Genomic DNA, 115,343 nt, shown 5'->3' with positions numbered 1-115,343 from the left:
TGGTCACCGACATCCACGACGCACAGAACGCCGCCACCCGCTTCGTCCTGGTCGGCCGCCCGGCCCGGCCCGCGGCGCCCACCGGCGCGGACAAGACCTCGGTGGTGCTGTGGCTGGCCGCCGACCACCCCGGCGCGCTGCTGGAGCTGCTCCAGGAGTATGCGGTCCGCGGGGTCAACATGATGCGGATCGAGTCCCGGCCGACGGGCGAGGGCATCGGCCGCTACTGCTTCTCGGTGGACTGCGAGGGCCATGTCACCGATCGCCGGGTGGGCGAGGTCCTGATGGGCCTGAAGCGGGTCTGCCGCGAGGTGCGGTTCCTCGGCTCGTATCCGCGGGCGGACGAGGTGACCGCGAACGTGCGGCCGCAGGTGACCGACACGGCGTTCACCGAGGCGTCGGACTGGCTGGCGCGCTGCCTGGACGGCCGGGGCTGAGCCCCGCCGCCGGCCGACCCCTTCTTCTGTGGACTACAGGCGGTGACCTGCGCCTTCGGCCGGGTCCGCGGTGCCGGTCCGGAGTGCCGTCCGGCCGCCTCTCCGGTTGTCCACAAAGTTATCCACAGGCTCACTTCTCGACCTGTGGGTAAGTCGACATGAGAGTCGGACAGAGTCGACATATCCCTCTAGTGACCCCACATCCGTCCACAGTCCCGCACAGTGGATCACCTCGGATGTCGTCAGCACAATTCCCGTGATCAATCCTTTAGGGCGAGGTAATCCCACACGAAAGAGTGCGTGAACATGGTTTGGACCGAGAATCCATAGGTGAGCATTTCGGACGCAGAATGATCAATTCCGGCTTCCACAGATCTCACACACAGCCTGTGGATAAGAATCCGCCACCCTCACCCGCCTGTGGACAACCCGGGGGACAACTCCCAGGGCAGACCGTCGATCACGCAGAATCCTCCGCCGCGAATGCCCCTTTCGCACCCCCGTCCGAGGAATTCCGCAGGGCCTTACGATGCGTCACGGCGACCATCTCGCGGGGGCCACGGAACCCGTTTCCCCGCAACGGAATAAATAACCGCAAATCGGGCATGTGGCCGTAGCCGCGAATATCACGTCGAGTGCCGCCCGCCGCCCCCGGTAGCCTGGTGGGGTGATTGACCTTCGACTGCTCCGTGAGGACCCCGACCGTGTGCGCGCCTCCCAGCGCGCCCGTGGAGAGGACGTCGCGCTCGTCGACGCACTGCTCTCCGCCGACGAGCGGCGCAGGTCGTCCGGCGTCCGCTTCGACGAGCTGCGCGCCGAACAGAAGGCGCTCGGCAAGCTCATCCCCAAGGCCGCCGGCGACGAGAAGGCCGAGCTGCTGAAGAAGGCCGGCGAGCTGGCCGCCGCCGTCAAGGCCGCCGACGCCGAGCAGGACGAGGCCAAGGAAGAGACCCAGGCGCTGCTGAGCAGGCTCGGCAACATCGTCCACCCCGACGTCCCGGTGGGCGGCGAGGAGGACTTCACCGTCCTGGAGACGCACGGCACCGTCCGCGACTTCGCCGCCGAGGGCTTCACGCCCAAGGACCACCTGGAGATCGGCGAACTGCTCGGCGCCATCGACGTCGAGCGCGGCGCCAAGGTCTCCGGCTCGCGCTTCTACTACCTCACCGGCGTCGGCGCCCTGCTGGAGCTCGCGCTGGTCAACGCCGCCATCGCGCAAGCCACCGAGGCCGGCTTCACGCCGATGCTGACCCCGACCCTGGTCCGCCCGCGCGCCATGGAGGGCACCGGCTTCCTCGGCCAGGCCGCCGAGAACGTCTACTACCTCGAACGCGACGACTACTACCTCGTCGGCACCTCCGAGGTCCCGCTCGCCGCGTACCACATGGACGAGATCGTCGACGCCGAGCAGCTGCCGCTGCGCTACGCCGGCTTCTCGCCGTGCTACCGCCGCGAGGCCGGCACCTACGGCAAGGACACCCGGGGCATCTTCCGGGTCCACCAGTTCGACAAGGTGGAGATGTTCTCCTACGTCGCGCCGGAGGACGCCGAGGCCGAGCACCGGCGGCTGCTGGAGTGGGAGAAGCAGTGGCTGACGGGCCTGGAGCTGCCGTTCCAGGTGATCGACGTCGCCACCGGCGACCTGGGCGCCTCCGCCTCCCGCAAGTTCGACTGCGAGGCGTGGATCCCGACCCAGGGCAAGTACCGCGAGCTGACCTCGGCGTCCAACTGCAACGAGTTCCAGGCCCGCCGGCTCTCCGTGCGGATGCGGGAGACCGCCGAGGGCAAGCCGAAGGTCCGCCCGCTGGCGACGCTCAACGGCACGCTCTGCGCCGTCCCGCGGACCATCGTGGCGATCCTGGAGAACCACCAGCTGCCGGACGGCTCGGTCCGCGTCCCCGAGGTGCTCCGCCCGTACCTCGGCGGCCGCGAGGTGCTGGAGCCCGTCGCCAAGTGAGTTCCCCAGCCCCGGCGGGTTCGCCGCTGCCGTACAGACTCATCGCGACGGACCTCGACGGGACGCTGCTGCGCCACGACGACTCCGTCTCCGAGCGCACCCGCCGGGCGCTCGCCGCGGCCACCGCGGCGGGCGCGGCGCACATCGTCGTCACCGGCCGCGCGGTGCCCTGGACCCGGCACATCCTCGAAGCCCTGGACTACCAGGGCCTGGCGGTGTGCGGGCAGGGCGCGCAGGTCTACCACGCCGGCGAGCGGCGGCTGCTGACGTCGGTGACGCTCGACCGGCAGCTGGCCGGCCTCGCGCTGTCCAAGATCGAGGCCGAGGTCGGTCCGCTCCACCTGGCGGCGAGCCGGGACGGCCTGGCCGGCGAGGTGCTGGTCGGCCCGGGCTACCAGGTCCAGGACGGCCCGCTGCCCAGCCTGCCGATCGACGAACCCGAAGAGCTGTGGTCCGCCCCGCTCAACAAGGTCTACATCCAGCACCCGACACTGGACGACGACGAGCTGGCCCGGGCCGCCCGCCAGGTCGCCGGCGACCTCGTCGGCGTGATGGTCGCCGGGCCGCAGATCGTCGAGCTGCTGCCGCTCGGCCTGACCAAGGCCACCGGGCTGTCGCTGGCCGCCCGCCGGCTGGGCATCACCGCCAAGGAGACCGTGGCGTTCGGCGACATGCCCAACGACGTGCCGATGTTCGGCTGGGCCGCGCACGGTGTGGCGATGGCCAACGCGCACGACGAACTCACGGCCGTCGCCGACGAGGTCACCGCCTCCAACGAGGACGACGGCGTCGCGGTGGTGCTGGAGCGGCTCTACTCCTGACGCCTCCCGGGCGGCGGCCCCGGCCGGTCCGTGCCGCCGCCCGCGCCCGCCGCGTCGTCGCCCGCCATGTCCTCGTCCGGCGCGTTGTCGTCCGGCGCGTCTTCGTCCCGCTTGTCCGCGTCGTCCGGGCCCGGGCGCCCCGCCGGGGTCAGCGGCCAGGCCGCGAAACCCAGCGCCAGCGCTATGGCGTGGCCGAAGTCCGTGAAGGTCGCCCCGGTCGCCAGCGGCACCCCGAAGAACGCCAGCAGGCCGACGAGATAGCCGTAGCGCCAGGGCGGGCGCAGCCGGTAGGTCAGCACCCCGGCCGCGGCGGCCAGGCCGTAGGAGACGCCGATGTCCACGACATGGGTCATCGAGCGCGGCAGCCGGTGGCCCTCGATGGCCAGCAGCACCAGCTCCTGGCTGGCCAGGGTGGCCGCGACATGCGCCGCGCCGACCGTCAGCAGCCAGCGCCAACTGCCCATCCAGCGCTCGACGTTGGCGTGCACCAGCTCGAACATCGCCACGTAGAGCAGGAACGACCCCGGCTGCTCGATCCAGAACCCGCTGATCAGGAGCGAGGGCACCGGATGCTCGTTCAGCTCGTGGATGTTGCTGCTGGTGCGGTGCAGCAGGAACTGCTCCAGCCCCTCGGAGGCCGAGGCGATCACCAGGCTGGTGATGCCGATGATCAGCAGCCAGATGTGCGTCCCGGGCGCGGAACGCACCCAGTCCCAGACCCAGTTCCTCGCCCGGTCCGCCAGGGCCCGGGGCGGCGGTGGCTTCATCGGCGGCTCCTCGTGGCGGTGGGGCCGAGCGTGAGATACGGGCCCGGCCCCTTGATGTGCCGGATACGGGGCGAGCTCTCCATGGTCCGTACCCCCGGCAGCGCCGCGACCCGGGTCGTCAGATAGGTGTAGAGCCCGCCGGTGTCCCGGCACAGGACCGACGCGAAGAGGTTGTGCGGCCCGGTGGTGGCACCGGCGAAGGCGACCTCCGGGTGTGCCGCCAACGCCTCGCCGGTGGCGGCGAGTTCGGCGGGCGCAACCGACAGCCACAGCGCCACCATCACCCCGAAGCCGAACAGCCGCAGGTCGTAGTCGACGTCGTAGTACAGGACACCGTCCGCCCGCAGCGTCTCCAGCCGGCGGCGGACGGTGGTGGGCGACCAGCCGGTGACCGCGGCGAGTTCGGCGAGCGGGGCCCGGCCGTCCCGGCCGAGCGCCTCGAACAGCCGCCGGTCGGCGTCGGAGAGCTCCACCGGCTCGGACGGCCGCCGGGGCGCCGGCGGGCTCAGCCGGGCAGCCTCCTCGGCAGTCAGCGCACCGGACTTGCTGATCATGCTCTGCGGTCCGCCGTAGAACTCGTGCAGCAGGCAGTGCGCGGCCACCCCGACCACCCTCGGGGTGCGCGGCAGCTTCTGGAGCAGCAGCGCGTCACTGTGCTCACTGCTCGCCGACCGGCAGATCGCGGTGATCTCGGTGCCGCCGGACATCATGCTGACCCAGGAGGTGTCCGGGCGGCGGGCCAGCGCCTCGGCGACGGTCAGCGCGGCGTCCGGCGCGCACTGCACCCGCACCAGCCACTCCACCTCGCCCAGCGCCCGTGGCTCGGCCAGGCCCCGCACCCGGAGCCCGCCGGAGCCGCGGTGCCGGGTGTAGCGCCGGGCGACGGTCTGGTCGGAGACGCCGAGGACGGCGGCGATCCGGCTGAAGGGGGCCCGGCCGTCGGTCTGGAGGGCGTGCACCAGTCGCCGGTCGAGTTCGTCGAAGGCCGCGGGCCGGACCGCGGTTCCGTCGCTTTTCACCGTTGGAGGCTAACCCGTGTCGGATTGCACCGCCGGGATCGCCATGGCTGGGGGATCGGGCGGCGTCCCGCCGAGAGTGGGTCCCCGGCCGGGCGACCTTCTTACACAGCCTGGCTCGCAACCGCTTCGCCGCGCGGTAGCACTTCGAGCCGGCCTGTCCCTTCTTCGGCTTGCGGCGGGCCGTCATCCGGTCGTACTTGGCCAGCTTCCCGTTGGCCTTCTTGCCGTGCCCGGCGTACCGGAGGTCGTGGGTATCGCCAGTGGTGGTCGCCGTTTCGCGGACGCCCCGGTCGATGCCGATCGCACGCCCTGTCGTGGGCAGCGGCTCGACCTGAGCAGGGACGACAGAGCTCGCATACCAGTGCCCGAGGCCGTCCCGGTAGACGCGTACGGAAGACGGATCGGCGGGCAAATCCCGCGACCACACCACCGTCACGTCGGCGACCGGTGCGGGCGGCAACCACAAGGCGGCGGGTCGGCACCCGGAACCGTACGGCCGTCCACGGTTCCGGGTTGCCGCCCTGGGCCCTGTGACGATCGTCCCGGGGCGGCACCCCTAAGTCAATCCTCGGGTTTCCTTCCAAACTCCTTAGCCCTTGCTTGGGTTACCGGCCGGACCCGGACTACCGTGACCGGGTGACCCTCGACGACCTGCGCGCCTTCGTGGCCGTCTGCGAGGCGGGCAGCCTCAGTGCCGTCGCCCGCGACCTCGGCTGCACCCAGTCCGCCGTCAGCCAGCGTGTCCGGCGTCTCGAACGGGAGGCCGGCATCGGCCTGTTGGAGCGCCGGCCGCGCGGCGTGGCCCCGACCGCCGCCGGCCGGCTCCTGCACCGCGCCGCCGCCGACGGCCTGGGCGGACTGGATCTGGCACTGCGCCGGCTGGCCGACATGCGGCGCGGCGACGGCGGGACGGTCCGGGTCACCACCGGCGCCACCACCGTCCGGCACTTCATGTCCGACGCGGTGGTCTCCTTCCGGGACCGCCACCCGCACGTCAACCTGGAGTTCCACACGGAGAGTTCCAGCCGCCGCTGCTTCGAGGCGGTCGCGGACGGCGACTCCGAACTCGCCTGGATCACCATCGGCCCGCCCGTACGGGGCATCGAGCAGCACCCGGTGATCGGTCTGCCGTGGGTGCTCGCGGTCCGCGCCGGCGACCCGCTCGCCGCCCGCGACCGGGTCGAGCCGGACGAGTTGGCCGGCCTGCGCCTCGTCCGGCTGCCGGAGAACTCCACGTCCCGCATGCGGCTCGACGGACACCTCGCCCACCGGGACGGCGCCCCGGCAGCCGATCCCGCGGTGCCCGGCCCCAGCGCCACCAGCGTCGCGGACTGGGACACCGCACTGCTCCTCGCCGAACTCGGCGTCGGCCCCGCCGTCGTCCCCCGCCTCCCCGGACACCGGGCCACCGCTGGCCACCCCGGCCTGCGGCTGGTGCCGATCCCGGCGCTGCCGCCGCTGACGACCGGCTGGGCGGTGCGCCAATGGGCGGCGCTCGGCCCGGCGGCGGTGGAGTTCGCCGAGACGGTGAACCGGTGCCTGGTGGGCGGGGGTTCGCCCGCCACGGCCGGGCGGCGGACAGCGGATACCGGCTCCGTCCCCGGGCCGCGGCCTCAGGCCCGGACGACCGGTTCCTGAATCTCGGTGACCCACTTCTCCTGGTCGTCCGGGCACTCCAGATACAGCTCGCGGGCGTACCCGGCCGAGCGGTAGCCGTTGGTGTCCATCCACTGCGCGAGGTGCTGTGCGGTCGGCAGGATCCGGCTCATCGGGCCGCGGTGGACGACGGTCGCGGCGAGTTCGAGACCCGGCAGGGCGACGACGTCGAAGCCCTGCCCGGCCGACGCCCCCGAGGGCGCGGAACCGCCCCCGTCGCCCGTGTTCCGCCCCGCCTTCGACAACTCCTCCCGGGTGACCGCCATCCCGGCGTGCACCACCACCGCGTCCCCCGTGCCCTCCCCTTCGAGGCCCGCGCCCTCCGGCGCCGCCTCGTAGTACGCCAGCCCCGGCCCCGTGGGCGTCACCCCCGCCGCCCGCAGCCGGCGCACCAGCTCCTCGTAGAGCGGCGTGATGACCGGGCCGATGTCCTCGGGGCCGTAACCGGCGGCGATTCCGCGCAGTTCGGCGAGCAGGACCGGCTCCGTGCTCTTGAGCACCACATCGTCGGCGGACATCCGTCCCTCACTCTCGATCGTCCGGAGCCTCGCCTCGACCTGCGCCAACCGCGCCTCGGCGGCGGCCCGTTCGGCGGCCAGCTGCGCCTGCCGCAGTCGCAGCATGCCGCGCAGCTCCGCCGCGTCCACCTGCTCGTCCAGGATGGCCGCCACCTGACGGAGGCCGAATCCGAGGTCCTTGAGCGCGATGATGCGGTTGAGCCGGGCGAGCTGGGCCGCCGCGTAGAAGCGGTAGCCGGTGACGGGGTCGGTACGGGCGGGCCGAAGCAGTCCGATGGCGTCGTAGTGACGCAGCATGCGGGCCGAGACACGGCCGTGCCTGGCGAAGTCTCCGATGGTGAACATGACGCCTTCCAGTGGAGTCGTTTCCACAGTGTCAAGGTCAAGCACGACCGCAACTCCACGGGGGCGGGGCCGTCGGAGGTCACGGTCGGTTGACCGTCCGGGACCGCAGAGCGACCGGAATCGGCCGCTCAGCGGCGTACTCCGGCCACCTGCGGCAGCATCGCGTCAAGTCGGGTCCGGAAACCGTCAACGACGCGTAATGGAGCAGAGGGACGCCCCCCGCACCGGGCATAGCGTCTGTGCCGAGCCCCGGCGCACACGCAGTCCACCGGTCCGGGGCAGCCATCCCGTCGAGGAGCAACGCCGTGTCCCACCATCTCCACGCGGAAGACCCCGAGCCTGCTGATCGTGTCCCGGCCGGGCCGCTCTTCGTTCCCGTCCGGCCGGGCCCCGCGGGCTGCACCGCCCGCCTGTTCCGCACCCCGCTCGGCGGCCGCACCGCCGTCGGCTTCACCTCACCGCAGCGGCTGGCCGAGGTGCTCGGCGGCGGCCAGCCCTGGGTGCGGCTCTCCGCGCCCGCGCTGCGCGCCCTGGCCGAACCCCTCGGCGCGGCCACCGTGACCGTCGATCCGCGCTTCACCCCCGATGCCACCCGTGACGTCCGTGACGTCCGTGACCAGCGGAGCGCCCTGGATGTGGCGCGTGACGTGGCCCGGGAGACGACGCGTGAGGTGGCCCGGGAGCCACGTCTCACCCCCGACGTTCCCCGTGAACCGCGGATCACCCGCGATGTCCTCCGGGAACCACGCCTCGCCCCGGGAATGCCCCGCATGTCCCGCGGCAGCCACCTTCGCCGGGCCGTCTGAAGAGGAAGGGGCGCCCCCACCATGAGCCACACCACCTTGCCCCGGACCGACCTCGCCGGCCAGGCCGAGCGGACCGCTCGGACCTCGACAGCGCCCGCGGCCCGGATGACGGACTCCCGCCCGGCCGCCGCGCCGGTCCTGGACCCGGAACCGGCCCTGGAGCCGGACCCGGAACCGGTCCCGACCCCGGACCCCGCCCTGGCGACGGCCACCGATCCCGGCCAGCTCGCCATCTGGCCCGCGTCCACCGTGCCGCTCCCCGAGGACGACCTCGCCCTCGGCGGCGTCCCGTTGACCGAGCTCGCCGACCGCTTCGGCACCCCCGCGTACATCCTGGACGAGGACGAGGTGCGCAGCCGCTGCCGCACCTACCTCCGGGCCTTCCCCGACGCCGACGTCTACTACGCGGCCAAGGCGTTCCTGTGCCGCGCCATGGCGCACTGGGTCGCGGAGGAGGGCCTGGGCCTGGACGTCTGCTCCGCCGGCGAACTGGAACTCGCGGTCACCACCGGCTTCCCGCCCGAGCGGATCGTGCTGCACGGGAACGCCAAGAGCCCCGCCGACCTGCGGGCCGCGCTCCGGCTCGGCGTCGGCCGGATCGTCATCGACAGCACCTCCGAGATCGCCCGGCTGGCCGCCGCGGTGCCGGTCGGCAGCCGGCAGAAGGTGCTGATCCGGGTCGTCCCGGGGATCGCCGCCGGCGGCCACGCCAAGATCCGCACCGGCACCGACGACCAGAAGTTCGGGCTGTCCCTCGCCGACGGCTCCGCCCAGCACGCCATCACCCGCGTCCTCGGCCAGCCGCGCCTGGAACTCGTCGGCCTGCACTGCCACTTGGGCTCCCAGATCACCGCCGTCAAGCCCTATCTGTCGGCCGTGCGACGGCTGGTCGGCCTGCTGGCCCGCGTCCACGAGCAGCACGGCATCACCCTCCCCGAACTGGACCTCGGCGGCGGTCACGGCGTCGCCTACCGGCCGGGTGAGCCCGCCCTCGACATCGCCGGACTCGCCACCAAGATCCGCGCCGAACTGGCCGGCGGCTGCGCGGCGGCCGGCCTGCCGGTACCGCGACTGGCCGTCGAGCCGGGCCGCGCCATCGCCGGCCCGTCGGGCGTCGTCCTCTACCGGGTGCTCGCCGTCAAACGCACCGGCGCGCACACCTTCGTGGCCGTCGACGGCGGGATGAGCGACAACCCGCGGCCCGCGCTCTACGGGGTCCGTTACGCGCCCCGGCTGGTCGGACGCCGCTCGGCCGCCGCCACCGAGCCGGTCACCGTCGTGGGCCGGCACTGCGAGGCGGGCGACATACTCGCCTCCGACGTCCACCTGCCCGGCGACATCCGCCCCGGCGACCTGCTCGCCGTCCCGGTGGCCGGTGCGTACCACCTGTCCATGGCCTCCGGCTACAACCTCGTCGGCCGCCCCCCGGTCGTCGCGGTCACCTCGGGCCACGCCCGCCTCCTGGTCCGCCGGGAGTCCCTGGCGGACATCCAGGAGCGGGACATCGGACTCTGAGGGGCTGAGGGCTGACGGGTTCTGGGGGTTGGGTTCTGGGGGCTGGGGCTGATCGTCGGGCCGCGGGCTGCGGACCATGGCCGTGGGCTGCGGACCATGGCCGTGGGCTGCGGACCGTGGGTGGCGTCACCGGCCGGTCGACGGCTACGGCCGGTGACGGCTACGGGCGGCCTCGGGCGCCCTCGGTCCTACCCTCCGTTCCGCAGCCGGTTCCGTCATCGCCCCCTGGCACCCGATACCGCCGCCCCCCTTTACCGCCCCCGGTGGAAGCGTTCCCGTTCGCTCACGGCGCTTCCACCGGGGGCATCGGCTCCCCGCCCGGATGCCAGGCCGCCAGGAAGTCCGGCTGACGCGCCAGGTCCACCAGCTCGACCCGGGCACCGATGCTGCCCACCCGGTGGTACGCGAACGACCGCCCGTACGGGCACCCGCTGAACTCCTCCGGGAACCCCTCCGCCGCCAGCCGCCGGGACCCGTCCTCCAGGGACCGCGTCCAGAACCCCAGGTGGTCGAAGCGCGCCCCCTCGGACGCGTCCCACGGCCCGCCCGGACCCGCGGGCTCGATCAGCTCTATGTACGGCGGCTCGCCCCGCGTGAAGGCGATCCGGAAGTCCCACTCCCCGATCCGGTCCCGCCGCGGTGCACTGAACTCGACCCCGGCCGCGGCGCCCAAGTCCCGTATCGCCGCCGCCATGTCCGGCACGACGAAACACACGTGATAGAAGCCGGCCATCGCATCCCTCCCCAGCTCGTCGGGCGAACCCGACTCCTGCAACCTCCGACCTGCATCTTGCACCCACCGCATCTCCGCCCGGACTTTGTCCACAGGTCGACGTGCCGATCTACGCTGATCCGCGCCGAACAGTGCTGATCTGCTCTGATCCGCGCCAAACAGTGCTGACAAGCGCTGATTGGTGCCGATCTGCGCTGATCCGCGTTGTGCCGCCACGAGCCGCACGGCCCGACTTCCGCACCGCATGGGCATCACGGACACCGCGGGCACCGCGTACCCCACGCCCCGCGGAACCCATTTACCTGCCATATGCAACAATCAGTTGTAGGATGACTGGGCAACCGGGCAAGCAATCGCGCGGAAACGACAGAAACGGGCACGGAAGCACGGCTATGGCACTCAAGGCAGCAGGACGGCAATCCCTCGTCGACACCGTCGTCGAGGCCCTCCGCGCCCAACTGGCCGCCGGCGAATGGCAGGTGGGCACCCGCATCCCCACCGAGCACGCCCTCGCCGAACAGCTCCAGGTCGGCCGCAACACCGTCCGCGAGGCGGTGCGCGTCCTCGTGCACGCCGGGATGCTGCGCTCACGCCAGGGCGAGGGCACCTTCGTCGTCTCCACCGCGGACCCGGCCGAGGTCATGCGCGGCATCCAGCGCGCCGGCATCCGTGACGTCCTGGAGCTGCGGATCGCCCTGGAGGCCGAGGCCGCCCGGCTGGCCGCACTCCGCCACGACCCCGCCGACCTGGAACGCATGCGGGCCGCCCTGGACGCCCAGGCCGAACTGGAGGACTCGGAGGGCCGCCCGCACTCCGGCAGCCTGGAGCTCTACGCCGATCACGACATCGCCTTCCACCGGGCCGTCGTCGAGGCCGCGCACAACACCGCGCTGACGGCGACCTACGGCTGGTTCAGCAGCTCCGTACGGGAGGCGCTGGTCACCGCCCTCGACGACCAGGCGATGCCGAAGATCGTGCACGGCGACCACCGTGCCGTCCTGGACGCGATCGCCCACGGCGACCCGGATGCCGCCGAACGCGCCACCCGCGCCCTCCTGGAGAGGCCCAAGCGAGCCGTAGAGGCCCTCCTCGCCGGCGACTGAAGCCCACCCGGCCGCCGGCTCTCCCCTTCCTCCTCGCCTCTCACTTCACACCAGGTCCCACCACTTGACGCCACCTCACGTCACGTCACTCACATCATTCACGTCACGCCGCTTCAACTTCACGTCACTTCGTTTCACTTCGCCTCAACTCCCTTCCCCCGTCACCTTCTTCTTCCGCAGGAAGTCCACGATTGGCCAGGTACGCACGCATGTCAGGGACCGACGCGACCACCCAGCTCGACCTCATCGACGCCGAGGAAGACCTGATCCCGGCGCCCCAGGTGGCGGCCGCCCGGCGGCGGTTGCGGACCCATCCCGCGCTCCTCCTCGCCGGCATCGTCCTCGCCGCGGTGAACATGCGCGCGGCGCTCGCCGGGGTCTCCCCGCTGCTCAACGAGATGGCGCAGCACTTCCACCTGGCCGCCACCGCCAGCAGCCTGGTGACCACCATCCCGCTCGTCTTCATGGGCCTGGGATCGCTGATCGCCCCGCGGGTGGCCCGCCGTTGGGGCACCGAGGCGGCGCTGTGCGGTGCGCTGGTCGCGCTGTGCGGCGGCATCGTGCTGCGGGTCGCGCCGCCGGTCGCCGCGCTGTTCGCCGGCTGCGCGGTGGTGGGCGCGTCGATAGCCCTGCTCAACGTGCTGATGCCGGGCCTGATCAAGCGGGACTTCCCCGAGCGGGCAGCAGGCATGACGGCGCTCTACTCGACCGCGATGATCCTGGGCGCGACCCTCTCGGCCGCCTCCGCCGTCCCCCTGGAGAACGCGCTCGGCAGCTGGCAGGGCTCCCTCGTCTCCTGGTCGCTGCTCGCCGCCGTCGCCGCCCTGGTCTGGCTCCCGCAGGCCGTGATCGCCCGCCGTGGCACCCACCACGGCGAGGCCGCGGCGACGCCAGCCCAGGGCACCGGGCACGGCCCGAAGCTCACCCGCTCCCCGCTCGCCTGGCAGGTCACGCTCTTCATGGGATCGCAGTCGCTGATCGCGTACGTGATCATCGCCTGGATGCCGACGATCTTCACCGACCACGGCATGGGCAAGAGCGAGGCAGGGCTGGTCTTCGCCTTCAGCACGCTGGTGCAGATGGTCGGTTCGTTCGTGGTGCCGACGCTGGCGGGCCGGATGCGCCGCCAGCGGCTGCTGGGGGTGGCGGTCTCCGCCCTGATGGCCTGCGGTGTCACCGGGCTGCTGGTCGCGCCGGTGGCGGGTGCCTGGCTGTGGGCGGCGGTCCTCGGCGTCGGCCAGGGCGGCGCCCTCGGGCTGGCCCTGACGATGATGGTGCTGCGGTCCGGCGACGCGCACACCGCCGCCCGACTCTCCGGTATGTCCCAGACCGGTGGCTACCTGCTCGCCGCCGTCGGCCCGCTGGCCCTGGGCGCCGTCCACCAGGCCACCGCCGGCTGGACCGTGCCTCTCGTCCTGCTGCTCGCCGTCTGCTCCGGCCTTGCCCTGCTGGCCCTGGGCGCCGGCCGCGACCGCCGTATCGGGGCGCCGGCCGGGGGCTGACGCCGGCCGGCGAGGGCTGATGCCGGCCGGCGGCGGGGAAAGCGCTTGCGCGCCCCGCCCGCGCTCGCCCCGACCCGCCATCGCACCACCGCACACCGCACCACCGCGCACCGGGCCACCAGGCCACCAGGCCACCAGGCCACCAGGCCACCAGGCCACCAGGCCACCGGGCCACCGGGCCACCAACGGTCTAGCGGAACACGCCGGGCGGTGCGCCGGACAGCGCGCCGGCCCCTGCCTGGCCGAAAGGCTGTGCGGCGGGCGGCCGGAGGTGGTCCCGGCGCCGCCGGCGCACACGATCCGGTGCGGCGGCGCGGTCCCGCATCACAGCCGACTGGCCTACCGTGCCCCCATGAGCGATGTTCAGCACACCCGTCGCCGGCCCGGACCGCGGTTCCCCCGGGCCGGCTGGCTGATCCTCGTCGCCGTACTGTCTCTCGTCGTCGTACTCGCCGTGCTGCTCGTGCCGCGGCTGCTGCGGGAGCGGCAGTACGGGCAGCTCACGGTCCCGGAGGGGCAGCGGGCCTCCCAGATCTACGCGACCGCCGACCAGGCACTGAAGGTGCCCGCGGGCACCACCGCGCAGGCCGCCAGGACCGCGCACCTCGACCTGCCCGCCGAGGCGAACGGCAACCCGGAGGGCTTCCTCTTCCCGGCGACATACCCGCTGCGCAAGGACACCACCCCGGCGTCGCTGCTCGCGTACATGGTCAAAACCGCAGACCAGCGGCTCGCCGCCGACCACATCACCTCCTACCGCACCGTGGTGATCGCCAGCATCGTGCAGGCCGAGGCGGACCGGTCGGCCGACATGGGCAAGGTCGCCCGGGTCATCGACAACCGGCTGGCCAGGAACATGCCGCTCCAGATGGACTCGACGATCAACTACGCGCTCGGCCGCAGCACGCTGCGCACCAGCCACGCCGACACCCGCACCAAGAGCCCTTACAACACCTACGTGTTCGCGGGCCTGCCGCCGACCCCGATCGACAATCCGGGACCCGACGCGCTGAAGGCGGCCGCCGCACCCCCCGCGGGGGACTGGCTCTACTTCGTCACCGTGAAACCGGGCGACACCCGCTTCACCGCCGACTACCGGCAACACCTGCGGAACGTGAAGGAGTTCAACGACGCGCAGAAGAACTCCGCCGCCGGTGGCTCCGCCGACACCGCCGCCACCGGCGGATAGCCCCTCCGCCCCGGCCGTTCGACGCGCCGCCCTCCGACCGGTCGACGTGCCCCACCGACCGGTCGGCGTGCCCCACCCTCCGGTCGGCGTGTCCCTCCGGCCGGTCGCGACGACCCGGTCACGTCGACCCGGTCGCGCCGTCTACTCCTCCCCGGCCAGCGTCAGCGCCTTCAGCCGGCGCCCGGCGTACCAGGTCGCCGCGCCGGTGACGGCCACCAGCAGGCAGACCGCGAGCGGCAGTTGGACCGCTGAGCTCAGTGCCCCCTCGGCGCCGACCTTCTGCCCCACCGCGAGCGCCCACTGCTGGACGCTCAGGGTCCGCGCCCCGGGGACGACGCTCCCCACGAACGCCTCCCAGACCAGCGCGTAGACCAGTCCGAAGACCACGGCGTGTCGGGTGAGGGTGCCGAACAGCAGGAACAGGGCGCTGTAGGCGACGGAGGCAACGACCGCGGCCACCGCGTAGGCGACGGCTATCTGCTGGCTGTTGCCGTTGAGGATGAATCCGGCCACCAGGACCGGTATCGCCGAGAACGCAGCGGTCACACCGATCGCGACCAGCAGTTTGGTGACGATGATCGTCGAGCGGCGGACCGGCTTGGCCAGGAGGTAGATCACCGAGCCGTCGTCGATCTCCGGGCCGATCGCGCCCGTCCCCGCGATCACGCCGATCAGCGGGACCATCGTGCCCAGCGCGAAACCGCCGAGGATTCCGCCGGCGGTGGCGTCGTCGGCACCGGTCAGCGCCCGGACGATCACCGCGATCGCCACCAGGAGGGCGGGCAGTGCGAAGAGGATCAGCGCACGGCGCCGGCCGAGCAACGACCGATAGGTGAGCCGGGCGACCGTCGGGTGGAAGAGTGCGGCCTTGGGCGCGGCGGCGGGCGCCGGCGGGGCCGCGGGAGAGGACGTGGACATACTGCCTCAGGGCTCCTTTCTGGCCTCAGGCCGCTACGAGGTACGAGAAGACGGATTCCAGCGACTCGTCGGAGGGCGAGACCGTCAGCAGGCGGATGCCGTGGTCGCGGGCGACCCGCGGCAGGAGTTCGGTGAACCGGCCGAAGTCGACGGCCTGGATGCGCAGGGCGCCCTCGACGACGTCCACCTCGATCCCGGCCGTCGACGGGTCGGCTATCAGCGCCCCGGCCAGTGCCCGGTCGTTGTCGGACCGGACGAGGTAGCGGTGCGGGCGGTCGGTCATCAGCCGGCGGATCTTGCGGAAGTCGCCGGAGGCGGCATGCCGGCCGGCCACCACCACCTCGATGTGCGAGGCCAGTTGCTCGACCTCTTCGAGGATGTGCGAGGAGAACAGGACCGTGCGGCCCTCGTCGCCCATCCGCCGCAGCAGCTCCATCAACTGCATCCGCTGCCGCGGGTCCATGCCGTTGAACGGCTCGTCGAGCAGCAGCACCGACGGGTCGTGGACCAGTGCGGAGGCCATCTTCACCCGCTGCCGCATGCCCTTGCTGTAGGTGGAGATCTTGCGGTCCTGGGCGTGCTCCATCTCGACCGTGGCCAGCGCCCGGGCCGCCTCGCCCCGGCCGAGGCCGTGCAACTCGGCGTTGGCCAGGACGAATTCCCGGCCGGTGAGGAAGTCGTACATCGCCTCGCGCTCGGGGACGAGACCGATGTGGCGGTAGCTCGCGGCGTTGCGCCAGACCGCCGTGCCGTCGAGGGTGACGGCGCCGTTGGAGGGGACGAGGAAGCCGCCCATCATGTTGATGAGGGTGGACTTGCCGGCGCCGTTGGGTCCGAGCAGGCCGGTGACGCCGGGGGCGATGGTCATGGTGATGTCGTTGACGGCGACGACATTCCCGAACCAGCGCGAGACATGGTCGATGCGAAGAGTGCTCATGGGCGCAGCTCATTCCTTGAGGGGGATGGGGTCTCCCCTGCTCGAACGGAGTTGAGAGCTTGGGGACGGTCGGGCGACGGGTGGGCTGTCACAGTCCGGCCTTCCGGTAGCGGCGCATCAGCAGGCCGTAGGAGCCGGCGATGACGAGCAGGGAGACGAGGAGGTAGACGATTCCGGCGCCGGTGGACGGCGTCAGCCCGTCGGGGAACGAACTGGTGCCGCCCAGGAACGTGGACTGCACCCCGTCGATGAGGGTGATGGGCGAGAACAGACCCAGCCAGCCGACGACGGCTTCGTTGCCCTGGAGGGTGGCGATGCCCTGGATCGCGCTGACCGCGCCGTACGGAACGGTCAGCACGGCGATCACGGCGGCGACCCCGAAGCCGCGGCGCGGGGTGAGCGCCGAGACGAGCAGCCCTATCCCGGCGAACAGCAGGGAGAGCAGCGCGGCGCAGACCAGCCCCTGCCCGAATCCCTTGGTCTGGTCGAGGAAGTCCAACTTCCCCAGCAGCGCCCCGACATAGAGCACCACCAGGGGCGCGGCGGTCAGGACGAAGAGCGCGCTCGCCATCGCGGCGAACTTCGCCACGACGTAGTCGGCCCGCTCGATCGGCCGGGAGAAATACAGCGGGGTGGTCTTGAACCGCAGGTCGCGGGAGACGGACTGCGGCGCCTGGGCCGCCAGATACAGGCCGATGACGGCCTGGAGGTAGATCGGGTACCGGCTGTAACCGACCGGGAGGGCACCGGCCTTGGTGAACATCGTGACCGCGACCATGATCCCCGCAGGCAGGCACATCACCCCGAAGAGCAGCATCGGCAGCACCTTGCTCTTCGCCGACCGCCCCAGACCGTACGCGCCGCGCAGGCTCTGTGAGAACAGCGACCGCCGGGCATAGGCACGGCCCAGCCGGGGGCCGTCGTAGTGGCGGTAGCCGATGTTGTGGATGTAGGCGCCACCCGGCGTCGTTTCCGTACTCATTCCGCGTTCCCTCCGCCCACGGTGGTGGGGCGACCGGTGTCCTGTCCCGTCGTCGCGTCCCGCTCCGCCGGCGCGCTGCCGGGCGGTGCCGGTGTCCCGGCCGCCGCCTGCGCGTCCGCGTCGCGGAAGACCTCGGCTATCTGGTGCCGCCGCTGCTCCATCCGCACCAGGCCGAGCCCCAGCCCGGCGACGGTGTCGCGGACCAGGTCGTATGTCGCGTCCCCGGACGCCTCGACGAAGAGGACGTGGCCGGAGGAGGCGGGCCCCTCGGCGCCGGGCGCGCCGGTGGTCACCGCGGCTCCGGCCGCGACCAGGGCGGCACGCAGCGCCCCGGTGCCGTCCGGGTGGGCGTCGGTGTCGGTGACCTCCACCGCCAGCGAGGTGGTGACCTTGGTGAACTCCGTGGTGGAGGAGGAGCGCAGCAACCTACCGCCGTCGATCACGACGACGTGGTCGCAGGTGCGCTCCAACTCTCCCAGGAGGTGCGAGGTGACCAGGACCGAGATCCCGAAGTCGGTGTGCACGCGCCGGATCAGGCCGAGCATCTCGTCCCGGCCGACCGGGTCGAGGCCGTTGGTGGGCTCGTCCAGGAACACCAGCTGCGGGTCGTGGACCAGCGCCTGGGCCAGCTTCACCCGCTGCTTCATGCCCGTGGAGTAGCCGCCGATGGGGCGGTACCGCTCCTCGTAGAGCCCGACGTGGCGCAGGGTGTCGGCGGTGCGCTCCCGGGCGGCGGTCGGCGGCAGCCCGGACATCCGGGCCATGTGCACCACGAACTCGGTGGCGGAGACGTCCGGCGGCAGGCAGTCGTGCTCGGGCATGTAGCCCACCCGCTCGCGGATGGCGCTGCCGTCCTTGGTCACGTCCAGTCCGAGGACGCGGGCGGTCCCCTCGGTGGCCGGGGCCAGGCCGAGAAGGATCTTGATCAGGGTCGACTTTCCGGCGCCGTTGGCACCCACCAGGCCCGTCACGCCGGGGGCGATGTCAACGGAGAGCCGGTCCAGGGCGGTCACCCTCGGGTACCGCTTGGTCAGACTTTCGGTCACGATCACAGTCACGTATTCGACGGTAGTGGCGACCGCCACATCCGGCGTCAACCCCAGCGGTGGTCTTCGCGTAGACCTCCGGTACGACATGCCCTTAGGGGTTCTCCTGCTTCAGCGGCAGGAAAGGCACGGCCGCCTCATGGTGGGCCCTGTCCCCTGCGCACCTCTTGACGCAGCCGCCGACCATTGTCACATTCATCAGTGGCAAGTTACGGGCACGTACCGCGATGGACCGCTCACGGACGGACGGTTGGCGATGGGCTCAGTCACCTCAGCGACCTTGGCAGCACCGGGAGAACTCACCGCCGGCCTCAAGGGATTCCGGGAGGTCCAACGCCTCGCGTACGCCTGCGCGGAAGCGGTGGCCGCCCAGCTCAGGCCCGGGATCACCGAGCGAACGGCGGCACGGATGCAGCGGGAGTGGCTGCGCGAGCGCGGCGTACGGGACTGGTTCCACCTGCCGTTCGCGTGGTTCGGCGACCGCACCGCGTTCGTCGGCTTCCGCGTGCCGCTGCAGTTCTTTCCCACCAACCGCGCGCTGGAACCAGGCATGCCGTTCATCCTCGACATGGCCCCGGTCCACAACGGCTACACCGCCGACATCGGCTACTCCGGCTGCCTGGGCCTCAACCCCGTGCACGACCGACTCCTCGCCGACCTCGAAGCCCACCGCGAGCTGATCCTGCGCGAGGTGCGCGAACGCCGCCCGCTGCGCGAGATCTACGAGGACGTCGAGCGGCTGATGGTGCGGCAGGGGTACGCCAACCGCCACCGCGCCTATCCCTTCGGCGTCATCGCGCACAAGGTCGACCGGGTGCGGCAGCGTCGCTGGTCTCCCACCCTCTTCGGTTTCGGCACCCAGTCCCTCAAGGGCCTCGCCTCGGACGCGCTGCACGGCCACCGGGAGGGCTGGTCCCCGCTGTGGAGCCCGTACCACTTCTCCGATCACCCGCCGCAACCCGGGCTGTGGGCGGTCGAACCCCACCTCGGGTTCCGGGGCACGGGGGCGAAGTTCGAGGAGATCCTGGTCGTCACGGACTCCAGGGACCCGCAGGAAAGCGCCTTTTGGCTCGACGACGATCTGCCGCATGTGCGGCGCTGGCAGGAGGAGAAGGCCGCGTGAGGACCGGACGTGGACGGAACGGGGAGCAGGGACCGGACGCCGGACGGCCGGCGGCGACCTCGCTCCCGGAAGCCCGGGAGCGCTGGGTGCGCACCGGCGGGATCGAACTGTGCGTCGCCGAACTCGGCGATCCGGAGCGCCCCACGGTGGTGCTGGTGCACGGCTACCCGGACAGCAAGGAGGTCTGGTCCGAGGTCGCCCGCGGCCTGGCCGAACGCTTCCACGTCGTGCTCTACGACGTCCGGGGCTGCGGCCGCTCCACCGCGCCGCGACCGCTGCGCGGCGGCTTCACCCTGGAGAAGCTGACCGACGACTTCCTGGCCGTCGCGGACGCGGTCAGCCCCGACCGGCCGGTCCACCTCGTGGGCCACGACTGGGGCTCCGTCCAGGCATGGGAGTTCGCCACCGTGCGGCGCACGGAAGGCCGGATCGCCTCCTTCACCTCCCTCTCCGGCCCGTCCCTCGACCACTTCGGCCACTGGATCAAGGACCGGCTGGCGCGCCCCACCCCCGGCCGGGCCGCCCAGCTGCTCAACCAGGGCGCCAAGTCCTGGTACGTCTACCTGCTGCACACCCCCGCCCTGCCGGAACTTGCCTGGAAGGGCCCGCTCGGCAAGCGGTGGCCGGGAATCCTCCAGCGCGTGGAGAAGGTGCCCGGCGGCGACTACCCCACCGCTTCTCTGCCCACAGATGCGGCCCACGGCGCCTGGCTCTACCGCGACAACGTCCGCGCCCGACTGCGCCGCCCCCGCGACGACGCCTATGCGCACTGCCCTGTCCAGCTCATCACCCCCACCGGTGACGCGTTCCTCTCCCAGCGGCTCTACGACGACCTCGACCGCTGGGCGCCCCAACTCGTACGCCGCACGCTCCCGGCCAAGCACTGGGTGCCGCGTACCCGCCCCGAACAACTCGTCTCCTGGATCGGCGAGTTCGTCACCGCCAAGGAGGAGGGCGACCCGGCGAAGGACATGGTGGCCTCCGGCCCGTATGCCGACCGCTTCGGTGGCCAGCTGGTACTCGTGACAGGTGCGGCCAGCGGGATCGGCCGGGCGACCGCGTTCGCGTTCGCGGAGGCCGGCGCGCGGATCATCGCCGTCGACCGGGACGCGGAGGGCGCTGCCCGCACGGCCGACATGGCCCGGCTGATCGGCGCGCCGGCGGCCTGGGGCGAGGCCGTCGACGTCTCGGACGAGGCGGCCATGGAGAAACTCGCCGACAAGGTCGATGCCGAGTACGGCACCGTGGACGTGCTGGTCAACAACGCCGGCATCGGCCTGTCCGGCGCCTTCATGGACACCACCTCCGAGGACTGGAAGAAGGTCCTGGACGTCAACCTGTGGGGTGTCATCCACGGCTGCCGCATCTTCGGCGGCCGGATGGCCGACCGGGGCCAGGGCGGCCACATCGTCAACACCGCCTCGGCCGCCGCCTACCAGCCGTCCCGGATCCTGCCCGCCTACAGCACCTCCAAGGCGGCCGTCCTCATGCTCAGCGAGTGCCTGCGCGCGGAGCTGGCCGGACAGGGCATCGGCGTCACCGCCATCTGCCCTGGCCTCGTCAACACCGGTATCACCGGCACCGCCCGCTTCACCGGCGTCTCCGCCGAGGAGGAGAAGCGCCGGCAGGCCAAGGCCGCGCGGATGTACGGGATGCGCAACTACCCGCCGGAGAAGGTCGCCGACGCCATCCTGCGCGCGGTGGTCCGCAACCAGGCAGTCGTCCCCGTCACCCCCGAGGCACGCGGCGCGCATCTGCTCTCGCGCCTCGCCCCACGGACGCTGCGGGCCCTCGCCCGCCTCAAGCCGCCCGTGTGACCGGGTCGCGCCCCCGACCCGCAACCCGCACCCGGTGGGCGGCCGGGCCCGACGCCCGGCCCGGCCACCCGCCCACCCGGATCAGGAGAACCACGCACGTCAGGAGCCGCCGATGAGCACCGCACGCCCCCAGGAGCACCACCCCATCGCGCCCCGCCGGGTCGCCTTCGACTGGCGCGAGACCCCGCTGCACTGGATACCGGACGAGCCCACCGCCACCCATGTGATCAATGTGCTGCACCTGCTGCTCCCCGCCGGCGAGCGGTGGTTCGTCAAGGTCTTCAAGGAGGCCCTCCCGCTGGTGCGGGACGAGCAACTCCTCAAGGACGTCAAGGGTTTCATGGGTCAGGAGGCCACCCACAGCGTCCAGCACTCCTACGTTCTGGACCACCTGGCCCACCAGGGCCTCGACACCACTCCCTACACCCGGCACGTCGACTTTCTCTTCGAATACCTCCTGGGGGAGCAGCCGCCGTTCCGCTTCCCGGTCCCCGAGCGGGAGTGGCTGCGCTTCCGGCTCGCCCTGATCGCCGCCATCGAGCAGTTCACCGCGGTCCTCGGCAACTGGGTCCTGAGCGCCGAGGGCCTGGACCGCGCCGATCCCGACCCGGTGATGCTCGACCTGCTCCGCTGGCACGGTGCGGAGGAGGTCGAACACCGCTCGGTCGCCTTCGACATGTACCAGCACACGGGCGGCGAGGAGCCCGCCCGCCACGCCCGCCGGGTCCTGGCCATGGCCGTGACCGCCCCCGTGCTGCTCTATCTCTGGGCCTGGGGCGCCGGCTACCTCCTGCGCCACGACCCCCAACTGGCCGCCCCCTCCCGCTACTCGCTCCGCGAACACAACCGTGCGGCGCGCAGGGGCCTGCTGCCCACCTGGCGGGAACTGGGCTCGGCCATCCCCCGCTACGTCCGGCGCTCTTACCACCCCTCCCAGGAAGGCTCGCTCCGCGCCGCCCTCACCTATCTCGCGTCCTCCCCGGCCGCCCGAGCCGCGGCCGGCGCCGTGGGACGCGCCGCCCTGCAGTGACGGTCGGGCGAAAGAAACGGCCGGGCGTGGGGAGAGTGCACGAGTCGGCCCGGCTCCGACACCATGGGCCGACCGCCGTCCGGCCCCGTTGGCCGACCACCGTCGACCGCCATGGGCCGGCCCCCACCCGACGCCGTGAGAAGGCACCTGTCCGACGCCAGGAGCCGGCCCGCCGATGCCATGAACGGGGCGGTGGCTGCCCAAAGCCGCGCGCCAGGTGGCCGGGTGGCCGCCCGAAGCCTGAACCGGGTCACCGGCCCGAGGCCCCGAGTCGGATCGCCGGCCCGAAGCTGTGAGCCGGTGACCGCCCGAAGCCGGGCCACACGAGACCTGCCCCGCCCCACCACCCGGTGAGACGGCCACCCGCCCCGGTGCCGCATGAGGCGGCCGTATCGTGGCACCGCCGCACCCGGCCCGTACCGGGGGCGAACGGCGTCAGGCCGCGGCCCATGGCTCGCCCGGCCCCGCCACGGCCCCGTGGGCAACCACCTTGTCGGCGGCCACCCCGCGTCGGCCGACCGGCACCACGGCTTCCTCGACGAGGCGGCCGTCCCGTAAGGAGCACCGCAGTGACGACCGAGCAGCCGCCGACGGCCGAGTACCGCATCGAGGACCTGGCCCACCTCAGTGGCGCCACGGTCCGCACCATCCGCGCCTACCAGGACCGCGGACTGCTGCCCCGCCCCGAGCGCCGCGGCCGTGCCAATGTGTACGGCGAGGCCCACCTGGCCCGGCTGCGCCAGATCGCCGACCTGCTCGACCGCGGGTACACCCTCGCCAGCATCAAGGAACTCCTCGAAGCCTGGGACGCCGGACGCGACCTGGGCGGCGTCCTGGGGCTGGTCGCCGAGATCGACGGACCGTGGACAGACGAGAAGCCGACCCGCATCACCCGCGCCGACCTGGACGCCGCCTTCGGCGGCAGCTCCGACGAGCAGGCGGTGGCCGAAGCCGTCGAACTCGGCGTCCTGGAACGCGTTCCCGGCCGGGACGACGCGTTCCTGGTGCCCAGTCCGCAGGAACTCGCGGTCGCCGCCGAACTGCACGCGGCGGGTGTCCCGTTGCCGGCGATCTCCGGGCATCTGCGAGAGGTGCGCGGCCAGGTCGAGCACATCGCCTCCCGTTTTCTGGACTTCACCACCGAGCACGTCTTCCAGTCGTTCCTGGACCATCCGCCCACCGAGGCCGGAACGGCCGAGGCCACGGCACTGGTCCGCCGTCTCCGTCCACTGGCCCAGCAGACCATCGACGCCGAACTCGCCCGCGCCATGCGGACCCTGGCCACCCGGTACATCCGACACCACCTCACCGAGGCACTGGCCCCCGGGTGCCCGGAGCCGGACAGCGGTGCGGATGCCGAGCCGGAGGACGGGCCACCGGCCGGCCGCGTGTCGGCGGCAACCCCGGCGCCGGAGGTCGCCACCGGACACCTGGCCGGCCCGGAACCGGAGCGCCGCCCCGAGGGGGCAGTGGCCCCCGGGCCCGTCGCGGACCCCCGTCCCGCGACCGGCTCGGAGGCCGTGCTGCTGCCCGTCGAGACCGTCCGGGCCGTCCGCGACCTGGTGGGCTCGGAGGGCATGGCGGCTTTCGTCGCCGCCGCCGCACAGCGCGAGGTGCAGGCCCGCGCCATGGACGCCCTGACGGCGGCACACCATGGCCCCGGGCCCCGCGAGGAAGGCACCCCCGGGCACTGACCTGCCCCAGGTCCTGTCGTCTCGCGGCGGCTCCCCACGCCCCGGCCTTCCCTGGCCCTTCCCGGCCTTCCCCAGGCCCGTCCCGCTTGCTTCCCTCTCCAGTTGTCAAGGATCGAGCCGGACGCCCCACCTCGCCCGGCCGCCCCTGTGGGTTGCGTCAAACCACCGGATCCGGGAGCCAGTTGCCGTGGAATCCGTACGGCACCCGTCGCGGCAGGGACACCGTGGCGACCGGGCCGGCGGTGATGTCCTCCGCGTCGAGGATCACGAGATCACTGGTGTCGGTGGCCGCGTCGTGGACATAGGTGATCAGCCAACCCGGGCCGCCCGGACGGTCGTCGGCGGGGGCGAACGCCGCCTCGCCCGGGGTACGCCCAGGACCGAAGTCATAGCGGGCCACCGCGCCGGTCCGCAGGTCGTAGCGGAGCAGGGCGCCGGGTATCGGGCCGGTGCCCGGCGCCTCGGCGGCCGTGACATGGCCGAAGCGGGCGGGCAGTCCCGCGAGGCGGTCGTCTATTCGCGGGAACTCGCCCATCTGGTCGTCGATCTGCTCCTCCCGCACGGTGCCGGAGGCGAGGTCGATCGTCCAGCGCCACAGGCAGGGCGGCTCCTGCCCCGACAGTGCGGCGTAGCGCGACACATGGAGGACGATCCGCTGGTCGCCGTCGTCATGGGCGTTCAGCGAGTGGAAGACGTAGCAGGGGTCGATGGCCAGCCAGCGGACCTCGCCATGGGGATCGTCGCGCCGCAGCACCCCGAGGCGGGCCCCGTACTCCGGATCCCAGCGGTAGGGCATACCGGGGCGGGCGTCGTCGAGGACCATCGGGAGGTCCATGAAGACGATATGGCGGGCCGTCAGATGGAAGTCGTGCATCATCGTCGCGGCGGGGACGTCGATGGGGCGGCTGACCACCAACTCCCCTTCCGCATCGGCCCGGTGGTAGGTCACATAGGGCGGCCCGGAGCGGCCGTAGCCGAAGAAGTGCAGCTCGCCGGTGGTGGGGCAGATCTTGGGGTGGGCCGTCATGGCGGTGGTGAGCCGGCCGCCGAAGTCATGAGGGCCGACGGTCTCCAGCTCACGTCCGGGCCGGCAGTCGATCTCATAGGGGAAGGACGACTCGACCAGCGCCAGGGTGCGTCCGGCATGCCGGACGACATGGGTGTTGGCGACGCCGGCGGTCAGATCGCTGCGGCCCGCCCCATCGCCGATGCGGATGCCGTCGGTGAAGGTCGAGGTGCGGACCCAGCGGTTGCGGTAGGAGACGGCCCGGCCGCCCGCGAGGCGCACGCCGTGGACCATGCCGTCGCCGAAGAACCAGTGCGCGCTGGCGGCGGCGTGGGGATTGGGGCCGTTGCGGAGATACCAGCCGGAGAGCTCCGGCGGGATGGTGCCGGTGACCGGCAGGTCGTGGGCGGTCAGTTCGTCGGTGACCGGGGCGAAGTTGCCGGCCAGGTGGGGCGGCGGAGCCGAGGACGCGGCTGCCGCGCTGGTCGGGGTGGTGGTCATGCGGCCATACCTCCCTGGACGTCGAGCCCTGCGCCGGCCTGCTCCAGGAAGCGGGTGCGGACTCGTTCCGGATATGTGGCGGTGAACCGGATGGGCAGAACGAATCCGGCGACCTGGACGAGGATCGAGTAGGCGAGGCTGAGGTCGTAGGCGGCGATGACGGCCTGCGCCGTCGCGGACAGGGCGAAGGACAGGGCCCAGGCCGCGGTGATCACGACGTTGATCCGCCGGAACAGCCGGGTGTGCCAGACCTCGGGCGGGGCCATCCGCCGGGCGATCGCCATGGTGAACGGCCGCCCCACGGCGATCGAGACCCAGGCGATGAGCGCCAGCCACCCCATCGACAGCGCGCTGCTGTACCCCTCCAGGCCGCTGTCGGGGCGGGCGAAGGCGAGGACGGACAGGCCGATGAAGTAGACGATGGTGCCGTACTCCAGCAGTCGGACGTCCAGCGCCAGCCCTGCCGCGCGGTCCGCTATCAACAGCACCACCGAGGCCACCAGCCCGGCGAGCGCCCCCCACTGCCAGCCGGCCGTGGACACCCCCGCGAAGACCAGCCATGGCACGAAGCCCCGCAGATAGTTCATGACTCCCCCTCTTTCGCTCACGCCCGATCGCGACCGGACGGCTGCTCGACGACGCACCGGGCCGACGACCGCGACCGCGGCATCGCGCCCGGTCTCAGGCGTCCCCGCCTCAGCGACATTCCAACAGTGACATGTCGAAGTTGGAAAGTCCAGCGTTGACATGTCAGTCGTGGAAGGTAATGTGCGGGTCATGAGCCTGAGACATGCCGTACTGGGCCTGCTCTCCGAATCCCCGGCGAGCGGCTACGACCTGATGAAGCTGTTCAACGCCTCGCTCGCGAGCGTCTGGCCGGCGACTCAGAGCCAGGTCTACGGCGAGCTCAACAAGCTCACCCACACCGGCCTGGTCGAGGTCTCCGCACACGGCCCGCGCGGCCGCAAGGAATACGCGATCACCGACGACGGCGTGGCCGAGCTGCGCCACTGGCTCACGGAGGTCGCACCCTCCGGCCAGCAGCGCCACGACGGCCTGCTGCGGGTGTTCTTCCTCGGCATCCTCACGCCCCTGGAAGCACAGTCGTATCTCCTCACCCTCGCCGAGGGCGCCGCCCGTGCACACGGCGAGTTCGAGCAGATCGACAAGCATGCGGAGTGGGACGAGGAGATGATCTCCGTCTACGGGCGGATCGCGCTGGAGTACGGTCTGCGAATGTCCGCGACGATGGAGGACTGGGCCCGCTGGGCCGCGGAAGAGGTCACCAGCGCCAAGGCCCGCCGAGCCAGTGAACTCGCGCGCGCACAGCTCGGCGCGAAGGAGCCCGAGCAGGACGAACTGCCGGCCACGGAACAGCCCGACGACGAGTGACGCCCGCCTCGCCGGGCATCCCCGATCTCAGCTGCCGCGGCCACCCCACCGCGGCATCCTGAAGACATGAACCACCAGCGCTCGGTGCGCATTTCGAAGTACCTGGCAAAACATCTGCGCCACGAACCGGAGCGGATCGGCATCGTCCTGGACGCTCAGGGGTGGGTGCCGGTGACCGAGCTGATCGACGCCGCCGCGCGGCACGGATTTCCCTTCTCCCGGGCGGAGTTGGCGGCCGTGGTCGCCGACAACGACAAGCAGCGCTACACCCTGGAGAACGACCGCATCCGCGCCAATCAGGGCCACTCGGTACGCGTCGACCTCGGGCTGGCGCCGGCCGTGCCTCCCGGTTTCCTCTTTCACGGCACGGTGGCCCGGAGCATTGCCGCCATACGGGAGGAGGGGCTGCGGCCGATGTCCCGGCACGCCGTGCATCTCTCACCGGACCGCGAGACCGCGACCCGGGTCGGCGCCCGCCGCGGCAAACCGGTGGTGCTGACGGTGGACGCGGAGGCGATGCATCGGGCGGGCCATGTCTTCCACCTCAGCGCCAACGGCGTCTGGCTGACCGCGCGGGTACCGCCGGAGTTCCTCCGGTTCCCCGGCTGACCCTTCCCGTCCCGCCGGCAGAGAAAGCCGCAGTTCAGAGTCCGGGTGCTCCCCAGACCGGGAACCACCGGGAAAGATCCTTCTCGATCGTCAGATCGTCCCCGAGCATCGCCCGCACCTGGAGTTCGAGCGGGTTGTCACGCTTCTCGGCATCGCCGGGCCGCGGCGCGAAGGGGTAGAACGTGCCACGCTTGTAGAGGTAGACGAGCGCCAGCGGCCGCTGTCGCTCATCGCGGAACCCGAGCAGCGAGCACAGCAGCTGCGGGCCGAAACCCGCCTCCTCCAGGGAGGTGTTGACCGCGTGCAGGTCGTTGACCAGGCCGGCAACGTCCTCCGGGGTGTGCCGCACCAGCAGCCACGTATAGCCGTACGCGTCCTGCGTGAACTCCACCGAGCCGTCCAGGAGCGCACGCGCCTCCTCCTGGATCCGCGCGAACGCGCCGCCCTCGACGCTCGCGAAGCACACCGACCCCAGCCCGGTGGGAGTGAAGCCGGCCGCGGCCTGCAGGGTGACCGCGGCGGACGGCAGCGCGAAGAGCTGGTCCAGATCGGGCCGCACCGGCTTGCTACGGCCGAGGATGGCGTCCAGAAGTCCCATACGCGGCTTGCTCCTTGATCTCTTGCTCCGATGACACCGTGGAATGTTTCACGGGAAACATCGCCATGCGCCGTCACTGCCGTGCCGCCGGAGACGGCCGCTCAGGGCCGCCCCAGCTGTGCCGCTATCCGCCCCAGCTGATCGAGCCGCTGCTCCAGCGTGGGGTGCGAGGAGAGCAGTTGGTTGAAGCTCTCCTTGTTGAACGCCGGCGCGAAGTAGAACGCGTTGAAGGGCTGGGCCTTGCGAAGGTCCTCGGTCGGGATCCGCGCGATCTGGCCGGTTACCTTCGTCAGCGCGGAGGCCAGCGCCGAGGGGCGCCCGGTCAGCAGGGCGGCGGCCCGGTCCGCGGACAGCTCGCGGTAGCGGGAGAGCAGCCTGGTGAGCAGGAAGCTGATCGCGTAGACGACGACGCTGACTGCGGTGACGATCAGGACGGCGATGGCGGCGTTCTGGTCGCGGTTGTTGCGTCCGACGCCGCTCCACAGGGCGGCGCGGGTGATGATGCCGGCCAGAACCCCGAGGAACGACGCGATGGTCATCACCGCGACATCGCGATGGGCGACATGCGAGAGCTCATGGGCCAGCACACCCTCCAGCTCCTCCGGCTCCAGCCGCCTGAGCAGCCCGGTCGTGGCGCAGACCATGGAGTTCTGCTGGTTGCGGCCGGTGGCGAAGGCGTTCGGCACATCCGACTCGGCGATCGCGACCCTCGGCTTGGGCATGTCGGCCAGGGCACAGAGCCGGTCGACTGCGCCGTGCAGCTCGGGCGCCTGCTCCGGTGTGACCTCGTGCGCGCCCATGCTGAAGGCCGCGATCCGGTCGCTGAACCAGAACTGTGCGACGAACATCGCGCCCGAGATCAGCAGCACCACCACCCAGGCACCCTTGAGCAGCACCACCAGCGCACCGACGACCACGACGTACAAAAGCCCGATGAAGAACATCGTCATGACCATGCGCGAGGTCAGCCCGCGGTCGGGGGCGAATCGGGTCTGTGCCATGGCTCCTCCACAACGCACCGCTTCTCGCGCAGTGCGACGGCCCGGTCGCGCGCCGGTCTCCACCCGCGCGCCGGGCCTGCACCCTGCGCCGCTGTCCCAATTCTCCCCCTTGCCGGCTATATACCGGGTAAAGCCTCGGCCGAGATACCAGGGCAAACCGGGCGTACGGCCTGACGTGGCGGTTGTATCGCTATGCGTCGAGCTGCGCCAGCCCCTCGGTGGCGATCCGCTCGAAGACCGCCGGGTCAGCTGCGAAGACCGAGTCCGCGATCGGCCAGTGAATGACCAGCTCCTCGATGCCCAGCTCGGCGTGCCGACCGGCGAAGTCCACAAAGGCGTCCAGCGAGTCCAGCGGCTGGTCAGGGGTGAATCCGGTCAGCATGGTCTTCTGCAGCTCGTCGAAGTTCCGGCCCTGGTCGGCACATGCCTTCGCCAGTCCCTCGATCTGCCGGCGGACGGCCTCCCACGACTCGGTCGGCGTCCCACCCGCGTTCGACACCTTGGGGTCGCCGGTCGTCACCCATGCCTGGCCATAACGGGCGGCCAGCTTCAGCCCGCGCGGGCCGGTGGCGGCCACGGCGAACGGCAGTCGCGGCCGCTGCACACAGCCGGGGATATTGCGCACCTCGTCCGCGGAGTAGTGGGTGCCTTCGCTGGAGACGACGTCCTCGGTCAGCAACCGGTCCAGCAGCGCGGTGAACTCGGCGAAACGGTCCGCCCGTTCGCGCGGCGACCAGGGCTCCTGGCCCAGCGCGGTGGCGTCGAAACCGTTGCCGCCGGCGCCGATACCCAGCGTGACGCGGCCGTCACTGATGTCGTCGAGCGAGATCAACTCCTTGGCGAGGGTGACCGGATGCCGGAAGTTCGGCGAGGTGACGAGGGTGCCCAGGCGCATCCGGGAGGTCGCGGCGGCGGCCGCGGTCAGCGTCGGGAGAGCGCCGAACCATGCCTGGTCGCGGAAGCTCCGCCACGAGAGGTGGTCATAGGTGTACGCGGCGTGGAAACCCAGCTCCTCGGCGCGTTGCCACACCTCCTTACCGCCTTCGGACCAGCGGCGGACGGGCAGGATCACAGTGCTCAGTCGCATATCCCCGAGCGTACGGGCACCCCGGAGAAAGCCCGCGGGGCCGGCCTCCCCGCCGAGCTCATGTGTGCCACCCACCGCACGCCTGTACGTGCCGATACGCGAAGATGGCCCCGTGACTGATGCCCCCACCACGCCGCGCCGGCCCACCCGGCTGATCGCCACCGACCTCGACGGCACGCTGCTGCACGACGACAAGACGGTCTCCGACCGGACGATCGCCGCGCTGGCCGCCGCGGAGGACGCGGGCATCGAGGTGTTCTTCGTCACCGGCCGCCCGGCCCGCTGGATGGACGTGGTCAGTGACCATGTGCACGGCCACGGTCTGGCGATCTGCGCGAACGGCGCGGCCGTCGTCGATCTTCACCGGGGCAACCGCATCGTCGAGGTCAGCCCCCTCGACCACACGGTGGCGATCGACGTCGTCCATGCCCTGCGCGGCGCGGCCCCCGGCACCAGCTTCGCCGTCGAGCGCACCGGCGGCATCCACTACGAGCCCCAGTACCCGCCCTTCCTCCTCGACCCCGCCGCGGTGATCGCGCCGGCCGAGAAACTCCTCGCCGACGACTTCGCCCCCCAGGTGGCCCCCGAGCCGGCGAACGGCGGCACCGACGGCCCGTACGCGGCCGGCTTCGCCCCGACCGCCCCGGACGCCGCGGGCGCCACCGTCACCGGCAGCGACGCCCCGGCCCCCGACCAGCCCGTGCTCAAGCTGCTCGCGCACCACCCCGAGCTCGACCCCGACGCCTTCCTCACGCTGGCCAGGGCCACCGCCGGCCACCTCGCGTCCTTCACCCGGTCCAGCCCCACCGCCCTCCTGGAGATCAGCGGCCCGGGCGTCAGCAAGGCCGGCACCCTCGCCCGCTGTTGTGCGGAGCGCGGAATCTCCCCGGACGAGGTCGTCGCCTTCGGCGACATGCCGAACGACATCGAAATGCTCACCTGGGCCGGGACCGGGTACGCCATGGCCAACGCCCACCCCGACGTACTAGCGGCCACCACGCACCGCACGGATTCCAACAACGACGACGGTGTCGCGGTCGTGATCGAGCGGATTCTCCAAGAGCGTTGAGGCCGTAACCGGCTCGTATGTTTCACGTGAAACACGTCAACTCCCGCAAGGGAGAAGCTGTTTCACGTGAAACATGCCACCGCGCACTCGTCTAGGGTCGCGGGGGTGAGCGAGCCGTCCTACCTTGCCGCGGTCCGGGAGTCGTACGACACCGTCGCGGCCTCCTACGCGGAACGGGTCAAGAAACCCGCGGAGTTGGACCCCATGTCCCGGGCGATGCTGGCGACCTTCGCCGACGATGTGCAGGCAGCCGACCACGGGCCGGTCGCGGATCTGGGATGCGGGCCCGGCAAGGTCACCGCTCATCTGGCCGACCTGGGAGTGCCCGCCTTCGGCCTCGACCTCTCCCCGAAGATGATCAGGCTGGCCCAACGCGCCTACCCGCGCCTGCACTTCCTCGTGGGCTCCATGACCGCGCTGGGCTTCCGGGCCAACGTCCTCGGCGGCATCCTGGCCTACTACTCCACCCACCACACGCCGCCGGAGGTGCTGCCCCGCGTCTTCGCCGAGTTCCATCGCACCCTCGCACCCGGCGGCCGGCTGATGGTGGCCGGCCACGTGGGCGACAACGTACGACTGCGCCCGGCACGGGCCTACGGCGGCCACCCGGTGTCCTACGAGTCCCACCTGATCCCCGCGGAGCGGATCGCCGCCCTGCTGGGCCGGGCCGGTCTCGTCGTCACCGCACGCCTGGCGCAGGAACCCGCCGAAGACGCACACAGGTCGATTGCGACGGTTCTGGCGCGGAAGCCCGAAAGCGGGGCGGCGTAGAGACGCTCGCCGCCCGGCCCCTCACAGCGGCGCCTCCCACGTCACCATCGTCCCCCCGCCGCCCAGCCCCGGGCCGTAGGTGCTGGAACCGCCCAGCGACTCCGCGCGCTTGGCGAGGTTCTTCAGCCCGCTGCGGCGGCCACCCCCGGCGATGCCCACCCCGTCGTCGGCAACGGTGAGCCGGACACCCGGAGTGCCGTCCGGCAAGGTGACCGTCGCGTCCACCACGATCTCGATCCGGGACGCCTCGGCATGCCGGAAGGCGTTCGACAGCGCCTCGCGCAGCGCGGCGATCAGGTTCTTGCCCGCCAGTTCCCCGACCCGGGAGTCGACCTTGCCGACGAACTGCGCCGACGGCTGGAAGCCCAGCGGCACGGCAGCGGTGCCGATCTCCCGCAGCACCCGGGTCCGCAGCCCCGACGGCGCCTCGGCCGGGCTCTGCTGGAGCGCGAAGATCGCGGTCCGGATCTCCTGGATGGTGACGTCGAGTTCGTCGATGGCCTTGCCGACCCGCCGGGCCACCTCCGGCACCACGGTCTTGCGCTGTGCGCTCTCCAGCACCATCCCGGTCGCGAACAGCCGCTGGATCACCAGGTCGTGCAGATCACGGGCGATCCGGTCGCGGTCCTCGTAGACCGCCAGCTGCTCCCGGTCGCGCTGCGCGTCGGCCAGCACCAGCGCCAGCGCTGCCTGCGCGGCGAACTGGGTGGCCAGGGTCCGCTCGGCGGCGCTGAACGGACGGCCGCCGCGCGCCCGCGGCGTGGCGAGGGTGCCGAGCACCCGGCCACCGCTCTTGAGCGGCAGCATCATGCTCGGCCCGTAGCGCGACGCGAGATGGGTGACCATCCGCGGATCGCTCGCCGAGTCGCGGACGAACACCGGGTCACCGGCGAGGAGTTGCTCGGCCACCGGGCTGTCCGGCGGGATCTGGGTCCCCAGGATCCCGGTCGGGTCGTCGGCCGACACCGCGACGATCTCCAACCCGCCCTCCTCGTCCGGCAGCAGCACGATGCCGGCCGCCGAATCGGCGAGCTTCCTGGCCTGCTCCGCGACCACCGCGAGCGCGTCGTCGACGTCGCTGCCGGCGAGGAGCTCGGTGGTCACCGCCACCGACCCGTCGATCCAGCGCTCGCGCTGCCGGGTAGCCGCGTACAGCCGGGCGTTGCCGATCGCGATCCCGGCCTCGGTGGCCAGCACCCGCACCATGTGCAGGTCCTCCTGGCTGAACTCCCCGCCGCGCTTCTCGGTCAGATAGAGGTTGCCGAAGATCTCTCCCTGGACGCGGATCGGCACGCCCAGGAACGACCGCATCGGCGGGTGCCCCGGCGGGAACCCGGCCGAACGGGGGTCCTTGGTGAGGTCGGCCAGCCGCACCGGCTTCGGATCGTGGATCAGGGCGCCGAGCAGCCCCTTGTGTCCGTCGGGCAGCGCGCCGATGCGCTCGTGCTGCGCCCCGGTCACGCCGTAGGTCACGAAGTCCGACAGCCCTTCCCGGGTGTCGTCGATGATCCCGATCGCGGCGTAGCGCGCGTCGGCGAGTTCGGCGGCGGTCTCCACGATCCGGTCCAGCGTGATGTGCAGATCCAGCCCCGCGCCGACGGTGCGCATCGCCTCCAGCAGTTGCGGCACCCGGGCGGTCAGCTCGGACGACAGTCCCTGGAGGCTGCGGGTGGCCTCGGTGGCGGCGTCCATGGGGTCCGGACGTCCGCCGGCGCTGCCGGTGCCCGCGGGGTCGGGGGACGGTCCTGCCGTGACTGCCATGCCCCGAGCCTAATAAGGGACCATTTCCGGGAAAAGTTCAGTTATCCGGCGCCGAGTCCCGGCGGGCTCCCTACGCCGCGCTCCCGGCCCCGACGGGCGGGGCTGTCCGCAGGTGGGCGGCGTCCACCTCCCGTTCGCGCTCCAGCATCCGCCGGAACGGACCGTCGGCGCCGGCCAGCTCCGCGTAACCACCGCGCTGCACCACCCGGCCGCGGTCCAGGACCAGCACCTCGTCGACCGCGTCCAGACCGGCGAGCCGGTGGGTGATCAGCACCGTCGTCCGGCCTTCGGTGGCGGCCAGCAGATCGGCGGTCAGCGCGTCCGCGGTGGCCAGGTCGAGGTGCTCGGCGGGCTCGTCCAGCACCAGCACGGGGAAGTCCGCGAGCAGCGCACGGGCCAGGGCCAGCCGCTGCCGCTGACCGCCGGAGAGCCGGGCGCCGTGCTCGCCGACCATGGTGTCCAGGCCGTCCGGCAGCCCGCGCACCCAGTCCGCCAGCCGCGCCCGGCCGAGCGCGTCCCAGAGGTCGCGGTCGTCGGCGCACCCCGGGCCGCTGCGGTCCCGCCGGGCCAGCCGGAGGTTCTCCCGCAGCGAGCTGTCGAAGAGGTGCGCGTCCTGCGCGCAGAGCCCGACCAGCCGCCGCACCGCGTCGCCGGCCAGGTCCTGGGCGTCCGTGCCGGCCAGCGTGTACGCCCCCGACTCCCGATCCAGGAACCGCAGCAGCACCTGCGCCAGCGTGGTCTTGCCGGACCCGGACGGTCCGACGACGGCGAGCCGGCGGCCCGGTGCCAGGCTGAAGCCGACGCCGTCCAGCGCCGGCCGGTCCTGCCCCGGGTGACGCGCGGTCAACTCGTCTACGACCAGCGGGAACGGCACATCAGGTGCGTCCGCTGGGGCGTCCGGTTCGCGGACCGGCGCCGGGGCGTCCAGCACCTCGAAGACCCGCTCCGCGGCGTGCCGGGTGCGCCGCCGGTACTGCGCGGCCAGCGGAAGTCCGGCCACCGCCTCGAACGCGGCGAGCGGGATGAGGACGACGACGGCCAGCTCCACGCCCGCCAGCCGGCCGGCGTGCACCGCCTGGATGCCCACCACCGAGGCCGCCGCCACGGTCAGCCCGCACAGCAGCGCCGAGAGACCGGCCCCGGCACCGGCCGCGGCGGCCGAGCGGGAGGCGATCCGGGTCAGCTCCCGGTCCGCGCGGCGCACCGCGGCGGTCCGCGCACCGAGCGCCCCGGCGACCGTCAACTCGGCGGTGCCGGTGAGGAGATCGACGACACGGGTGGCGAGCGCCCCGCGAGCCGGCGCCAGCCGGCGCTCCGCGCGCCGCGCCGCCGCGGCCGACAGCGCCGGCACCCCGGCCCCGGCGAGCAGCAGCCCCACCGCGAGGATCGCCCCGGCCTCCGGCAGCAGCCAGCCGGTGAACGCGACGGTGCCCGCGCCGACCAACAGGGCCGCCCCCACGGGCAGCAGCCAGCGCAGGAAGTAGTCCTGCACCGCGTCGACGTCCGCCACCAGCCGCGACAGCAGGTCGCCGCGGCGGCGCTCCTTGAGCCCGGCCGGGGCCAGCCGCTCCAACCGCCGGAAGACGGCCACCCGGACATCGGCGAGCATCCGGAAGACCGCGTCGTGCGCCACCAGCCGCTCGGCGTAGCGGAACACCGCCCGCCCGATGCCGAACGCCCGGGTCGCGGTCACCGCCACCATCAGGTACAGCACCGGCGGTTCCTGCGAGGCCCGCGAGATCAGCCAGCCGGAGGTCGCCATCAGTCCCACCGCGCTGCCCAGCGCGAGGCTGCCGAGCAGCAGCGCGAGCCCCAGGCGCGCCCGCCGGGCACGGGCCAGCCCGCGCAGCCGCCCCAGCGCGGAGCGCGACCCGGGAGCGGGAACGTCCTCGCCCCCCGGCACCGGCCCGGCGTCCGCCGACCGGCCCGGCTCGGCGGGAGAGACCCGCCCGGCGACCGCACGCGTCGGCACCGCGGCCGCCTCGTCCACCGGTTCACCGGCCGCGGCACCGACCTCCGGCCCCGCCAGCCGCACCGTCCGGTCGGCCACCGCCAGCAGCGCCGGCCGGTGGACGACCAGCAGGACCGTACGCCCGGCCGTGAGCCGGCCCACGGCCCCGACCAGGGCCTGCTCGGTCTCCCCGTCCAGATTCGCGGTGGGCTCGTCCAACAGCACGATCGGCCGGTCGGCGAGGAACGCGCGGGCCAGCGCGATGCGTTGCCGCTGGCCCGCGGAGAGCCCGGCGCCGGACTCCCCGAGCCGGGTGGCCGCGCCCTCCGGCAGCGCGTCGACGAACTCCAGCGCCCCGGCTTCGCGCAACGCGGCACGGACCGCCGCGTCATCGGCGTCCGGTCGCACCAGCCGGACGTTCTCGGCGATGGACCCGGCGAAGAGGTGCGGATGCTGCGGCACCCAGGCGATCCGGCTCCACCAACTCTCGGGGGAGAGGTCGGCGAGGTCCCGCCCGTCGACGAGGACCCGCCCCTCGGAGGGTTCGGTGAAGCCGAGCACCGCGCTCAGCAGCGTGGACTTGCCGGCGCCGGACGGGCCGACCAGCGCGACCGTCTCGCCGGGCCGGACCTCGAACGAGGTGGCCGGCAGCGAGTCGGCGGTGCGCCCGGGGTGGCGGACGACCAGGCCCTCGACGGTCAGCCCGGTGCCGTCCGGCGCGGGTGCGGTGCCGGGCGTCCGCGGCCGGGTCTCCAGAACGGCGAAGATCTCCTCCGCGGCCGAGAGCCCCTCGGCCGCGGCGTGGTACTGCGCCCCCACCTGCCGCAGCGGCAGATACGCCTCGGGGGCCAGCACCAGCACCATCAGGCCGGTGTAGAGGTCGAGTTCGCCCTTCACCAGGCGCATGCCGATGCCGACCGCGACCAGCGCCACGGAGATGGTGGCGAGCAGTTCGAGCGCGAAGGAGGAGAGGAACGCGATCCGCAGGGTGCGCAGGGTGGCCCGGCGGTACTCGCTGGTGATCGCGCGGATGGACGCGGCCTGGGCCTTGGCCCGGCCGAAGACCTTCAGCGTCGGAAGCCCCTCGACGACGTCGAGGAAGTGCCCGGACAGCCGGGCGAGCAGCCGCCACTGGCGGTCCATCCGCGACTGGGTGGCCCAGCCGATCAGGACCATGAACAGCGGGATCAGCGGCAGGGTGACGACGATGGTCAGCGCGGAGATCCAGTCCCCGGTGACGATCCGCGCCAGCACCGCGACCGGCACCACGACCGCCAGCCCCAACTGCGGCAGATAGCGGGCGAAGTAGTCGTCCAGCGCGTCGATGCCGCGGGTGGCCAGGGCCGTCAGCTCCCCGGTCCGCAGCTCCGGGGTCCCGGCGTCCCCGGCACCCGCCGCGCGGCGGATCTCCGCCCCGGGCCCCAGCGCCGCCGCCCGTTCGATCAGCCGCATCCGCAGTTCGGACTTGACCGCCGCACCGGCACGGTGGGCGGCGAGTTCGGTGAGCCAGGAGACCAGCCCCCGGCCGACCGAGACCGCGGCGAGCAGCACCACCGGAATGACCAACGCCCCGAGGGTGCAGCCGTGTTGGAAGGCGCCGACCACGATCTCCGCGATCAGCATGGCCTGGCCGACGACCAGGCCCGCTCCGGCAAGCCCGAGCACCACCACCGCGACGAGGAATCCGCGGGTGGCACGGGCGTATCGGAGCAGGCGCGGGTCGATCGGTTTCACGTGAAACCTTCCGTTCTCCCGAGCCCCGCCCTGGCGGGACGGGTCTCGGCTAGTGGCTTTCGGCGAGGTGCTGGGTGCCGATCCGCTTGCGGAACACCCAGTAGGTCCACCCTTGGTAGAGCATCACGATCGGCGCGGCGATCCCGGCGCACCAGGTCATGATCTTCAGGGTGTAGGGGCTGGACGAGGCGTTGCTGACCGTGAGGCTCCAGCTCTCGTTCAGCGTGGACGGCATCACGTTCGGGAAGAGCGTCAGGAACAGCATGGCGACCGCCGCCACGATGGTGATCCCGGAGAAGGCGAAGGCCCAGCCCTCCCGCCCGAGCTTGTTGGCCCCGAGCGCGGCGACCAGCGCCAGCACCGCGACGATCATGGCGACCAGGCTGCCGCCGTCCCCCTTGTCGGCCTGGGTCCAGCCCAGGAACCCGACCGCGAGCACGGCGGTGGTCAGCCCGAGGAAGCCCGCCGTCCGGCGCGCCCGCTCCCGGATGTCGCCCACGGTCTTCAGCGACGCGAACACCGCGCCGTGGAAGGTGAACAGCGTCAGCGTGACCAGACCGCCGAGGATCGCGTACGGGTTGAACAGGTCGAGCAGGCCGCCGACGTACTCCTTGTGCGCGTCGATCTGCACGCCGCGGACGATGTTGCCGAAGGCCACGCCCCACAGCACTGCGGGCAGCAGCGAGGTCCAGAAGATCGCGTGCTCCCAGTTGCGCTGCCAGCGGTCCTCGGGCCGCTTCACGCGGTACTCGAACGCGACACCGCGGACGATCAGGCAGACCAGGATCAGCAGCAGCGGCAGATAGAAGCCGGAGAAGAGGGTGGCGTACCACTCCGGGAAAGCGGCGAAGGTCGCGCCGCCCGCGCTGAGCAGCCAGACCTCGTTGCCGTCCCAGACCGGCCCGATGGTGTTGATCAGCACCCGCTTCTCGCTCCGGTCCCGGGCGAGCAGCTTGGTGAGCACGCCGATCCCGAAGTCGAAGCCTTCCAGGAAGAAGTACCCGGTCCACAGGAAGGCGATGATGACGAACCAGACGTCATGGAGTTGCATGGTCGCCTCCTAGTACGAGAAGGCCATCGGCCGGTCGGCGTCGGTGGAGTCGCCACCGATCTTGGTGGGCGGATTGAGGTCGGAGTCGGAGAGTTCCTGGGGTCCGGCCTTGATGTACTTGGCCAGCAGCCTCACCTCGACCACGGCGAGGATCGCGTAGAGCGTGGTGAAGACGACCAGCGACGTGATCACCTCGCCCTGGGAGACCCCCGGCGAGACCGCGTCCCGGGTGCGCAGCACGCCGTAGACGACCCAGGGCTGGCGGCCCATCTCGGTGAAGATCCAGCCCCACGAGTTGGCGATCAGCGGGAAGCCGAGGGTGACGAAGGCCAGCCGCCAGTACCACTTGGTCAGGCGGTCGCCCAGCGTCCTGTTCTTGGTGAGCGCGAGATGCGGCGCCTCGTCGTCACCGGTCCGCAGCCGGGGCGCCAGCCAGAACTTCTTGCGGGTGAGCCACAGTCCGGCCAGACCGATGGCGAAGGACGTCATCCCGAAGCCGATCATCCAGCGGAAGCCCCAGTAGGTGACCGGGATGTTCGGCCGGTAGTCACCGGGCCCGAACTTCTGCTGCTCGGACTTGTTGACGTCGTTGATGCCGGGGACCGGCGAGGAGAAGTCGTTGTGCGCGAGGAAGGAGAGCAGACCCGGTATCTCGATGGCGACCTTGTTGTGCCCCTTGGCGACATCGCCGTACGAGAAGACCGAGAACGGCGCCGGCGCGGCCTTGTCCCACAGCGCCTCGGCCGAGGCCATCTTCATCGGCTGCTGCTTGAACATCACCTTGCCGAGCGAGTCACCGCTGACCGCGGTGAGCAGCCCCGCGACCACCAGCGTGACCAGTCCGAGCCGCAGCGACGTCCGCATGACCTTGATGTGCTTCTTGCGCATCAGGTGGTACGCGGAGACGCCGACCATGAACGCGGCACCGGTCAGGAAGGCCGCGGTCAGGGTGTGGAAAACGACGACCAGGGTGGTGTCCTGGGTCAGCACCTTCCAGAAGTCGGTCAGTTCGGCCCGCCCTGTGGCGTGGTTGATCTTGTAGCCGACCGGGTGCTGCATCCAGGAGTTGGCCGCGAGGATGAAGTACGCGGAGAGCACGGTGCCGATCGAGACCATCCACATGCAGAAGCAGTGGAGCTTCTTCGGCAGCTTGTCCCAGCCGAAGATCCACAGTCCGATGAAGGTCGACTCGAAGAAGAACGCGATCAGGGCCTCGAAGGCGAGCGGCGCACCGAAGACGTCCCCGACGAACCGCGAGTAGTCCGACCAGTTCATACCGAACTGGAATTCCTGGACGATGCCGGTGACGACACCCATCGCGATATTGATCAGGAACAGTTTGCCCCAGAACTTGGTGGCCTTGAGATACCTCTGCTTACCCGTTCGCACCCATGCGGTCTCGAGTCCGGCCACCAAAGCGGCGAGAGAGATCGTCAAGGGAACGAACAGGAAGTGGTAGACGGTCGTGATGCCGAATTGCCATCGCGCCATAGTCTCCGGCGCCAACGCCAGCTCCACGTCGCGGCCTCCTTACGTCCTTGCGTCGCCGTCCACGGAGCCGCATGTCCCTTTTGTGGCACATAAAGCGGCACATACCAGGACGCGAGCTTGTGAACGCGTTCACATTCACAAGCATTATCTCCCATGCCTCACACCCCAAGGGAAGGGGGGTACGTGACTGCCGTCACGCTGGAATCCGTGACCCATGCACCCTTTATGCCGTGGTTATGCGCGCACCCTTCCCAGCGGCTTCAACATATTGTTGAATTCGGCGCCATGAAGATCCGCATCTCCTGGCCCGCCGGGAACGTCACCGCCACACTGGACGACACCCCGACCGCCACCGCGCTCCTCGCCGCCCTGCCGCTCCAGGCCACCGCCCATACCTGGGGCGAGGAGGTCTACTTCGACACCGGGCTCACCCCGGCCCTGGAGCCCGACGCCCGCCAGGTCGTCGAACCGGGCACGGTCGCCTTCTGGACCGAGGGCAACGCGCTCGCCCTCCCCTACGGCCCGACCCCGATATCCCACGGCGACGAGGCCCGACTCGCCTCGCCCTGCAACGTCCTGGGCCGCATCGACGGCGACCCGCGGGCCCTGGCCACCGTCCGCGCCGGCGACGCCGTCCACGTGCGGCCGGCCTGAGGCCGCGAACGGCGGAGGCCGCGGATCCGTCCGGACCCGCGGCCTCAGTGCACACCACCGCACGGGGCACCACGCCCCGGCGGACCGGAAACCGGCTACAGCGCCTTGCGGAACTCCTCCGCTGCCTGCAGGAACAGGTCCATCGCCGGCTTCTCCCCGATCGTCACCCGCACCCCCTCGCCCGCGAACGGCCGCACGACCACCCCGGCCCGCTCGCACGCCGCGGCGAAGTCGGTGGTCCGGTCCCCCAGCCGCAGCCAGACGAAGTTCGCCTCCGACGCCGGAACGGTCCAGCCCTGCGCCACCAGCGCGTCGTACACCCGCGTCCGCTCGGCGACCAGCGCGTCGACCCGCTCCAGCAGCGCCGACTCGCTGCGCAGCGACGCCACCGCGGCCTCCTGCGCGAGCTGGCTCACGCCGAACGGCACCGCCGTCTTGCGCAGCGCGGCGGCCACCTCCGGATGCGCCACCGCGAAGCCGACCCGCAGGCCCGCCAGGCCGTACGCCTTGGAGAAGGTGCGCAGCACGCACACGTTGGGGCGGTCGCGGTAGAGCTCGATCCCGTCCGGCACGTCCGCGTCACGGATGAACTCGCGGTACGCCTCGTCCAGCACCACCAGCACGTCGTCCGGCACCCGGTCCAGGAAGGACTCCAGCTCCGCACGGCGCACCACGGTGCCGGTGGGGTTGTTGGGGTTGCAGACGAAGATCAGCCGGGTCCGGTCGGTGATCGCCGCCAGCATCGCCTCAAGATCGTGCACCTCACCGGAGGTGAGCGGCACCTGCACGGGCGTCGCCCCGGAGACCTGGGTGACGATCGGGTACGCCTCGAACGACCGCCAGGCGTAGATCACTTCGTCGCCGGGCCCGGCCGTCGACTGGACCAGCTGCTGGGCCACTCCGACCGACCCGGTGCCGGTCGCCAGGTGCGTGACCGGCACCGAGAACCGGTCGGCCAGCTCCGCCATCAGACCCGTACACGCCATGTCGGGATAGCGGTTGAACGATCCGGCAGCCGCCACCGCGCTTTCCAGGACGCCCGGCAGCGGCGGGTAGGGGTTCTCGTTGGAGGACAGCTTGTAGGCGACCGGGCCGTCGGCCGCCGCCGGCCGCCCCGGCTTGTAGGTGGGGATGCCGTCCAGCGCAGCACGCAGCCTCGGGGTCTTCTCGCTCACCGCAGGTCCTCCTCAACCATCCCTCTCGACTCCAATACTGCACACCTTATGAGGATTGCCCCGCCCAGTGGCAGGCCCTGAGAGGACGGCCTTCGCGCGGCATCCGCCGTCGCGGGCGCCGGGCGCGCAGCCCGGGGGCGCGCTGCCCGACGCACCATGCGCCGGTGGCTCGCTCCGTGGCGCGCATCCCTCATCAAGGTGACTTGAGACCTCTTCGAGACCTGGACGGATCGCCGGGCGCGCCACTGCTCCCTCCCGAAGAACGATCAATAAAGACATCAAGTCCCTTACATTTCAAGGCAATTGAGGGCCTATTACCATGCAGAAACGTGCCTTCTTGCGCCCGTCGTCGCTCCCCCGCGAATGGCCGTACCGAGCCCTACTATCGGCTCGCCATGACAGCAGCAGGGAAGCACCAGGTGGGCCGGTCGACCGGTCGCCGACTGGGACGCGCGGGTATCCGGGACGTGGCCGCCGCAGCCGGTGTATCGATCACGACCGTCTCCGACGCGCTCAACGGCAAGGGCCGGCTTCCGGATGCCACCCGTAGCCACGTCCGCGAGGTGGCCGATCGGCTGGGCTACCGCCCGTCCGCCGCCGCCCGCACACTCCGTACCGGCAAGTCCGGCCTCATCGGCCTGACCGTGACCACCTACGGGGATGAACCTTTCACCTTCACCGAGTTCGCGTACTTCGCCGAGATGGCCAGAGCCGCCACCTCCGCCGCGCTCGCCCGCGGATACGCGCTGGTCATCCTGCCCGCGACCTCCCGCCACGACGTCTGGTCCAACGTCGCCCTCGACGGCACCGTCGTCATCGATCCGGCCGACGGCGACCCCGTCGTCACCGAGCTCGTCCGGCACGGCATCCCCGTCGTCTCCGACGGCCGCCCCGGCGGCTCCCTGCCCGTCACCGGCTGGGTCGACAACGACCACGAGGCGGCGGTCCTCGGCCTGCTCGACCACCTCGCCGAGGCAGGCGCCCGCCGCATCGGACTGCTCACCGGCACCACCACCGACACCTACACCCGGCTGTCGACCACCGCATACCTCAACTGGTGCGAGCGGGTGGGCCAGACGCCGGTCTACGAGTCCTACCCCGCCTACGACCCGCGCGCCGGCGCGGTGGCCGCGGACCGGCTGCTGGCCCGCCCGGACCGGCCCGACGCGGTCTACGGCCTCTTCGACCCCAACGGCACCGACCTGCTCGCCGCGGCCCGGCGCTACGGCCTACGAGTGCCGGACGACCTGCTGCTGGTCTGCTGCAGCGAGTCCACCGTCTACGCCACCACCGATCCGCCGATCACCACGCTCTCGCTGAAGCCCCGGCGGATCGGCACCGCCGTCGTGCAGATCCTGATCGACGCGATCGAGGGACTCGACGGCAGCTGCCCCGTCGAGCAGGTGATACCGACCGACCTGATCGTGCGCACCTCCTCCCAGCGCCGCTCCCCGCGGACGACGGTCAGCCCGCCGCGTGGCCCGGCCGGCGACTGACCGGGCCGCCGATGCGGTGGGCCGGGCGTACCGGAACGCTCCGGATGCCCGCTCCACCGCGGAAAAAACAGGGCGATCCCGGGAGGAATCCATCGTGAACGCCGAGCTTCGCAGGATTGATCACCCCCGGGTGCGTCACAACCCGAGAGCGGCGTTCCTATGATGGGCGCACGACACCGCGGACCGCCGTCGACCAGGCAAAGGTCCGAGAGGTGCACGGCGGCGCAACGGTGGAGGGGTCGATGACTCAGGGGGCCAGTCAGGGACCCATGGTGTGGACCATGGCGACACAACCTCCGGCGTCCGTTCCGCCGCCCGGAACGCCCGCCGGCCCGCCGGCCGCCGGGCAGCCGCTCGACGCGCCGGTCGCGCCCCCGGCCGCACCCCCGGTGCAGCTGCCGGAGGAGTACACGCCGACCGCCCGTGACCTGCCGGTCATCGGCCGTACGGACACCCTCATCGACCACCCGTCCGTGGTGCCGGCCCAGGATCCGGGCCCCGCCCCCGACGGTCTGGGCCCGTTGTACGTCGTCGGCGACGTACACGGCTACTACGACGAACTGCGCGCCGCGCTGGAGGCCGAGGGGCTGATCGACGCCGACGGCACCTGGGCGGCGGGCAACGCCCGGCTCTGGTTCCTCGGCGACTTCACCGACCGCGGGCCGGACGGCATCGGCGTCATCGACCTGGTCATGCAGCTCTCCGCCGAGGCCGCGGCGGCCGGCGGCTACTGCAAGGCCCTGATGGGCAACCACGAGCTGCTGCTCCTGGGTGCCAAGCGGTTCGGCGACACCCCCGTACAGTCCGGCGCGGGCACCGCCTCCTTCCAGGCGGCCTGGCTCCTCAACGGCGGCCAGAAGACCGACATGGACCGGCTGGAGGACCACCACCTCCAGTGGATGGCGCGCCTGGACGCCGTGATGGAGGAGGACGGGCATCTGCTCGTGCACTCCGACACCACCGCCTACCTCGAGTACGGCGACTCGATCGAGGCGGTCAACGACACCGTCCACGAGGTGCTGACCCGCAGCGACGCCGACGAAGTCTGGGATCTCTTCCGGAAGTTCACCAAGCGGTTCGCCTTCCGCGACGAGTCCGCCGGCGGCCAGGCGGTCCGCGAGCTGCTCGACGCCTACGGCGGCCACCGCGTCGTGCACGGCCACAGCCCGATCCCGTACCTGCTGGGCGAGGTCGGCGCGGAGGACGGCGAGGGCGAGGGGATCGCGGTGGACGGCCCGCACGTCTACGCGGACGGTCTGGCGATCGCGATGGACGGCGGTATCACGATGGCCGGAAAGCTGCTGGTCTGCCAACTCCCCCTGGTGGGGTGACACTTCGGCGGACGTACGGGATCCGCCCGGTCGGGTGATCTGACAGGACGGAATCCGGTCGCGGCATCTCGCAAATTCCGCAAACTCTCTGTCACCCCGCGCCGGAGGCGCTCTACCATCGGTCTATCCGTAGCAGGCTCTCCTCCGTTTCCGCCCGGCGCCCGGCTCTGGCCGGCCCGTACGGCCCTACGGAGCATCGGGGGATCCACATGAACAGCGCTCCGCACCTGCTGAACGAGGACCGCGCGGACTTCGCGCGCATCCTCGATGAGGCGCTGCGTACCGCCGCCCACGACCCGGACGACCGCACCGCCGGCACCGAAAACCGGCTCAACACCGAGCAGTTGCGCTCCATGGCGCTCAGTGCGACCAGCGCGATCGCCGCCTGCGCGGCGGCCGAATACCAGCGCTACATACAGCTGCGCTCCGCGCTGCGCGCCCCGGCGCCCACCGGGACGGGCACCGGCGGGGGCGGTCCGTCAGCGGACCAGACCTCTGACGAGCGGTTCGGACCGGCCACCGCGGACGTCGACCCGGACGCCGGAGCGGCCGGCTTCGGGCTTGCCGCGATGGCCACCGTCCTGATCCCGGTGCTCGCCGGGATCGCGGCCATCCTCTTCCTCGTCATCGGCTATGTGCTGCGCGCCGTCGACCCGGATCCGGCCGTCTCCCGGCCGCTGATCAGCGTCGGTTGGGTCTTCGCCGCACTGGCCGCCGCGGGTGCGCTGGTCGGGATGGGCTGCGTGGTCGTCACCGCGCTGCGCAACGGCGTCTCCCGGGACACCGCGGCCGAGGAGCGGGCCGCCGCGCTGGACACCGCCCGCGAAGCCTGGCGGCAGGCGCTCCTGGACCGCGGGCTGCTGCCCTTCCTACGGGAGGCCCTGGCCGATCCGTCGGCCGACCCCGCGGACGATCCGGTGCGGTACGTCCCCCGTCCCGTGTCGGCGCCCGAGCGCCGCACCCCCACGCTCGGCTACACCCGCCCACGGTTCTCCAGCCCCGACGCCGGCACCTCCCACTACCGTCCGCGCTACTCCAGCCCGGACTACGGCGGCTCGGAGGACCGGCCGGAGTAGGGGAGACCGGCCGGCCTAAGCAGGGGCGGACTCACCGCCCGGCAGCCCGGCCCCCGGAGCCCGGAGGCGCGCCCACCGCGCGTTCCCGGGCTCCGGCGGTGCCGGCGCCGTCGCGGCTTGGCCTTGCCCCTGCGTCAGGCTCGGACCACCTCAACATCCATGACGGCGTGAGCCGGTTCACCACCTCCGCGATCTGTGGGAGCAGGTGCGCTGATCCGTGGCGGTCGCCTCGGGGCCGGGGAGGAGAAGGCCGCTGACGGCCTGAGGCATAAGGGTGACCACACCTGTCGACCGATTAGATGATCCGACAAGTCGGGAACGCTCTCCATTCATGGCCGCCAGTGCCCCAGCGGCCCAGCGAAGCCAATTGGCGACAAGTTCCGCCAAGGAGAGGTACCCACGTGACACGTCTGCGCCATATCGCGACCATCGCAGCCGCCAGTGCGCTGCTCACCCTTGGATTCATCGCGCCCACCGCCCCCGCCCGAGCGGACTCCTCCGACGGTCATGCCGCCCAGATCCCCCCGCCCCTCCCTCCTCTTCCCCTCGTCGGCGACGTCTTCCGCCTCGGGCTGGTCTGAGACGGCGCCGTCCTGGATTCTTCTCACATCAGCCTGTGTGGCGCGTAGTTGCACCACGTCCTGGTGGTCGCTCACGCGCACGACAAGCGCCGCCCTGGGGAGCAAAGCCCCCGGGCGGCGCTTGTCCGGCCTCGCCCGACGTCAGGAGTCGGCAAGCGGCAGGTAGACCCTGTTCCCCGCGGCCGCGAACTCCTTGGACTTCTCCAGCATCCCGGCCCGGACCTCTTCGGGCGTCGCGCCCTCCGCACCGCCGAACTGCTCCGTGATGCTTCGGCTGATCTTCATCGAGCAGAACTTCGGCCCGCACATCGAGCAGAAGTGCGCCGTCTTGGCCGGCTCCGCGGGCAGCGTCGCGTCGTGGAAGGCACGGGCGGTGTCCGGGTCGAGGGCCAGGTTGAACTGGTCCTCCCAGCGGAACTCGAAGCGGGCGTCGGAGAGCGCGTCGTCCCACTCCTGGGCACCCGGGTGCCCCTTGGCGAGGTCCGCCGCATGGGCCGCGATCTTGTACGTGATGACGCCGGTCTTGACGTCGTCGCGGTCCGGGAGGCCCAGGTGCTCCTTGGGCGTGACGTAGCAGAGCATCGCGGTGCCCCACCAGGCGATCATCGCGGCGCCGATGCCGGAGGTGATGTGGTCGTAGGCGGGGGCGATGTCGGTGGTGAGCGGGCCGAGCGTGTAGAACGGGGCCTCCTCGCAGATCTCCTGCTGGAGGTCGATGTTCTCCTTGATCTTGTGCATCGGGACATGGCCCGGGCCCTCGATCATGGTCTGCACGCCGTGCCGCTTGGCAATGGTGTTCAGCTCGCCGAGGGTGCGCAACTCGGCGAACTGCGCCTCGTCGTTGGCGTCCGCGATGGAGCCGGGGCGCAGCCCGTCACCGAGCGAGAAGGTGACGTCGTAGCCGGCGAGGATGTCGCAGAGTTCCTCGAAGTTCGTGTAGAGGAAGGACTCCTGGTGGTGCGCCAGACACCAGGCCGCCATGATCGAGCCGCCGCGGGAGACGATGCCGGTCTTGCGGTTGGCGGTGAGCGGGACGTAGCGGAGCAGCACGCCGGCGTGCACCGTCATGTAGTCGACGCCCTGTTCGGCCTGCTCGATGACGGTGTCCTTGTAGATCTCCCAGGTCAGCTCCTCGGCCTTGCCGTCGACCTTCTCCAGCGCCTGGTAGAGGGGGACGGTGCCGATCGGGACGGGGGAGTTGCGCAGCACCCACTCGCGGGTGGTGTGGATGTTGCGGCCGGTGGAGAGGTCCATGACCGTGTCGGCGCCCCAGCGGGTCGCCCAGGTCATCTTCTCCACCTCCTCCTCGATCGAGGAGGTGACCGCGGAATTGCCGATGTTGGCGTTCACCTTCACCAGGAAGTTCTTGCCGATGATCATCGGCTCGATCTCCGGGTGGTTGATGTTGGCCGGCAGCACCGCACGGCCGGCCGCGATCTCGTCCCGCACGAACTCGGGGGAGACGTTCTCGCGGACGGCGACGTACTCCATCTCCGCGGTGATCTCGCCACGCTGGGCGTAGGCGAGCTGGCTGACCGCGGCCCCGCCCCGGCCACGGCGCGGCTGGCGCGGACGGCCGGGGAAGACCGCGTCGAGGTTCCGCAGGCCACCGCGCGGTGAGGTGTGCTTGATCCCGTCGTCCTCGGGACGCATCGGGCGGCCCGCGTACTCCTCGGTGTCGCCCCGAGCGATGATCCAGTTCTCCCGCAGCGGCGCCAGACCGCGGCGGACGTCGGTTTCGATCTGAGGGTCGGTGTACGGCCCTGACGTGTCGTAGAGCGTCACGTCCTTGCCGTTGGTGAGGTGCACCCGCCGGACCGGGACCCGAAGGTCCGGGCGCGATCCGGAGACATAGCCCTTGTGCCAGCCGATCTGCGGCTTTTCGCCGTCGGTCGAGCCGTTTTCAGGCGTGCGTGCATCCTGCAGAGTCATAAAGACTCAACTCCCTACGCCGGCATTACCCGGTAACAGGTTCGGCGGTCGACGCAGCGGCTTCCGTCGTGCGGTGTTTCACGTGAAACACCGCCGGGACGGAGGTCAGCGCCCTCTCAGCCCGGTGCTCCGAGCTCCCGCGATTGCAAAGGTGGCACCACGGTAGCGGCCGGGGCCGCGGTGTGAACAGGGGGCCCACGCTTGTCGCGCTTCTTGCGATGATCGGGCGGTGAGCCCTCCCGACTCCCCGCCTCCCGATGCGCCCGCGCACTCCCATGCGCATGCGCACGCGCACAGCCATGGGCCGGCCGCGCCCGTCTCCCGGCATCTGCGCAAGGTCATCGCCGCCGTCCTGATCCCGTTCGCGACCGCGGTGGCGGTCGGCCTGATCGTGCTGTGGCCCGGTGGCGCACCACCGCACAAGCCGTCCGGTGTGGGCTTCGACCAGCCCACGGAGCAGGCCCGGATCGTCAAGGTCGAGGAGGTGGACTGCGCGGCGGTGCATGCCGAGCAGCAGCCGCAGCCCACCACGCCCGGAGGTGCGCCGCCGACCGGGGGAGCGGCCCGGGGCAAGCCCTGCCAGCAGGCGACGGTCGAGGTCACCACGGGGAAGAACGCCGGCCGCACCTTCCGGACGGTGGTGACACCGGACTCCCTGCGGCAGTACACGACCGGGCAGAGCGTGGTCGTCTCCTACTCCCCCAAGGCGCCCAGGGACCTGCAGTACGCGGTCACGGACGTCGACCGCACCGTGCCGATGTGGGTGCTGGCCGCGATTTTCGCGTTTGCGGTGGTGATCGTCGGACGACTGCGCGGGGTGCTGGCGCTGGTGGCGCTGGTGGCCAGCTTCGGGGTGCTGACGCTCTTCATCCTCCCGGCGATCCTCCAGGGCTCCGATCCGCTGCTGGTGGCGGTGGTCGGCGGCAGCGCGATCATGCTGATCGCCCTCTACATGTGCCACGGGCTGACCGCCCGTACGTCCGTGGCGGTGCTCGGCACCCTCGCCTCGCTGCTGCTCATCGGGCTGCTGGGCTCGGTGTTCACCGACTGGGCACTGCTGACCGGCAACACGGACGACACCACCGGCCTGGTGCACGGGCTGTACCCGGACATCGAGATCCGCGGTCTGCTGCTGGCGGGGATCATCATCGGCTCACTGGGAGTACTCGACGATGTGACGGTGACCCAGACGGCCGCGGTCTGGGAGCTCAAGGAGGCCGATCCGACGGCGGGTTGGCGGAAGCTGTACGGCGCGGCGATGCGGATCGGGCGGGACCACATCGCGTCCGTGGTGAACACTCTCGTCATGGCCTACGCGGGCGCCGCGCTGCCGCTGCTTCTGCTGTTCTCGATCGCACAGAGCAGTGTCGCCACGGTGGCCGGCAGCGAGGTGGTGGCGGAGGAGATCGTCCGCACGCTCGTGGGCAGCATCGGGCTGGTCGCCTCGGTGCCGGTGACCACGCTGCTGGCGGCCCTGGTGGTCGCGGCGGACCGCCCGGTGCCGGGCGAGGCGGGGCGGGCGGCCGGCACCGGCGGACGAGGAGGTCGGCGCGCGGCGCACGGGCGGCGCCGTAAGCGCTGAGCGCGTCGGCGGGCGGCGGGCGGCGGGCGGCACGGAGGAAACGGTGGACCCGGGCCGGGGCGTGGAAGCGCCGGGTTGACGAAGTGGTCTGCGGACAGCGGGCGTTGGGGCAGCAGGACAGGGACGACCTGCGCCGGCGGACGGCGCCGGTGGAGCGGGTGCGAGGTGAATCGGGCCGGTGACCGATCGTCGGTGGTCGGCGGGGTCAGCCGGCCGGGGCCTCCGTCAGGATCCGGTCCAGCGCGGCCTCCAGGGTGTCGCAGACCTCCTCCTTGCCCAGCGGAACGATCCGGTCGGTGCGGTCCAGGAAGGCGATCAGCGGCGGCGCACTGGCGCGGAACAGGGCCCGCTCGGGGCCGACCTGGAGGCTGATGTAGACATCGCTGAGGTGGTCGGGGGAGGCCGGCTCGACCCGGACGTCACCCTCGCCGGCCGGCCTGCTCAGCCCGTCCAGCAGCAGCTCACGGCCGAACACCCAGGTCACGGGCGCATCGCCGGGAAGATCGAAGGTGAGCCGGACGGCGTAGGGGTCGGCGCTGTCGAAGTCCAGCTCCACCGGAATCCGGAAGGCGAGCTCCTCCGAGACGAGGAAGCTCATGATCACTTCTGCCTGAACCGTGTCGTTCATCAACCGCTGCCCCGCACTTGATCGGAGATGGCCGGGAATCATCCCCGGAAGCCCTGTTGACGCCATCGTCGGCCACAGGCAGGCAGATCACAAGGAGTGAGTTTTCAGATACTGATAGAGAAGGCGAGTGTCGTTAGTACCTCCTCCGCCATTTTCCGTAGTCGAGCCGTAACTGCCTGCAATCGATGCACTTCCTCAGCTGGCAGAGAGACCGCCAACGTGGCGGCGGCCGACCCGACCCGGATGGGGATCGCCGAACAGACCGTGCCAAGGGCATATTCCTGACGATCGTAGGCGACCTGTCCGCGACGCACCGTAGCCAGCCGATGGAGCAGATCTCCCTCGGAACGCACCGAGAAGGGAGTCATCGACTGCACCGGATAACGGGCGAGATGTTCCCTGCGGGCAGTCTCGTCGAGCTGCGCCAGGAGGCACTGGCCGATGGCGTGGGCGTGCGCGGTGGAGCGGAAGTCGGCCCATTCCTCGACGGGCGGGCGGGCCGGGTCGTCGGTTATCGCGACCACCTCGACCTCGCCCTCGCGGTAGACGGCGAAGTAGACGGCCGCACCCAGTTCGCGCCCCGCCATGGCCAGTACGTCGGCCAGCTGACGGCGCTGCCGCCGCCGGGCCCCGGCCCGGCCGATCGACTCGGCACCCTCTCCGATCACGAAGACACCGTTCTCCCGGCGCAGATAGCCCTCGTGGGTCAGCGTCCGCAGCAGGTGGTAGGCGGTGGGAAGCGGAAGCCGGGCCTCCCGGGCCAGTTGCTTGGCGGGCGCCCCGTCGACATGGGCGGCCACCGCCTCCAGGAGCCGCAGGGCCCGCTGGACGGAACCGATCAGAGTGGGCTGCGAGCCGGATTCGCCGTTGTCGATCGCCAACGCAACCCCCAGGTCCGAGCGCCATGGTCCCGCGGCTCCGGCCACGGGACCCGCTCCCGCGACCGCGCGCCTCCCAGAACGTCCCACCCGACGCCCGGTCCGATCACCGTTGCTTTCCGGAACATCAACATCCGGAAGACGCCTGCTCGGCACTGTAACCCGGGTGGTCCGGAACGGAAGCCCGAAGTCCCGGAAGCCATCGGCCCTTTGACGCCCTCCTGCCCCCGATGACGATACGGAGCAAGGTTCGCACTCATGGTGAACAGCCGGAACGTCCCGGACGCCGACGGGGCGAAAACCCCGGGCGGGGGCGCTTTCCGATCCCCGTTCGACTCCCCGCGACGGGAGTGTCGACCCGGGCGAGGAACGCCGGACGCCCTGCTCCCGGGCGGGGGCAGGGCGTCTACGGGCGGTGCGGATCGGACAGTACCGGTCGGTCGGAGACTCGGCCTACCAGTCGCTCTTCGACGAGGACGAGGAGCCGGAACCGGTGAACCTGCGCACGAGATAGATGACACCGGCGATCAGGGCCGCCGCGATCAGCACCTTGAAGAGCAGGCCGATCAGGAAGCCGACCGCGCTGGCGATCAGTCCGCCGAAGACGACGATCAGGATGACGGGCACCACGACCCAGACGACCCACCACGGAAGCCCTGCGAGTATCCCCTTACCAGCCACTGCTCTGCCCTGCTTTCTGTCTGTCGCGCTCTTGTCGGTCTCTGCCGCTCCGGTGGCACCGTCCGCGCCTCGCGTCCCTCGCGCCGCGTCTCCGGTTCCCCTGTACACCAACGATGCTAGGCCGCCGAAGACCGCCGCGGGGGCCCGACAGCCCGGGCTCGCCCCTGAGCCGACCCCTACGGGTTCCGGGGGTCGGGCCTCAGCTCTCAGGCGGAGAGAACACCACCACGACCCGGAGGTCCTCGCTGATGTGGTGGAACTTGTGGGGCACCCCGGCGGGCACGTAGACCACGCTGCCGCGGGCCACCGACTCCGTCTCCGTCCCCACCGTGATCGCCCCGCGGCCGCTCACCACCAGATACACCTCGTCCTGCTGGTGCGGCTGCTGCGGGTCGGCGCTTCCGGCGTCCAGCGCGTACAACCCCACCGACATGGTGCGTTCGCGAAGGAACTGCAGGTACGCGCCGTCGTTCGCGACCCGTTCCGCTTCCAGTTCATCCAGTCGGAAAGCCTTCATCCCGTTCGCACCTCTCACCTGTCACCAGTCGTCTGCGACGATCTCACCATGAAGCATTTCCTGGTCAAGACGCTCGCCAATGCCGCGGCCCTGGCCGTGTCCATCTGGCTCCTCAACGGCATCACGCTCACCGGTGAGAACACCGGCCGCAAGGTGCTCACCCTGATCCTGGTCGCGCTGATCTTCGGGCTGGTGAACTTCCTGGTCAAGCCCGTGGTCAAGGTGCTCTCGTTCCCCCTGTTCATCCTCACCCTCGGCCTGATCACGCTGGTCGTGAACGCGCTGATGCTGCTACTGACCTCCTGGCTCGCCGGCAAAGCCGACCTCGCCTTCCATGTGGACGGCTTCTGGACGGCAGTGGTCGGCGGCGTGATCATCTCCATCGTCTCCTGGGCGATGCACATGGTCCTTCCCGACAAGGACTGACGCTTGACCGCCCGCTACCGCGTCTGCTTCGTCTGCACCGGCAACATATGCCGGTCGCCGATGGCCGAGTCCGTCTTCCGCGCCCGGATCGCCGAGGACGGACTCGACGCCCTGGTCGAGATCGACAGCGCCGGCACCGGCGGCTGGCACGAGGGCGACGGAGCCGACCCCCGCACCGTCGCCGTCCTGCGCGCCGGCGGCTACCCGACCACGCACACCGCCCGCCAGTTCCGCGCCTCCTGGTTCGCCCGCCGCGACCTGGTCGTCGCGCTCGACGCGGGCCATCTGCGCGAACTCCGCCGGCTGGCCCCGACGCCCGAGGACGCCGCCAAGGTCCGGCTGCTGCGCGCGTACAACTGCGCCACCGGACCGGCCGCGGACCCCACCGGGCTCGATGTCCCGGACCCGTACTACGGCGGATTCGCCGGCTTCGAGGAATGCCTGGAGATGATCGAGGCGGCCTGCGACGGCCTCCTGGAAGCGGTCCGCGCCGAGGTCACCTCCGACGCGCCCGGCCCCGCCGAACCCCGGCCGGGCCTGCACCGCCCCCACCACAAGGAGAGCGCATGACCGGCGATGGCACCCGTGCGGTGCGGGCCGGGCTGCCGGAACCGGAAGCCCACGAACCGGCCCTCCCCGGACCGGTCTTCGCCGCCCACTACCACCTCCCCGGCGAGGCCACCGGCCCGTACACCTACGGCCGCGACACCAACCCCACCTGGACCCGGCTGGAAGCCGCCATCGGCGAGCTGGAGTCACCGGACGAGCCCGCGCACACCGTCGCCTTCGCCTCCGGGATGGCGGCCATCTCCGCCGTGCTCTTCTCCCAACTGCGCGCCGGCGACGCGGTGGTGCTGCCGAACGACGGCTATCAGCTGCTGCCCGCCGTCCGCACCCGGCTGGAGAGCTACGGCATCGAGGTCCGCGCGGCGCCCACGGCCCGCGACGCCCAGTCGGGCGTCCTCGACGGCGCCCGGATGCTGTGGATCGAGTCGCCCTCCAACCCGGGCCTCGACGTCTGCGACATCCGGCGGCTGGCCGACGCGGCACATGCCCGGGGTGCGCTGGTCGCCGTGGACAACACCCTCGCCACCCCGCTCGGCCAGCGCCCGCTGGACCTGGGCGCGGACTTCTCGGTCGCCAGCGGCACCAAGGCGCTGACCGGCCACGGCGATGTCCTGCTGGGCTACGCCACCACCCGGGACGCGGTGCTGGCCGACGGCGTCCGGCTGTGGCGCAAGACGGTCGGCGCGATCCCCGGCCCCATGGAGAGCTGGCTCGCCCACCGTTCGCTGGCCACCCTGGCACTGCGCGTCCGCCAGCAGGCGGAGGGGGCACTGGCGCTGGCCACCGCGCTGGCCGAGCGCCCCGAGGTGACCGGGCTGCGCCATCCCGGCCTGCCGTCGGACCCGTCGCATGCGCTCGCCGTCCGGCAGATGCGCCCCGGCCGCTTCGGCTGTGTGGTGTCCTTCGTCCTCCCGGACAAGGCGTACGCGGAGCGGTTCCTGGCCGCGCTGACGTTGGTGGACGACGCCACCAGCTTCGGCGGCGTGCGGTCCACCGCCGAGCGGCGCGCCCGCTGGGGCGGCGACGACGTGCCGGAGGGCTTCATCCGCTTCTCCGTCGGCGTCGAGGAGCCGGCGGATCTGATCGCCGATGTCCTGCGCGCGCTGGACGCGGCGAAGCCCTAGATCCCGGCCGTGTGCGACGTCTCCACGGCGCGGAAACGGCCGGCAGGGTATCCCCCCTCGTCACCCTGCCGGCCGGCGGTTCCCGTGAGCCCGGTCCGGATGTTTCACAGACCGGATGTTTCACGTGAAACGAACCGCTTCAACAAGGCTAGTTGACTCAGCGTCAGTGTCCAATCACGCTAGCGACACAGCCCTATCGACAAATTTATAGTTGGCCCGCGACCAGGCTTCCGAGGGGCCGCAGGAGGTACGCAATGGATCTGGCGCTGCTGCGTACCTTCGTCACGGTCCACCGGGCCGGATCGTTCACCCGGGCCGCGGCGCTGCTCGGGCTCTCCCAGCCCGCGGTGACCAGCCAGATACGCACGCTGGAACGCCGGTTGGGCCGCCCCCTCTTCGTCCGCTGCGCCCGCGGCGTCACCGCCACCACCTTCGGCGACGAGCTCGCCCACAAGGTCGCACCCCATCTCGACGCCCTCACCGAGATCACCGAGGCCGGCCTGGACCAGGACTCCCCGACCCGCACGCTCCATCTCGGCGGCCCCCCGGAGTTCACCGCCGAGCGCGCCTTACCCGCGCTGAGCCCGCTGATCACCCAGGGCCTGACCATACGCACCGCCTTCGGCGACGCCGACGAGTTGCTGAACGGCCTGGCCGCCGGCCACCACGACCTGACCGTCACCACCACCCGGCCGCGCGGCGGGCTGCTCACCGCCACCCCGCTGTGCGACGAGGAACACGTACTGGTCGCCGCGCCCCACTGGCTGGCCCGGCTGGGCGGCCCCGGCACCCTCCAGGACCGCGGGGTCCGGGTCCTCGACCCGGTCCCGCTGGTCGAGGTCCACGAGAGCCTGCCGTTGATCGCCCGCTACTGGGCCGCCGTCTTCGACGCCAAGCCCGCCGCCTCCGCCACGGTCGTCACCGGCGATCTGCGGGCGGTGCTGTCCTGCGTCACGGCGGGCGCGGGACTGGCCGTGCTGCCCCGCTACCTGTGCACCGAAGCGTTGGAGCGCGGCGCGGTCGTCGCCCTGCTCGATCCGCCGGTGCCCCCGCTGCGCACCTACTTCCTGGCCGTGCGGACCGGGACGCTGGGGCTGCCGCACATCGCACGGGCCCACGAGTGGCTGCTGCGCACCGCGGCGGGCTGGTGACGTGAGCCCTGGGACAGGGGTTTCACCAGGCCGTGACTGCGGGATCTGTCCACCATGACCGTACGGCCAGTCGTCAAACGCACCGCCCGCGCGATCCTGCTCGACGGAGAGGATCTCGTCCTGATCAAGCGCACCAAGCCGGGCCGGGCCCCGTACTGGATCACTCCGGGCGGCGGCGTGGAGCCTGCGGACGCCACGGTCATCGAGGCCCTCCACCGCGAGTTGGACGAGGAGCTGGGCGCCAAGATCACCGATGTGTTGCCGGTCTTCGTCGACACCGTCGAGCACATCACCGACGGCGGGGTGGACGGCGTCAAGGTGCAGCACTTCTTCGTCTGCCGGCTGGACTCGATGGATCCGTCCCGCCGGCACGGCCCCGAGGTCGAGGAGCCGTGCGGCGAGTACGAGATCGTGCGGGTGCCCTTCACCCGGGTCGGGATCGCCTCGGTCGAGGTCGTCCCGCTGTCCCTGCGGCACTACCTGGACGGCAACATCGAGGGCGTGCGCGCGATGCACGCCCCCGACCTGGGCTGAACGCCCCGGCGTCAGCCGTCGCGCCGGTCGAACCAGCCGCGGAACTCCGGGGCGTCCTCGGCGGGGCCGCGCGGCCGGGCACGCGCCAGCACCCGCTCGACCCGGTCGAGGAACTCCCCGTTGAGCTCCGCGGCCACGGTGTCCCCCGCGCGGTTCCGCTGACCGGGCACCGGCGCCGGCTCGGCCCCGTAGCCGTGTTCCGGCGTGTCCTCGTGCAGCCCGCCGCGCAGATGCTCGTTGGTGTGCCGGGGGCGCCGGAAGGGCTGCCGCTGCGCCGCCTCGGCGGCCGCCCCGAAGAAGTCGCCGCCCTTGCGCTTGAAGTCGTCGCTGCCCCAGGCCCGGGCGCCGCGCTCGTTCGCCGGCACCTTCTGCAGATGCGGGATGTGCTTGGAGCAGTGGACGTACGCCTCCTCGACCTCGACCGCCACCCACAACTGGGCCCGCCGCCCGGGGACCGGATCCACCGGCAGGCCCGGGTAATAGGCCCGCATCTCCTCGTCCAGCACCACCCGGGCCCGGCCGTTGATGTGCAGCCCGATCCGGTCGCGGGTGAAGTCGATCATGAGGATGCCCAGCCGGGGGTTCTCGGAGAGGTTGCCGACGGACGCCATGACGCCGTTGCCGCGGTACTCCGGGTACGCCAGCAGCCGGTCGCCCAGCACCTGCACGAACCCGGTCGGCCCGGCGCGGAAGGTGGAGTCGCACTCGCCGTGCCGGTCCGCCGTGGCCAGGAAGAACATCTCCTGTCGGGCGACGAACTCCTGCATCCGCACATTGAGATGGTCCAGGACCTGGTCCGCGTAGAAACGGTCGGCGCGCCCGGTCGTCCCGAGTCTCCGCTGCACCAGGTGCTCACCGTCGCTCCCGGGCCGCTCCGCCGGCAGGTGCAGGCCCAGTCCCTCCCCCGTCAGGCCGTATTCGCCTTCTGCTGCCAAGACTTCAATCTCCCGTCGATACCAGCTCTTCGATGGAGTCGTGCCGTATCCGCTCGGCCGGGACACCGACTCCCATCAGTGCCTCCACGCCGCTGCGGATGAGACCCGGCGGACCCGAGAGGTATGCGTCGTGTTCCCGGTACGGGCCGTACTTCCGGACCGCGTCGGGGAGTTGACCGGTCACAGTGCCGGGCCCGCCCCGGACGCCCGGCCCGACGGCGACGACCGGGCGGACGGTGAGCCAGGGATGGGTCTGCTCCAGCCGCAGCATGGTGTCGATGTCGTACAGGTCGTGGTCGCTGCGGGCCCCGTAGAAGACGTCCACCTGGCGCCGGGCGCCGTGGTCCGCGATGTCCTCGACCAGCGCCTTGATGGGCGCGATGCCGGTGCCGCCGCCGACGCACAGCAGGTCGCTGCCGGCGGAGTGGTCGACGGTCATCGACCCGGCCGGCGCGCCGAGCCGCAGCTCGTCGCCGGGCCGGGCGCGGTGCACCAGCGCGTTGGAGACCCAGCCGGCCGGGACCGCCTTCACGTGGAAGGAGAGCAGACCGTCGGAGCGGGGGGCGGAGGCGAAGGAGTAGTGCCGCCAGACCCGCGGCCACCACGGGGTCTCCAGGCTGGTGTACTGGCCGGCGCGGAACGGGTACGGCTGGTCGGGGCGGACCGTCACCACCGCGGTGTCCGGGGTGCGCAGCTCGTGCGTGACGACCTCGACCTGCCACCAGGCCGGGGCGACGGCCTCGTTCTCCGCCGCCGCGTCGATCATGATCTGCGAGATCCGGGTGTACGCGCGCACCCACGCGTCCTCGGTTTCCCTGCTCCAACTGGACGGGGCATAACGGGCCAGCGCGCTCATCAGGCACTCGCCGACCGCCGGGTAGTGGTCCGGCTGGGTGCCGTACTTCCGGTGTCCAAGGCCGAGTTGGGAGAGGTACTGGCCGAGCACCTCGGAGTTGTCGACGTGCTGGGCGGCGGTGAGCAGCGCCTTGAACAGCCGGTCGCGCTGGACGTCCATCGAGGCGGGGAACAGCGCCCGCAGATCGGGGTGCTGGACGAACAGCAGCGCGTAGAAGTACGAGGTTACCTGGTCGGCCACGGGCTCGACCTCGGCCATGGTGCGGCGGATGAGCACCGCGTCGGGAGAGGCCGCCGCCTCGGGCGGGCCGGATGCCGCCAGCGCGGCGAGCGAGGCCGCCGGGGCGGGCTGGGCAGGCGGGGCGGGTGGGGCTGTGGCTGCCGACGGCGCGGGGGGTGCCATGTCTGCCGGAGGTGCGGGCCGTCTGGGTGGTGCGGGCGGTGTGGGGGAGGCAGCGGGGACGAAAGGACGGACAGGAGACGGCGGTACCCCGTGGGCCGCTGAGGCAGGAGGAACAGACGGGCCGGACGGGACGGTCGGGCCGTGGGGAGCGGCGGAGGCGGACGGAGCCGAAGGGGCGGGGTCGGCGCCCGGGGCGGGCGGGACGGAGAGGTCGAAGGGGTCGAACGGGGTCCGCGCGGCCGGCTCGTGGACCGGTTCCGGCTCGGTCCCGGCCCGGGGGGCGGTCCCATACGGAGCGGCGGGCGCCGGCCGCCCGCCGGCGCCGGCGCCGGACCGACCGGCCGCCTCCCACTCCTCCTGCCCCGGCTGCGCGCCCTGCCGCGGTACCCGCCGCGGCTCCTGCTCGCGCTCCCGTTCGGCGGCCGTCCCCACCGGGCGTATCTGGTTGACGGGGCGGCTGGGTATCCGTTCCGTTTCGGCGTGCCCGCCCGATTCGTCACGCTCACCCTGCGGCGCCCGGGGCCCGTCCCGGCCGTCGTTCCGGTCCTGCTGATCTCCGGACGATTTCTTCGCGGGCGGAGTGAACCAACCCCACTCGCCACTGCTGCCGCCAGAAGAGCCGCCATCGGCCGACGTGGTGGTCGGAGCGTCCATGGTCTGCCTCGCCTCGAACGTCTTTCGGTTACCTGTGGCGTTCCGTCGACCGGAACTGCCCGGAATTCCCCCGCCCTGCCCGGGATTCTTAATCGACGCAAGCGATCCCGGCAACATCCCTTAAAGCGGACACCTCTCACTTCCTTATGGCAGATGGCGCAGATGCCGTTCCGTCAGCATGCCACCCGCCCCACCGCACCGGACAAAATGCCGGAAGTCCGGGCGCCCGGGGCCGCTTCCCGCTAAGCTGCCGAGCTTCGCCCCAGCTGTCCGCGCGCCCGCGGAGTCCCTCTCCCCGCCAAGCCGGACTCGACCTTACCGGGAGTAGTTGAAACCACAAGCCCCGATCATGGAACACTCGGCGCGCTCCCGCCAATAACCGTGACCCTTCCCACAGACGGCAAATTCCGGGCGCACAGCGGACGAATCCACCGCGGAAAACAGCTGGTCCACCGAATTACTCGCCGGTACGCACCAGTTCGTATGCCTCACGCAGATCACGCCCTGAATACGCGTATGTGGCCAGCCCGCTGACATGGTGATCCGCATTCACCGCCACCGACTCCGGTACCACCGCGAAGAGTTCGGAGTCCGACATCGAGTCGCCGTACGCCACGCAGTCGTCCCAGGTCAGCCCGTACCGCGTACAGAGCGCGTCCGTGATCCGTACCTTCGCCGACGACGAGAGGATGCCGGCCGGTTCCAGCGGCTCCCGGATGGGCACCGCGGGCCACCGGGAACCGTGCGCGGTGTCGACGCCCCACTCCAGCAGCCGTTCGACGAAGAATCCCGGCGAAAGGGAAATCACCGCACACCGTTCGCCGCGGGCTCGGATATCGGCCCATACCTCCCGAATACCGGTCAGCCAGGGCGCGCTCTCGAAGGCCGCCGCCACCTGAGCCTCGGTCAGGTCCGCGGCCCACAGCGCGCAGGCTTGCTGTGCGAAGCCCGCCGGGGTCAGCGCCCCGGCGGCGAACGCCCGCTCCAGCTCCGCGATCTCCCGGTCCAGCCCCAGCTGCCGGGAGATCTCGACGGCGGCCGCGGAGCCGTGGAGCAGGGTTCCGTCCATGTCGAACAGATGCAGCTTGCTCATGGGGTGAGCCTAGGGCGTGCCCGCTGTACGGGCGGGCCGGGTCGGTGGGCCGTACTCGCCGTCGCGTACGCGCGGATACTCCCGTCGCCAGATGGCGCGCGGCGCTCCGCCCGCCACCGTGGAGGGATGCCGCTCAGCCGGCCCGTCCGCCGGGCCCTCCTCGTCGCCCATGTCGCCGTGTCCGTCGGCTGGCTGGGGCTCAGCACCGGACTCCTGGCCCTGGGAATCACCGGCTTCACCGCCCGTTCGGCGGCGGCCGCAGCGGGCGCCTACCGGGCGATGCGGGTCCTCACGGACTTCCTGGTGCTGCCGGTGGCGCTGGCCTCACTGGCCAGCGGTGTCGTGCTCTCCCTCGGTACCCACTGGGGGCTGGCCCGTCACCGTTGGATCGTCACCAAGTTCTGGCTGACCCTCGCGGCCGTGGCCCTGACGGTGTGCGCGCTCCGTCCCGGTGTCGCCGGACTCGCCGCGGCGGCCGCCACCGGCCGCCCGGCATCCGATCCCGGCCTCCTCGCCGCACCGGCGGTCTCCTCCGCGCTCTACCTCTTCCTCACCGCGCTCTCCGTCCTCAAGCCCTGGGGGCGGACCCGCCGCGGCGGCCGACCGCGGGGGGCACGGTCGGCCGGGGGACGGGAGCGGGCGGGCGCCCCGTCCTGAGGGGTCCCGGTGGCGGGCCGGCCACGTGCGGCCCACCGGGGGCGGACATCCGGAACGCTCAGCTCCGAGCCGCCGGAACATGCGTTTCGGTCGCCACGACCGGACCGCCGGCGGCCACCACCTGGCCACGGCCCGGCCGCCGGCGCTCCAGGAAGGAGGCCAGCACCGCAACGCCCAGCGCCGCCACGGTCATCAGCGCGCCCACCCAGTTCGGCGCGGTCAGGCCCATCCCGGCCGAGATCACCAGGCCGCCGAGCCAAGCGGCCAGCGCGTTGCCGAAGTTGAAGGCCGCGATGTTGCCGGCCGAGGCCAGCGTGGGCGCGGCGGCCGCGTGGTCGAGCACCCGCTTCTGCAGCGGCGGCACGGTCGCGAAGCCGAAGAAGCCGATCAGCCCGATGGTGACGATCGCCGCGATCTTGTGGTGCGCGGTGTAGGTGAACGCCGCCAGCACCACCGCCAGCCCGGTGAGGGACGCGTACAGCATCGGCATCATGGCGCGGTCGGTGAAGCGTCCGGAGAACAGGTTCCCGCCGACCATCCCGAGGCCGAAGACCGCGGTCAGCCAGATGACGGAGGACGACGCGAAGCCGGTGACCTCGGTCATCATCGAGGCGAGGTAGGTGACGGCCGCGAAGACCCCGCCGAAGCCGAGGACGGTCATCAGCATCGCCAGACCGACCTGCGGATTGCGGAACACCGCCAGCTCGCTGCCGATCCGGGCGGCCGCCTTGGCCCGCTGCGCCGGGACCAGCTTGACGACGCCGAGCAGCCCCAGCACGCCGAGCGCGACGATCGCGTAGAAGGTGGTACGCCAGCCGAACTGCTGGCTGAGCAGGGTGCCGCCCGGTACGCCCACGACGGTGGCCACGGTCAGGCCGCTGAACATCAGCGAGATCGCGCCGGCCCGCTTCTCCGGGGCCACGAGGTCGGCGGCCACCAGCGAGCCGATGCCGAAGAACGCGCCGTGCGTGAACGCCGCGACCACCCGGCCGGCGAGCACCAGCCCGAAGGTGGGCGCCAGACCGGTGAGCAGATTGCCCACGATGAACAGGCCCATCAGCAGCATCAGCATCTGCTTCCGGGTGAAGCGGGTGCCGAGCACCGTCATCAGGGGCGCGCCGACCACCACGCCGAGGGCGTAGACGGTGGTGGCGTAGCCGGCGAGCGGAATGGAGACGCCGAAGTCGGCCGCCATGTCGGGCAGCAGGCCCATGACCGCGAACTCGGTCGTCCCGATTCCGAAGGCCCCGATGGCGAGCGCCAGGAGAGCGAGAGGCATGGCGGATCCTTCCCGTTGATTTCTTGCATCCGTCCTTAACCGGCGTCCACAATAATTGCAGACGCTCTTTACTTGCAAGCGCGGGCTATTTCGGATGTGCCCTATCCTGGTCCCACGACGCATGAGGAGGTCTGCGATGACGCAGCGCACGCGGGAGACGGCCACGACGCAGGAGGCGGCTCCCGGCGGCCTCGCCCAGGGCTGGTGCGCCCTGTCCGCGCTGCACGGCCGCATCGAGTCGCACATCGAGCGCGCCCTCCAGGCCCGGCACGGCCTCAGCGTCCGGGAGTTCTCCGTCATCAACGTGCTCAGCGAGCAGCACGACGGGCCGGGCGGCCATCTCCGGATGCACCAGGTCGCCGACTCGGTCGTGCTCAGCCAGAGCGCCACCACCCGCCTGGTGACCCGGCTGGAGGAGCGCGGGCTGCTCGCCCGCTACCTGTGCCCCGACGACCGGCGCGGCATCTACACCGACGTCACGCCCGACGGCCTGCGCCTCCTCGAAGAGGCCCGGCCCACCCACGACACCGCGCTGCGCGAGGCACTCCAGGACGCCGCGCAGCGACCCGAACTGGCACCGCTGGTGACGGCGGTCGAGACGCTGGGCGCCTCCGCGTAACGGGACGGACCGCCACAATCCCCTCGGGCGGTCGGACAGACTGCCCGATACCCCTGGGCCGGCCCGGAAACCGGGCATAGGGTCCGGCCCATGAGCGATCTTGAGATACGGCGCGCCACCGAGGCCGACCTTCCCGCCATCGTCGCGATGCTGGCCGACGACCCCCTGGGCGCCACCCGCGAATCCCCCGACGACCTGGCGCCCTACCGCGCCGCGTTCGCCGTCCTGGACGCCGATCCCCACCAGCATCTGACCGTCGCCACACGGGACGGCCGCGTGGTCGGCACGCTCCAGCTCACCGTGGTCCCCGGCCTCTCCCGGCGCGGCGCCACCCGCTCGATCATCGAAGCGGTACGGGTCCAGGCCGACGAGCGCGGCGCCGGCCTGGGCGCCGAGCTGATCGAGTGGGCGGTCGCGGAGTCCCGGCGGCTCGGCTGCGGGCTCGTCCAGCTCACCTCCGACGTCACCCGCGTCGACGCGCACCGCTTCTACGAGCGCCTCGGCTTCGAGGCGTCCCACCTGGGCTTCAAGCGCCTGCTCTGACAGGCCGGACTGCTCGCCGTGGAGCGGCGGCCGCGGTCAGCGGCGGTCCGGGGGAGCGGTACGGCGTGCCCGGTGGGCCTTCTGCCGGCAGGCCCCGCCGCAGTACCGCGCGGGCCGCCCGGTGCGCGCCGCCGCGAGCGCCGCACCGCACACCCGGCACCGGGTTTCGTTACGAACCGGCGCCTCGACCGGCAGTTTCGTCACGGCCCGGTCGGCGCGGAGCCCGTCGAGCATCAGCGTCGACATCCGGCCCACCGGTACGGCTCCGGGCCCGGCGTCCGCCGCTGCGGCGACCCGCCCGACCGACCGCCGGCGCTCCATCACCAGACACCCGGTCAGCAGCGTGCGGACATCGTCCAGATCGACGTCCGTCCTTACCGCTCCCGCCTGTTGGGCCCTGGCCAGCAGGACCCCGAGGGCCACCAGAAACTCCAGGTCAGGGCCGGCCGGCTCACCGTCCGCCGGTGTCCGGCCGCTCTCCCCGGCCGCCTCCAGCGCCTCGCACAGACCCCGGTTCGGGGCGGCCAGCCGCACCACCGACGCCAGGAAGCGGAAGAACACCCCACCGGGATCGTCCGCCTCGGCCAAGTCCCCCGCCGTGTCGGCCAGCAGCCGCAACCGCTCCCGGACCGCCTCCCTGAACAAGGCTTCCTTGGACGGGAAATGGCGGTAGACGGTCCCCGCACCGACGCCCGCGCGCCGGGCGATCTCATCGAGCGGTACCCCCAACCCCCGTTCCTCGAAGGCGGATCGGGCTGCCTGGAGCACCAGCGCACGATTCCGCCGGGCATCCGCGCGAGCGGCCACCACCTGGCCGTCCGCCCTCCACACGCCTCCTGAGACCACCTTGCTCCTCCGCGTTCCACACCCGGGGAACAACCGGGCCGAGCGTTCCGATTCTACGAGGCCGTTGAAACATGCGTGCGGATCACCACGCGGAGGCGGAAAGACGGAGGAGGAGGCGGAGGAGGCGGGGTTGGGCGTGCATGGGCCGAGGGCCGGGGGCGAGAGGCGGGGCCGAGGACAAGACGGCGCCGGCTCACTCGGCGCGGGCCACAAAAAAGGTGTGGTCTGTTTCACGTGAAACAGACCACACCTCTGCCCTCCTGTCGAGGGGCGTCCAGGAGCCGTGGGAACGTCCGCTGGGGCGGCGGAGCCGCCTGACTACCGCCTGGCTCAGGCCGCGACGACCTCGTCCCAGGCCGCACCGGCCGCACCGGAGGCCGCGTCCTCGTCGACCTCCATGCCCAGCGTCCGCAGACCGGCCGCCAGTGCCGCCAGCGAGCCCAGAACCACCGCCCGGTCCGCGGCCCGCCCGTAGTGGTTCACCCGGATCATCTCCGTGGCCAGCGCACCGGCGGCGGCCTGCACCGGGACAGCGCCGTCGGCGGCGAGTGCGGCGGACACCACCTCACGGGCGTCCACCCCCGCCGGCGTGCGCAGCGTGGTAGCGGCCGGTGCCGCATGCCTGTCCCGGACCACATACGGCACCGGCCCGCCGAGCGCCGCGACGCCCGCCCGGACGGCCGCGGCGGCCGCGCGGTGGCGGGCGATGACCACGTCCAGCCCCTCCACCTCGATCCGGTCCACGGCCTGCTCCAGCGCCAGCATCTCCAGCTGCGCCGGGGCGTGCGGCAGGGCGGTGCGCCCGGCGTCGATCCAGCGCTCCTTCCAGTCCAGCAACGAGAGGTAAGAGCGGCGCGGCGCCTGCTCGTTGGCCGCGATCCGCTCCCAGGCGCGGGCGCTGACCGACACCACCGAGACCCCGGCCGGGCCGGCCAGCGCCTTCTGACCGCCGATGACGCAGAGGTCCACACCCCACCCGTCGGTGAGCAGCGGCTCGGCGCCCACCGAGGCGACCGCGTCGAGCATCAGCAGCGCCCCGTGCTCACGCACCACGGCACCGATCTCGGCGACGGGGTTGGTGTTGCCGGTCGCCGCCTCGGCGTGCACCAGGCTCACGAAGTCGATCTCTGGGTGCTCACGCAGGGCGTCGGCCACCTGCTCGGGGGTGACCGCACCGGTGAAGGGCGCGCTGATGGTGACCACCTCGGCACCACAGGAGCGCAGCCAGCCGCCGAACGTCTCGCCGTAGGGGCCGGTGATGATGTTGAGGGCGGTGCTGCCGGGCCGCACTGCCGAGCGGATGCACGCCTCCAGCGGAAGCAGCGCCTCGCCCTGCATCGTCACGACATCGCAGCGGGTGCGCATCAGCGCCGCGACCTTGTCCTCGATCCGGGCGAAACGGGCGGCGTCGAGCGGAGGCAGATCGAGCAGAACCGGGGTGTCGGCGTTGGCAGTCACGGTGGCCTTCCAGCGGTAGCGAGCCGCGCACTGCGGCGGCTCCTGGCATCTCGCTCGACTGTACGTCCGCGCCGGAAGCCCCTGCCGGACGGGCCTCGGCCGCCCCACGACGGGGGACCGGCGCTCGGCCCCGCGCCGCTCCCCCGGATCAGACTCCCCGCCAGCCCTCAGGATCCACGCCGCCCGGCACCGGCTCGGAAGGCTCGTACGGCCCCCGGGTGAAGACGAAGGTCCCCAGGTCGAGGTGGGTGGCCGTGCCGTCCGGCGCCCGCCCCACCCGCAGTGTCTCGCCGGCGTAGTAGCCGTCCAGCCCGGTCCAGGTGCCGTCGGTTTCGGCCCGGAAGCGCGAGGTCCGCCCGCCGCCGGACAGCGTGACCAGCTCCAGTCCACGGGCCCCCGTCAGCCGCAGCGCGAACGGGTTCGCGCCCCAGTACCAGGGGCCGGTCAGGGCCAGCAGCTCCTCGTCCACCGCACCAGGGAGCGGCCGCCACGGCTCCGGGATCCGCGGTTCGTGCGAGGCGACGATCTTCAGGAAGTCGGCGCCGACCGTGGCGATCGGGACGCCCGAGGTGCAGTTGGCCAGCGCGAGCGCTGCGGTGTCCTCCTGCGGATCGACCCACAGCACCGCCAGGAATCCCGGCATCGACCCGGTGTGCCCGGCCAGTCGGCGCCCGTTCCGCCAGATGAGCTGAGTGCCGAGGCCATAGCCCGCGTCCCAGCCGTCGCCCTCCGGCGGCACGGCGGGCGTCCTCATCTCGGCCAGGCTCTCCGCGCTCAACACCCGCTCGTCGCCCCGCAACAGGAACGCCGCCCACCGGCACAGGTCCTCCGTCGTGGACCACAGCTGCCCCGCCGGACCCATCAGACCGGTGTCGTGCGCCGGCTCCGGCAACACCACATCGGCCCAGGGATGCACCGCCCAGCCCTCCGCATGCGGCGTCTGCGGCCGGAGCGTCGTACGAGCCATCCCCAGCGGCTCCAGCACCTCGCGCCGAAGCACCTCGCCCCAAGCCAGCCCGTCCCGCAGCCGCTCCACCAGCGCCCCGAGCACCGCGAAGCCGGGGTTGGAGTAGTGATGCCGCCGACCCGCCGGGTGCAGCCGCGGCCGCTCACCGAACAGATCGGCCGGTTCGGGCCGCAGCGTGCCGTCGGTCCGTTCCCACCACGGGCCCCGGGACTCCGCTGCCAACCCGGCACTGTGGGAGAGAAGTTGATGAACGGTCGCCTCGGGGACCGGGACGTCCTTCAGATGCTTCCCGATGGGATCGTCCAGCCGCAGCAGTCCCTCGTCCCGCAGCCGCAGCACCAGCACAGCCACGAAGTTCTTGGTCAGCGAGCCGACCCGGTACTGCACATCGCCGTGCGGCACCTCACCGTCCACCCCGCCCCGGGCCCCCGTCCAGACCACCCGGCCGCCACGGACCACCGCGCCCATCATCGACGGCGCCCGCCCCTCGGCCTGTGCGACCGCCAATCGACGCAGCAGCGCTCGCCGCGTCTGCGGCATCAACTCGGCATACGCCTCAGCCGAATCGACCACTGCCCCGCCACGCGGGACCGCCTCGTGCGCCCCGCCCTGGCGCGACTCGGGCTGCTGCGACTGCGCGGACTCCACGACCGTCATGACGCTCCTCAACGAGACTTCCCACCCGGCGGAACCGGCCCGGCCGGCCGAGCCGACGGCGAGCAACCGCCCACCGCGCCGCCATCCTGCCCCGACCGCCGGCTCCGACGCCTCCACGTTTCACGTGAAACGCCGAACACAGAACGCGGAACACAGAACGCCGAACGACGGTGCCGCCATCAGCCCGACCGTTTCACGTGAAACCACGGCACCCGGCCGCCTCACCGCCGTTTCACGTGAAACATCCGACGCCCTGCGGCGTCACCACACGGCAGCCGCCCCCAACGCCTGCTCCAGCAGGCTCTGTTCCTCCGCGGGAAGCCAGCGCGCCGCATGCACCATGTGCAGCGCACTCCGCAGACGCAGCCGGTCCTCGTCCGTCCCCAGACAGCCCAGATACGCGGGAAGCGTCAGCCCCAGCGCCTTGAGGTCGCCCCGCTCGCACCACCGTCCGAACAGTTCCCGGACCGGCCGCTCGACACCCTCGCCGATGTCCCCTCGTACGGCGGCTTCCCCATCCCTGCCGGCAGCCGCCGCGACCGCGGTGTTCCGCAGCCCCTCCGCAATCGCGAACCGGTTCCAGTCGCCGTACTGGCCGTCGGACGCGTCGGCCGCCCGCTCGGCCGCCAGCTCGAAGTACCGGTGGGCTGAGGCGAGTTGACCCAGCTCGCGATAGGCGTTCCCCAAGTTCACATACAGCGAGGGATAGAAGTCCCGCACCCGCTCATCCCCGACGAGGTCGGCGCGATCCAGGCACTCCTGGTTCCAGCGCAGCGTCTCCTCCGGCGAGTCCTGCTGACGTGCGAGGTAGTGCGCGGCAATACACGCCTCGTAGTCGTCGCGGGCGCCGTCCCACGACTGCTGGAAGAGCGCCCTCGCCTCATCGGCACGCCCCTCCGCCTCGGCCTGCATGCCCGCCACACACAGCCGCACCACCGGCAGCTCCGGATCCATCCGCCCGCTTCCTCTCTCGACTCCCGGCTGCGCCCGTCGTCCGGGCCCGTACCGTCCCTGTCCCCGATGCTCGTCCCCGTCCTCGTCCCCATCGCCGCGTCCGCGCCGTACCGCCGTTCCGCCGGCGCACCGCCACCGTCCGCTCAGGAGCCCCGCACCGGCATCACCACCGTGGTGAAACTCCCCTGGTCCGCGGAGCGCACGACGACCGGCTGGTCCGGCGCCGCGATCTCCAGAAGCACATCGGGGCCCACTCCGGCCTCCAGCGCCGGCACCAGGACCGCCGGGTCGAAGGCGATCCGCAGCCCGGGCCCGGTACGGACCGCCCGCAGGCGGACCGGCGCCGCCTCCCCGCCCGACACCTCCAGCGATGCATCCGAGGCAGCCGCAGCGTCCTCCGCTTCCGCCGGGATCGCCAGGGACACCACCGCCCCGCCCCGATCCGTCACCGCGTCCCGCAGCGCGACACGGTCCACGATCACCCGCCGCCGTGTGTCGGCAAGCCCGGTCAGCATCAGCTGGTAGTCCGGGAACTCCCCCGGCTCGCCCACAACCACGCCCACACCCTCGGCGTCCCGGCGGTCGGCCCCGCTCCGCAGCCGCACCCTGATGGCCCCCGAAGCATCGGCCGCGGCACCCCACTCGACCTCGACCGCCGGCTGCCGCACCGCCCACTCGGCCATCCGGCGCGCGGCGTCCGCCGAGATCAGCGCCCGCCGCGGACCGCCCTCGAAGACCTCCGGCCGCAGCACCCGCACCGCCAGCCGATAGCGGTCGGTGGCCACCAACCGCACTTTCCCCTCGGTGAGTTCGAGCAGTACGCACCCCAGCACCGGGAACTCCCGGGCCATGGCGCCGGCCGCCGCGGGGCCCACCTGCCGCACCGCACTGGCGAGTTCCGGCCCGCCCACGCGCGCCCGCGCCGTGGCGCCGTGCTCCACCGGCCGCCCGGACGCCTCGCGCAGCAGGCCCTCCACCACGGCTCGTGCCTCGTCCGCCGTCCGCCGGGTCCGCTCCAGGTGAGCCCGGAGCACGTCCCGGGCCGCTTCCTCGGGCCCGTCGAGCACGGTCTCGACGTCCACCAACGGAAGCCCCGCCGAGCGCAGTTGCCGCAGTCGCACCGCCCGCGCCACCTGCCCGACCCCGTAGCGTCGATAACCCGTGACCGCGTCCACCCGGTCCGGCCGCAGCACCCCGCAGTCGTCGTAGAAGCGCAGCGCGCTCGGTGTGAGACCCACCCGCCGGGCGAACGCGCCGATGCCCAGGAGTTCCCCGTCGTCGTCCATGGCCGCGATTCTCGGGCTTCGACCAACCTGAAGGTCAAACCACCCGCCCGCCACGGCACACGGTCGGCCGTGCCCCGTCGCACCGTCCCGCGCCACCGACTCCTACGGCATCGGCCCGGTGGGCTGGTGCTGCGCCCCCACCCGCGCGAGCGCGCTCCGCCTGCTCGACGACCGGCACCCCACGTCGCTCAGGACAGCCTGACGGTCTTCCGCCGGGTGACCTCGAACTCCCGGGCCTCGTCCGGGAAGCCCGCCCGCCCCGCCCCTTCAGAGCGTCTTGACCGTGCCGCCGTCGATGACGTGGTCCGCGCCCGTGATGTTCCCGGCCACGTCGGAGAGCAGGAAGACGATCAGGGCCGCCACCTCCCGCGGCTCGGTGATCCGCCCGGTGGTGATGCCGAACGCCTCCGGGAGCTGCCGGAGGAACGCGTCGTGTTCCGCGCCGGCATGCGCCGCCACCTTGCCGCCGAAGCCGTCCGGGTCCTCCCAGACGGCCGTGCGCACCACCCCGGGGGAGACGGTGTTGACGCGTACGCCCTGCGGTCCGAACTCCTCGGCCAGCGACTTCCCGAGCGCGGCCAGCGCCGCCTTGGCCGCGCTGTAGGCCACCGGACCGGCGCCCGGCAGCCGGGAGTTGATGGAGGAGACGTTGACGACGGAGCCGCGGCGCTCGATCAGGCTGGGCAGCGCGGCCCGGGTGGCGCGGACCGCGCTCAGCAGGTTGAGGTCGAAGACGGCGCTCCACGTCGCGTCGTCGGTGTCCAGGAACCCGACGGGCTCCACGGCGTCCCCGGCGCCGACGTTGTTCACCAGCAGGTCGATGCCGCCCAGCTCCGTGAGGGCGCGGTCCATCAGGGCAGCCACACCGTCCGCGGTGCTCAGGTCGGCAGAGACCGCGAGCGCGCCGGACGCCCGGAGCTCCGGGGTGAGGGTGCGGGCCGCTCCGACGACCCGCACCCCCTCCTCCCGCAGCGCCCGGACGGTGGCCAGCCCGATTCCCCGGCTGGCACCGGTGACGACGGCGGTCTTGTCGGCGAGGTCGAGCTTCATGGGACTCCGATCCGTGACATCAATTCTTGAACTGTAGGTACAAAATTTGCGCAGCAGGCGACACCCTGAACAGCGGAAACCCGCAGGTCAGAGTCCGTCGAGCGTCGCCTCGATCACCCTGGTGAGCCGCTCCGGCCCCTCGGCGACCCGGGCCAGCAGCCGGAGGCCGACGACGGTGGCCAGCAGCATGCTCCCGATCGCCCGGGCATCACGGTCCGGCGCGATCTCGTCCGCCCGCTGCCCCTCCTCGATCAGCGCCCGGAACGCCCCTTCGGTCCGGTCGAACATCCGCCGTACCAGCTCGGTGGCGGTCTCGTCCGTCCCCGTGAGCTCCGCCGCGACATTGACGGCCAGACAGCCGCGGCGATCCGGGTCGCCGAGGTCCAGCACCACGAGGAGATGCAGCGCTTCGCTCAGCCGCTCCTTCACCGGGCCGGGCCGCTCCAGCATGTCGATCAGGGCCTGTGCCTGATCGTCCCGATAGCGCACCAGTGCCCGCTCGAACAGCGCGTGCTTGCTGCCGAAGGCGTTGTAGAGACTGCCCTTGCCGATACCGAGGGCGTCGACGAGGTCCTGCGGCGTCGTGGCGGCATACCCCTTCCGCCAGAACACCTGCATGGCCTGCTCGACGGCGGCGTCCGGATCGAACTGCTTGGGCCTTCCCATGCCCAGCACAGTAGCACCGTTCTTGACCCACAGGTCCAGAACAGCCGGAGAGCCCGCGCCCGCACGGACCCACCGTGGATTTCACGACCGAGCGCCTGGACCACGCACGCGGCCCGGAAGTGTAGGATCTCGCGGCTCGTGACCTCTGCCATTGCCGTGACCTGGGGTTTCTCTGGTTGTCTCACGGCTTGGCCGGAGAGTTCTGTCTCACGGCCGTGTCATTTCCTCTGCGGCGGTATGGGGCCGACGGCATCCCGTCGGCCCAGCGAATCATCGCTCGTGGTGGTCCGTCTTCGTGATCCTGAAGCGGGCCATGTGTTCCTCAGTGGCCCATCGGTGGAAGCCGACCTTCTCCAGGACGCGGACGGAGGCCGGGTTCGACAGCTCCACGTTGGCGAACACGGTGTGGACGCCGGGGGCGGTGAGGGCGAAGTCGGCGAGGGCCCGGGTGGCCTCGGGGGCATAGCCCCGGCCGCGGCGGGAAGCCACGATGCCGTATCCGATTTCGAGGGTTCCCTCGCTGGGCGGCCAGAACAGGCCGATCGAGCCCACGACCAGGCCACTGTCGCGCTCGATGATCAGACGGTGGCCGTGCTCGCCGAGCCAGTCGGGAAACTGGTCGAAGAGGCCCGCGACGACGCGGTCGCCTTCGGCGGGGAAGTCGTCCGCCCAGTCGACCGACCTGGAGTTGTCGAGAACCGCGGCGGCCTCGGACAAGCACCAGGGCCGGAGAACGAGGCGGTCGGTGGTCAGCTGAATGTGGGCTGATGAAGTGGAGGAAGTCACGTGTCATTCCTGATCGTTGGAACGACCGGACCGCGCTCTACTGATGCGCGGGCCGGAAAGGGGCATGCTGAGGACGGCCGACGGCGGCCATATTCATCAACCTCCCTGTCCCGTGATCGCGCGCCTCTCGCGCTGGCGTGAAGGTAGCAACCCCTCCCCGACCCGGGCAAAGCGTTTTTGGTCGCGAACGGACTTCCGGATGGCGGCGGCCACACGTTTGCCGAAGACGGTCGGTTTCATGGCTCTGCCACGTTCAGCGCGCTCAAGCAAGGGTTGGCCGAGGTCCCGTTCGAGGCGGTTGATCTGGGTCACCAGCGCGGACTGGTTGATGCCCAGGACTTGGGCGGCCTCGCGCATTGTCGGATGGGCGATGGCAGCCAGGTAGCGATCGGGTCTCTGCCATGCGTAAGGGCTGGTGAGGGCCTTTCGCAGGACGGCCAGGGTCTTTGCGGCCCTGTCAGAAACGCGGAGGGCCGGGTCGTGGCTTCCTCCGCCCCGGGGCCGGAGAGGGATGTGGTGGATGTGGGCCCACCGGGCCATGTTCGCGGTGCTCATGCCGGTTTGGCGGGCGAGGTCCGGCAGAGTTCGGCGGCGGTGGACGTACTGCGCGATCAACCAGTCCCGCTCGATGGTGCCGCGGCGCTTGTTAGTCCTGCGGGCCGTTGCGGAGCGGGATGCCGTACTCCTTGGCGAGGTCGGTCAGCACTCTGCGGGAGAAGCCGGTGAGGGCGGCGATCTGCTGAAGGGACCGGTGTTCGTCGAGGTAGAGCTGAGTGAAGCGCTCTTCCGGGTCAGCTTGCCGGGCTTGCCGTCGGATGCGGCCGGTGGCTCTGACGGTGTTCTGCGCCGGGTCCGGTCCGGGAAGGGAGAGTCCGGCCAGCAGGACGGTGGGAGGTTGCCAGGTCACGGGCTCGTCGTCGATGTGGTGCGAGGCCAGGAAGCCGAGGGCTTCCTGCTCAAGGGCTTGTGCGCGTTCGGGTGTCTGAAGTGCGGTGAACCGCAAGGACGTCACCCGGAACTCCGCGCTGTCGAGCCCACCCGCGGCTTGACCTGTGTCCCGTCGAAGCACATCTGTCAGCTGACGCACCGTTGACCTGCCGGGGTGCCAGGTCGTTTGAGACGGAGGCGGCTCTGGATTCTCAAACGACCTGGCTTTCATGGAAGTCGCGGTCTTGATGGAGGCAGAACCTCCGGTAGAGGGGGTCCTGGGTTCCGACGGCGGTGTAGATCCGCGCGAACCGTCGACTCAATTCGGCGGTCGTCGCCAGATAGAGCTCCTTGGGATCGGGGGCGGCCGTGGGCGGGTTGAGGATCAAGTGCGTCAGCACCACGATCTCGGGGAACGCCGCGAGGTGATGGCGCTCCTCGGCGGAGATGTTCTTGCTGACGGCGAGACCTTCGACGCGTTCGAGGCGGTCGATCCACTCCTTCCCGAGGTCGATCGGCATTCCGGAGGCGGACCAGTCCTCGACGATCTTCCGCGCCAGATCGAGGGCTCGTCCGATCTGGCCGTGGCGGCGGGAGAGCTGATCCAGTCGGCGCTGGGCCTCGACGACTTCCGGGAGGGTGCCGAGCGGGATGTCGTGAGTGGAGCGGGTCCAGAGCTGATGCCGTCGGCAGAGGTGGACGTGGGCGGGCGAGAGGGTGATAACGAGGGAAGCGGTGGGACTGCGGCGGGCTGTGCAGCAGTGACAGGGACGGCTGATCATGCGTCCGGCTTGCGGCCTGGGACCGCCGGGGTTGAGGAAGTCGGCGAGCGCGGGCAAGGCTCGGGCCAACTGGGGTGTCGAGCGTCCTGAGAGTGTGGCCAGGCGTTTTGGAGAGTGGGGAGTCCAGCCGGCCGTGGTGTTGCTGAGCGGGGAAAACTCGGGCGGTAGCGGGCCCAGGATGCGGGCGAGGCATCCCGCCGGACGGTTGTTGGCGACGGCCAGGCGGTGGAGGTAGGAACCAAGAGTCTCGTTGTGAACGGGGCCGAGAGCGATGGGTAGTTGGCGGAGTTGGTCAGGCTGCGGCATCCGGCCTCCGGCGGCGGGGGCGCCGGTTGCGGCGTTGTTCCTGGCGAGCGTCCTCGGCGGTCTGGTCGACCTCGATGGTCTCCAGGGTCTTGCGGGTGATGGCCTCGCTGCCGTTGATGATGGCTTCCAGGGCGGCGCCGCGGACGAGTTGGGAGAGGCTGCCGATCGCGCCGTCTGTGCGTTCGTGGAGGTAGCCGTCGAGTTTGACCAGGCTGCCGGGCTTGTGCCGGTGCAGTCGTAGGGCGTCTTCGAGGGAAGCGATCAGGTTCCGCCAACTCTGCCTCTGCGCGGTGGTGCCGTAGGCGAACGGTTCGGTGTCGGTGACGGTGTATCGGCCGGCGATCTGCTGGCCTCGGACCCCGTTGAACAGGCCGCTCGCGGCGACGTCGATGCCGGCCAGTACGAAGGTGGCGGGGATGCGTTCGGACAGGTATTTGAGCTGGTCAGAGGCTTCGGCTCCGGCCTGGGTGGCAAGGTTGAGATTGTGGATCTCGTCCACGAGCGCGAGTTCGACCCGCATTTTGATCAGCAGGTCGCAGACGGCATTGGTGATGGAGGTCTGGGTCTCCTGCCGGACGACCGGGAGGCCGAGGAACCGGGCGAACTCGATGGCGAGCATCTTCGGGGTGGCCCGCGGTGGGACGGTGACATAGACGACCGGCAGCCGCCCCGCGGCGGCCGGACCGAGCCGTTTGCGTACCAGGAGTTCATGGCTGCGGCCGAGTTGGGCGATGGCGGTCGTCTTCCCGGTCCCGGCATGGCCGGTGACGATCAGTCCGCGGCGGCCGGAGATCTGGTGCCGGTTGAGCAGGACCAGGCGCCGTCCGGTGGTGAACACGTTGCGGACGGTGGGGGTGGCCACGATCACGAGCCGGGAGTGGTAATCCAGCCGGGGCTCGTTGTAAGCGAGCCGCTTCTCCTCGGTCAGCGCCTTGAAGGCCCGCAGCGAGAGCATCGGCGGGCAGGCCGGGGCGTCATCGACGAACTGCCTCCAGCCGTCCTTGGTGGTCAGCGGGTTGTGCTCGTCATCTGAGGTGTCGGGCGGAGTCACCACAACGGGTTGCCTTCCTCTTCCAAGGGGTTGAAGACGCCGAACGGGGTGACCGGAGCCTCCTGTGCCTCGTCGCCCTCGCTGTCGTCCGCCTCAGTGGATGCGGCGGGCGGCAATGCGGGCCGTGCCGGGGCCTCAAGGGCGGCCCGGGTGCGGGCCATGACCTGCTCCGATCCGGTCGGCGGCTTCCCTGACCTGCGCAACAGCTTGGCCAGGACCTGGGCGATGGCGGTCTCGCTGGTGTCGTCGCGGCCCTGGTCGGCGAGGAGCTGGCGTGCGTGGCGCCAGGTGAAGTCGGCGAACGGGGCCCGGACCATGGGCAGATGGGTCCACGGGACTTCGATCCAGCGGCGGCTGTCGCTTCGACGGACCCAGACGCGGGAGACGTCGTAGGGGTCGTAGTGGACTTCCCACTGATCCTGCTTGCCCGTCACTCCGGACGGCTGCCTGCGTAGTCGGTTGAGTTCAGGGCTGTCATAGGTGCGGTAGTTGACCTTGATGCCGTAGTCGTTGACGGTCCTCCAGACCGCGGGCAGCAGTTCGATGTAGTCCTCCGCCGACAGAGCGACGGGCAGGTATCCCGCGCGGGCGACGGCAACGGCGTACGACTCGTTCGGCGACAGAGTCCGCCCCGCCATGTAGGGGTTGCGAAGGCCCTCGTGCGGACGCTGCTGCCAGCAGATGATCCACTCGTCCAGGAGGTCCTGGAGCTGGGCGAGGGTCCAAACCGCCTCGGAGGCCGGATTGCTGCCGCGACGGGTGACATCGGAACCGGTGTAGCCCGCGACGTACTGACAGAACAACGAGTTGATCGAGGCGAACGTCCTCTCCACGATCGCCTTGTCCGTCGGGGTCCTGGGCCGCGCGAGCTGCAGGGAGATCCCCAGCAGCGAGCAGGCCGAGGAGAAGGTGTCGGAGACGAACACCTTGCCGTGGTCGATCACGATGGTGTCCGGGACGATGACCGGCTTGGCCGCGGTCTTCTCCAACCGCGCATCCACCGCCATGAGCCGCTGGTGCGGCAGGATCGAGTCCGACATCGCCAGCGTCTGGCTCCAGCCCGGCCGCATCGGCTCGGGAACCAGCATCCTCGCCAGCAGCACCGCGGCGTCGACACCCTTGGTGCCCGCGGGCCTGAGCAGGGCCGCGCAGATCGTGCGCGTCGTGACATCAACCGCGATGGTCAACTCCGGGCGGGCCACGACGCCGTCGTCCAGGACCGCCATCACGTCCAGCCGCGTGGAGTCGATCTGAACGATCTCCCCGGGGCGGGCGGCCATGGACGGGGTGAACGGCCCCACGGGCCGAAGAGCCCGCTGGCGGCGGACCGTTGCCGATCCGAAGGACTCGTTGTTCTTGGCGAGGCTGTTCACCAGCCGGTAGAAGGTCGCCTTCGACGGCAGGAGTTTCGCTGCCTCTTCGCCGTGCTTCACGGCGAGGATCTGCCCGGCCCGCATCATGAGCCGCTTGCGGTCGCCCGTCGAAAGATCCGTCTGCCCGGCCAGTGCCTCGGTAACCGCCTCGACAACCCGTTCGTCCGTCCTTCCGGTGCCGGGGACCGGGGCCGGTGGTTTCCGGGACCGACCGTCCACCAGCCCCCACAACCCCTCGGCCTCGTAGCGCTGCCGCATCCGCAGAAAGGTCCGCTTGCTGAGCTGCTGCCCGCCGGCCGCCAGTTCGGAGACCTTCGCAGCTTCTCGCTCCAGCAGATTCCGCCAGGCCGGGTCGTATTCGGGCCGAGGAGACGTGCCCTCCGGAGCATCCGGCGGCAGCCCGGTGAGCACTTCCACCACGTGCTGTTCCCAGAACCGGGCCTGCTCGACGACCGGCGGCGGCAACGCGTCCACCAGCGCGAACGGCGGCAGCACTCGTTCCGGGACCGCCTCCGCCCCTCGGTCCAGCACCTCGAAATCGGCGGCGGCCATCACGTAGCCAGCAGCCATGACGCTGGTGCCACCCTCGTCGCTGAGCAGCCGCAGGGCCGTTCCCTCCAGCCCGATGACCTGCTGGTTACGGCCCTCGAACCGGATCCGGTCCCCGACCCGCAGAACCCCGCGCGGTGCCAGTTCAGCCATGGCTCACCGCCGCGCGGCTGATCATGGCGCCGTCTCCCAGAGGCACCGACAGGTCAAGGCGCAGGTCACCGCACCACAGCAGGTGGTAGAGCGTCGGCAGGACGGACAACGGGTCCCCCACTGCTTCGGCACCGTCCATGAGCAACCGCGGGTCGTCGAAGGCATCCATGAGCCGTTTCGCAACGTCACCGATCCGGTTGCGTGGATGCCGATAGCCCGACAGCCAGCGGACGTTGGCCATCTCCACCGGGTCGGGCTCGTGCACCAGCGCGAAGGACCAGCAGCCCATCTCCCGGCACATCTCCTCGGTCGCCGAGAACTTCACCGCATCCTCCGGGCCGACCCGGTCTGCAGGCCGGACATCGACGACCAGGCCCGATCCGTCCTCCAGCCGTGCGAAGTAGTCCGGCGTATGCGAGATCCGACGCGTCGCCCCCGGCCAGGTCACCCGGAACGGCTGCGAGGCCAGCCCCACCACCCTCCGGTCATGATCGAGGAGCATGGCCCGGTCCCGCTCCAGCCACGACTCAAACCCCACCAGCGACTCCGTCGTCGCCGCCCAGTACCAGCCCGTGAAGTGCCGCTGCCCGCGGTACGACGTGAACCGCCGCACCGGGAGCACCGACTCGAACCGAACCCGTGACACCGCCTCCAACACGGACTTCCGCAGCCCACCGCCTTCACCGTCAGCCCACTCGACATCGACCAGACCCAGATCCATCGCTACCCCCGGCTCCGCGTACCTGCCGAAAACGACCGTGACAGGTACAGCGAGAACCGGACCAGAAAAACGAGATCAAACCCCACCTACGGGGCAAACGCCGCCGCTCAGCGCGGGACGCAATGAGAATCCGACAGGACGAACGAGAAGCAGTGAGAATCCGACAGCTTCAGCGCGACAGGACAACCTGCCAGTCTCAGATTCATGTCAGACATGCCATCGCTTGGCCATCGCTCGTGAGATTTGGCCACGAAATCTGAGACCCTACAAAGACCGCTCAGGTCTGCGCCATGTCCACAAAGCGCGAGTAGTGCCCCTGGAACGCCACGGTGATCGTGGCCGTGGGGCCGTTACGGTGCTTCGCCACGATCAGGTCGGCCTCGCCGGCCCGCGGCGACTCCTTTTCGTAGGCGTCCTCGCGGTGCAGCAGGATGACCATGTCGGCGTCCTGCTCGATGGAACCGGATTCACGCAGGTCGGAGACCATCGGTTTCTTGTCCGTACGCTGCTCGGGACCACGGTTCAGCTGCGAGAGCGCGATGACCGGGAGTTCCAGCTCCTTGGCGAGCAGCTTGAGGTTACGGGACATGTCCGAGACCTCCTGCTGACGGCTCTCCGCGCGCTTGGAACCACCGGACTGCATCAGCTGCAGATAGTCGATGACGACCAGCTTGAGCTCGTTCCGCTGCTTCAGCCGGCGGCACTTGGCGCGGATCTCCATCATCGAGAGGTTCGGTGAGTCGTCGATGTAGAGCGGGGCCGCCGAGACATCCGGCATCCGGCGCGCCAGCCGCGTCCAGTCGTCGTCCGTCATGCTGCCGGAACGCATGTGGTGCAGCGCGACCCGGGCCTCGGCGGACAGCAGACGCATCGCGATTTCGTTGCGCCCCATTTCCAGCGAGAAGATCACGCTCGGCAGGTTGTTCTTGATCGAGCAGGCCCGCGCGAAGTCCAGCGCGAGTGTGGACTTACCCATGGCCGGACGGGCCGCGATCACGATCATCTGGCCCGGATGCAGGCCGTTGGTCAGCGCGTCGAGATCGGTGAACCCCGTCGGCACGCCCGTCATCTGGCCCTGCCGCGAGCCGATCGCCTCGATCTCGTCGAGCGCGCCCTCCATGATGTCGCCGAGCGGCAGATAGTCCTCGCTGGTCCGCTGCTCGGTGACGGCGTAGATCTCCGCCTGGGCCTTGTTGACGATCTCGTCGACGTCGCCGTCGGCGGCGTATCCCATCTGCGTGATCCGGGTGCCGGCCTCGACGAGGCGGCGGAGCACGGCCCGCTCGTGGACGATCTCGGCGTAGTACTCGGCGTTGGCGGCCGTCGGTACGGACTGGACCAGGGTGTGCAGATACGAGGCGCCGCCGACCCGGCCGATCTCGCCGCGCTTGGTCAGCTCGGCCGCGATGGTGATCGGGTCGGCCGGCTCGCCCTTGGCGTACAGGTCGAGAATCGCCTGGAAGATCAACTCATGGGCGGGGCGGTAGAAATCCTCGCCCTTGAGGACCTCGACGACGTCCGCGATGGCGTCCTTGGACAGCAGCATGCCGCCGAGCACGGACTGCTCGGCGTCGAGGTCCTGCGGCGGGACCCGCTCGAAGCCGCCCGCCCAGGAGCCCCCTCCGCCGTCGTCGTCGCGGTCCTGCCGGTCGCCGCGGCCCCGGCCCTTGCCGTCGCCCCGGCGGGCTCGGGCGGCCGGCAGCAGGTCGCTGGGACCGGAGTCCGTCCAGGGGTCGTCCATGGGCTCGGGAATGCTCACCCCGGCACCTCCTCCCGTCCGCGACGCGGACCTTGCTGTGCGGTTCCTTCTTACGGCACAGCCCTGACAATCGAGACGCCCGACTCCGGTTACGGCGCGTCGAGTTCGCGGGGAACTCTCGGCCGGAACAGGCGGCGGGCGCCGGACCACGGTAGGCCCGCGCGCACCGTCCGCCAATCTGGTTATCCACAGGCCGTGTGGATGACCGCCCCATAGCTGTGGAGAACTCCCCGGATCCTGTGCACGGGCTGGGGGAAACTTCTGTGGACAAGCACACAATCACGTCAGCCCCACCCCCCTGACCTGCACTTTTCTCATCCATAGGCTGTGGGGGAGAAAAACTTCGGCAACCTGTTCATGATCGCCGCTTACGGCACACGGGGGACACCCGCACGCAGCGTAAAGTAAGGATCACTACACAGTTGCATCTCTTACCTGTGGACGATTAGATTGCCCCTCATGACACTGGCCCCCGCGACGCCACGGCGCGCCCTCCGCCGCCATGACCGCGAGATCCTCGCGCTGGCGCTGCCCGCCTTCGGGGCCCTCGTCGCGGAACCGCTCTTCGTCATGGTCGACAGCGCCGTCATCGGCCACCTCGGCACCCGCCAACTCGCCGGCCTCGGCGTCGCCGCCGCCCTCCTCACAACCGCCGTCTCGGTCTTCGTCTTCCTCGCCTACGCCACCACCGCCGCGGTCGCCCGCCGGGTCGGCGCCGGCGACCTCCCGGCGGCGATACGCCAGGGCATGGACGGCATCTGGCTCGCCCTGCTGCTCGGCGCCGCGGTCGTCGCCGTCGTCCTGCCCACCGCCCCCTGGCTCGTCGAGCTCTTCGGCGCCTCGCCGTCCGCCGCCCCGTACGCCACGACGTATCTGCGCATCAGCGCGCTCGGCATCCCCGCGATGCTGATCGTCCTCGCCGCCACCGGAGTGCTCCGCGGCCTACAGGACACCAGAACCCCGCTGTACGTCGCCATCGGCGGCTTCACCGCCAACGCGGCCCTCAACGCCGGACTGGTCTACCTCGCCGGGCTCGGCATCGCCGGCTCCGCCTGGGGCACCGTCCTCGCCCAGTGCGGCATGGCCGCGGTCTATCTCACCGTGGTCGTCCGCGGTGCCCGCAGGCATGGCGCCTCGCTCCGCCCGGACGCCGCCGGGATCCGGGCCTGCGCCCAGGCCGGCGTCCCGCTGCTGATCCGGACGCTCTCGCTGCGCGCGGTGCTGATGATCGCCACCGCGGTCGCCGCCCGGCTCGGGGACGCCGAGGTCGCCGCCCACCAGATCGTGCTCTCCCTCTGGTCCCTGCTGTCCTTCGCACTGGACGCGATCGCCATCGCCGGCCAGGCCATCATCGGGCGCTACCTGGGCGCCGGGGACCGCGACGGAGCCCGCGCCGCCTGTCGCCGGATGGCCCAGTGGGGCATCGCCTCCGGCATCGTCCTGGGCGCGCTGGTGGTGCTCGCCCGGCCGCTGTTCATCCCCCTCTTCACCTCCGACCCCGCCGTCCGGCAGCCGCTGTTCACCACGCTCCTGGTCGTGGCGGCCACCCAGCCGGTCGCCGGCATCGTCTTCATCCTCGACGGGGTCCTCATGGGCGCGGGGGACGGGCCCTACCTCGCCGGCGCCATGGTGGTGACGCTGGCCGCATTCGTTCCCGCGGCCCTGGCCGTACCGGCCCTCGGCGGCGGACTGGTCGCGCTGTGGTGGGCCATGGCCCTGATGATGACCGTGCGGATGCTGACATTGTGGTTGCGCACACGCTCCGGACGATGGATTGTGACCGGAGCCTCCCGCTGAAGCACCTACCCAAGCCGGTCGCCGTGCAGATAATGACCTTGTGCGCTCGCTTGCCAGGAAATCCGTCCTGCCCCTGACGCTCTTCATCGTCGGGGCAGCCGCAGTGGTGGGCTACGCGGCGGAGGAGACGCACCCGAACAGAATCACCGGCAGCCACACCGGTTACGGAAAGTCCGGCGAACCCGCCGAAGGCCCCCAGGACCAGGACCCCTCGGCCAGCGCCCCACCCGCGGACGGCAACGCCTACACCCCGCGCCGCACCGAGGAGAACGCCCGGATCGGCACGGTCTTCGAGAAGGACGACCACGGCGCCCACTTCTGCACCGCGAGCGTGGTGCAGAGCCCGGGCCGGAACATGCTGATCACCGCGGCCCACTGTGCCTTCGACGCCGACGCCGGAAAGCCGGTGGACGACCTGGTCTTCGCCCCCGACTACCGCAACGGCGACGAGCCCACCGGCCTGTGGAAGGTCAACAAGGTCGTGGTCGACGACCGCTGGGCCAAGTCGCAGGACGAGGACCTCGACGTCGCCTTCCTCACCCTCGACGCCAAGCAGGGCAAGGAGATCCAGGACGTCCTCGGCGGCAACACCCTCGGCATCGACCGCGGCTTCGACAACGAAGTCAAGATCACCGGCTATCCGACCAGCCGGGACACCCCGATCTCCTGCCAGAACCGCACCACGAAGTTCAGCGACACCCAACTGCGCATCCAGTGCACCGACTTCGAGGGCGGCACCAGCGGCAGCCCATGGCTGGCCGACTACGACCCCAAGAGCCACACCGGCACGGTCATCGGCGTCCTCGGCGGCCACGAAGGCGGCGGCGACGAGGACGATGTCTCCTACGCCGCGTACTTCGACGACGACATCGCCGCCCTCTACAAGCGTGCCCAGGACGAGGGCTGACCTCCGCACCGGATCGTCCGTGCACGGCGAAGGGCCGCACCCCACGAGGGGATGCGGCCCTTCAGCGCTGTGCGGACTGCGCTCAGGCGGCGATGACCTCGACGCCCAGCTTCGCGACGACCTCGGCGTGCAGACGCACCGAGATCTGGTGCGCGCCCAGGGTCTTGATCGGCGAACCGACCTCGACGCGACGCTTGTCGACGTCCGGACCACCGGCGGCCTTGATCGCCGAGGCGATGTCGGCCTGGGTGACGGAGCCGAACAGACGGCCCGCTTCGCCGGCACGCACGGCCAGCTTCACGTTGACGCCCTCGAGCCGAGCCTTGACCTCGTTGGCCTGCTCGATCGTGGCGATCTCGCGGATCTTGCGACCGCGGCGGATCTGCTCGACGTCCTTCTCGCCACCCTTGGTCCAGCGGATCGCGAAACCACGCGGAACCAGGTAGTTGCGGGCGTACCCGTCCTTGACGTCAACGACGTCGCCGGCGGTGCCGAGGCCGGAGACCTCGTGGGTGAGGATGATCTTCATTTGTCGGTCACCCTTCCCTTAGCGCGCGGTGGACGTGTAGGGCAGCAGCGCCATCTCACGGCTGTTCTTCACGGCCGTGGCGACGTCACGCTGGTGCTGAGTGCAGTTGCCGGTGACTCGGCGGGCACGGATCTTGCCACGGTCGGAAATGAACTTCCGCAGCAGGTTCGTGTCCTTGTAGTCGACGTAGGAGATCTTCTCCTTGCAGAACACGCAAACCTTCTTCTTAGGCTTGCGAGCAGGCGGCTTCGCCATTGTCTCTCTCCAGTGAGTTCAAGAAGTGTGTGCTGTCGCCCTTCGGCGCCAGGCCGTTCTCCGACCTCGTTTCACGTGAAACACGCCGTTTCACGTGAAACACCGGCGGGAGAACGCATCGCCCGGGCCTAGAAGGGCGGCTCGTCCGAGTAGCCACCGCCGGAGCCGCCGCCCCAGCCACCGCCGCCACCCTGCTGGCCGCCGCCAGAGGGTCCGCCGGTCGCCCACGGGTCGTCGGCCGGAGCGCCGCCGCCCTGCTGGCCGCCGCCGGGGCCGCCGCCCCAGCCGCCGCCACCCTGACCGCCGCCCTGGCCCCCGCCCTGACCGCCGCCGAAGCCGCCGCCCTGGCCGCCACGACCGCTGGTCTTGGTGACCTTCGCCGTGGCGTTGCGCAGGCTCGCGCCCACTTCCTCGACGTCGAGCTCGTAGACCGTGCGCTTCACACCTTCGCGATCCTCGTACGACCGCTGCTTGAGACGGCCCTGGACGATCACGCGGGTACCCCGCGTAAGGGACTCGGCGACGTTCTCCGCCGCCTGACGCCACACCGAGCAGGTCAGGAACAGGCTCTCGCCGTCCTTCCACTCGTTGGTCTGGCGGTCGAAGGTGCGGGGAGTGGACGCGACGCGGAACTTCGCGACCGCCGCACCGGACGGGGTGAAGCGCAGCTCGGGGTCATCGACAAGATTGCCGACAACCGTGATGACGGTCTCGCCTGCCATTAGGGGAACCTCTCGGCGGGTGTGCTGCTGGCTGCTGGTGTTGCTGCTACTCGGACCCGGTTACCGCTGGACGCGTACGCGCTCAGTGGGTCTCGGGACGGAGGACCTTGGTCCGAAGAACCGACTCGTTCAGGTTCATCTGACGGTCGAGCTCCTTGACGACCGCAGGCTCGGCCTGCAGGTCGATGACCGAGTAGATGCCCTCGGGCTTCTTGTTGATCTCGTACGAGAGACGACGACGGCCCCAGGTGTCGACCTTCTCGACCTTTCCGTTGCCCTCGCGGACGACGGAGAGGAAGTTCTCGATCAGGGGGGCGACAGCGCGCTCCTCAAGATCGGGGTCGAGGATGACCATCACCTCGTAGTGACGCATGGTGAACCCACCTCCTTTGGACTCAGCGGCCACGGTCGTTCCGTGGCAGGAGGGTCGTGATGCGTTCCGCGCCCGGTCCGCGCCGGAGGATCCGGGCAGACATGTGCGCAGACCGTACAGAGTACCTGCCTCCGCGCTTCCGGTTGAAATCCGCCCGCCGGTCCCCCCAATCTGGAACACAACGGGTGTGAGCGGCGCTACAGTGCGCCGCCCTGTAGTCGGAGGTGCCGTATGGCCCAGGCAGCACGGACCCAACGGAATCTGCTCGCGATCCTCAACAGCGACGGACAAACCCATCCCATCGAGAACACCCTCGCTGTCGTGACCTTGGTGCTCGGCGCGATCGCCGCCCTCACAGCGTTCTCTCCCGGCCTGCACCTGGTCAGCTCGTGGGTGGGCCTGATCGGAATCGGCACGGGCCTGTGGGGCCAGTACATCTCCTCGACGACGGCGGAACGCTTCCTTTTGATCATCGGGCTCGGAGCGGCGGCCGTCGGCTTCTACATCGGCCTGGCGCACGGCGGGCTCTTCGGCGGCGTCATCGGCTAGCCCTCCCGGCGCCATACGGAGCCCGGTCCCGTACGGCCCAGACGGGGTGCTCCCCGGTCACAGTAGGCTTCGGCGCGAGAGCCGGAGCCCCGAACCAAGGGGACACACCAGCCGAGGAGCGCCCCGCATGAGCCTGACCCTGAGGACCATCAGTCGAGAGCAGCATCTGGCATACATCCAGAGCCTGCCCGCGGCGAGCCACATGCAGGTCCCGGCCTGGGCTGACGTCAAGGCCGAGTGGCGGTCCGAGAACCTGGGCTGGTTCGACGCGTCCGGCGAGCTGGTCGGCGTCGGTCTGGTCCTGTACCGCCAGCTGCCCAAGATCAAGCGGTACCTCGCATACCTCCCCGAGGGCCCAGTCATCAACTGGTTCACGCCGAATCTCGAGGACTGGCTGCGGCCGATGCTCGACCACCTCAAGCAGCAGGGCGCCTTCTCCGTGAAGATGGGCCCGCCGGTCATCATCCGCCGCTGGGACTCCGCCGCGATCAAGAGCGGCATCCAGAGCCCGGACGTCAAGCGGCTGCGGGACGTCGAGGCCAGCCACATCGAGCCGCGCGCCTTCGAGGTCGCCGACCGCCTGCGCCGCATGGGCTGGCAGCAGGGCGAGGACGGCGGCGCCGGCTTCGGCGATGTGCAGCCCCGCTACGTCTTCCAGGTGCCGCTGGCCGACCGTTCGCTGGAGGAGGTCCACAAGGGCTTCAACCAGCTGTGGCGCCGCAACATCAAGAAGGCCGAGAAGGCCGGCGTCGAGGTCGTCCAGGGCGGCTACGAGGACCTGGCCGAATGGCAGCGGCTCTACGAGATCACCGCCAAGCGCGACCAGTTCCGGCCGCGCCCGCTCAGCTACTTCCAGCGCATGTGGTCCGCCCTCAACTCCGAGGACCCCAACCGCATGCGGCTCTACTTCGCCCGCCATGACGGCGTGAACCTCTCGGCGGCGACCATGCTCGTCGTCGGCGGGCACGTCTGGTACTCGTACGGTGCCTCGGACAACATCGGCCGCGAGGTCCGGCCCTCCAACGCGATGCAGTGGAAGATGCTGCAGGACTCCTACGCCCTCGGCGCCTCCGTCTACGACCTCCGCGGCATCAGCGACTCGCTGGACGAGAACGACCACCTCTTCGGTCTGATCCAGTTCAAGGTCGGCACCGGCGGGCAGGCTGCGGAGTACCTCGGCGAGTGGGACTTCCCGCTCAACAAGCTCCTGCACAAGGCGCTCGACCTCTACATGTCGCGACGCTGACCACCTCACGGCACCGTCCGCACTTCTGACACACCCCACGAGAAAGGTTCCGGGCCGGCCATGGCGCTCACCCTCTACGTCGACACCGCGCGCTGGCGGGCGCATCAGCAGAGCGTTCTCCAGCAGTTCCCCGGGCTCGTCCCGGTCTGCAAGGGCAACGGCTACGGCTTCGGCCACGAACGCCTCGCCGAGGAGGCCACCGGGCTCGGTTCTGACATTCTCGCGGTCGGCACGACCTACGAAGCCGCCCAGATCAAGGACTACTTCAGCGGCGACCTGCTGGTGCTGACGCCGTTCCGGCACGGCGAGGAGCCGGTGCCGCTGCCGGACCGGGCGATCCGCTCGGTCTCCTCGGTCGAGGGCGTGGGCGGGCTGGTCGGTGCCCGGGTCGTCATCGAGGTCATGAGCAGCATGAAGCGGCACGGCGTCAGGCCGGAGGACCTGCCGAAGCTGGCCGCGGGCATCGACGACGTCCGGCTGGAGGGCTTCGCCATCCACCTCCCGCTGGACCGCACCGACGGCTCGGACTCGGTCGACGAGGTCATCGGGTGGATGGACCGGCTGCGGGCCAACCGCCTGCCGCTGCACACCATGTTCGTCAGCCACCTCAAGCCCGACGAGTTCACCCGCCTCCAGCAGCAGTTCCCGCAGACCCGCTTCCGCGCACGCATCGGCACGCGACTCTGGCTCGGCGACCACGAGGCCACCGAGTACCGCGGCTCGGTGCTCGACGTCACCCGCGTCGCCAAGGGTGATCGTTTCGGCTACCGCCAGCAGAAGGCAACCGCCGACGGCTATCTCGTCGTGGTGGCCGGCGGCACCTCGCACGGTGTCGGGCTGGAGTCGCCCAAGGCGCTGCACGGTGTGATGCCGCGCGCCAAGGGTGTGGCCCGCGCCGGCCTGGCGACGGTCAACCGCAATCTCGCGCCGTACGTCTGGGCCGGCAAGCAGCGGTGGTTCGCCGAGCCTCCGCACATGCAGGTGTCGATCCTCTTCGTGCCGGCGGACGCCCCCGAGCCCAAGGTGGGCGAGGAACTGGTGGCCCACCTCCGGCACACCACCACGCAGTACGACCGCCTCGTGGAGCGCTGAGGCGCCCGGCCCGGCACACACCGACGCCGGGGGCCCGGTGCCGCGGAGACTCCGCCGCACCGGGCCCCCGGCGTTTTTCGCTGCTCCTGCTCAGTCCCGTGCGATGCCCCAGCGGACCCGTGGCGCCGCCTCGAAGTGCACCGCGTGCCGTGGCGCGTGGTGCGCCCGGCCGAGCACGAACACATCGCGGCTCCGGTCCAGCACGCCTCCCGACGGGTCGTCGTCCCCGTCCCGGCGGACCACGTCGCGCTCCGGCAGCAGGATGTCCCGGACGACCACGGCACACAGATAGAGCGTGCCGAGGAGGTGCAGCGCGATGGCCAGCTGGTAGCCCTCCGGCGGCAGTCCCTGGTGCTTGTCGCCGTTGCCGGTGTAGGCCAGGTACATCCAGATGCCCAGGAAGTACATCACCTCGCACGCCTGCCAGATGAGGAAGTCCCGCCACCGCGGGCGGGCCAGTGCCGCGAGCGGGATCAACCACAGGACGTACTGCGGCGAATAGACCTTGTTGGTGAGGATGAACAGCGCCACGACGAGGAAGGCGAGCTGTGCGAAGCGGGGCCGGCGGGGTGCGTAGAGGGTCAGCAGCGCAAGGGCGCCGCAGCCCAGGACCATCAGCAGCGACGCGTAGAGATTGGCGTTCTCCAACGGATTGCCGGTGCGCTGCGAGATCAGCAGCCAGACCGAACCGAAGTCGATGGGCCGCTCCTGGCTGAAGGTGTAGAACTTCGCCCAGCCCTCGCGGATGTGGAAGCCGGACGCGTCGTGGGTGATCATCACCGGCAGATTCACCACCAGCCACGCCACCACCGCGCCGACAACCGCCCGACCGTACGCGCGCCATGCCCCCGCCCGCCAGCACAGCACCAGCAGCGGGCCCAGCAGCAGTACCGGGTACAGCTTGGCCGCGGTCGCCAGCCCGATCAGGACACCGGACGCCAGCGGGCGGCTGCGTGACCACATCAGCATCCCCGCGGCGGTCAGCGCGACCGCCAGCAGGTCCCAGTTGATGGTCGCGGTGAGAGCGAAGGCCGGCGCGAGCGCCACCAGCAGCCCGTCCCAGGGGCGCCGCGGGTGGGTACGCGTCACGCAGACCGCGATGACGGCCGCACAGACCATCAGCATGCCGGCGTTGACCAGCCAGTAGATCTGCTCCCGGTCCTGGATCGCCCCGCTGTGCGGCGTCAACCAGGAGGCGACCTCCATGAAGAGCCCGGTCAGCACCGGGTACTCCAGATACTGCATGTCGCCGGGCAGCCTGTCGAAGTACGGGATCAGCCCGTCGGCGAAGCCCCGGCCCGCGTAGAGGTGAGGGATGTCCGAGTAGCAGGCATGGACGTACTGGCTGGTGGCACCGAAGAACCAACCGCCGTTGTAGCAGGGCAGCTTCTGCACCATGCCGAGCGCGAACATACCGATGGCGACGAGCGCGATGACCCGCACCGGCGTCAGCCGGGACGCCCCGAGCAGCGCGCGCCGGCCGATCGGTCCGCCGATCAGCTCGCTGCCGGCCGCGGCCACCTCATCCCGTTTCGTCGGCCGTACGGGCTCGTCCTGTCGCAGGCTCGTCATGGCCCCATCCTGCCGTACGGGGCGGGGACGAACGCGACGAAGCCCCCGCCCGGTGAATCCGGGTCGGGGGCTTCGTGGAGCCATGTTTCACGTGAAACGGCCGGTCATCTGCCGCCGTGTTTCACGTGAAACGCTCAGGGACTTTCGCCGCCGGTGGGCCCGCCGAAGATTCCTCCTCCGCTGTTCCCGCCGCTGGTCGGGTCCGGTGTCGTGGGAGGCGTGCCTCCGGTGTCACCACCCGGGCCGCCGGGGCCACCGCCCGTGCCACCACCGGGGCCCCCACCGTGGTTCTTGCAGTGGATGTCCCAGGGGGAGCAGCTCTGCGTCGGTGTCGGGCTCGCGCTCTGCGACGGAGTGGCCGAGCTGCTGGGCGATCCCGACGGGGTCGGCGACGCGGTGCTCGGGGTGGGCGTCGGCGTGGGCGACGGCATCCCGGGCTCGTTGATGACCTGGCCGATCGGGTCGGCCGCCGGGAACGGCAGCGGGGGAAGACCCTGCATCGCCTGCAGCATGTACTGCGTCCACACCTCCGTGGGCAGCGCGCCACCGTGGATGGAGTCGAAGCCGCCGACACCGTTCATGGACAGCTGGCGCGGGTTCTGGGCGTCCTCACGGAACATGGTGATGGCCGTCGACAGCTGCTTGGTGTAGCCGACGAACCAGGCCGACTTGTTCTCGTCCGTGGTCCCCGTCTTGCCCGCGGCCGGCATGTCGAGCTTCTTCGCTTGCTGGCCCGTGCCGTTCTTGACCACGTTCTCCAGCACATCGGTGACGTTGTTGGCGATGTTCGCATCGATCGCCGACGCGTGCGGCGTCGGCTTGTCGAAGCCGGACAGCTCCTTGCCCTCCGAGATCACCTTGGTCACCGAGTACGGCTCCGCCTGCGTACCGGAGGCGGCGAAGGTGGCGTAGGCGTCGGCCATCCGGATCGCGCTCGGCGTGGATGTCCCCAGCGCGAAGGACGGGTTGAGGTTCCGGTCGAAGCTGGACGGTGCGATGCCCGCGGCCTGCGCCATATCCCGCACCTTGTCCATCCCGACATCCATGCCGAGCTGTACGAACGGGGTGTTGACCGACTGCTCCATCGCCTTCCGCAAGGTGATGTAGCCCCAGGGATAGTTGCTCTCGTTCACCTGGTAGAAGGGCGTGTTGTCCTTCTTGAGGACAAAGCTGCCGTCCGCGTTCTTCACCTTGAGATGGTCGTCGCCGTTGTACTTGCTGTCCGGCGAGAGCGGCTGGTCGCTGCCGGCCTTCCCGTACTTCATCGCCGCGGCCAGGACGAACGGCTTCCAGGTCGAACCGACCGGCACTCCGTAGGTGTCGGCGTTGTTGCTGAAGTGCCCCTTGTCGTAGCCGTCGCCGCCGTAGAGGGCCACGATCTTGCCGTCGCCCGGCACCACCGAAGCAGCGCCGAACTGGACGTACTTGTCCTTTTCCGGCCGCTTCTTCGGATCGATGTAGCGGTCGTCGACCTTCTTCACCGCGGCGGCGAGTTCCTTGGTCTTCTTCTGGTCGAAGGTCGTCCGGATCGTGTAGCCGCCCTTGTCGAAGCGGGCCTCAGGAATGTCCGGCCGGTGCTTGAGGACGTACTTCTTGGCGACGTCGATCAGATAGCCGATCTGCCCGCCCTTGCTGGCCCCCGCCTTGGGCTGCTGCGGCATGGGGAAGCCCTTGGCCTTCCACTGGGCCTCCTCCGCCGGCTTCAAGTGGCCGTTCGCCACCATGCGGTCGAGGATCCACGCCCAACGCTCCTTGGCCCGCTGGGTGTTGAGGGCCGGAGTGGCGTTCGCGCCGATACCGCCCGCCGGGTCGTAGAGGTTGGCGCCCTTGAGCGTGGCGGCCAGGAAGGCCGACTCGCTCGGGTTCAACTTGGAGGCGTCCTTCCCGAAGTAGGCCTGGGCCGCCGCCTGGATCCCGTAGGCCCCCCGACCGAAGTAGCTGGTGTTCAGGTAGCCGGCGAGGATCTGGTCCTTCGACTGCTTCCAGCCCACCTTGATCGAGATGAAAAGTTCCTTGAACTTCCGGTCCAGGGTCTGTTCCTGGCTCAGCATCGCGTTCTTGACGTACTGCTGAGTGATGGTCGAGCCACCCTGGGTGTCGCCGCCCCGCGCCATGTTGAACAGGGCCCGGAGGATACCCATCGGGTCCACACCGTGGTCCTGACGGAAGGAGGCGTTCTCTGCCGAAATCACCGCATTCTGCATGGAAAGCGGGATCTCGCTTATGTCGACCAGCTGCCGGTTGGTCTCCCCGTCACGGGCCATGACCTTGCCGTCGGCCCAGAGGTAGACGTTGTTCTGCGACTTGGCAGCCTGGTTCACGTTGGGCACCTGCACCAGCGCGAGACCGACGCCGGCCACCCCCACGACCAGGCCGGCGACCGCGACGCACATGCTGGCGACCTGTTTCCAGGACGGCATCCACCGCTTCCAGCCGGTGTGGTTGGACCGCGGGTAGTCGATGAAACGCTTCCTGGGCGGCTTTCCGCCACCCAGGCCGCGTCCACGGCCCCCTTCGCCGCCACCGCCTCCGCCACGGCGGCCGCCGCCATGGCCGACACCGCCTCCGGAAGCCATTGCCGCGGCATCGGGCTGCCGCCGGCGTCCGCCTCGTTGGGCGGCCCGGCGGGCCTCGGCGCGTCCGCCCGGCCGCGGCTGCGGCGGCGGAGGCGTGGCGCCAGCACCCTGCGGCGGCACAGCACGGCGTCCGGTGGACGGTGCGGCGCGTCTGGCAGCGGCACGCCCGCCACCATTCGGCTGGGGTGGTTTGCGACGGTGCTCGCTCATGGAACGAATACTCCTCGGGCAGGCGCGCTTTCTCGTCGCCTGAAGGCGGCTGTTGTCATCAGGTCCCCCCGATGCACGACCCGTTCCTGACGCGCGGGCCGCACTACACCGAGGTCAGGGACGTCACGTATAGGCCCACGGTTCCCGGCAGTCTGCATGCCGCACAGACTACGCACGGCCAAAACCTGCCCAGCGTTGAAATTCACTCCAAAACAGTCAGGTTGCGTCGCACGAATAAGTGATGTGACGCCGTTCACCGTCCGACCACTTGTTCCGCCCAGGGTGCCGATCTATCGTCTGGATGTATCGAGTCGATACATCAGCACGAGACAAAGACCGCACAGGGCCCAGGAGGCGGAGGATGAGCAGGCGTTCCGGCATCCTCGAGTTCGCCGTCCTCGGCCTGCTCCGGGAATCCCCCATGCACGGTTACGAGTTGCGCAAGCGGCTCAACACCTCACTCGGGGTCTTCCGCGCGTTCAGCTACGGCACCCTCTACCCCTGCCTCAAGACACTTGTCGCGAACGGCTGGTTGGTGGAGGAAACGGGCGGCGCCCCGGAGGGCGTTCCCCCCACGGCGCTGACCGGACGCCGAGCCAAGATCGTCTACCGGCTGACCCCGGCGGGCAAGGAGCAGTTCGAGGAGCTGCTCAGCCACTCCGGGCCGGACGCCTGGGAGGACGAGCACTTCGGTGTCCGCTTCGCGTTCTTCGGCCAGACGTCGCGGGACGTGCGGATGCGCGTACTGGAAGGCCGCCGCAGCCGGCTGGAGGAGCGCCTGGAGAAAATGCGCACCTCCCTGGCCAGAACCCGCGAGCGGCTGGACGACTACACCCTCGAACTGCAGCGGCACGGCATGGAGTCCGTGGAGCGCGAGGTCCGTTGGCTGAACGAGCTCATCGAGAGTGAGCGCGCCGGCCGCGACCAGCGCACATCGGACTCCGCGGCACAGGACGAGAGCAACCAGTCAAAAGATGCGGGCGGCCTGCCCCGGCACCGGGGTGGTTCCCGGCCGGATCCGTCCGAATGACACCACCACATGAGGCCCTGCCGTACAGGCCCTCATCGAGATCACAGGGAGCAACCGGAATGGGTTCGGTTCGCGTAGCCATTGTCGGCGTGGGCAACTGCGCCGCCTCGCTGGTACAGGGCGTCGAGTACTACAAGGACGCCGACCCCGACAACCGCGTGCCCGGCCTCATGCACGTGCAGTTCGGCGACTACCACGTCCGTGACATCGAGTTCGTGGCCGCCTTCGACGTCGACGCCAAGAAGGTCGGCCTGGACCTCGCCGACGCCATCGGCGCCAGCGAGAACAACACCATCAAGATCTGCGACGTGCCGAACGCCGGCGTCCGGGTCCAGCGCGGCCACACCCTCGACGGCCTCGGCAAGTACTACCGGGAGACGATCGAGGAGTCCCCGGAGGCCCCGGTCGACATCGTCCAGGTCCTCAAGGACAAGCAGGTCGACGTCCTGGTCTGCTACCTCCCTGTTGGCTCCGAGGACGCGGCGAAGTACTACGCCCAGTGCGCCATCGACGCCAAGGTCGCGTTCGTCAACGCCCTCCCGGTCTTCATCGCCGGCACCAAGGAGTGGGCGGACAAGTTCACCGAGGCCGGTGTGCCGATCGTCGGGGACGACATCAAGTCGCAGGTCGGCGCCACCATCACGCACCGTGTGATGGCCAAGCTCTTCGAGGACCGGGGCGTCATCCTGGACCGCACGATGCAGCTGAACGTCGGCGGCAACATGGACTTCAAGAACATGCTGGAGCGCGACCGCCTGGAGTCCAAGAAGATCTCCAAGACGCAGGCCGTCACCTCCCAGATCCCCGACCGCGAGCTGGGCGAGAAGAACGTCCACATCGGCCCGTCCGACTACGTCGCCTGGCTGGACGACCGCAAGTGGGCCTACGTCCGCCTGGAGGGCCGTGCCTTCGGTGACGTCCCGCTGAACCTGGAGTACAAGCTCGAGGTCTGGGACTCCCCGAACTCCGCGGGTGTCATCATCGACGCGCTGCGCGCCGCCAAGATCGCCAAGGACCGCGGCATCGGCGGCCCGATCCTCTCCGCCTCCTCGTACTTCATGAAGTCGCCGCCGGTGCAGTACTTCGACGACGAGGCCCGGGAGAACGTCGAGAAGTTCATCCGGGGCGAGGTCGAGCGCTGACCGCTCCCGCATCCTCACTTCGCCGGCCTCCGGGTATTCCTCCCGGAGGCCGGCGGGCTGTGTGAGGCTGTGCCTCATGCATGCTGTGCGCGATCTCCGCGTGTTACTCCGCCTGCGCGACTTCCGTTCGCTCCTTGCCGCACGGCTTCTCTCCCAGGCCGCCGACGGGGTGTTCCAGGCAGCGCTCGCCACCTTCGTCATCTTCTCGCCCGAGAAACAGGCGTCGCCCGAGGCGATCGCCTCCGCCATGGCGATCCTGCTGCTGCCGTACTCCCTCCTCGGACCGTTCACCGGCGTCCTGCTGGACCGCTGGCGCCGGCGACAGGTCCTGCTCTACGGCAACCTGCTGCGCACCCTGCTCGCCGCGCTCACCGCGGTACTGATCGCGCTACAGGTCCCGGACTGGCTCTTCTACGTCTCCGCGCTGTGCGTGACCGCGGTGAACCGCTTCGTCCTGGCCGGGCTTTCGGCCGCCCTGCCGCGGGTGGTCGACGGCGGCCAGCAGCTCGTGATGGCCAACTCCCTTGCCCCCACGGCCGGAACGCTCGCCATGACCGCCGGCGGCGGACTCGCCTTCGCCATCCGGCTGGCCGGCGCGGACGTGGACGTCATCGTGGTGCTGCTCGCCGCACTGCTGTATCTCTGCTCCGCCCTCACCGCCCTGCGGATGACTCCGCAACTGCTCGGGCCCGATCCGTCCGTACTCCAACCCCGCCTGAAAGAAGCACTGTTCAGCACCGCGCGGGGGCTGGTGGAGGGGCTGCGTCATCTCGCCGCGCGCCCCACGCCGTCCGGTGCGCTCACCGCGATGACGCTGGTCCGCTTCTGCTACGGCGCGCTGACGGTCATGGTGCTGATGCTGTGCCGCTACGCCTGGTCCAGCAGCACGTCCAAGGGCCTGGCGCTGCTCGGCGTGACCGTCGCCGTGTCGGGAGCCGGGTTCTTCGCGGCCGCGGTGGTCACGCCCTCGGCGGTCGGGCGCCTCGGCGCCTTCGGCTGGATGGCCTGCTGCGCCGCCTCGGGCGCGGTCCTGGCCCCCGCACTCGGACTGTTCTTCCGGCCGGCGCCGATGCTGGTGGCCGCGTTCGTCCTCGGCCTGGGCACCCAAGGCACCAAGATCACCACGGACACGGTGGTCCAGTCCTCGATCGACGACGCCTTCCGCGGCCGCGTATTCGCCATCTACGACGTGCTGTTCAACGTCGCGTTCGTCGGCGCCGCCGCGGTGGCCGCCCTGATGCTGCCGCCCGACGGGCGCTCGGCAGTACTGATCATCGCGGTCGCCGCGCTCTACGCCGTGGTCGCCACAGCCCTGGCCCGCTTCGCACACCGTGGAGCTCATTGAACGCTCCGGCGGACTGCCGCCCTCGCCCGAGCAATGCCACCCCGCCGGAGCAGATACCTTACGGGGCGTCATTCACACGTTCGGACAGATCACTTCCGGACGCACCACCATCGGGGGATTCCCATGACCACGCCGCAGGGGCACAGCCCGTACGGCCAGAACCCATACGCGCAGCAGCCGTACGGCCAGGCCCCCTATCCACAGGCTCCGCCGCCACAAGTCCCTTACGGAGCATCCCCGTTCGGGCAGCAGCAGGGCGGACCGGCACCCCAGGTCGGATACGCCTACCCTCAGCAACCCCAACCTCCGTACGGCCAGCAGCCGCATCCCGGCTTTCCGCAGGCACCGCAGCAGCCCTATCCGCAGGGCGGGCCGCCCGTCCCTCCCCAGCCGACCCGTCCGCGCCGATCACCCAAGGCGGTGCTGCGGGGCGCTGGCGTCGTCATCGGCCTGATGGTCATCGCGGCCGCCTGGATCAGCAGCCTGGACGACGCGGACAGCGCCGAGGCCGGTGACTGCGTCAAGAAGTCCAGCAGTGCACTGGACGACGGTCTGGCCGTGGTGGACTGCGGAACGGCGGAGGCCCAGTACAAGGTCACCGCGGTGCACAACGGCTCCTCCGACCCGTCGGTGTGCTCCGCGGGACAGGACGCCTACGTCAAGACGGTGCACCGCCGCCGGCGGGCCGACACGGCCATGGTCCTCTGCCTGACCCCCACCAAGTAGCGCACGCGCAAGGTTCTCGGATAGCGAGAGGGGCGGTGTTTCACGTGAAACGGCCGATCATGTGCCGTCGTGTTTCACGTGAAACGCCGCCCCGTCGCGCACAACCCGGTTTCACGTGAAACACCGCCGGTTTCACGGACGCACGGGCTCCTGCCGTATGGGCTTCCGCGCCCTCAGCTCTGAGCGGACCACCATTCCTTGAGCGCGGCCACCGCGGTCTCGTGTTCCAGCGGGCCGTGCTCCAGCCGCAGCTCCAGCATGTGCTTGTACGCCTTGCCGATCTGCGGGCCAGGGCCGATGCCCAGAATCTCCATGATCGCGTTGCCGTCCAGGTCCGGACGGATCGCGTCCAGCTCCTCCTGCTCCTGAAGCTGCGCGATGCGCTCCTCCAGCCCGTCGTAGGCGCGCGACAGGGCCCCCGCCTTGCGCTTGTTACGGGTGGTGCAGTCCGAGCGGGTCAGCTTGTGCAGACGCGACAGCAGCGGACCCGCGTCCCGGACATAGCGGCGGACCGCGGAGTCCGTCCACTCGCCCGTGCCGTATCCGTGGAAGCGCAGATGCAGCTCCACCAGACGCGCCACGTCCTTGATCAGGTCGTTGGAGTACTTCAGGGCGGTCATGCGCTTCTTGGTCATCTTCGCCCCGACCACCTCGTGGTGGTGGAAGGAGACCCGACCGTCCTGCTCGAAGCGCCGCGTCTTGGGCTTACCGATGTCGTGCAGCAGCGCCGCCAGCCGCAGCACCAGGTCAGGCCCGTCGTCCTCAAGGTCGATGGCCTGTTCCAGCACCGTCAGCGAGTGCTCGTAGACGTCCTTGTGGCGGTGGTGCTCATCGCTCTCCAGCCGCAGTGCGGGCAGCTCGGGCAGTACCCGGCCGGCGATCCCGGATTCGACCAGCAGCCGCAGGCCCTTGCGCGGGTTCGGCGCCAGAAGGAGCTTGTTCAGTTCGTCACGGACCCGCTCCGCGGAGACGATCTCGATGCGCTCCGCCATCTCCGTCATCGCCGCGACGACCTCGGGCGCCACCTCGAAGTCCAGCTGAGCGGAGAAGCGGGCCGCCCGCATCATCCGCAGCGGATCGTCGGAGAACGACTCCTGCGGCGTCCCCGGAGTCCGCAGCACCCGGGCCGCCAGGTCCTCCAGCCCGTCGTGCGGGTCGACGAACTCCTTCTGCGGAAGCAGCACCGCCATGGCGTTGACCGTGAAGTCCCGGCGGATCAGATCGGCCTCGATCGAGTCGCCGTACGCCACCTCGGGCTTGCGCGAGGTCCGGTCGTACGCCTCGGACCGGTAGGTCGTGATCTCGATGTCGAACGAGCTCTTCTTGCACCCGACGGTGCCGAAGGCGATACCGACCTCCCAGACCGCGTCCGCCCAAGGCCGGACGATCTTCAGCACGTCCTCCGGCCGGGCGTCGGTGGTGAAGTCAAGATCGTTGCCGAGCCGGCCGAGCAGCGCATCCCGGACCGACCCGCCGACCAGGGCAAGCGTGAACCCGGCCTCCTGGAAGCGGCGGGCCAGATCGTCCGCGACGGGGGACACCCGCAGCAGTTCGCTCACGGCACGGCGCTGCGCGTCGTTCAGCGCGTCCGTCGGCTGCGTAGTCCGCTCGGTCTGCGTGGTGGGGAAGTCATTGTTGGCGTTCGGCACAACAGAAAAGGGTACGTGGCCGCGCAGCACCCGGCGTCACGTTGATAAAGGGGACAAGGGGTACACAGACTCCCGGTGTGGTGATCATGTGGCGCAGTCCCCGGCACTACGGCGCGCCGGGCCTCGTTACCATTCGTGGACGCACATTCCGACGACCACTGACGACGACGAGGGACGGGCGAGCGCGTGGCCGATGCGGCAGGGTTCCAGGCGACTGAACGGCCGCGTGGCCGGTGGCTGCGCAGGACCGTGACGCTGCTCACCGGGGTACCCCTGCTGGTAGGAACGCTGCAGGTCCTGCCCGCCCCCGCGGCCAAGGCGGCGCCGACCGACGCGCACCCGGTGAATGTCACGATCAACGCGATGTCGCCGGCCGCCCCCGGCAAGGACGACACCGTCACCGTCTCCGGCACGCTGACCAACGACAGCAAGAGCTCGATCACCAACGCCCACGTCGGACTGCACCGCGGCTCCGCGCTCAACGACCGCAGCTCCATCGAGGCTGTGACGAAGCGCACCGGGTATCTGCCGGGGGCGGACGGCAAGGAGATCGACAACCACACCGAGAAGATCGACAAGCTGGATCCGGGCGCCAGCCGGCCCTTCACCGTCAATGTCCCGGTCAAGGACCTCGGTCTCAGCGACGACGGCGTCTACCCACTCGGGGTCACCCTGTCCGGGCACACCGCGAGCTCGCCCTACGACCAGGTCCTCGGCATCGACCGGACCTTCCTGCCCTGGCAAGGCGCCGCCCCGGCGAAGAAGACCCAGCTCACGTACCTGTGGCCGCTGATCTCCACCACCCACCTCACGGCCGAGACCGGTGCCGACGCCCAGCAGACTCCCGTCTTCCGCAACGACGACCTCGCCGCGGAGATCGCGGACGGCGGCCGGCTCCAGAAGATGGTCGAGCTCGGCAAGAACCTCCCGGTGACCTTTGTCATCGACCCCGATCTGCTCGCGACCGTCGACGCGATGACCAAGCCGTACCGCGTGCACGGCCCGGACGGCCCGATGGGCAAGAACCAAGCCGTCGCCAAGCAGTGGCTCAACGATCTCGAGAACGCCGTGAAGGGCCACGAGGTCGTCGCCCTGCCGTTCGGCGACCCGGACCTGGCCTCGCTCGCCCACCACGGCAAGAGCGTGCCCAGCTCGCTCAGCCACCTCGGCCCGGCCACCGAACTCGCCTCGAAGGCCGTGGACACCATCCTCGGGGTGAAGCCGCGCACCGACTTCACCTGGCCGGTGAACGGCGCCATCGACTCCTCGGTCGTCGACGTCGCCACGTCGGCCGGCGCCCACAACGTCATCACCCGCAGCGACAGCCTGCGGGACAACAGCCTGCCGTACACCCCGACCGCCGCCCGGCCCATCGGCGGCGGCAACACCGCCATCGTCACCGACACCCAGCTGTCCCGGGCCTTCGAAGGCGACATGTCGAAATCCGGGAACGCCAGCCTGGCGATCCAGGAGTTCCTCGCCGAGGCTCAGATGATCGGCCTGGAGAATCCGGAGCAGCAGCGCAGCATCGTCGTCGCACCGCAGCGGATGCCCTCGCTGAGCCAGGCCCAGGCGATGGCGGGCGCGCTGCGGAACCTGGAGTCGGCGGGCTGGGTCCAGCCGACGAAACTCGGCGACGCCGCCAAGGCCAAGCCCGACCCGGACGCCAACCGCCAGATCCCCGCCCGCTCCGCGTACCCGTCGTGGCTGCGTCGGGAGGAGCTGCCCGGCGACGCCTTCCAGCAGATCGAGGACACCCAGACCGCCCTGGCCGACTTCCAGGTGGTCCTGGCCCAGCCGGAGCGCGTGGTCACCCCGTTCGGCAACGCCATAATGCGCGAGATGTCCACGTCTTGGCGGGGCGACACCAAGGGCGCAGCCGCCTTCCGCGCCTCGGTCCGCGGCTATCTCGACGGCCTGTCCAAGAAGGTCCATCTGATCCCCAAGTCGGAGGCGACGCTCTCCGGCCGCAGCGCCACGATCCCGGTGACGGTCCAGAACAACCTCCTGCAGGGCGTCAAGGGCCTGACCCTGAAGCTGACCTCCTCACAGCCCAACCGCCTGGACGTGGGCAAGTCACAACTGATCAAGGTGGACGGCGGCCACAGCCAGTCGTTCAAGTTCGAGACCACGGCGAACGCCAACGGTCTCGCCTGGGTGACCGCCCAGCTCTACACCTCGGACGGCAAGCCCTACGGTGAGCCCATGACGTTCCGCGTGAACGTCACCGAGATCACCGCCACTGTGATGCTCGTCATCGCCGGCGGTGTCCTGCTGCTCGTGCTCGCCGGCGTCCGGATCTACCTCCAGCGCAAGCGGGCGGCCGCCGAGGACCCCGAGGACGAGGGAAACGACGAGGACAACGGCGGTTCCGCCGCCGAGGACAAGGACGGCGAGGACGGTGACACGGCCGGCGGCGGCCCCGAGCAGCCGAGTGACCCCGCGCCGGACACCGGATCGGAAAAGTCCGGGCCCTCCGGCTCGGGTGAGAAAGTGGACCGTTGATAGACGACGGGGCCGGAGGCCCGGCGACGGATGAGGTGGGGCAGCGATGAATGCGCCGTATGACGGTGGCCGCGGCCGGGGCGCCCATGGCGATCCCTCGGGGGCGGTCCCTCCGACGCCTCCGTTGCCCACGGACCAGGACTCCTACGTCCAGGACGCCCACCGCAACGATCCGCACCAGGCATCGGCCCCCACGGCCCAGGACCCGGCCACCGAGCCCGGCTACGGCCGTGACGCACCGCCGCCTTCCCCGGGGCAGCCCGCGCATCCGCTCTACCAGCAGCCGCCCGGCCCCCAACAGTGGCCCGCGGCGGCACCGGCGGCGCCACAGGCGCCCGCCCACGATCTTTCGCACGGCGACCCCGACGCGACGGTGCAGTTCGCCGGCGGCGACGCGCTGATGGCCCAGGGTGGCGACGAACGCTCCGAGCGCGACGCGTTCGCCCACCTCTACCGGGACCAGCAGCAGCCCTACCAGCCGCCGCGCCCCGAGCCGTCCCCCGCCAGCGGGCCGACGCCCGCGACGGCGCCCGGCCCCGAGCCGGTGGCGCAGCAGCTCGCCGAGGAGCCCGAGCCGGAGCCCGCGCCCGTCGCGGCGGCCGGCAAGCAGTCCGGCGGCCGTGCCTCCGGACTGCTGAAGTCCAGCGCCGTGATGGCCGCCGGCACGATGGTCTCCCGGCTCACCGGCTTCGTCCGCTCGGCCCTGATCGTCGCGGCGCTCGGCGGCGCGGTGCTCGGCGACTCCTGGCAGGTGGCCTACCAGCTGCCGACGATGATCTTCATCCTGACCATCGGCGGCGGCCTGAACTCCGTCTTCGTCCCGCAGCTCGTCCGCGCCATGAAGGAGGACGACGACGGCGGCGAGGCATACGCCAACCGGCTGCTCACCCTCGTCATCGTCGTCCTGGGCGCCCTGACGATACTCGCGGTGTTCGCCGCGCCTCTGTTGGTGAAGCTGGTCTCGTTCGACATCTCCCGCGATCCGGCGGCCAACGAGGTCGCGGTCGCCTTCACCCGCTACTGCGTGCCCACGATCTTCTTCATGGGCCTGCACGTCGTCATGGGCCAGATCCTCAACGCCCGTGGCCGCTTCGGCGCGATGATGTGGACCCCGGTCCTCAACAACATCGTCATGATCGCCACCTTCGGCCTGTTCATCTGGGTCTACGGCACGGCGAAGACCTCCCACATCGGCGTCACCACGATCCCCGACGAGGGCATCCGCCTGCTCGGCATCGGCACCCTCCTGGGTCTGGTGGTCCAGGCGCTGGCGATGATCCCGTATCTCCGCGACGCCGACTTCAAACTGCGGCTCCGGTTCGACTGGCGCGGCCACGGCCTGGGCAAGGCCGCCAAGCTCGCCAAGTGGACGGTGCTGTTCGTCCTCGCCAATCAGGCGGGCGTCCTGGTCGTCACCCAGCTCTCCACCTGGGCCGGCAACACCGCCGACCGGCAGGGCCACCCGGGCACCGGCTTCATCTCCTACGCCAGCGCCCAGCTGATCTGGAACATGCCCCAGGCGATCATCACCGTCTCGGTCATGGCCGCACTGCTGCCGCGGCTGGCCCGCTCCGCGCACGACGGCGACACCGGGGCCGTCCGGGACGACATGTCCCAGGGCCTGCGCACCTCGGCCGTGGCCATCGTCCCGATCTCGTTCGGGTTCCTCTCCCTCGGCATCCCGCTGTGCACGCTGGTCTACGGTTCGTCCGGCGCCGGGATCCCCATGGGCTACATGCTGATGGCCTTCGGCGTGGGCCTGATCCCGTTCTCGGTGCAGTACGTCGTCCTGCGCGCCTTCTACGCGTACGAGGACACCCGCACCCCCTTCTACAACACGGTGATCGTCGCCGGCGTCAACGCCGCGGCCTCCGCCCTCTGCTTCCTGCTCCTGCCCGCACAGTGGGCCGTGGTGGGCATGGCGGCGTCCTACGGCCTCGCCTACATCATCGGAGTCGGCGTCGCCTGGCGCCGGCTGAGCAAGCGAATGGGTGGCGACCTGGACACCGCGCACGTGGTGCGGACCTACGCGCGCCTGGCCGGCGCCAGCATCCCGGCCACGATCATCTCCGGCGTCCTGGTGTACGTCCTGATGCAGGCTCTCGGCACCGGCTTCATCGGCTCGCTCGCCGCGCTCGTCGGCGGCGCCGCCGCACTTCTGGCCGTCTTCTACCTCGCCGCCCGAAAGATGCGGATCGAGGAGATGAACGCGCTGGTCGGCATGGTCAGGTCCAAGCTGGGACGCTGATCGGGCACAACCATCGACTGCCACCGTGTGTCGTGCATAGTGGCGGACTGTGGGCACAATTGTCTTGGCTCATTGAGCCTGCAACGGATGGGGAGGCAGGAACGACGGTGGCGGAACGGAGCACGGCTGCCGTCGACGTGGCCGACACGAGCGGCGAGGAGCCGCTGACCGCCAAGGCGGGGCGGGCCACGGACGACGGTGCGGAGGCCGAGAAGGTATCCGGCAAGGAAAAGGACGCCGCGCGCACCGACAGCGAGGGTGCCGAGGCTACTGATTCCAAGCCTCCGGAACTCCACAGCGGCCATAAGCTCGCCAGACGTTACCGACTCGAGGAGTGCGTCACCCGTCTGGACGGATTCAGCAGCTGGCGCGCGGTCGACGAAAAACTCCGCCGGGCCGTCGGCGTCCACGTCCTGCCCGCGGACCACCCCCGTGCCCGCCCGGTGCTCTCGGCCGCGCGTGCCTCGGCGCTCCTCGGTGATCCCCGGTTCGTCCAGGTCCTCGACGCCGTCGAGGACAACGACCTGGTCTACGTCGTCCACGAATGGCTGCCGGACGCCACCGAGCTGGCCACGGTCCTCGCCAACGGTCCGCTCGAGCCCCACGACGCCTACCAGCTCGTCAGCCAGGTCTCCCAGGCCATGGCCGCCGCCCACCGCGAGGGCCTGTCCCACCTGCGGCTCACCCCTGGCTCGGTGCTGCGCACGGAGTCCGGGCAGTACCGCATCCGCGGCCTCGCGGTCATGGCGGCACTCCGCGGCATCACCTGCGAACACCCGCAGCGCACGGACACCGAGGCGATCGGCGCACTGCTGTACGCCGCCCTCACCCAGCGCTGGCCGTACGAGAACGACGCCTACGGCCTCACTGGCCTGCCCAAGGGCGTCGGCCTGATCGCACCCGACCAGGTCCGCGCGGGCGTGCACCGCGGCCTGTCCGAGCTCGCCATGCGGGCCCTGGTCAACGACGGAGCCACCGCCTCCCGCCAGGAGCCGCCGTGCACCACTCCGGAGGAACTGGCCAAGGCCGTCGCCGCCATGCCGCGCATCCGTCCGCCGGAGACGGCGTTCTCCACCCCGCCGCCGTATCAGCGGACGGGTTTCCAGCAGGGCTCCTACGCCCAGTCGGTCAAGGCGACGCAGCCCGTCCCCGCACCGCCGCCCCCGCTCCACAGCCGCACTGGCAAGGCACTGAAGTGGTCCGTCTCCGCGTTGCTGATCGCGGCGCTGGGCCTGGGCAGCTGGCAACTGGCCGACACCCTGCTGAAGTGGGAGAACGACCACGACGGCACCCGGAACTCGCAGCCCTCCGGCGGGAGCGCCAAGAAGCCCGAGGGCAAGGCACTCAAGATCGTGAACGCCGACGAGTACTACCCGGACGGCCAGCCGCAACACCCCGACCAGGTGCGAGCCACCTACGACGGCGACCCCGCGACCTACTGGCGCAGCAAGAGCTACCGCGAGGGCCCCGACCTCAACCCGGCCTTCAAGAAGGGCGTCGGACTGGTCTACGACCTCGGTTCGGAGCAGCAGATAAGCAGCGCTTCCATCGGCCTGCACTACATCGGCAACCACACGACGGTGACGCTCTACGCCGCGGACTCCCTGTCCCCGTCCGCGCCGCTGAGCTCCATGCGTGAGCTGGGCACGGCCAAGACGTCGGGGAGCACCGCCAAGGTCACGCTGAAGGCACCGGCGAAGGCACGCTATGTCGTCGTGTGGATCACCGCGATGCCCGAGTCGCCGGCGGACACCTACAGCGGCGCCGGTTTCAAGCAGGGCGTGACCGAGGTTTCCTTTACCAGCTGAACAGGCACGCCGTCTCGGAGGGCGTGGCAGGAGGACAAACGGCCGGCCGTCGGCCGGTGCTCGTGCCACGCCCCTCGGCTCACCGAGATCGTTCACGGTCCGCGAGGTGGCTTTCCCAGCATTTACTTTCCTCACCCGGCGGGCTTCAATGGGACCGAGATCAGGCAGCTACGGCCGGGGGGCCCGTGTCCACCGACAGCGACAAGGCTTCGACACCAACCGACGCTGATCTCCTCGCGCTGCATGTAAAGGGCGACCCCGAGGCGTTCGGGGAGATCGTCCGTCGCCACCGTGACCGGTTGTGGGCCGTGGCCTTACGGACCCTCGGCGATCGCGAAGAAGCCGCAGACGCTGTGCAGGACGCGCTGGTCTCCGCTTATCGCGCCGCACACTCCTTCCGCGGCCAGTCCGCCGTGACGACCTGGCTGCACCGCATCACCGTCAATGCCTGTCTGGATCGCGCCCGCAAGGCCGCCTCACGGCGCACATCTCCGGTCGCCGAAACCGAGCGCCTGGAGCAGCTCCTCGATCCCGAGGAGTCCGCTGCGCTCCCGGCCGAGCGCGAGGACCTGCACCGGGAACTACTCCGTGCGCTGCGCACCCTGCCCGAGGAACAGCGGGCCGCCCTCGTGCTCGTCGATATGCAGGGATACTCCGTCGCGGAGGCTGCCGACATCCTCGACGTCCCGACCGGCACGGTGAAAAGCCGGTGCTCACGCGGGCGAGCTCGCCTCCTGCCCCTGGTCACCCATCTGCGCGGCGACGACGGGGGTAGCAATCCCACGAGCGGGGGAAGGAACCGGGCGCAGGGGACATCCGTCCCACCGACGGCAGGACCGAAGGGCACAGGTGCCGTGAAGGGCGGAGGTGGGCGAGCGTGACGTCGACGACCGGCGCAGGCGAGCACCCGGAGGTTTCCGAGATCTCCGATCTCACGGACGGGCTGCTCTCCCCCTCACGTATCGCGGATCTGCGGAATCATCTCGCCGGCTGCGCACTGTGCGAAGACGTCCATGCATCCCTGGAGGAGATCCGCGGGCTCCTCGGTACGCTCCCCGGCCCGGCCCGGATGCCCGCCGACGTCGCGGAACGCATCGATGCGGCCCTTGCCGCCGAGGCCCTGCTGGACTCCACCACAGCCGAGGGCAGGCCGCGCGTTTCACGTGAAACATCGCCGAGCCCCACTGCGGTTTCACGTGAAACATCGACCGGGCCAACCGCCGTTTCACGTGAAACCAGCATCCAGCCACCACACCGTGCGGCGTCTGCTTCACCGGCGGGGCGGGCCCGTGGCGCTTCCGGACCCCGCCGTCAGTCGCCGGGCGGCCGCCCGATCCGGTCTCGGCGGTGGCCCCGGATCCTCCTCGGCACCGCAGCCGCTGCGGCGGTCCTCGGAGTGGGCAGTCTGCTCCTCCAGAGCGCCGGCACCAGCGGCGTACAGGCCACCAAGCCGGACAGCGGCCCTACTGCGAGCGGGGGCACCTCTTCGCGCCTGACCGCCGCGACGCTTGGATCCGACGTCCACAAGTTGCTCGCCACGAAGAAGGCGCACAGCATTCCGGAGATCGGCACGCGCAGCTCTCCCGAGACTCCGCTGCGGGGCGAGCCCGACGCCGTCCCGTCGTGCGTGCGTCAGGGCATCGGCCGCACCGAGACACCGCTGGCATCCAGCCGTCGCACGTATGAGGGCAAGGACACGTTCCTGGTCGTGCTGCCTCACCCGTCCGATCCCAAGAGCGTCTCCGCCTACGTCGTCACCGCCTCATGCGTCTCGGCCGCTCCGCCGGCCCCCGGGAAGGTCCTGCTGACCCACTCGTACCGGCGAGACTGAACGGCGGCAGGTCCGCTGTGGCATTCCGGGAATGCTCGCCCCGTAGGATCCGTTGGGTGGGGTGAGAGTTCCGAGACCCCAGCAAGCCGTCGGCAGAGACAAGGAAGACACCCGTGAGCGACGTCCGCAACGTGATCATCATCGGCTCCGGGCCCGCGGGCTACACCGCAGCGCTCTACACCGCCCGCGCGTCCCTGAAGCCGCTCGTCTTCGAAGGCGCCGTCACCGCCGGCGGTGCGCTGATGAACACCACCGATGTGGAGAACTTCCCCGGCTTCCGCGACGGCATCATGGGCCCGGACCTGATGGACAACATGCGCGCCCAGGCCGAGCGCTTCGGCGCCGAGCTGCTGCCGGATGACATCGTCTCGGTCGACCTCAGCGAGGAGATCAAGACCGTCACCGACACCACGGGCACTGTGCACCGCGCCAAGGCCGTCATCGTCGCCACGGGCTCCCAGCACCGCAAGCTCGGCCTGCCGCGTGAGGACGAGCTGTCCGGCCGTGGCGTCTCTTGGTGCGCGACCTGCGACGGGTTCTTCTTCAAGGACCAGGACATCGCCGTGATCGGCGGCGGCGACACCGCGATGGAGGAGGCCACCTTCCTCTCGCGCTTCGCCAAGTCCGTCACGATCGTCCACCGCCGTGACACCCTGCGCGCCAGCAAGGCGATGCAGGAGCGTGCCTTCGCCGACCCGAAGATCAAGTTCGTGTGGGACAGCGAGGTCGCCGAGATCCACGGCGAGAACAAGCTCTCCGGCCTGACGCTGCGCAACATCAAGACGGGCGAGACCTCCGAGCTTCCGGTCACCGGCCTCTTCATCGCGATCGGTCACGACCCGCGGACCGAGCTGTTCAAGGGCCAGCTGAACCTCGACGACGAGGGCTACCTCAAGGTCGATGCGCCCAGCACCCGGACGAACCTGTCGGGCGTCTTCGCCGCCGGCGACGTCGTCGACCACACCTACCGGCAGGCGATCACCGCTGCCGGCACGGGCTGCTCCGCCGCCCTCGACGCCGAGCGGTTCCTCGCGGCTCTCTCGGACGGCGAGGCCACGGCCGAGCCGGAGAAGACCCCTTCCGCCTGACCCGCGTACCTGAGCTTTCCACCCCGACCCACCCCAGTAAGGAGATTGCCATGGCCGGCGCCACGGTGACCGTGACGGACGACAACTTCGAAGAGGTCGTCCTCAAGAGCGACAAGCCCGTCCTCGTGGACTTCTGGGCCACCTGGTGCGGCCCGTGCCGTCAGGTTGCCCCGTCCCTGGAGGCCATTGCTGCCGAGCACGACGAGATCGTCATTGCGAAGCTGAACACCGACGAGAACCCTGCGACCACCGCCAAGTACGGCGTCATGTCGATCCCGACCATGAACGTCTACAAGGGCGGCGAGGTCGTGAAGACCATCGTCGGTGCCAAGCCGAAGGCCGCCATCGAGAAGGATCTCGCGGACTTCCTCGCCTGAGGCACGCCGTCACGTTTCACGTGAAACATGGGCCCGCTCCCTTCGTGGGGGCGGGCCTGTTTCACGTGAAACACCGGCCATGTTTCACGTGAAACATGGCGGCGGTCCGTCTCACAACGGTCGGAGCGCGGGCTCCTTCTGAACGGCTCCGAGCAGACGGTCCAGAGCAAGCTCCACGTCTTCTTTCCACGAGATCGTGGTCCGCAGTTCAAGCCGCAGTCGTGGAAAACGTGGATGCGGGCGGACGGTCTTGAAGCCCACCGCCAGAAGGTGATCGGCGGGAAGCACACACGCCGGCTCGGTCCAGCGCGCATCACCGAACGCCTCAATGGCCTTGAAGCCGCGCTGGATGAGGTCCTTCGCCACCGTCTGGACCATCACCCGGCCCAGCCCCTGTCCCTGGAAGCCAGGAGTCAGCCACGCCGTCAGCAACTGCACCGCATCCGGCGACACCGGACTGGTGGGAAAGGCTGTTGAGCGCGGGACATACGCCGGCGGGGCGTACATGACGAAGCCGGCCGGCACATCATCGACATAGACGACGCGCCCACAGGATCCCCACTCCAGCAGGACCGCCGAGATCCAGGCTTCCTTCTCCAGCTCCGGACGCCCCGCCTTTACCGCGGCTTCGCCGCTGACGGGGTCGAGCTCCCAGAACACGCAGGAGCGGCAGCGCTTGGGGAGATCCGGAAGGTTGTCCAGCGTGAGCGGTACGAGCCGACGGCCCATGGAACCAGGTCCTCGCTTCCCTCGCCTGCCGCACCGCGCAGCGCTCTCAGCGCCGCCTGCTCTCTGAGCAGACCACCAACGAACCCTCCGAGGGCTGCGAGCCCGAAGCCCGCTGCCAGCAGTCCGGTGCGGCTCACTGATCGCATGGCCCTCTCCTCAAGATGAGGTCTCCGCGTGGATGCGTGCCATACCCGATCGCATCGTATCCACCCTTTACGGGCGCGGGTACTGCCAGCAAGCAAAGGGCGAGGCGTGTTCCGGTATCAGTTCCGGAACACGCCTCGCCCACGAGCCGCAAACGTCAGCTCACTCTTCTTCGCCGCTCTCCTCGTCCGGCGTGTTTCCCAGGACGGGGCCCTCACCCGGAGCCAGGGTTCCCAGAATGCGCTCCAGGTCTTCCATCGAGGCGAACTCGACGACGATCTTTCCCTTCTTCTGGCCAAGATCGACCTTCACCCGGGTTTCGAAACGGTCGGACAGCCGGGAGGCGAGACCGGTGAGCGCGGGGGAGATCCGCGCGCCCGCCCGGGGCTTCTTCGCCGCGCCGGCACTCTTGAGGTCGCCCCCCATGAGCGTCACGATCTCTTCGACCGAACGGACCGACAGCCCCTCCGCGACGATCCGGCGCGCCAGGTTGTCCTGCTCCTCATGGTCTTCCACGGAGAGCAGCGCCCGGGCGTGCCCGGCGGAGAGCACCCCCGCCGCGACACGCTTCTGCACGGACGGTGAGAGCTTCAGCAGCCGCAGCGTGTTGGTGACCTGGGGACGCGAACGTCCGATCCGATCGGCCAGCTCGTCGTGCGTGCACTTGAAGTCCTGCAGCAACTGATCGTAGGCAGCGGCCTCTTCCAGCGGGTTCAGCTGCGCCCGATGGAGATTCTCCAGGAGCGCGTCGAGCAGTAGTCGCTCGTCTTCCGTGGCCCGCACAATCGCGGGAATCTTCTCCAGGCCGGCTTCACGACAGGCCCGCCAGCGCCGCTCACCCATGATGAGCTCATAGCGCTCCGGCGCCGTCTGGCGGAGCACCACCGGCTGCAGCAGACCCACCTCCTTGATAGAGGTGACAAGCTCGGCGAGAGCGTCCTCGTCGAAGACCTCTCGCGGCTGCCGCGGGTTCGGCCTGACCGCGTCCAGCGGAACCTCGGCGAAGTGGGCACCGGCCACCTCCGCCGGGACTCCACCGGTGCTCTCCGCCTCGCCCGGTGTTTCACGTGAAACATTGGGCGTCGGCAGCGAAGCCACCTTGGCGGCCGCCACTCCTCGGTCCGGAGCCAGAACCGGTACGGACGACGGCGACGTCGTCCCCCTTCCCACAGCCGGCGCGGACGGATCCGTGCCCTGCGGTGCCGCGGGGATCAGCGCACCGAGCCCGCGGCCCAGCCCTCTACGTCGTTCACTCACTGAGTCCCCTCCGAGATGCTGTGCTGTGCTTGGTAGTTCACACTCAGGCCCTGCTCCCCGGTCTGCGGAACCCCCCGCAGCGCAATCTCTCTGGCCGCTTCGAGATACGAGAGCGCGCCACTGGAGCCCGGGTCATAGGTGAGCACCGTCTGGCCATAGCTGGGTGCTTCCGAGATGCGTACCGAGCGGGGGATGCTCGTCCGGAGCACTTCCTTGCCGAAGTGGCTGCGCACCTCATCGGCGACCTGCGAGGCGAGACGGGTACGTCCGTCGTACATGGTGAGCAGGATCGTCGAGACATGGAGCTTGGGGTTGAGATGGCCGCGTACCAGCTCGACGTTCCGCAGCAACTGCCCCAGACCCTCCAGCGCGTAGTACTCGCACTGGATCGGGATCAGCACCTCGGCACCGGCGACCAACGCGTTGACGGTCAGCAGGCCGAGTGAGGGCGGACAGTCGATGAGGATGTAGTCCAGCGGCTGTTCATACGCCTGGATGGCGCGGTCCAACCGGCTTTCGCGTGCCACCAGTGAGACCAGCTCGATCTCGGCACCGGCCAGGTCGATGGTGGCGGGGGCACAGAAGAGCCCTTCCACCTCGACCACCGGCTGCACGACGTCGGAGAGTGGCTTGCTCTCGACCAGCACGTCATAGATGGACGGCACTTCGGCGTGATGGTCGATCCCCAGGGCCGTCGACGCATTGCCCTGCGGGTCGAGGTCGATCACCAGCACCCGGGCTCCGTGCAGGGCCAGCGAAGCCGCAAGGTTCACGGTGGTGGTGGTCTTGCCGACCCCGCCCTTCTGATTGGCGACCACGATGACCCGGGTCTCTTCAGGACGGGGCAGCCCCTCACCTGCGCGGCCCATCGCGCCTACCGCCAGCTGCGCCGCGCGACCTACCGGTGTGTTGTCCATCAGGGGCGGCGTTTCACGTGAAACGTCGTCCCCGAACGACTCGTTGCGGGGACCGGGGACCGGATCGGTCATCGGTCCCGCGATGTTGGCGTCGGACCGCAAGGATTCACTCTCCTCGACATCAGGCTCACAATGGTGAGAGCCTGCCATGCTTTCGGTATCGCGAACCAGTGAGGTCCGTTCTCCTGTGGATGAACCCGCATCTGTGGATACTTTCGTGACCCGTGTGGGTTTCCTGTCGTGCGGCTCGGCAGCCGCACGACCGCGGCTGATGATCCCTTGCAGCAGAGAACGACGTTTCACGTGAAACACGATGCCAGCGCCGCGTCCGATTAAGACGCGACACTCCGTCTTGTAGCTTTTTGTAGCGCCTGCGGAATTCGCCCTATCCGCTCTTCAGCGGACTCTTTTGCCCGCTATAGAGAAATGAGTCGGATTTCTCCCGCAGAGCGCCTCAGCGTCGGCGCCCCCTCGACGGCCGGCTGCTGCGCGCCGCCTTCGCCCGCTTCGCGGCAAATCGCACCCCACCAGGGCTCTCACCGACCTCGACCCGCACCACGGTCGACAACGGATCCACTACGCCCTCTCCGACATGCAGGACCGACGTGTCCACCACGCCGAGCTTGCTCAGCGCGGCACGGGCCGCCTTGAGTTCCTCCTCCGCGGTGTCGCCCTTGAGCGCCAGCATCTCTCCGTAGGGGCGCAGCAGCGGAACCCCCCAGCCGGCCAGCCGGTCGAGCGGCGCGACGGCCCGCGCGGTCACCACATGCACCTGCGGAAGTTTGCCCATGACCTCTTCCGCGCGCCCCCGCACGACCGTGACATGATCCAGCCCGAGCAGTTCGACGACCTCCTGGAGGAAGTTCGTCCGCCGCAACAGCGGTTCCAGTAGCGTGATCTTGAGATCAGGACGCACCAGCGCCAGCGGAATGCCGGGCAGCCCGGCGCCCGACCCCACGTCGCACACCGAGACGCCCTCTGGGACGACCTCGGAGAGCACCGCGCAGTTCAGCAGGTGCCGCTCCCACAGCCGCGGCACCTCGCGCGGCCCGATGAGCCCGCGCTTCACGCCCGCGTCGGCGAGCAGTTCGCCGTACCGCACGGCCTCCGCAAAGCGCTCGCCGAAAACCTCCTGCGCCACTTTCGGCGCGGGAGGGAGCTCCGCTGATGCCTCCGTCACGGGAACCGCCCTTCCTCTGGACTGCTTTTCCTGCCGGGAACCCGGCGCTACGACCGGGGATAACACAGAAGGCTGACAAGTTTTGGCCCCGCCTGCGAGCAGACGGGGCCAAAGAAAGACTGAGCGCGAGGCGTCAGGCCGGGAGGACCACCACGCGACGCTGCGGCTCCTCGCCCTCGGACTCGCTCCGGAGCCCGGCCTCGGCCACCGCGTCGTGCACGACCTTGCGCTCGAACGGCGTCATCGGGTCGAGCTTCACCGGCTGACCGGTGCTCTTGGCTTCCTCCGCCGCGCTCGCACCGACCTTGGCGAGCTCCTCGCGCTTACGCGCCCGGAAGCCGGCGATGTCCAGCATCAGACGGCTGCGGTCGCCGGTCTCACGGTGCACTGCCAGCCGCGTCAGCTCCTGGAGCGCCTCCAGCACCTCGCCGTCCCGGCCGACCAGCTTCTGCAGATCACGGCTGGTCGAATCACCGATGATCGACACCGAGGCGCGGTCCGCCTCGACGTCCATGTCGATGTCACCGTCGAGGTCCGCGATGTCCAGCAGACCTTCGAGGTAGTCGGCCGCGATCTCGCCTTCCTGCTCCAGGCGGGTCAGGGTGTCGGCGCCCTTGGTGCCAGGGGTCGTGTCCGTCACGTAAGGACTCCTTCTTACTTCTTGGACGGGTGCTTGGGGCGCTGCTGGCCCTTGCGCTGCCCGGACTTGGTGTTACGGGATCCGGAGGCGGCGTCGTCCTTGGCGGGCGTACCACCCTTGCCCTGGGCATCCTGCTCGTCGGTGCTCTGCGACGCCGAGGAGCTCGCCCGCGTGCGGTTCTGCGCGGCCCCGGCCGGTGCGGGGGTGCCGCCCTGGCGCTTGGCCTTCGTCTGCCGCTTGGGCTGCTGGCGGTTCTGGCGCGCCTCTTCGGCGGCCTTCTTCGCCGCGATCTCGGCGGGGCTTTCGACGATCTTGCCCTGGGCGCGCAGCCGCTCCTGACGCTCGGTGAACGCCTTGCTGCCCGGGGTCGGGTTGCGGCGGATCACGTACATCTGCTGGCCCATGGTCCACACGTTGGTGGTCAGCCAGTACACGAGGACACCGACGGGGAAGTTGATGCCGAAGACGGCGAACATCACCGGGAAGACGTACATCAGCATCTTCTGCTGCTGCATGAACGGCGTCTTCACCGTCAGGTCGACGTTCTTCGTCATCAGCTGGCGCTGGGTGTAGAACTGCGACGCCGACATCAGGACGATCATGATGACCGTGACGACGCGGACGTCGGTCACCGAGGCACCCAGGCTCTGGATCTTCGCCGGGGTGTCCATGAACTTCGCCGCGAGCGGCGCACCGAAGATGTGCGCCTTCTGCGCGCTCGCCAGCAGCGTCGAGTCGATGAAGCCGACGGTCTTGTTCTGCGCGATGTGGCTGAGGACCTGGTACAGGGAGATGAAGAACGGGGACTGCGCCAGGATCGGGAGACAGCTCGAGAGCGGGTTGGTGCCCGACTCCTTGTAGAGCTTCATCATCTCTTCGGACTGGCGCTGCTTGTCGCTCTTGTAGCGCTCCTGGATCGCCTTCATCTTCGGCTGGAGCGCCTGCATGTTCCGCGTCGCCTTGATCTGCTTCACGAAGAGCGGGATCAGGCAGATGCGGATCAGCACCACCAGCGAGACGACGGCCAGGCCCCACGCCGCGCCACTGTTCGGATCGAAGATCAGGCTGAAGAACGAGTGGAACTGGACGATGATCCAGGACACTGCGTAATAAAGGGGACTGAGGATCGTGTCCACGAATCAGGCTCCTTGGGCGTTGGGCTGAGTCTCGGGCTGGGCGACAGGCTCAGGGACGGTGGGCCCGCCCAGGCGGCTCCTCAGCCGCTGATGCCAAACCGGACGCTTCCGGGGAGGGACGTGGTCGACGCCACCGAGCGACCACGGATTGCACCGCAGGATGCGCCAGGCGGTAAGCGCAGTCCCCTTCACCGCGCCGTGCCGGTCGATGGCCGTGTAGCCATAGTGCGAACACGACGGGTAGTACTTGCAGACCGGGCCCAGCAAGGGGCTGATGGTCCACTGATAGATCTTGATCAAAAGCAGCAGCGGGTACTTCACTGTGCGCTCCCTCCCGGGTCCCGTCCGGGTTTCCCGGGGCCGGCGGCACACCCGCCGTCGGTCACCGCCCCGGTGGGATTGCAGCCTTTCGGCGCCCCTCCCAGCAGCCGCGCCAAGGCGGCGTCCAGGTCGCGGGCCAGCTGGTCGTACTCCGCCGTGCCCGCGCCGGGCAGGGCCCGTACGACAACCAGGCTACCGGCGGGCAGCCGGTCCAGCCGATCGCGCACGAGATGGCGGAGTCTCCGCTTGACCTTGTTGCGGACGACCGCGGCGCCAACGGCCTTGCTCACGACGAAACCCGCACGCGCCGGGGGAACACTTTCCCCCGCTGCGTGCGGGTCCGTTGCACCGCTACGACAATGCACGACAAGGAGCGGGCGACCGGCCCTGCGTCCCCGGCGTACCGCGGTCGCGAAGTCCTCGCGCCGCCTCAGCCGATTTGCGGTAGGCAGCACGTCATGGACCTAGGGTCGGGCTGCTCAGGCCGACAGGCGGGCGCGACCCTTGCTGCGGCGCGACGCGAGGATCGCGCGGCCGGCACGGGTCCGCATGCGCAGACGGAAACCGTGGGTCTTCGCGCGGCGGCGGTTGTTCGGCTGGAAGGTGCGCTTGCTCACTCGGGGACTCCAGAAATCTTGCTGTCTCGGAAAGACAGATGTGTGGGGCGTCGACTGGCTGTCACCGTGCGCCCACGAGTAGCTCGCCACGCCCGAGTGCACCGCTACACGATCACGAGAGCGCGATCTTTGCCCATCGGAGGCAGGCGGCAGCAGCCATCGACAACTCGACCTGGTCACGGTACGCGGGGCTACGCCATCCGGTCAAACCAGCTCCCGAACGGTGCGGAGAGCCCTTGCCAGGACACACTATGCACAGCCTGTGGACAACAACTTGAATCCCCAGGCCCGCCCTGACTACCGTGGCTGAACTTCAATTCCTTCCCGCCCGTCCCGAGAATCACACATTCGTGGGACTGTGAGAGAGCGTGCCCTGTGGCTGATGTACCTGCCGATCTTGCCGCAGTGTGGCCACGTGTACTCGATCACCTCTTGCGGGCAGAGGCCGACGGCCTCAAGCCCAAGGACCAGGACTGGCTCAAGCGCACCCAGCCCCTGGCACTGGTCGCGGACACCGCGCTGCTCGCCGTCCCCAACGAGTTCGCCAAGGGCGTGCTCGAAGGCCGGCTCGCGCCGTTGATCGGGGAGGCGCTCAGCCATGAGTGCGGGCGGCCGATCCGGATCGCGATCACCGTCGACGACTCCTCCGAGGAGCCCGCGGCCCCGCAGCAGCACCACCAGCACCAGCCGCCGCAGCACGACGCGTACGACGGCTACGACGGGCGGCACGACCCCCGCCAGGGCTACGGGCACCAGGGCGACGACCTGCCCAGCGTCCGCCCCGCGTACCCCGACTACCCGCAGCCGCGGCACGAGCCCGGCGCCTGGCCGCAGCACTCCCGCACCGACGCGGTCGGCCCGCGCGAGGAGTACGGCGGCTGGCAGCAACAGCAGCTCGGCGGCTACCCCGAGCGCGAGACGTCCACGGAGCAGTGGCGCGAGCCCTACGGCTCCTCGCCGTCCCCGCACCTCCAGCAGCACCAGAACGACTACCGGGCGCAGGGCCCCGACCGCGGCGGGCCGCGCCCCTCGGACGGTCCGCGCTCCCCTTATGAGCAGCAGCGCCGCGAGCTCCCCGATCTGCCGCCCCCCGGTCCCGGCGGTCGTCCGGGCGGCCCCGGTTCGCCGCCGCCACCGCCCAGCGGCGCCCCCGGCCCGCTCGCCGCACAGCCCGCGCCGGCGACCGGCCCCGGCGAACCGACCGCGCGGCTGAACCCGAAGTACCT

Annotated in this window: 105 protein-coding genes, 2 pseudogenes and 1 riboswitch (2 of these 108 only partly in view); of the genes and pseudogenes, 48 read left to right on the top strand and 59 right to left on the bottom strand. The window is 70.6% G+C overall.

Going from position 1 to position 115,343, the window contains the following annotated elements; translation table 11 throughout:
- From pheA to K2224_RS07015, 3 genes are all read left to right on the top strand, one after another.
- Positions 1–437, top strand: the final stretch of a protein-coding gene (gene pheA / locus K2224_RS07025) for a prephenate dehydratase (RefSeq protein ID WP_221905763.1). Its footprint begins 490 nt before the window's first position; the window shows 437 of its 927 coding nt (coding positions 491–927); the start codon falls outside the window, past its left edge; it ends in the stop codon at positions 435–437.
- A gap of 667 nt (positions 438–1,104) precedes the next feature.
- Positions 1,105–2,394, top strand: a complete 1,290-nt coding sequence (gene serS / locus K2224_RS07020; RefSeq protein ID WP_221905762.1) for a serine--tRNA ligase — start codon at positions 1,105–1,107, stop codon at positions 2,392–2,394.
- Complete coding sequence (locus tag K2224_RS07015) at positions 2,391–3,215, top strand: HAD family hydrolase (RefSeq protein ID WP_221905761.1); 825 nt, start codon at positions 2,391–2,393, stop codon at positions 3,213–3,215. Before serS ends, K2224_RS07015 begins: the two co-directional genes overlap by 4 nt.
- On the opposite strand, the gene K2224_RS07010 is transcribed toward K2224_RS07015, so the two are convergent.
- From K2224_RS07010 to K2224_RS07000, 3 genes and pseudogenes are all read right to left on the bottom strand, one after another.
- Positions 3,206–3,982 carry a rhomboid-like protein gene (locus K2224_RS07010; RefSeq protein ID WP_221905760.1) on the bottom strand — a complete coding sequence of 259 codons (777 nt, stop codon included), beginning with the start codon at positions 3,980–3,982 and terminating at the stop codon, positions 3,206–3,208. The genes K2224_RS07015 and K2224_RS07010 overlap by 10 nt on opposite strands.
- Complete coding sequence (locus K2224_RS07005; protein ID WP_221905759.1) at positions 3,979–5,001, bottom strand: Lrp/AsnC family transcriptional regulator; 1,023 nt, start codon at positions 4,999–5,001, stop codon at positions 3,979–3,981. The genes K2224_RS07010 and K2224_RS07005 overlap by 4 nt, the downstream gene beginning before the upstream one ends.
- A 55-nt stretch (positions 5,002–5,056) precedes the next feature.
- Positions 5,057–5,437, bottom strand: a pseudogene (locus tag K2224_RS07000) (transposase); the annotation flags it as partial.
- A 200-nt stretch (positions 5,438–5,637) separates the two neighbouring features.
- On the opposite strand from K2224_RS07000, the gene K2224_RS06995 reads away from it, so the two are divergent.
- A complete protein-coding gene (locus K2224_RS06995) occupies positions 5,638–6,639 on the top strand; it encodes a LysR family transcriptional regulator (protein ID WP_221905758.1) in 1,002 nt (333 codons plus the stop codon).
- On the opposite strand, the gene K2224_RS06990 is transcribed toward K2224_RS06995, so the two are convergent.
- Positions 6,615–7,520 carry a MerR family transcriptional regulator gene (locus K2224_RS06990; RefSeq protein ID WP_221905757.1) on the bottom strand — a complete coding sequence of 302 codons (906 nt, stop codon included), beginning with the start codon at positions 7,518–7,520 and terminating at the stop codon, positions 6,615–6,617. The genes K2224_RS06995 and K2224_RS06990 overlap by 25 nt on opposite strands.
- 305 nt (positions 7,521–7,825) lie before the next feature.
- On the opposite strand from K2224_RS06990, the gene K2224_RS06985 reads away from it, so the two are divergent.
- Positions 7,826–8,326 carry an SAV_915 family protein gene (locus tag K2224_RS06985; protein ID WP_221905756.1) on the top strand — a complete coding sequence of 167 codons (501 nt, stop codon included), beginning with the start codon at positions 7,826–7,828 and terminating at the stop codon, positions 8,324–8,326.
- 21 nt (positions 8,327–8,347) lie between these two features.
- Positions 8,348–9,841, top strand: a complete 1,494-nt coding sequence (gene lysA / locus K2224_RS06980) for a diaminopimelate decarboxylase (RefSeq protein ID WP_260692361.1) — start codon at positions 8,348–8,350, stop codon at positions 9,839–9,841.
- Positions 9,842–10,124: 283 nt separating this feature from the next.
- Here lysA and K2224_RS06975 read toward each other — a convergent pair whose 3' ends face one another.
- On the bottom strand, positions 10,125–10,574 hold the full coding sequence (locus tag K2224_RS06975) for a VOC family protein (protein ID WP_221905755.1): 450 nt from the start codon (positions 10,572–10,574) through the stop codon (positions 10,125–10,127).
- A 392-nt stretch (positions 10,575–10,966) separates the two neighbouring features.
- On the opposite strand from K2224_RS06975, the gene K2224_RS06970 reads away from it, so the two are divergent.
- The 3 genes from K2224_RS06970 (at position 10,967) to mltG (ending at position 14,368) form a co-directional block, all read left to right on the top strand.
- A complete protein-coding gene (locus tag K2224_RS06970; protein WP_221905754.1) occupies positions 10,967–11,677 on the top strand; it encodes a FadR/GntR family transcriptional regulator in 711 nt (236 codons plus the stop codon).
- 209 nt (positions 11,678–11,886) lie between these two features.
- Positions 11,887–13,179, top strand: coding sequence for an MFS transporter (locus K2224_RS06965; protein WP_221905753.1), 1,293 nt, complete (start codon positions 11,887–11,889; stop codon positions 13,177–13,179).
- A 352-nt stretch (positions 13,180–13,531) separates the two neighbouring features.
- Positions 13,532–14,368 carry an endolytic transglycosylase MltG gene (gene mltG, locus K2224_RS06960; protein WP_260692360.1) on the top strand — a complete coding sequence of 279 codons (837 nt, stop codon included), beginning with the start codon at positions 13,532–13,534 and terminating at the stop codon, positions 14,366–14,368.
- Between the two features lie 141 nt (positions 14,369–14,509).
- Here the strand turns inward: mltG and K2224_RS06955 are convergent, their stop codons facing one another.
- The 4 genes from K2224_RS06955 to K2224_RS06940 all read right to left on the bottom strand — a co-directional run bounded on the left by K2224_RS06955 (position 14,510) and on the right by K2224_RS06940 (position 18,290).
- Positions 14,510–15,286: an ABC transporter permease gene (locus tag K2224_RS06955; protein WP_221905751.1), complete on the bottom strand. Its 777-nt coding sequence runs from the start codon at positions 15,284–15,286 to the stop codon at positions 14,510–14,512.
- Positions 15,287–15,311: 25 nt separating this feature from the next.
- Positions 15,312–16,223: an ABC transporter ATP-binding protein gene (locus K2224_RS06950; RefSeq protein WP_221905750.1), complete on the bottom strand. Its 912-nt coding sequence runs from the start codon at positions 16,221–16,223 to the stop codon at positions 15,312–15,314.
- A gap of 88 nt (positions 16,224–16,311) precedes the next feature.
- Positions 16,312–17,205, bottom strand: coding sequence for an ABC transporter permease (locus K2224_RS06945; RefSeq protein WP_221905749.1), 894 nt, complete (start codon positions 17,203–17,205; stop codon positions 16,312–16,314).
- The gene (locus tag K2224_RS06940; RefSeq protein WP_221905748.1) at positions 17,202–18,290 is read right to left on the bottom strand and encodes an ABC transporter ATP-binding protein; all 1,089 of its coding nucleotides are present in this window, start codon (positions 18,288–18,290) and stop codon (positions 17,202–17,204) included. The genes K2224_RS06945 and K2224_RS06940 overlap by 4 nt, the downstream gene beginning before the upstream one ends.
- A 217-nt stretch (positions 18,291–18,507) precedes the next feature.
- On the opposite strand from K2224_RS06940, the gene K2224_RS06935 reads away from it, so the two are divergent.
- The 4 genes from K2224_RS06935 to K2224_RS06920 all read left to right on the top strand — a co-directional run bounded on the left by K2224_RS06935 (position 18,508) and on the right by K2224_RS06920 (position 23,915).
- The gene (locus K2224_RS06935) at positions 18,508–19,374 is read left to right on the top strand and encodes a M24 family metallopeptidase (protein ID WP_221905747.1); all 867 of its coding nucleotides are present in this window, start codon (positions 18,508–18,510) and stop codon (positions 19,372–19,374) included.
- On the top strand, positions 19,371–21,191 hold the full coding sequence (locus K2224_RS06930) for an SDR family oxidoreductase (RefSeq protein ID WP_221905746.1): 1,821 nt from the start codon (positions 19,371–19,373) through the stop codon (positions 21,189–21,191). The genes K2224_RS06935 and K2224_RS06930 overlap by 4 nt, the downstream gene beginning before the upstream one ends.
- Before the next feature lie 112 nt (positions 21,192–21,303).
- Complete coding sequence (locus K2224_RS06925) at positions 21,304–22,221, top strand: metal-dependent hydrolase (protein ID WP_221905745.1); 918 nt, start codon at positions 21,304–21,306, stop codon at positions 22,219–22,221.
- 569 nt (positions 22,222–22,790) lie between these two features.
- A complete protein-coding gene (locus K2224_RS06920) occupies positions 22,791–23,915 on the top strand; it encodes a MerR family transcriptional regulator (protein ID WP_221905744.1) in 1,125 nt (374 codons plus the stop codon).
- A 157-nt stretch (positions 23,916–24,072) separates the two neighbouring features.
- Here the strand turns inward: K2224_RS06920 and K2224_RS06915 are convergent, their stop codons facing one another.
- Both K2224_RS06915 and K2224_RS06910 read right to left on the bottom strand, forming a co-directional pair.
- Positions 24,073–25,422: a carotenoid oxygenase family protein gene (locus tag K2224_RS06915; RefSeq protein WP_221905743.1), complete on the bottom strand. Its 1,350-nt coding sequence runs from the start codon at positions 25,420–25,422 to the stop codon at positions 24,073–24,075.
- Complete coding sequence (locus tag K2224_RS06910) at positions 25,419–26,009, bottom strand: hypothetical protein (RefSeq protein ID WP_221905742.1); 591 nt, start codon at positions 26,007–26,009, stop codon at positions 25,419–25,421. Before K2224_RS06910 ends, K2224_RS06915 begins: the two co-directional genes overlap by 4 nt.
- Positions 26,010–26,199: 190 nt before the next feature.
- Between K2224_RS06910 and K2224_RS06905 the strand changes: the two genes are divergently transcribed.
- Together K2224_RS06905 and K2224_RS06900 are read left to right on the top strand one after the other, a co-directional pair.
- Entirely contained in the window at positions 26,200–26,814 is a 615-nt protein-coding gene (locus K2224_RS06905) for a PadR family transcriptional regulator (protein ID WP_221905741.1), read from the top strand.
- Positions 26,815–26,880: 66 nt separating this feature from the next.
- Complete coding sequence (locus K2224_RS06900; RefSeq protein WP_221905740.1) at positions 26,881–27,423, top strand: RNA 2'-phosphotransferase; 543 nt, start codon at positions 26,881–26,883, stop codon at positions 27,421–27,423.
- A 34-nt stretch (positions 27,424–27,457) separates the two neighbouring features.
- Here the strand turns inward: K2224_RS06900 and K2224_RS06895 are convergent, their stop codons facing one another.
- From K2224_RS06895 to K2224_RS06885, 3 genes are all read right to left on the bottom strand, one after another.
- On the bottom strand, positions 27,458–28,021 hold the full coding sequence (locus K2224_RS06895; RefSeq protein WP_221905739.1) for a PspA-associated protein PspAB: 564 nt from the start codon (positions 28,019–28,021) through the stop codon (positions 27,458–27,460).
- Between the two features lie 101 nt (positions 28,022–28,122).
- Positions 28,123–29,022, bottom strand: a complete 900-nt coding sequence (htpX, locus tag K2224_RS06890; protein WP_221905738.1) for a zinc metalloprotease HtpX — start codon at positions 29,020–29,022, stop codon at positions 28,123–28,125.
- A 190-nt stretch (positions 29,023–29,212) separates the two neighbouring features.
- Positions 29,213–30,109 carry an LLM class flavin-dependent oxidoreductase gene (locus K2224_RS06885; protein ID WP_221905737.1) on the bottom strand — a complete coding sequence of 299 codons (897 nt, stop codon included), beginning with the start codon at positions 30,107–30,109 and terminating at the stop codon, positions 29,213–29,215.
- A gap of 112 nt (positions 30,110–30,221) precedes the next feature.
- Between K2224_RS06885 and K2224_RS06880 the strand changes: the two genes are divergently transcribed.
- Both K2224_RS06880 and K2224_RS06875 read left to right on the top strand, forming a co-directional pair.
- Positions 30,222–31,178 carry an HAD hydrolase family protein gene (locus K2224_RS06880; protein ID WP_221905736.1) on the top strand — a complete coding sequence of 319 codons (957 nt, stop codon included), beginning with the start codon at positions 30,222–30,224 and terminating at the stop codon, positions 31,176–31,178.
- A 105-nt stretch (positions 31,179–31,283) separates the two neighbouring features.
- A complete protein-coding gene (locus K2224_RS06875; protein WP_221905735.1) occupies positions 31,284–31,949 on the top strand; it encodes a class I SAM-dependent methyltransferase in 666 nt (221 codons plus the stop codon).
- Positions 31,950–31,970: 21 nt separating this feature from the next.
- Here the strand turns inward: K2224_RS06875 and K2224_RS06870 are convergent, their stop codons facing one another.
- From K2224_RS06870 to K2224_RS06855, 4 genes are all read right to left on the bottom strand, one after another.
- Positions 31,971–33,641, bottom strand: coding sequence for a GAF domain-containing protein (locus K2224_RS06870; RefSeq protein WP_221909473.1), 1,671 nt, complete (start codon positions 33,639–33,641; stop codon positions 31,971–31,973).
- A gap of 139 nt (positions 33,642–33,780) precedes the next feature.
- Positions 33,781–37,395 (bottom strand): thiol reductant ABC exporter subunit CydD, encoded by a 3,615-nt coding sequence (gene cydD / locus K2224_RS06865; RefSeq protein WP_221905734.1) that lies wholly within the window; start codon positions 37,393–37,395, stop codon positions 33,781–33,783.
- A gap of 49 nt (positions 37,396–37,444) precedes the next feature.
- A complete protein-coding gene (cydB, locus tag K2224_RS06860) occupies positions 37,445–38,446 on the bottom strand; it encodes a cytochrome d ubiquinol oxidase subunit II (RefSeq protein ID WP_221905733.1) in 1,002 nt (333 codons plus the stop codon).
- 9 nt (positions 38,447–38,455) lie between these two features.
- Positions 38,456–39,964: a cytochrome ubiquinol oxidase subunit I gene (locus K2224_RS06855; protein ID WP_221905732.1), complete on the bottom strand. Its 1,509-nt coding sequence runs from the start codon at positions 39,962–39,964 to the stop codon at positions 38,456–38,458.
- Between the two features lie 258 nt (positions 39,965–40,222).
- Here K2224_RS06855 and K2224_RS06850 point away from each other — a divergent pair, with 258 nt between their 5' ends.
- Positions 40,223–40,591: a cyclophilin-like fold protein gene (locus K2224_RS06850; protein WP_221905731.1), complete on the top strand. Its 369-nt coding sequence runs from the start codon at positions 40,223–40,225 to the stop codon at positions 40,589–40,591.
- A gap of 95 nt (positions 40,592–40,686) precedes the next feature.
- On the opposite strand, the gene hisC is transcribed toward K2224_RS06850, so the two are convergent.
- Positions 40,687–41,766 (bottom strand): histidinol-phosphate transaminase, encoded by a 1,080-nt coding sequence (hisC, locus tag K2224_RS06845; protein ID WP_221905730.1) that lies wholly within the window; start codon positions 41,764–41,766, stop codon positions 40,687–40,689.
- A 395-nt stretch (positions 41,767–42,161) separates the two neighbouring features.
- Here hisC and K2224_RS06840 point away from each other — a divergent pair, with 395 nt between their 5' ends.
- The 4 genes from K2224_RS06840 (at position 42,162) to K2224_RS06825 (ending at position 46,250) form a co-directional block, all read left to right on the top strand.
- Positions 42,162–43,262 (top strand): LacI family DNA-binding transcriptional regulator, encoded by a 1,101-nt coding sequence (locus tag K2224_RS06840; RefSeq protein ID WP_221905729.1) that lies wholly within the window; start codon positions 42,162–42,164, stop codon positions 43,260–43,262.
- 281 nt (positions 43,263–43,543) lie between these two features.
- Positions 43,544–44,593 (top strand): metallophosphoesterase, encoded by a 1,050-nt coding sequence (locus tag K2224_RS06835; RefSeq protein WP_398197498.1) that lies wholly within the window; start codon positions 43,544–43,546, stop codon positions 44,591–44,593.
- Between the two features lie 209 nt (positions 44,594–44,802).
- On the top strand, positions 44,803–45,669 hold the full coding sequence (locus K2224_RS06830) for a hypothetical protein (protein WP_221905728.1): 867 nt from the start codon (positions 44,803–44,805) through the stop codon (positions 45,667–45,669).
- 401 nt (positions 45,670–46,070) lie between these two features.
- Positions 46,071–46,250 carry a hypothetical protein gene (locus K2224_RS06825; protein ID WP_221905727.1) on the top strand — a complete coding sequence of 60 codons (180 nt, stop codon included), beginning with the start codon at positions 46,071–46,073 and terminating at the stop codon, positions 46,248–46,250.
- A 141-nt stretch (positions 46,251–46,391) separates the two neighbouring features.
- Here the strand turns inward: K2224_RS06825 and thiC are convergent, their stop codons facing one another.
- Positions 46,392–48,182 (bottom strand): phosphomethylpyrimidine synthase ThiC, encoded by a 1,791-nt coding sequence (gene thiC, locus K2224_RS06820; protein WP_260692357.1) that lies wholly within the window; start codon positions 48,180–48,182, stop codon positions 46,392–46,394.
- Positions 48,177–48,333: riboswitch (TPP riboswitch) on the bottom strand. (Overlaps the previous gene by 6 nt.)
- A 78-nt stretch (positions 48,334–48,411) precedes the next feature.
- Here thiC and K2224_RS06815 point away from each other — a divergent pair.
- Positions 48,412–49,764 (top strand): YibE/F family protein, encoded by a 1,353-nt coding sequence (locus K2224_RS06815; protein WP_221905726.1) that lies wholly within the window; start codon positions 48,412–48,414, stop codon positions 49,762–49,764.
- A gap of 205 nt (positions 49,765–49,969) precedes the next feature.
- Here K2224_RS06815 and K2224_RS06810 read toward each other — a convergent pair whose 3' ends face one another.
- The 4 genes from K2224_RS06810 to K2224_RS06795 all read right to left on the bottom strand — a co-directional run bounded on the left by K2224_RS06810 (position 49,970) and on the right by K2224_RS06795 (position 52,468).
- Entirely contained in the window at positions 49,970–50,392 is a 423-nt protein-coding gene (locus K2224_RS06810) for an SsgA family sporulation/cell division regulator (RefSeq protein ID WP_221905725.1), read from the bottom strand.
- A gap of 104 nt (positions 50,393–50,496) precedes the next feature.
- Positions 50,497–51,273 (bottom strand): IclR family transcriptional regulator, encoded by a 777-nt coding sequence (locus K2224_RS06805; RefSeq protein ID WP_221905724.1) that lies wholly within the window; start codon positions 51,271–51,273, stop codon positions 50,497–50,499.
- Positions 51,274–51,723: 450 nt separating this feature from the next.
- On the bottom strand, positions 51,724–51,951 hold the full coding sequence (locus K2224_RS06800) for a DUF5326 family protein (protein ID WP_221905723.1): 228 nt from the start codon (positions 51,949–51,951) through the stop codon (positions 51,724–51,726).
- A 199-nt stretch (positions 51,952–52,150) separates the two neighbouring features.
- Entirely contained in the window at positions 52,151–52,468 is a 318-nt protein-coding gene (locus tag K2224_RS06795) for a cupin domain-containing protein (protein WP_221905722.1), read from the bottom strand.
- Positions 52,469–52,516: 48 nt separating this feature from the next.
- Here K2224_RS06795 and K2224_RS06790 point away from each other — a divergent pair, with 48 nt between their 5' ends.
- The 5 genes from K2224_RS06790 (at position 52,517) to K2224_RS06770 (ending at position 56,270) form a co-directional block, all read left to right on the top strand.
- Entirely contained in the window at positions 52,517–52,894 is a 378-nt protein-coding gene (locus K2224_RS06790; RefSeq protein ID WP_221905721.1) for a phage holin family protein, read from the top strand.
- A 3-nt stretch (positions 52,895–52,897) separates the two neighbouring features.
- Positions 52,898–53,464: a low molecular weight protein-tyrosine-phosphatase gene (locus K2224_RS06785; RefSeq protein ID WP_221905720.1), complete on the top strand. Its 567-nt coding sequence runs from the start codon at positions 52,898–52,900 to the stop codon at positions 53,462–53,464.
- Positions 53,461–54,585 (top strand): cystathionine gamma-lyase, encoded by a 1,125-nt coding sequence (locus tag K2224_RS06780; RefSeq protein ID WP_221905719.1) that lies wholly within the window; start codon positions 53,461–53,463, stop codon positions 54,583–54,585. The genes K2224_RS06785 and K2224_RS06780 overlap by 4 nt, the downstream gene beginning before the upstream one ends.
- 254 nt (positions 54,586–54,839) lie before the next feature.
- A complete protein-coding gene (locus tag K2224_RS06775) occupies positions 54,840–55,736 on the top strand; it encodes a LysR family transcriptional regulator (RefSeq protein WP_221905718.1) in 897 nt (298 codons plus the stop codon).
- 54 nt (positions 55,737–55,790) lie between these two features.
- Positions 55,791–56,270 carry an NUDIX domain-containing protein gene (locus tag K2224_RS06770; RefSeq protein WP_221905717.1) on the top strand — a complete coding sequence of 160 codons (480 nt, stop codon included), beginning with the start codon at positions 55,791–55,793 and terminating at the stop codon, positions 56,268–56,270.
- 11 nt (positions 56,271–56,281) lie between these two features.
- On the opposite strand, the gene K2224_RS06765 is transcribed toward K2224_RS06770, so the two are convergent.
- The 3 genes from K2224_RS06765 to K2224_RS06755 form a co-directional block, all read right to left on the bottom strand.
- Positions 56,282–57,115: a pyridoxamine 5'-phosphate oxidase family protein gene (locus K2224_RS06765; protein WP_221909470.1), complete on the bottom strand. Its 834-nt coding sequence runs from the start codon at positions 57,113–57,115 to the stop codon at positions 56,282–56,284.
- 94 nt (positions 57,116–57,209) lie between these two features.
- Positions 57,210–59,117, bottom strand: a complete 1,908-nt coding sequence (locus K2224_RS06760) for a globin domain-containing protein (protein ID WP_221905716.1) — start codon at positions 59,115–59,117, stop codon at positions 57,210–57,212.
- A 457-nt stretch (positions 59,118–59,574) separates the two neighbouring features.
- The gene (locus K2224_RS06755) at positions 59,575–60,210 is read right to left on the bottom strand and encodes an HAD family phosphatase (protein WP_221905715.1); all 636 of its coding nucleotides are present in this window, start codon (positions 60,208–60,210) and stop codon (positions 59,575–59,577) included.
- Between the two features lie 126 nt (positions 60,211–60,336).
- On the opposite strand from K2224_RS06755, the gene K2224_RS06750 reads away from it, so the two are divergent.
- The gene (locus tag K2224_RS06750) at positions 60,337–60,867 is read left to right on the top strand and encodes a DUF2269 domain-containing protein (RefSeq protein ID WP_221905714.1); all 531 of its coding nucleotides are present in this window, start codon (positions 60,337–60,339) and stop codon (positions 60,865–60,867) included.
- Positions 60,868–60,925: 58 nt separating this feature from the next.
- Here the strand turns inward: K2224_RS06750 and K2224_RS06745 are convergent, their stop codons facing one another.
- Positions 60,926–62,146 (bottom strand): MFS transporter, encoded by a 1,221-nt coding sequence (locus K2224_RS06745; protein ID WP_221905713.1) that lies wholly within the window; start codon positions 62,144–62,146, stop codon positions 60,926–60,928.
- Between the two features lie 136 nt (positions 62,147–62,282).
- Here K2224_RS06745 and K2224_RS06740 point away from each other — a divergent pair, with 136 nt between their 5' ends.
- Both K2224_RS06740 and K2224_RS06735 read left to right on the top strand, forming a co-directional pair.
- A complete protein-coding gene (locus K2224_RS06740) occupies positions 62,283–62,765 on the top strand; it encodes a MarR family winged helix-turn-helix transcriptional regulator (RefSeq protein WP_221905712.1) in 483 nt (160 codons plus the stop codon).
- Positions 62,766–62,855: 90 nt separating this feature from the next.
- On the top strand, positions 62,856–63,308 hold the full coding sequence (locus tag K2224_RS06735; protein ID WP_221905711.1) for a GNAT family N-acetyltransferase: 453 nt from the start codon (positions 62,856–62,858) through the stop codon (positions 63,306–63,308).
- 36 nt (positions 63,309–63,344) lie between these two features.
- Here the strand turns inward: K2224_RS06735 and K2224_RS06730 are convergent, their stop codons facing one another.
- The 15 genes from K2224_RS06730 to dnaB form a co-directional block, all read right to left on the bottom strand.
- Complete coding sequence (locus K2224_RS06730) at positions 63,345–64,076, bottom strand: TetR/AcrR family transcriptional regulator (protein ID WP_260692356.1); 732 nt, start codon at positions 64,074–64,076, stop codon at positions 63,345–63,347.
- A 408-nt stretch (positions 64,077–64,484) separates the two neighbouring features.
- Complete coding sequence (locus K2224_RS06725) at positions 64,485–65,612, bottom strand: alanine--glyoxylate aminotransferase family protein (RefSeq protein ID WP_221905709.1); 1,128 nt, start codon at positions 65,610–65,612, stop codon at positions 64,485–64,487.
- A gap of 148 nt (positions 65,613–65,760) precedes the next feature.
- Positions 65,761–67,119, bottom strand: a complete 1,359-nt coding sequence (locus tag K2224_RS06720; protein WP_221909469.1) for a serine hydrolase — start codon at positions 67,117–67,119, stop codon at positions 65,761–65,763.
- A 378-nt stretch (positions 67,120–67,497) separates the two neighbouring features.
- Positions 67,498–68,190 carry a hypothetical protein gene (locus tag K2224_RS06715; RefSeq protein ID WP_221905708.1) on the bottom strand — a complete coding sequence of 231 codons (693 nt, stop codon included), beginning with the start codon at positions 68,188–68,190 and terminating at the stop codon, positions 67,498–67,500.
- Positions 68,191–68,333: 143 nt separating this feature from the next.
- Positions 68,334–69,476, bottom strand: coding sequence for a MerR family transcriptional regulator (locus K2224_RS06710; protein WP_221905707.1), 1,143 nt, complete (start codon positions 69,474–69,476; stop codon positions 68,334–68,336).
- 267 nt (positions 69,477–69,743) lie between these two features.
- Positions 69,744–70,526 carry an oxidoreductase gene (locus K2224_RS06705; protein ID WP_221905706.1) on the bottom strand — a complete coding sequence of 261 codons (783 nt, stop codon included), beginning with the start codon at positions 70,524–70,526 and terminating at the stop codon, positions 69,744–69,746.
- Between the two features lie 87 nt (positions 70,527–70,613).
- Positions 70,614–71,192: a TetR/AcrR family transcriptional regulator gene (locus K2224_RS06700; RefSeq protein ID WP_221905705.1), complete on the bottom strand. Its 579-nt coding sequence runs from the start codon at positions 71,190–71,192 to the stop codon at positions 70,614–70,616.
- A gap of 270 nt (positions 71,193–71,462) precedes the next feature.
- Positions 71,463–71,978 (bottom strand): GNAT family N-acetyltransferase, encoded by a 516-nt coding sequence (locus tag K2224_RS06695; protein WP_221905704.1) that lies wholly within the window; start codon positions 71,976–71,978, stop codon positions 71,463–71,465.
- 96 nt (positions 71,979–72,074) lie between these two features.
- Positions 72,075–72,593, bottom strand: coding sequence for a LysR family transcriptional regulator (locus tag K2224_RS40265; protein WP_260692355.1), 519 nt, complete (start codon positions 72,591–72,593; stop codon positions 72,075–72,077).
- A 31-nt stretch (positions 72,594–72,624) separates the two neighbouring features.
- Entirely contained in the window at positions 72,625–72,990 is a 366-nt protein-coding gene (locus K2224_RS40260; RefSeq protein WP_260692354.1) for a hypothetical protein, read from the bottom strand.
- A gap of 127 nt (positions 72,991–73,117) precedes the next feature.
- A complete protein-coding gene (locus K2224_RS06685; protein ID WP_221905703.1) occupies positions 73,118–73,993 on the bottom strand; it encodes a TniQ family protein in 876 nt (291 codons plus the stop codon).
- On the bottom strand, positions 73,980–75,047 hold the full coding sequence (locus tag K2224_RS06680; protein ID WP_313904757.1) for an ATP-binding protein: 1,068 nt from the start codon (positions 75,045–75,047) through the stop codon (positions 73,980–73,982). The genes K2224_RS06685 and K2224_RS06680 overlap by 14 nt, the downstream gene beginning before the upstream one ends.
- Positions 75,041–77,119 (bottom strand): Mu transposase C-terminal domain-containing protein, encoded by a 2,079-nt coding sequence (locus K2224_RS06675; RefSeq protein ID WP_221905702.1) that lies wholly within the window; start codon positions 77,117–77,119, stop codon positions 75,041–75,043. Before K2224_RS06675 ends, K2224_RS06680 begins: the two co-directional genes overlap by 7 nt.
- The gene (locus K2224_RS06670; RefSeq protein WP_260692353.1) at positions 77,112–77,840 is read right to left on the bottom strand and encodes a TnsA-like heteromeric transposase endonuclease subunit; all 729 of its coding nucleotides are present in this window, start codon (positions 77,838–77,840) and stop codon (positions 77,112–77,114) included. The genes K2224_RS06675 and K2224_RS06670 overlap by 8 nt, the downstream gene beginning before the upstream one ends.
- Positions 77,841–78,117: 277 nt before the next feature.
- The gene (gene dnaB / locus K2224_RS06665) at positions 78,118–79,599 is read right to left on the bottom strand and encodes a replicative DNA helicase (RefSeq protein WP_221905701.1); all 1,482 of its coding nucleotides are present in this window, start codon (positions 79,597–79,599) and stop codon (positions 78,118–78,120) included.
- A gap of 459 nt (positions 79,600–80,058) precedes the next feature.
- On the opposite strand from dnaB, the gene K2224_RS06660 reads away from it, so the two are divergent.
- Positions 80,059–81,396: an MATE family efflux transporter gene (locus tag K2224_RS06660; protein WP_221905700.1), complete on the top strand. Its 1,338-nt coding sequence runs from the start codon at positions 80,059–80,061 to the stop codon at positions 81,394–81,396.
- A 40-nt stretch (positions 81,397–81,436) separates the two neighbouring features.
- Entirely contained in the window at positions 81,437–82,303 is an 867-nt protein-coding gene (locus K2224_RS06655) for a serine protease (protein ID WP_221905699.1), read from the top strand.
- Between the two features lie 82 nt (positions 82,304–82,385).
- On the opposite strand, the gene rplI is transcribed toward K2224_RS06655, so the two are convergent.
- The 4 genes from rplI to rpsF form a co-directional block, all read right to left on the bottom strand.
- Positions 82,386–82,832 carry a 50S ribosomal protein L9 gene (rplI, locus tag K2224_RS06650; RefSeq protein ID WP_018542657.1) on the bottom strand — a complete coding sequence of 149 codons (447 nt, stop codon included), beginning with the start codon at positions 82,830–82,832 and terminating at the stop codon, positions 82,386–82,388.
- A gap of 18 nt (positions 82,833–82,850) precedes the next feature.
- Entirely contained in the window at positions 82,851–83,087 is a 237-nt protein-coding gene (gene rpsR / locus K2224_RS06645) for a 30S ribosomal protein S18 (protein ID WP_003978893.1), read from the bottom strand.
- Positions 83,088–83,215: 128 nt separating this feature from the next.
- Entirely contained in the window at positions 83,216–83,809 is a 594-nt protein-coding gene (locus K2224_RS06640; RefSeq protein ID WP_018542658.1) for a single-stranded DNA-binding protein, read from the bottom strand.
- Positions 83,810–83,891: 82 nt separating this feature from the next.
- On the bottom strand, positions 83,892–84,182 hold the full coding sequence (gene rpsF, locus K2224_RS06635; RefSeq protein WP_018542659.1) for a 30S ribosomal protein S6: 291 nt from the start codon (positions 84,180–84,182) through the stop codon (positions 83,892–83,894).
- 231 nt (positions 84,183–84,413) lie between these two features.
- Between rpsF and K2224_RS06630 the strand changes: the two genes are divergently transcribed.
- The 3 genes from K2224_RS06630 (at position 84,414) to K2224_RS06620 (ending at position 87,069) form a co-directional block, all read left to right on the top strand.
- On the top strand, positions 84,414–84,731 hold the full coding sequence (locus tag K2224_RS06630) for a hypothetical protein (RefSeq protein ID WP_221905698.1): 318 nt from the start codon (positions 84,414–84,416) through the stop codon (positions 84,729–84,731).
- A gap of 127 nt (positions 84,732–84,858) precedes the next feature.
- Positions 84,859–85,977, top strand: a complete 1,119-nt coding sequence (locus K2224_RS06625) for a peptidoglycan bridge formation glycyltransferase FemA/FemB family protein (RefSeq protein ID WP_221905697.1) — start codon at positions 84,859–84,861, stop codon at positions 85,975–85,977.
- Positions 85,978–86,037: 60 nt separating this feature from the next.
- Positions 86,038–87,069, top strand: coding sequence for an alanine racemase (locus tag K2224_RS06620; RefSeq protein ID WP_221905696.1), 1,032 nt, complete (start codon positions 86,038–86,040; stop codon positions 87,067–87,069).
- Positions 87,070–87,159: 90 nt separating this feature from the next.
- Here K2224_RS06620 and K2224_RS06615 read toward each other — a convergent pair whose 3' ends face one another.
- Both K2224_RS06615 and K2224_RS06610 read right to left on the bottom strand, forming a co-directional pair.
- Positions 87,160–88,641, bottom strand: coding sequence for a glycosyltransferase family 87 protein (locus K2224_RS06615; protein WP_221905695.1), 1,482 nt, complete (start codon positions 88,639–88,641; stop codon positions 87,160–87,162).
- A 134-nt stretch (positions 88,642–88,775) separates the two neighbouring features.
- Positions 88,776–91,427, bottom strand: a complete 2,652-nt coding sequence (locus K2224_RS06610; RefSeq protein WP_399017852.1) for a transglycosylase domain-containing protein — start codon at positions 91,425–91,427, stop codon at positions 88,776–88,778.
- Positions 91,428–91,788: 361 nt separating this feature from the next.
- On the opposite strand from K2224_RS06610, the gene K2224_RS06605 reads away from it, so the two are divergent.
- The 4 genes from K2224_RS06605 to K2224_RS06590 all read left to right on the top strand — a co-directional run bounded on the left by K2224_RS06605 (position 91,789) and on the right by K2224_RS06590 (position 95,670).
- Positions 91,789–92,457 carry a PadR family transcriptional regulator gene (locus K2224_RS06605; RefSeq protein WP_221905693.1) on the top strand — a complete coding sequence of 223 codons (669 nt, stop codon included), beginning with the start codon at positions 91,789–91,791 and terminating at the stop codon, positions 92,455–92,457.
- Between the two features lie 59 nt (positions 92,458–92,516).
- Positions 92,517–93,599, top strand: a complete 1,083-nt coding sequence (locus K2224_RS06600) for an inositol-3-phosphate synthase (protein WP_221905692.1) — start codon at positions 92,517–92,519, stop codon at positions 93,597–93,599.
- Between the two features lie 76 nt (positions 93,600–93,675).
- Positions 93,676–94,944 carry an MFS transporter gene (locus K2224_RS06595; RefSeq protein WP_221905691.1) on the top strand — a complete coding sequence of 423 codons (1,269 nt, stop codon included), beginning with the start codon at positions 93,676–93,678 and terminating at the stop codon, positions 94,942–94,944.
- A 123-nt stretch (positions 94,945–95,067) separates the two neighbouring features.
- Positions 95,068–95,670: a hypothetical protein gene (locus K2224_RS06590; protein ID WP_221905690.1), complete on the top strand. Its 603-nt coding sequence runs from the start codon at positions 95,068–95,070 to the stop codon at positions 95,668–95,670.
- Positions 95,671–95,843: 173 nt separating this feature from the next.
- Here K2224_RS06590 and K2224_RS06585 read toward each other — a convergent pair whose 3' ends face one another.
- Positions 95,844–97,319: a CCA tRNA nucleotidyltransferase gene (locus K2224_RS06585; RefSeq protein ID WP_221905689.1), complete on the bottom strand. Its 1,476-nt coding sequence runs from the start codon at positions 97,317–97,319 to the stop codon at positions 95,844–95,846.
- Between the two features lie 249 nt (positions 97,320–97,568).
- Between K2224_RS06585 and K2224_RS06580 the strand changes: the two genes are divergently transcribed.
- The 7 genes from K2224_RS06580 to trxA all read left to right on the top strand — a co-directional run bounded on the left by K2224_RS06580 (position 97,569) and on the right by trxA (position 107,176).
- Complete coding sequence (locus K2224_RS06580; protein ID WP_221905688.1) at positions 97,569–99,824, top strand: DUF6049 family protein; 2,256 nt, start codon at positions 97,569–97,571, stop codon at positions 99,822–99,824.
- Positions 99,825–99,870: 46 nt separating this feature from the next.
- The gene (gene murJ / locus K2224_RS06575; protein ID WP_221905687.1) at positions 99,871–102,072 is read left to right on the top strand and encodes a murein biosynthesis integral membrane protein MurJ; all 2,202 of its coding nucleotides are present in this window, start codon (positions 99,871–99,873) and stop codon (positions 102,070–102,072) included.
- A 107-nt stretch (positions 102,073–102,179) separates the two neighbouring features.
- Entirely contained in the window at positions 102,180–103,880 is a 1,701-nt protein-coding gene (locus K2224_RS06570) for a protein kinase family protein (RefSeq protein WP_221905686.1), read from the top strand.
- A 185-nt stretch (positions 103,881–104,065) separates the two neighbouring features.
- Complete coding sequence (sigM, locus tag K2224_RS06565; RefSeq protein WP_221905685.1) at positions 104,066–104,761, top strand: RNA polymerase sigma factor SigM; 696 nt, start codon at positions 104,066–104,068, stop codon at positions 104,759–104,761.
- A 515-nt stretch (positions 104,762–105,276) separates the two neighbouring features.
- On the top strand, positions 105,277–105,711 hold the full coding sequence (locus K2224_RS41305) for a hypothetical protein (RefSeq protein WP_313904756.1): 435 nt from the start codon (positions 105,277–105,279) through the stop codon (positions 105,709–105,711).
- Positions 105,712–105,824: 113 nt separating this feature from the next.
- Positions 105,825–106,799, top strand: coding sequence for a thioredoxin-disulfide reductase (gene trxB / locus K2224_RS06555; RefSeq protein ID WP_221905683.1), 975 nt, complete (start codon positions 105,825–105,827; stop codon positions 106,797–106,799).
- A gap of 50 nt (positions 106,800–106,849) precedes the next feature.
- Complete coding sequence (trxA, locus tag K2224_RS06550) at positions 106,850–107,176, top strand: thioredoxin (RefSeq protein ID WP_221905682.1); 327 nt, start codon at positions 106,850–106,852, stop codon at positions 107,174–107,176.
- A gap of 111 nt (positions 107,177–107,287) precedes the next feature.
- Here trxA and K2224_RS06545 read toward each other — a convergent pair whose 3' ends face one another.
- The 9 genes and pseudogenes from K2224_RS06545 to rpmH all read right to left on the bottom strand — a co-directional run bounded on the left by K2224_RS06545 (position 107,288) and on the right by rpmH (position 114,117).
- Positions 107,288–107,905, bottom strand: a complete 618-nt coding sequence (locus K2224_RS06545) for a GNAT family N-acetyltransferase (RefSeq protein WP_221905681.1) — start codon at positions 107,903–107,905, stop codon at positions 107,288–107,290.
- 306 nt (positions 107,906–108,211) lie between these two features.
- Positions 108,212–109,306, bottom strand: coding sequence for a ParB/RepB/Spo0J family partition protein (locus K2224_RS06540; protein WP_221905680.1), 1,095 nt, complete (start codon positions 109,304–109,306; stop codon positions 108,212–108,214).
- Positions 109,303–110,373 (bottom strand): ParA family protein, encoded by a 1,071-nt coding sequence (locus tag K2224_RS06535; RefSeq protein ID WP_221909466.1) that lies wholly within the window; start codon positions 110,371–110,373, stop codon positions 109,303–109,305. Before K2224_RS06535 ends, K2224_RS06540 begins: the two co-directional genes overlap by 4 nt.
- A gap of 304 nt (positions 110,374–110,677) precedes the next feature.
- Positions 110,678–111,403: a 16S rRNA (guanine(527)-N(7))-methyltransferase RsmG gene (rsmG, locus tag K2224_RS06530; RefSeq protein ID WP_221905679.1), complete on the bottom strand. Its 726-nt coding sequence runs from the start codon at positions 111,401–111,403 to the stop codon at positions 110,678–110,680.
- A gap of 133 nt (positions 111,404–111,536) precedes the next feature.
- The gene (locus K2224_RS06525) at positions 111,537–112,043 is read right to left on the bottom strand and encodes a R3H domain-containing nucleic acid-binding protein (protein ID WP_221905678.1); all 507 of its coding nucleotides are present in this window, start codon (positions 112,041–112,043) and stop codon (positions 111,537–111,539) included.
- A 14-nt stretch (positions 112,044–112,057) separates the two neighbouring features.
- A complete protein-coding gene (yidC, locus tag K2224_RS06520) occupies positions 112,058–113,179 on the bottom strand; it encodes a membrane protein insertase YidC (protein WP_221905677.1) in 1,122 nt (373 codons plus the stop codon).
- Between the two features lie 3 nt (positions 113,180–113,182).
- Positions 113,183–113,500, bottom strand: coding sequence for a membrane protein insertion efficiency factor YidD (gene yidD / locus K2224_RS06515; protein ID WP_006604423.1), 318 nt, complete (start codon positions 113,498–113,500; stop codon positions 113,183–113,185).
- An 86-nt stretch (positions 113,501–113,586) separates the two neighbouring features.
- Positions 113,587–113,955 (bottom strand): annotated as a pseudogene (gene rnpA, locus K2224_RS06510) (ribonuclease P protein component); the annotation flags it as partial.
- A gap of 24 nt (positions 113,956–113,979) precedes the next feature.
- Positions 113,980–114,117, bottom strand: a complete 138-nt coding sequence (gene rpmH, locus K2224_RS06505; protein WP_003956500.1) for a 50S ribosomal protein L34 — start codon at positions 114,115–114,117, stop codon at positions 113,980–113,982.
- 375 nt (positions 114,118–114,492) lie between these two features.
- On the opposite strand from rpmH, the gene dnaA reads away from it, so the two are divergent.
- Positions 114,493–115,343: the beginning of a chromosomal replication initiator protein DnaA gene (gene dnaA, locus K2224_RS06500; RefSeq protein WP_221905675.1), read on the top strand. The gene runs 1,006 nt beyond the window's last position; the window shows 851 of its 1,857 coding nt (coding positions 1–851); the start codon lies at positions 114,493–114,495; its stop codon lies beyond the right edge, outside the window.

It is taken from the genome of Streptomyces sp. BHT-5-2 (assembly GCF_019774615.1).
GTDB lineage: Bacteria > Actinomycetota > Actinomycetes > Streptomycetales > Streptomycetaceae > Streptomyces.
The sequence above is the reverse complement of the archived record's forward strand: the minus strand, read 5'-3'. Positions and strand labels throughout refer to the sequence as shown.

Coding starts and splice junctions, on each gene's coding strand:
- K2224_RS07010 (WP_221905760.1), bottom strand. CDS start 3,982: ATGAAGCCACCGCCGCCCCGGGCCCTGGCGGACCGGGCGAGGAACTGG.
- K2224_RS06990 (WP_221905757.1), bottom strand. CDS start 7,520: ATGTTCACCATCGGAGACTTCGCCAGGCACGGCCGTGTCTCGGCCCGC.
- lysA (WP_260692361.1), top strand. CDS start 8,348: ATGAGCCACACCACCTTGCCCCGGACCGACCTCGCCGGCCAGGCCGAG.
- K2224_RS06975 (WP_221905755.1), bottom strand. CDS start 10,574: ATGGCCGGCTTCTATCACGTGTGTTTCGTCGTGCCGGACATGGCGGCG.
- K2224_RS06970 (WP_221905754.1), top strand. CDS start 10,967: ATGGCACTCAAGGCAGCAGGACGGCAATCCCTCGTCGACACCGTCGTC.
- K2224_RS06965 (WP_221905753.1), top strand. CDS start 11,887: ATGTCAGGGACCGACGCGACCACCCAGCTCGACCTCATCGACGCCGAG.
- mltG (WP_260692360.1), top strand. CDS start 13,532: ATGAGCGATGTTCAGCACACCCGTCGCCGGCCCGGACCGCGGTTCCCC.
- K2224_RS06955 (WP_221905751.1), bottom strand. CDS start 15,286: ATGTCCACGTCCTCTCCCGCGGCCCCGCCGGCGCCCGCCGCCGCGCCC.
- K2224_RS06950 (WP_221905750.1), bottom strand. CDS start 16,223: ATGAGCACTCTTCGCATCGACCATGTCTCGCGCTGGTTCGGGAATGTC.
- K2224_RS06945 (WP_221905749.1), bottom strand. CDS start 17,205: ATGAGTACGGAAACGACGCCGGGTGGCGCCTACATCCACAACATCGGC.
- K2224_RS06935 (WP_221905747.1), top strand. CDS start 18,508: ATGGGCTCAGTCACCTCAGCGACCTTGGCAGCACCGGGAGAACTCACC.
- K2224_RS06925 (WP_221905745.1), top strand. CDS start 21,304: ATGAGCACCGCACGCCCCCAGGAGCACCACCCCATCGCGCCCCGCCGG.
- K2224_RS06915 (WP_221905743.1), bottom strand. CDS start 25,422: ATGACCACCACCCCGACCAGCGCGGCAGCCGCGTCCTCGGCTCCGCCG.
- K2224_RS06910 (WP_221905742.1), bottom strand. CDS start 26,009: ATGAACTATCTGCGGGGCTTCGTGCCATGGCTGGTCTTCGCGGGGGTG.
- K2224_RS06905 (WP_221905741.1), top strand. CDS start 26,200: ATGAGCCTGAGACATGCCGTACTGGGCCTGCTCTCCGAATCCCCGGCG.
- K2224_RS06900 (WP_221905740.1), top strand. CDS start 26,881: ATGAACCACCAGCGCTCGGTGCGCATTTCGAAGTACCTGGCAAAACAT.
- K2224_RS06895 (WP_221905739.1), bottom strand. CDS start 28,021: ATGGGACTTCTGGACGCCATCCTCGGCCGTAGCAAGCCGGTGCGGCCC.
- htpX (WP_221905738.1), bottom strand. CDS start 29,022: ATGGCACAGACCCGATTCGCCCCCGACCGCGGGCTGACCTCGCGCATG.
- K2224_RS06885 (WP_221905737.1), bottom strand. CDS start 30,109: ATGCGACTGAGCACTGTGATCCTGCCCGTCCGCCGCTGGTCCGAAGGC.
- K2224_RS06870 (WP_221909473.1), bottom strand. CDS start 33,641: ATGGACGCCGCCACCGAGGCCACCCGCAGCCTCCAGGGACTGTCGTCC.
- cydB (WP_221905733.1), bottom strand. CDS start 38,446: ATGCAACTCCATGACGTCTGGTTCGTCATCATCGCCTTCCTGTGGACC.
- K2224_RS06850 (WP_221905731.1), top strand. CDS start 40,223: ATGAAGATCCGCATCTCCTGGCCCGCCGGGAACGTCACCGCCACACTG.
- K2224_RS06840 (WP_221905729.1), top strand. CDS start 42,162: ATGACAGCAGCAGGGAAGCACCAGGTGGGCCGGTCGACCGGTCGCCGA.
- K2224_RS06835 (WP_398197498.1), top strand. CDS start 43,544: ATGGCGACACAACCTCCGGCGTCCGTTCCGCCGCCCGGAACGCCCGCC.
- K2224_RS06830 (WP_221905728.1), top strand. CDS start 44,803: ATGAACAGCGCTCCGCACCTGCTGAACGAGGACCGCGCGGACTTCGCG.
- thiC (WP_260692357.1), bottom strand. CDS start 48,182: ATGACTCTGCAGGATGCACGCACGCCTGAAAACGGCTCGACCGACGGC.
- K2224_RS06810 (WP_221905725.1), bottom strand. CDS start 50,392: ATGAACGACACGGTTCAGGCAGAAGTGATCATGAGCTTCCTCGTCTCG.
- K2224_RS06795 (WP_221905722.1), bottom strand. CDS start 52,468: ATGAAGGCTTTCCGACTGGATGAACTGGAAGCGGAACGGGTCGCGAAC.
- K2224_RS06790 (WP_221905721.1), top strand. CDS start 52,517: ATGAAGCATTTCCTGGTCAAGACGCTCGCCAATGCCGCGGCCCTGGCC.
- K2224_RS06780 (WP_221905719.1), top strand. CDS start 53,461: ATGACCGGCGATGGCACCCGTGCGGTGCGGGCCGGGCTGCCGGAACCG.
- K2224_RS06775 (WP_221905718.1), top strand. CDS start 54,840: ATGGATCTGGCGCTGCTGCGTACCTTCGTCACGGTCCACCGGGCCGGA.
- K2224_RS06770 (WP_221905717.1), top strand. CDS start 55,791: ATGACCGTACGGCCAGTCGTCAAACGCACCGCCCGCGCGATCCTGCTC.
- K2224_RS06760 (WP_221905716.1), bottom strand. CDS start 59,117: ATGGACGCTCCGACCACCACGTCGGCCGATGGCGGCTCTTCTGGCGGC.
- K2224_RS06755 (WP_221905715.1), bottom strand. CDS start 60,210: ATGAGCAAGCTGCATCTGTTCGACATGGACGGAACCCTGCTCCACGGC.
- K2224_RS06750 (WP_221905714.1), top strand. CDS start 60,337: ATGCCGCTCAGCCGGCCCGTCCGCCGGGCCCTCCTCGTCGCCCATGTC.
- K2224_RS06745 (WP_221905713.1), bottom strand. CDS start 62,146: ATGCCTCTCGCTCTCCTGGCGCTCGCCATCGGGGCCTTCGGAATCGGG.
- K2224_RS06740 (WP_221905712.1), top strand. CDS start 62,283: ATGACGCAGCGCACGCGGGAGACGGCCACGACGCAGGAGGCGGCTCCC.
- K2224_RS06735 (WP_221905711.1), top strand. CDS start 62,856: ATGAGCGATCTTGAGATACGGCGCGCCACCGAGGCCGACCTTCCCGCC.
- K2224_RS06720 (WP_221909469.1), bottom strand. CDS start 67,119: ATGCCGCAGACGCGGCGAGCGCTGCTGCGTCGATTGGCGGTCGCACAG.
- K2224_RS06715 (WP_221905708.1), bottom strand. CDS start 68,190: ATGGATCCGGAGCTGCCGGTGGTGCGGCTGTGTGTGGCGGGCATGCAG.
- K2224_RS06710 (WP_221905707.1), bottom strand. CDS start 69,476: ATGGACGACGACGGGGAACTCCTGGGCATCGGCGCGTTCGCCCGGCGG.
- K2224_RS06705 (WP_221905706.1), bottom strand. CDS start 70,526: ATGAAGCTCGACCTCGCCGACAAGACCGCCGTCGTCACCGGTGCCAGC.
- K2224_RS06700 (WP_221905705.1), bottom strand. CDS start 71,192: ATGGGAAGGCCCAAGCAGTTCGATCCGGACGCCGCCGTCGAGCAGGCC.
- K2224_RS06685 (WP_221905703.1), bottom strand. CDS start 73,993: ATGCCGCAGCCTGACCAACTCCGCCAACTACCCATCGCTCTCGGCCCC.
- K2224_RS06675 (WP_221905702.1), bottom strand. CDS start 77,119: ATGGCTGAACTGGCACCGCGCGGGGTTCTGCGGGTCGGGGACCGGATC.
- K2224_RS06670 (WP_260692353.1), bottom strand. CDS start 77,840: ATGGATCTGGGTCTGGTCGATGTCGAGTGGGCTGACGGTGAAGGCGGT.
- K2224_RS06660 (WP_221905700.1), top strand. CDS start 80,059: ATGACACTGGCCCCCGCGACGCCACGGCGCGCCCTCCGCCGCCATGAC.
- rplI (WP_018542657.1), bottom strand. CDS start 82,832: ATGAAGATCATCCTCACCCACGAGGTCTCCGGCCTCGGCACCGCCGGC.
- rpsR (WP_003978893.1), bottom strand. CDS start 83,087: ATGGCGAAGCCGCCTGCTCGCAAGCCTAAGAAGAAGGTTTGCGTGTTC.
- K2224_RS06640 (WP_018542658.1), bottom strand. CDS start 83,809: ATGGCAGGCGAGACCGTCATCACGGTTGTCGGCAATCTTGTCGATGAC.
- rpsF (WP_018542659.1), bottom strand. CDS start 84,182: ATGCGTCACTACGAGGTGATGGTCATCCTCGACCCCGATCTTGAGGAG.
- K2224_RS06630 (WP_221905698.1), top strand. CDS start 84,414: ATGGCCCAGGCAGCACGGACCCAACGGAATCTGCTCGCGATCCTCAAC.
- K2224_RS06625 (WP_221905697.1), top strand. CDS start 84,859: ATGAGCCTGACCCTGAGGACCATCAGTCGAGAGCAGCATCTGGCATAC.
- K2224_RS06620 (WP_221905696.1), top strand. CDS start 86,038: ATGGCGCTCACCCTCTACGTCGACACCGCGCGCTGGCGGGCGCATCAG.
- K2224_RS06615 (WP_221905695.1), bottom strand. CDS start 88,641: ATGACGAGCCTGCGACAGGACGAGCCCGTACGGCCGACGAAACGGGAT.
- K2224_RS06610 (WP_399017852.1), bottom strand. CDS start 91,427: ATGAGCGAGCACCGTCGCAAACCACCCCAGCCGAATGGTGGCGGGCGT.
- K2224_RS06605 (WP_221905693.1), top strand. CDS start 91,789: ATGAGCAGGCGTTCCGGCATCCTCGAGTTCGCCGTCCTCGGCCTGCTC.
- K2224_RS06600 (WP_221905692.1), top strand. CDS start 92,517: ATGGGTTCGGTTCGCGTAGCCATTGTCGGCGTGGGCAACTGCGCCGCC.
- K2224_RS06595 (WP_221905691.1), top strand. CDS start 93,676: ATGCATGCTGTGCGCGATCTCCGCGTGTTACTCCGCCTGCGCGACTTC.
- K2224_RS06590 (WP_221905690.1), top strand. CDS start 95,068: ATGACCACGCCGCAGGGGCACAGCCCGTACGGCCAGAACCCATACGCG.
- murJ (WP_221905687.1), top strand. CDS start 99,871: ATGAATGCGCCGTATGACGGTGGCCGCGGCCGGGGCGCCCATGGCGAT.
- trxA (WP_221905682.1), top strand. CDS start 106,850: ATGGCCGGCGCCACGGTGACCGTGACGGACGACAACTTCGAAGAGGTC.
- K2224_RS06545 (WP_221905681.1), bottom strand. CDS start 107,905: ATGGGCCGTCGGCTCGTACCGCTCACGCTGGACAACCTTCCGGATCTC.
- K2224_RS06535 (WP_221909466.1), bottom strand. CDS start 110,373: ATGGCAGGCTCTCACCATTGTGAGCCTGATGTCGAGGAGAGTGAATCC.